The sequence below is a fragment of the Stenotrophomonas sp. genome (genome assembly GCF_059505245.1).
In genome coordinates this window covers 97,439-206,283 of sequence record NZ_JCACKF010000042.1, presented here as the reverse complement: position 1 = coordinate 206,283, position 108,845 = coordinate 97,439, and the positions used below count along the sequence as shown (strand labels likewise).

Genomic DNA, 108,845 nt, shown 5'->3' with positions numbered 1-108,845 from the left:
GGGGTGCGGGCCGGTGGCGGGCGCCTCGAACCGTCTTGGGGGGGTTGGGCGGCCGGGGGGCGGGCGGGTGGCCCGGCGGGATATGGGGGTTGCCGGCCCGCGGCCGGCACTACCGATTTCGAACCCTACGGATATTCAGACACATGCTTGAACAGACGCTCGATCACCTGCAGGCGCTGGTGTCCTTCGACACCCGCAACCCGCCGCGTGCGATCACCACCGGTGGCATCTTCGATTACCTGCGCGACAACCTGCCCGGCTTCAACGTCGAGGTGATCGACCATGGCGCGGGCGCAGTCAGCCTGTACGCCGTGCGCGGGACGCCGAAGTACCTGTTCAACGTGCACCTGGACACCGTGCCGGACTCGCCGCACTGGAGTGCCGACCCGCATGTGATGCGGCGCCTGGACGACCGCGTGGTCGGCCTGGGCGTGTGTGACATCAAGGGCGCCGCCGCTGCGCTGGTGGCGGCGGCCAATGCCAGCGATGGCGATGCCGCCTTCCTGTTCTCCAGCGACGAGGAAGCCAACGATCCGCGCTGTATCGCCGCGTTCCTGGCCCGTGGCCTGCCGTATGAAGCGGTGCTGGTGGCCGAGCCGACCATGAGTGAAGCGGTGCTGGCGCATCGTGGCATCAGCTCGGTGCTGATGCAGTTCGCCGGCCGTGCCGGCCATGCGTCCGGCAAGCAGGACGCGGCCGCCAGCGCGCTGCACCAGGCCATGCGCTGGGGCAACCGTGCACTGGACCATGTGGAATCGCTGGCCTCGGCCCGCTTCGGCGGGCTGACCGGGCTGCGCTTCAACATCGGTCGCGTCGAAGGCGGGATCAAGGCCAACATGATCGCACCGGCTGCTGAGGTGCGCTTCGGGTTCCGCCCGCTGCCGTCGATGGACATTGATGGCCTGCTGGCGACCTTCGCCGGTTTCGCCGAACCGGAAGCCGCCGTGTTCACCGAAACGTTCCGTGGCCCCAGCCTGCCGGCCGGTGACATCGCCGAGGCCGAGAACCGCCGCCTGCTGGCGCGCGATGTGGCCGATGCGCTGGAGCTGCCGATCGGCAACGCGGTGGACTTCTGGACCGAGGCCTCGCTGTTCTCCGCCGGTGGCTACACCACGCTGGTGTTCGGCCCGGGCGACATCGCCCAGGCCCACACCGCCGATGAGTTCGTGACGCTGGAGCAGCTGCAGCGCTACACCGACGCCGTGCATCGCATCATCGCCGCCGGCGCCTGATCGACCCTACAACGCCGCCCGGCCCTGGCCGGGTGGAACTGCAACGCGGCGACCGCCGCCTGTGACGAAACCGAAATGTCTCCTGCCCTCCAGCCCCACCGCCAGACCCGCCAGACCATCGTGCGCCTGCTTTCCAGCATGGCCAGCGCGAAGGAGATCAGCCAGTACCTCAAGCGCTTCTCGCAGCTGGACGCCAAGCGCTTCGCCGTGGTCAAGGTCGGCGGCGCGGTGCTGCGCGACGACCTCGACGCGCTGACCTCTTCGCTGTCGTTCCTGCAGGAAGTCGGGCTGACCCCGATCGTGCTGCACGGCGCCGGCCCGCAGCTGGATGCCGAACTGTCGGCCGCCGGCATCGAGAAGCAGACCGTCAACGGCCTGCGCGTGACGTCGCCGGAAGCGCTGGCGATCGTGCGCCGGGTGTTCCAGCAGTCCAACCTGCGCCTGGTCGAGGCGCTGCAGCAGAACGGCGCGCGCGCCACCTCGATCACCGGCGGCGTGTTCGAGGCCCAGTACCTGGACGTGGACACCTACGGCCTGGTCGGCGAGGTGAAGAAGGTCAACCTGGCACCGATCGAGGCCAGCCTGCGTGCCGGGTCGATCCCGGTCATCACCAGCCTGGGCGAGACCGCTGGCGGCCAGATCCTCAACGTCAACGCCGACTTCGCCGCCAACGAGCTGGTGCAGGAACTGCAGCCATACAAGATCATCTTCCTGACCGGCACTGGCGGCCTGCTGGACGAGCAGGGCAACGTGATCGATTCGATCAACCTGTCCACCGAGTACGACCACCTGATCGCGCAGCCGTGGATCCACGGCGGCATGAAGGTGAAGATCGAACAGATCAAGGATCTGCTCGATCGCCTGCCGCTGGAATCGTCGGTGTCGATCACGCGCCCGGCCGATCTGGCCAAGGAACTGTTCACCCACAAGGGTTCGGGGACGCTTGTGCGCAAGGGCGAGAAGGTGCTGCGCGCCACCGCCTGGAACGCGCTGGACCTGCCGCGCCTGAAGGGCCTGATCGAATCCAGCTTCGGCCGCACCCTGGTGCCGGAGTACTTCGAAAAGACGAAGCTGCTGCGCGCCTACGTCAGCGAGAACTACCGCACCGCGGTGATCCTCACCGACGAGGCCGAGGGCGTGTACCTGGACAAGTTCGCCGTGCTCGACGATGCGCAGGGCGAGGGCCTGGGCCGCGCGGTCTGGAACGTGATGCTGGAGGAAACCCCGCAGCTGTTCTGGCGTTCGCGCCATGGCAATCCGATCAACCACTTCTATTACGCTGAATCCGACGGCTGCTACAAGCAGGACCACTGGAAGGTGTTCTGGTTCGGCGCCGACGGCATCGACCGGATCAAGACCTATGTCGACCATTGCGCCCGGCGCGCGCCGAGCCTGCAGGGCTGAACACATGAACCATGCCGACTGGACCAAGGTCCCTACGCTGGCGGGCACCCATGCGCGGCTGGAGCCGCTGCAGATGGGGCATATCGATGGCCTGCGCGGCGCGCTTGGCGATGGCGCGTTGTCCAGGCTCTGGTACACCCAGGTGCCCGATGCGAAGACCATGGCCGGCTACGTGCAGGCAGCGCTGCAGGCGCAGGCCGAAGGCAGGGTGCTGCCGTTCGTGGTGTTCGATGCCAACGACCAGATTGTCGGCACCACCCGCTACTACGATCTGCAAGCGGACGTGCCGCGCCTGAGTATCGGTTACACCTGGTATGGCGAGTCTGCGCAACGCACCGGGGTCAACACCGAGACCAAGCTGATGCTGCTCAGCCACGCGTTCGAGCGGTTGCAGTGCCTGAGCGTCGTGTTCGAGACCAGCTGGTTCAACTTCACTTCGCGCACCGCCATCGCACGCCTCGGCGCCAAGCAGGATGGCGTGCTGCGCAACCACAAGCGGCACGCCGACGGCACGCCGCGCGACACCGTCATCTTCTCCATCATCGATGCGGAATGGCAGGGCGTGAAGCGCCACCTGCAGTACCGCCTGGACAGCCACGCATGAACGATTCGACTTTCACCCTGGGCATCGTCGGGGCCCGCGGCCATACCGGCGCCGAGCTGATCAAGCTGGTGGCCGCCCATCCGCGCCTGGAACTGGCCTTCGTCTCCTCGCGCGAACGCGCCGGGCAGCGCCTGTCCGACCACCACCCGGAATTCCAGGGCGAGCTGCAGTACGAGAACCTGGATGCCGACGCGGTGGCCGCCAAAGGCGTGGACGCGGTAATCCTGGCCCTGCCCAACGGCCTGGCCGCACCGTTCGTGGCCGCGCTTGAAGCCGCCAAGCCGGACACCGTCATCGTCGATCTCTCGGCCGACTACCGCTTCGACAACAGCTGGTATTACGGCCTGCCGGAGCTGACCCGCGGCCGCTACAACGGCCAGAAGCACATCAGCAACCCGGGCTGCTATGCCACGGCGATGCAGCTGGCGGTGCATCCGCTGCTGGACCTGCTGGCCGGCCCGCCGCAGTGCTTCGGTGTCTCCGGCTACTCCGGTGCCGGTACCACGCCGTCGGACAAGAACAACGTCGAACTGCTGGCCGACAACCTGATGCCGTATGCGCTGACCAACCACGTGCACGAGCGCGAGGTGTCGGTGCAGCTGGGCGTGGCCGTCGAGTTCATGCCGCACGTCGCGCCGCATTTCCGCGGCATCACGCTGACCGCCAACCTGTGGCTGAACCGCGTGCAGACCCGCGAACAGATCGTCGAGCGCTTCCAGCAGGCCTATGCCGGCGAACCCCTGATCGAAGTGGTGGATGAAGCGCCGTGGGTCAGCCGCATCGCCGGCCGCCACGGTGCCCAGGTCGGTGGCTTCACCCTGGCCCCGGGCGGCAAGCGGGTGGTGGTGGTGGCGACCCTGGACAACCTGCTCAAGGGCGCGGCCACCCAGGCCATGCAGAACCTCAACCTTGCGCTGGGCATCGACGAACTGACGTCGATCCCGCACTGAACACGCCTTCCGGAGCCCCCATGGCAGACCTTCTTTGGCAGAAGCCCGGCGTCGCTGTCGACGCCCAGATCCAGACCTTCCTCGCCGGCGACGATGTGATCCTCGACCGCGAGTTCTTCCTGCATGACATCGCTGCCAGCGCCGCGCATGCGCAGGGCCTGCAGCACATCGGCATCCTCAGCGCCGACGAGCTGGCAGGCCTGCTGCGCGAGCTCGACGTGCTGGCGCAGGATTTCCGTGAAGGCCGCTTCGTGCTGGATACGCAGTACGAAGACGGTCACTCAGCAATCGAAGCGCGTTTGACCGAACGCCTCGGCGACGCTGGCCGCAAGATCCACACCGGCCGCAGCCGCAATGACCAGATCCTGGTCGCCACCCGCCTGTGGCTGAAGGAGAAGCTGCTGCGCGTGGCCGGGCTCAGCACCGACGTGGCCAAGATCGCGCTGGACCGTGCGCAGGCCGAGAAGGACCTGCCGATTCCCGGCTATACCCATATCCAGCGCGCCGTGGTCTCTTCGGCCGGCATGTGGTGGGCCGGATGGGCCGAGGCCTTCATCGACAACGCCATCCGCGCCCGTGACACCCATGCGCTGGTCGACGCCAATCCGCTCGGCACCGCCGCCGGCTACGGGGTGAACCTGCCGCTGGACCGCGAGCACACCACGGCCGCGCTCGGTTTCGCGCGCATGCAGATCTCGCCGATCTACGCACAGCTGTCGCGCGGCAAGTTCGAGCTGGCCGCGCTGGAAGCACTCGGTGGCGCTACGCTGGACCTGCGCCGCATCGCCTGGGACCTGTCGCTGTTCACCAGCGCCGAGTTCGGCTTCGTCGCGCTGCCGGCGCAGTACACCACCGGCAGTTCGATCATGCCCAACAAGCGCAACCCGGACGTGATCGAGCTGATGCGTGCGACCCACGCCAGCGTCGCCGCCGCGCGCACCGAGATCGAGCAGCTGCTGTCGCTGCCTTCGGGTTATCACCGTGACCTGCAGTCGTCCAAGGGCGCCATCTTCCACGGCTTCGGCCGTGGCCTGGCCGCGCTGGAACTGCTGCCGGCGCTGCTGGCCAATCTGGAGTGGCGTGACGACAGGCTGCGCGCAGCGATCGATTCGGGCATGTATGCCACCGACGTCGCCGTGGAAGCGGCGGTGGCCGGTGTGCCGTTCCGCGAGGCCTACAAGGCCGCTGCAGCCGGTGCCGACAGCGCAGGGCAGGGACGTACCCCGGAAGGCAGCCTGGCTGCGCGTGTATCGCCGGGCTCGGCCGCCGATCTGCGCCTGGACGAACTGCGCGCACGCTGGCAGGCGCTGTCCTGATGGCGGGCACTGTCTACTTGGTGATGGCGATGCGCCGGCCGGACTTCAACGATGCGGCGGTGCAGCCGCACCGCGATTTCCTCGAGGCGTTGCAGGCACAGGGAAAGCTGCAGCTGACCGGTGGTTTCGCCGATGGCAGCGGTGGCGCCTATGTGCTGTGCAACGTCGAGAGCCTGGAACAGGCGCAGGCGATCGTCGCCACCGATCCGCTGGTGACGATGCACGCTTCCGAGCTGACCGTGCACGAATGGAATACCCGCTGAGGCCCTGACCGATGACCCTGCACGCCGCCACCGTCGCTTCGCCGTTCCCGCAACAGGCGCTGCCGCCATGGCGGCGTGCGGTGCTGAAGGTTGGCAGCAGCCTGCTGGCGGCCGATGGTGGCGGCCTGTCGCCACGCCACGCGCTGGGCCTGGCCCAGTTTGTATCCGCCAACGTACTGGCTGGGCGCGAGGTGGTGATCGTCTCCTCCGGCGCGGTTGCGGCGGGGCGCGCGATCCTGCCGCGGGCCGATGAACCCGGTGCGGCGATGGCGGCGCGCCAGGCCCTGGCCGCGCTCGGCCAGGCGCAGCTGATCGGGCTCTGGCAGCGCTTCTTCGAGCGCCCGGTGGCGCAGGTGCTGCTGACCCACGACGACCTGCGCAACCGCCGCCGCTACCTCAATGCACGCGCCACGCTGAGCGAACTGCTGCGGCTGGGTGCGCTGCCGGTGGTCAACGAGAACGACACCGTATCGGTGGACGAGCTCAAGCTCGGTGACAACGACAACCTGGCCGCGACCGTGGCCGCGCTGGTCGATGCCGATGCACTGTTCATCGCCACCGACATCGACGGCCTGTACAGCGCAGATCCGCGCACCGTGGCCGACGCGCGGCCACTGCACGACGTGCCGGAACTGAGTGACGATGTGCTGGCGATGGCCGGCGGCGCCGGCTCGCGCGCCGGCACCGGCGGCATGCGTACCAAGCTGGAGGCGGCGGCCAAGGCGGGCCGCCTCGGCATCGAGACCTACCTGTTCAACGGCCGCAGCAGCGATGTGGTGCGCGCGCTGGCGCAGGACCGCCTGTTCGGCACCCGCATCCACGCCGCACGCAGCCGCGAGGCTGCCCGCAAGCACTGGCTGCGGCACGCGCCGCTGGCCGAGGGCGCGATCGTCGTCGATGCCGGTGCGGCACAGGCGATGCGGGAGAAGGGCGCCTCGCTGCTGCCCGGCGGCATCACCGGTGTGGAGGGTGCGTTCCGCCGCGGTGACATGGTGCAGGTGTGCTGGATCGCGCCGCAGGGGCGTGTCTGTGTCGCCCGCGGCGTCAGCCAGTACGCCGCCGCCGACGTGCGCCGCATCGCCGGCCATCATTCGCGCGACATCCAGGCCGTGCTGGGCTACAACTACGGTGGCAGCGTCGTCCATCGTGACGACCTGGTGCTGCCATGACCGGTTTGAAGGACACCCCGATGAGCGAAATCGAAGCCCAGGCGCGCGCCTGCCGTGATGCAGCGCAGATCGTTGCCGGCCTGGACAGTGCGGCGCGACGCACGCTGCTGCTGGCGATGGCGCGGGCCCTGGAAGTAAATGCCGGACTGATCCTGGCCGGCAACGCACGCGACCTCGCCGCCGCGCGCGACAAGGGCGTTGGCAGTGCCATGCTCGACCGCCTCGCACTGGACCCGCCGCGGCTGTTCGCGATGGCCGAGGCGGTGCGCGAGGTGGCCGCGCTGCCTGACCCGGTCGGCCAGGTGACGCGCGACGACGTACGTCCCAACGGCATCCGCGTGCAGAAGGTGCGCGTGCCGCTGGGCGTGATCGCGATGATCTACGAGGCGCGCCCGAACGTGACGGCCGAAGCCGCCGCGCTGTGCCTGAAGGCCGGCAATGGCGTGATCCTGCGCGGTGGTTCCGAAGCGATCCACTCCAATACCGCCATCGCCCAGGCGCTGGCCGGTGCATTGAAGGCCAACGGCGTACCGCCGGCGGCGGTGACCGTGCTCACCGACCTGCGCCGCGAGGCGATGCTGGAACTGCTGCAGCTGCATGAGCTGATCGACCTGGCCATTCCGCGTGGCGGCGAAGGCCTGATCCGTTTCGTGGCCGAGCACGCGCGCGTGCCGGTGATCAAGCATTACAAGGGGGTGTGCCACCTGTTCGTGGACGCCAGCGCCGACCTCGGCAAGGCCATCGACCTGCTGGTGGACGGCAAGTGCAGCCGGCCGGCGGCGTGCAATTCGCTGGAGACGCTGCTGGTGCACCGCGCCGTGGCTGACGCGTTCCTGCCGCGCGTGGCGCAGGCGCTGGGTGAGCGTGGGGTGCAGCTGCGCGCCGATGCGCAGGCGCAGCCGTTGCTGCCGGGCAGCACGGCGGCGACCGAGGAGGATTACGCCGCCGAGTTCCTCGATCTGGTGCTGGCGGTGCGCGTGGTCGATGATCTTGATGCAGCCATCGCGCACATCCGCACCTATACCTCCGACCACACCGAAGTGATCGCCACCGAGGACACCGGCCACGCCGAGCGCTTCGTCAACGCGCTGCGCTCGGCGGTGGTGATGGTCAACGCTTCGTCGCGCTTCTCCGATGGTGGCCAGCTGGGCCTGGGCAGTGAGATCGGTATTTCCACCACGCGCCTGCACGCCTACGGCCCGATGGGCTTGGAAGCCCTCACCGTTGAACGATTTGTCGTGCGCGGCGAAGGGCAGACGCGTACATAAGTGGATCCACGCCTCGCGTGGATGCTCTTCGCGGCAAACCCCGGTGCCGACCAAGGTCGGCACCCACCAGGCCCAAGCGCCGACCCAGGTCGGCAGCTACACCACCTCGCGGCGGATGCCGACCGGCCGTGCGTGATCATCCATGTGCAGCGTGGCGGCCTTGCAGCCCATCAGGCGTTCGGCCAGCCCGGTGCTGGCGCCCAGATCGGCGGCCACTTCGTTGAGGCTGGCCAGGGGCCGCGGCAGGCGGCGTTCGCGGCCACGGAAGCGGGCGCGGTTGTACTCGGCCCAGGCGATCAGCAGCACGCTGGCGCACAGCAGCATCAATGGCAGCGCGACCAGCACGTACGGGTCGAACTGGTTCTGCCGTTCGTAGAGCTGCCGCCAGGCCAGCTGGCCACCGATCAACCACGAGAGCAGGGTCACCAGGGGGGCCCACAGATAGAAGTAGAAGCCCCAGAACGCCAGGGTGACGAAGCCCCAGGCCGTGCGCTGGAAGTGTGGCTGGCGATGCGGCTTGCGGATCATCCGCGAGTCGAAGCGGTTGGACGGGCGTTGCGCGTTCATCGGATCCCCCGGTCAGGGCTGGTCCAGGTGGCGCGCTTGCTGCGACGGCGCAGCAGCGTCTTGGGCAGCGCCACCAGGGTGGTGGAAAGGCTGATCAGCCAGTACGCCATCGGGTACCAGATGACCCAGAAGTAATTGCGTCCAATCTGTGTTTCGTAACGCCGGTCGATGATCAGGCTGCTGGCGAACTGCAGCAGGCAGACCAGCGCCAGGATCACGCCATGCCACTCCGGCAGCAGGCTGGCGATATGCAGCTGCGGCGGCAGCTCGATGAACTTGCCCAGTGCCCACAGCAGCACGATGAACAGCATCGTGTAGGCCCAGACCACGCTCAACACGTACTCCAGCAGCACGCCCCACATGCGCCGCTCTTTCCAGTGCAGCAGCGAGCGCGCGTGGCGCAGCATCACTTCCACGCCGCCCTGGGCCCAGCGCAGGCGCTGCCGCCAGAGGCCCTTGAGCGTCTCCGGCATCAGGATGAAGCACAGCGCATTGGCTTCGTAGCGGATGTCCCAGTGCGCGCGCTGCAGGCGCCAGCTGATGTCGATGTCCTCGGTCACCATGTCATCCGACCACCAGCCGACCTGGTGCAGGGCAGTGCGGCGGAAGCCGGCGATCACGCCGGAGATGGTGAAGATGCGGCCATACACGCGCTGTGCCCGCTTGATCATGCCGATGATCGAGGAGAATTCCGCCACCTGCAGGCGTCCGAGCAGGGTGGAGCGGTTGCGGATGCGCGGGTTGCCGGTGACCGCACCGACCCGGTTGCCACTGACCAGGTGCCAGACCATCCAGTGCAGTGCATGCTCTTCCAGCATCGCATCGCCATCGATGCACACCAGGTACTCCGAGCGTGCGGCCAGTGCGCCCATGCGCAGCGCATTGGCCTTGCCCAGGTTGCGGTCCAGGTGCAGCACGCGAAGCCGTGGATGCCTTGCCGCCAGCGCATCCAGCCGTGCGCCGGTGTCATCGCTGCTGCCATCGTCGATGGCGATCACTTCGTAATCGGCGGGGTAGCGCTGGGCCAGCGCCGCAGTGAGCGTGTCGTCCAGGTTTTCTGCTTCGTTGTGGCAGGGCACCAGCAAGGTCGCGAAGGGAGGGGCGATCATCAAGGGCGGATCGTTGCGCGGACGTGAGTGACGCTCGCGCCGGAAGTAGTAGTACAGGCCACCGGACATCCAGAAGAACGCCATCACCATCGGGTAGTAGAAGGCGAACTGGAACAGGACCTGCAGCAGCGGATGCATGTCCACGTCACTTCTCCGGGTACGGGAAGTTGCCGGCGGACATTGCCGCGCGGGCATCGCGGGTGGAGGGCTGGTCGGCGATGAAGTCATCGGGGTACCAGGCGAAGTGGTGCACGCCCTGCGCCTGCAACTGGCGGATCTGCGCACGCAGGCGCCCGGCGGGAATCGGCTGCCCGCTGCGCCAATCGACGGTCTGCAGCTCGAACAGCGTGTGCTGAAGCTGCGGGTCGTGCGCGCGTACCGCGGCCAGCAACTGGTCGAGCCAGCGCTCGGGGTGCCTGCTGCCTTCCATCCACGGCATCGCCATCAGCGCCGTCTGGTCGTAGGCCTTGTTGAACAGGTCCAGGCGCTGCGCGAACCAGGCTTCGCTCTGCGGGCGGAGTACCGGCTCGGCATACAGGTTGCGCACCGTTGCCAGTTTCGGCCGCCAGCGCTGCGCGCTGTTGCGCAGGGCCAGGGTGAAGTCGATCAGTGCCTGGGTACGTGCGCTGCCATCTTCGCCGGCCGCCAGGGCGGGCAGCTCGGTGTCGCGCAGGTAGCCGTCGTCATGGAACAGCAGGCCTTCGAAGTAGGAATTGACCGCCAGGTCCTCGTAGATGTCGAGCATGATCTGCCTGGCCTTCGGGTTGGTGAAATCCAACCGGTACATGCCGTCGGCATCCCCATTGCGGATCGCCAGCACCTTGCGCTGCTCCGGGTCGGGCAGTTCGAAGCCGAGCACTGGCAACCACGCGTAGACCTTCACGCCCGCGCGGGATTTCAGCTGCCAGGCGACGCGGCTGAACAGGTCCGCCCGCATCGGCATGTGCCGGTTCGGGAAATACAGCGCATCGGCGGTGTTGTTGCCGTCCGGGTCGGCAAAGGCCTGCAGATAGACATGGGTCGGCGCGATGCGCTTGACCCGCTCGATCAATGCATCGAGATTGCGTGCCTGCTGCGCTGGATCCGGGTCATACATGTCATCCAGATCGATCTGCAGGGCGCGGATGCCATCGAGCGCCACGTCACGGCGCAGTTCGTAGGCCAGGCCTTCCACGGTCGGGTTGTTGCTCACCAGCAATCGTGCCAGCCCGTGCAGGTCGCTGGCCACTGGCGTGCTACGGCCTTCCAGGTCGAACGAAACCGGCATGCCCAGCTGCTCGGCGATGTCGTTGCTCAACTGGTTGTACGCGGCATATGGCCAGACGATGGCGCGCGGGCGCACGCCCAGGTGCTGCTGGATGCGCTGCACGCTGCGCGAAAGATCAGCGCGCAGGCGCTGCTCATACTGTGTCCCGCTCTCGTAGCTGCGCGTGGCCGGGGTGTAGATGCGGGTGACCACGGCGGGCGTGGAGTTTCCCTGCGGATTGGCAAGCACGCCGTGGTGCAGGTCGTCGGTATGGCTGGCCACTTCGATCAGGCCACTGTCGTGCATCTGCTTCAGCTGCGCCCAGGTCACGAAGTCATCATGGCCGAACGGGCGGTAGCCGTAGTCGATGGTGCGGCCCGGTGCCATGTCCACGTAATCGGTGATCACCGCCACCAGGGCCGGGTAGTGGTAGGCCTGCAGCAGCGGGAACGCCTTGTCGTAGACGCTGCGCAGGCCATCGTCGAAGGTCAGCAGCACCGGCTTGGGAGGCAGCGTGGCGCGGCCCTGCGAGGCCTCGATCAGCTGCGACAGCGAAACCGGGTGGTAGCCGTGCGCGCCCAGCCAGTCCAGGTGCGCGGCGAAGTTCTGCGTGCTCACCGCATAGGAATCGGCATCACCCTTGGCGGCCACCTTGTCGCGGATGTCGTGGTAGCTGAGGATCAGCAGGCCGTTGTCGATCGCATCAAGATGCAGGGGCTGCTGCGCGAACGCCGGTGGCACGCAGGCCAGCAGCAGGAGCACGATCAGTCGCAGGAAGCGGGCCATGTCAGTCTCCCCAGCGCAATGCGGCTTCGAAGCCGATATGGCGCTCGCGATGGCCGTCGTAGACCGGTCGTGACCACCGCACGCCATACTCGAACACGCGGCCAGGGCCCAGCTGCCACTCGTGCATGTAGGACACCGACGGCACCAACGCGCTGCCGAAGCCGTCCTGCCAGTAGTCGCCCAGCGAGACGGTCAGCCGGTGCCGGAAGTGGCGCTCGTAGTGCCGCCACAGCTGCTGGTCGATGCGCATGCCGATCTCGACCATGCGGTCGCGCTTCGGGTTGAAGTAGGGCGCATCATCGCGGCTGCCGCGACTGGTGTAGGCACTGGCCAGGCCATCGACCAGCCAGCGTGGGCGGGTCAGCAGGCGCTGTTGGACGCTGGTGCCGAACAGCTCGCGGTGGTTGCCGTCGTCATAGCGGAAGCGGCTCGCGCCGAACGTCCAGTGGGTGAGCTCGCTGCGCCGGTAGTCCACCTGTGCGCTCACACTGTCGGCGGTGATGCCGGCCGCGCGCGCCTGCATCGAGGCCTCCGGGTCATTGCGTGCGACCACCACGCCGGCGTGCCAGGAATCGTTGAACTGCCAGCCGACGCCGACGCGCAGGCCGGTGTCGCCGATGTGATCGTTGGCGCGCAGGACCGCCGCTTCCGCATCCAGCTGCCCGAAGCGGTAACGCACGCCCGCACCCAGCCACAGGGGATCGATGCGCTGGTCCTGGAAGTCGGTCACGCGACGGTCGGCGAGGGCGAACAACCGCCAGCGGTCATCAAGGACCGGCGTCTCCACGTCCACGCCGTAGTGGCGGTCGTTGTTGCCCAGGGGCGAAGTACCACCGCCCCCGGAGCTGCGGCCGATGTCGGTCCATGCCTTCAGCTGCCAGCCGCGATGCGCGCGCCAGGCCTGGTCCATGCGTTCGACTGCCGGCTGGGTGGGGTAGCGTGCGACCAGGTCATCGTGCAGCGGCCGCGCCAGGTCGTCGCGCTGCAGGGCGACATAGGCCTCTTCCATGCCCAGCCGCGGTTCGATGTCCCGCGGATCGAGCGCGTGTGCCATCTGCTGGCGCTGCAGCGCCCGGCGTGGCCAGCCGCGCATCATGTAGACGCTGCCCAGCGCACTCTGCAGCCCGCCGTTGCCGGGTGCGATCTCGACCATCGACTCCAGGTCGTGCTGCGCGGTGTGCAGGTCGCCGCTGTAGGCGCGCACCATCGCCAGGTTGAGATCGGCCTCGTAGCGCGACCAGTTCGCGTACGGCGACTTGCCGTTGCTCCAGCGCCACGCCGGCTCCTTGTCGCGCCATGCCTGCAGCAGGTCGATGGCCTTTTCCTGCTGCTCGCTTTCCAGGTAGGCGTAAGCAAGTTCCGAATGCGAGGCGTCGCGCGTCGGGTCGCCAGCGACGGCCGCCTGCAGCACCGGGATGGCTTCTTCCGGGTGCAGGGTGCCCATCAACGAATCGCCCACTGCGGGCAGCACGTAGTCGGGCAGGGTGTGGCCTTCGGCCTGCAGTGCCCGCGCTTCCTCGCGGACCTGTGCATGGCGGCCCAGCCGGTTGAGCAGGATCAGCCGGTCCATGCGGATCCGCAGTGGTGCCTGCGAGGACGGGGTGCCTTCGCCGCCGAGGTAGCGCTGCATGCGGGCCAGGGTCGATTCGGCTTCTTCCAGGCGGCTGTCCTCGCTGCTGCTGTAGGCCAGGCTCCAGACCACCAGCTTGGCCAGGTAGTCGCCTTCCAGGCGCTGTTTCTGCGCAGCGTCGAACAGTTGCGGGCGCTGCTGGTACAGCTCCCACGCACGCCAGGCGTTGCCGATGTCGCCCAGCGTCAATACGCGCAGCTTGAACAGCAGGTCGTCGTTGGGTTGCTGCTGGCTGGCGCGCTCGATCGTGCCCAGGGCGTCCAGCCAACGCGCCTGGTCTCGATAGCGGCCGATCTCGGCCAACGCTGCTTCGCGGTCGGGCGGGGCAGCGCTGCTGGCCCAGGCCAGGGCGGTGCAGGCGAGGCCGACGCAGAGCGCCAGCCGGCGGTGGACAACCATTGGGGACCCCCTTGGCTTCCGAACCAGACAACCTGAAAAATGTGACGCACATCACATGCCAGCTTTTGGCGTGGCCGTGGCCCGCGTCACTCCCTTCGTGCATTCCCGCCCAGCGAAGACGGATACAACCCGGACAGCGACCTGCGATGTCTTGTCTGAAACGAAAGTCCCCCGCACACCGAGTGGTGGCCCGGGCGGCGCTGCCGCCCCCATGCCCGATGCCGGCACGCGGCAAGGATGGGCATTCGTGGGCACTATCCGCCCGGAATTGTCAGCCCGGCGTCAAAATGCGCAGACGGGCTGACGAATGGTAGGTGGGCCCGGTTGCGGGCCCCACGTGGCTTACCAGAGATCTTCCAGCTTGCGCGGCTTGCAGGCCACCCACGAGGCGCACAGCATCAGGGCGGCGCAGCCGAACAGGAAGCTGAACGGGAGGGTCCAGCCGTCGCTGACCGTGTGCAGCCAGCCGACCAGGAACGGGCCCAGGCAGCTGAAGCTGTAGCCCACGCCCTGCATGAAGCCGGACAGCGCCGCCGAGCCGGTCGGGGTGCGGGTGCGCAGGTTGATCAGGGTCAGTGCCAGCGGGAAGGTGGATGGGCCGACGCCGAGCAGGCAGGCCCACAGCAGTGGGGCCTTCATCGGTGCCAGCAGCAGGCCGGTGAAGGCGATCACGAACGAGAAAAAGCCGATCAGCACCAGCGGGAACGGGTTCTGCATGCGCACCGCCATCGACGGAATGACCAGCGATGGCAGCAGGCCCAGCGCCGAGAACACGGCGACCATCACGCCACCGAACGCGGGCGTGCCACCGGCCTCGACCACGATGCGCGGCAGCCAGGTGAACATCGAGTAGGTCATCAGCGAGGTCATGCCGAACATCAGCGTCATGCTCCAGCCCAGTGACGTGCGCCAGACCTTGCCATGCGGCTGCGCGGTCGGATCGGACACGTTGGACTGCGGCTTCGGCGCGCGCGTGGCCAGCACCAGCCACGGCAGTGCGGCAGCCAGCGCCAGCAGCGCCCACATGCCCAGCGACACGCGCCAGCCTGCGGCGTTGGCCACCGGCACCGCCAGCAGTGCCGGCAGCATCGTGCCCAGCTGCAGCACGCTGATGTAGAGCGTGCTCATGGTGCCGACCTTGTTGGCGAAATAGCGCTTCACCAGCGGCGGCACCACCACGTTGCCGATGCCCATGCCGGCCAGTGCCACCACCGAACCCAACAGCAGCGTGCCGACGTTGCCGGCGCTGGAACGCAGCAGCAGGCCGGCCATCGCCATCACCATCGCCAGCAGCGTGGTGCGCTCCAGCCCGAGGCGCCGCGCCAGTGCCGGCGTGGCCACGCCGAACAGTGCGAACGACGCGGTCGGCAGCATGCCCAGCACGCCGGTCATGGTGGTACCGAAACCGAACTGCTGGCCGAGCACGTCCAGCAGCGGAGTGATCGAGGTGACCGCGGTGCGCAGGTTGATCGCTGCCAGCAGGATCGCGGCGAATGCGAGGACGCGGCCGTGCAGCAGCGACGGCGAATCGGAAGGGGAGGAACTCATCGGTGGTCCTTGCAGGTGTCGCACGCCGGGGCAATGGCATGCAGCGCCGGCATCGGTCTACGCCGAAGCGGCAGGTGGGGGAGGGGCTGCTGGCGGGCCGGCAGCGCGGCCATTGTACGTGCGGGCTCCGGCAAGGTCCCGTCATGCGGGCGGCCAGGTGCCTGATACAAAAAAACCCGGAGGACAGTGATGTCTTCCAGGCTTCTTGGTGACCACCGAAGTGGTCGGGGAGACAGGATTCGAACCTGCGACCTCTACGTCCCGAACGTAGCGCTCTACCAGACTGAGCTACACCCCGAAGGGAGCCGCCTATTCTAGCGATTCACCCCGATGGCGGCAAGGGGTGAATGCTGTTTTCTTCACACTGCCGAAGCAGTGCCACTTCAGGGAACAAAAAAGCCTGGACGACTTCACCAGGCTTCAATGCGACCACCGAAGTGGTCGGGGAGACAGGATTCGAACCTGCGACCTCTACGTCCCGAACGTAGCGCTCTACCAGACTGAGCTACACCCCGAAGGAGCCGCCTAAGATACCGTGTGAAGGCCAAGGCGGCAAGGTTTTTTTACAGCTCAGCGACGATTTTCTTTCTCGATGCGGTTCTGCTCGCGGGCTTCGAACCACATGCCGTTGAGGATGGCCACCGTCGAGGCGAGGCCGGCACCGAGAATCCAGGCGAAATACCACATGATCAGTCTCCTTCATTCCGGGTAGGTGCCGACCGTTGGTCGGCACACGTGCAAGCAATCAATACGCGTTCGGGTTGTTGCCCATCTCTTCGGTGGTGGTCTTGCCCTTCAGCACGCGGTACACCCAGGTGGTGTAGGCGAGGATGATCGGCAGGAACACCGCCGTGGCCAGCAGCATGATCCACAGGGTCAGGTGGCTGGACGAGGCATCCCACACGGTCAGGCTGGAGGTGGGCTGGCTCGAGGACGGCAGCAGGAACGGGAAGATGGCGAAGCCGACGGTCAGGATGATGCCGGCGATGGCCGCACCGGAGGCGATGAAGGCCAGGCCGCCGCGGCGGGCACGCAGCAGCACCGCACTGGCCAGCAGGCCGGCCAGGCCGAGCAGCGGGGCCAGGATCGTGGCCGGCATCGTGCTGTAGTTGCGCATCCAGCCACCGGCGGCGCCGAGTTCGGCGGTCTTCAGCAGCGGATTGGTGGCGCCGTCGGTGACCACCTGCGAGGTGATCTGGTAACCCGGCAGGCCGAAGGCCACCCAGGCGCCGCCCACCGCAAAGAGCACGAAAGCGATGATCGCGGCGATGCTGCCGAAGCGGGCCGCACGCTCGGCCACCGGGCCGTCGGTCTTCAGCACCAGCATGGCGGCACCGTGGGCGACCAGCATCGACACGCTGAGCAGGCCGGCCAGCAGTGCGAAGGGCATCAGCAGGCCGAAGAACGAGCCGGTGTAGAAGATGCGCATGCTGTCATCGAAGTGGAACGGCACGCCCAGCACCACGTTGCCCACCGCCACGCCCATGATCAGCGCCGGTATGAAGCCACCGATGAACAGCGCCCAGTCCCAGGTGTTGCGCCAGCGCTCGCTGGGCATCTTGCTGCGGAACTTGAAGCCGACCGGACGCAGGATCAGGGCGAACAGGATCACGAACATCGCCAGGTAGAACCCGGAGAAGCTGACCGCGTAGAGCGGCGGCCAGGCGGCGAAGATCGCGCCGCCGCCCAGGATCAGCCACACCTGGTTGCCTTCCCAGACCGGACCAATGGTATTGATCACCAGCCGGCGCTCAGCGTCGTTGCGGGCGACGAAGGGCAGCAGGGTGCCCACGCCCAGGTCGAAACCATCCATCACGGCGAAACCGATCAGCAGGATGCCGAGCAGCAGCCACCAGATCACGCGCAGCGTGGTGTAGTCCAGAAGAATGAAATCCATCTTGGTTCTCCTGCCTCAGGCCTGGCCGGCGGCCGGCGCCGAGGCATTGTGGGAAGCATGCGGCTGGGGCGACTGCAGCGACGGCAGCACCTCGTCCGGACCCTTGCGGATCGCCTTGAGCATCAGCTTGATCTCGACCACGATCAGCGCGGTGTAGATGGCAGTGAAGCCGGCCAGGGTCAGCACGATTTCATGCAGGGCCAGGCCCGACGCCGCATAGAAGGTCGGCAGCACGCCATCGACCGCCCACGGCTGGCGACCATACTCGGCCACGAACCAGCCGCACTCGATCGCGATCCACGGTGCCGGCAGCGTCCACAGGGCCAGCTTGAGGAACCAGCGCTTGTCCTGGAAGTTGTTGCGGCACGAGTAGTAGAAGGCCAGCGCGAAGAAGGCGATCAGGTAGAAGCCCAGGCCGGCCATCACGCGGAAGGTCCAGAACAACGGCATCACGCGCGGCACCGTGTCCATCGCCGCCTGCGAGATCTCCTGCGGGGTGGCGTTGAGGATGTCATCGCGATAGCGCTTGAGCAGCAGGCCGTGGCCCAGGTCCTGCCAGTGGCGGTCGAACATCTCGCGCGCTTCAACGTCGTTCTTGTTGGCGCGCAGGCGTTCCAATGCACCGTAGGCCAGCTGGCCGCCACGCACGCGGTGTTCGGCGCGCTCGACCAGTTCCAGGATGCCGGGAATCGGCTGGTTCAACGAGCGGGTGGCGATCAGGCCCATCAGGTAGGGGATCTTCACCGCGTAGTCGTTCTGGTGAGTCTCCTGGTTGGGGATGCCGAAGGCGGTGAAGTCGGCCGGCGCTCGCTCGGTCTCCCACATCGCCTCGATCGCGGCCAGCTTCATCTTCTGGTGTTCGCTGGCGGCGTAACCGCTCTCGTCACCCAGCACGACCACCGACAGCGATGACAGCAGGCCGAACGCCGCGGCCACCGCAAACGAACGACGGGCCAGGTCCTTGTGCTTGTTGCGCAGCAGGAACAGGGCGCTGATCGCCATCACGAACACCGCACCGGTCACGTAGCCGGCGCTGACGGTGTGCACGAACTTGGCCTGCGCCACCGGGTTGAACACCACCGCCATGAAGTCGACCACTTCCATGCGCATGGTTTCCGGGTTGAACACCGCACCGGTCGGGTTCTGCATCCAGCCATTGGCCACCAGGATCCAGATCGCCGACAGGTTGGTCCCCAGCGCCATCAGCCAGGTCACCATCAGGTGCTTGACCTTGCTCAGGCGGTTCCAGCCGAAGAAGAACAGGCCGACGAAGGTCGCTTCCAGGAAGAACGCCATCAGGCCTTCGATCGCCAGTGGCGCACCGAAGATGTCACCCACGTAGTGGCTGTAGTAGGACCAGTTCATGCCGAACTGGAATTCCATGACGATGCCGGTGGCAACGCCCATGGCGAAGTTGATGCCGAACAGGACGCCCCAGAACAGGGTCATCCTGCGCCAGATCTCCTTGCCGGTCATCACGTACACGCTCTCCATGATGGCCACCATGAAGGACAGGCCGAGGGTGAGCGGTACGAATAGGAAGTGGTACATCGCGGTCAGCGCGAATTGCAGCCGCGACAGTTCTACGACTGTCTGATCAATCATGGCCTGGCTACCTCGTTGGATAGTGCCGTTGCAGGTGGCGGGAAGGGTGGTCTACGACGTGAATGATGTGACCGACTACTTCAAACAGCCTTGATCCAGATCAATGTATGAACAGGTGCCCCGGTTGATCGTATGCCAACCTGATGAAGACTGCGACCGCCGGCCGCAGGGGCGGGCTATTGCCTGCGCCTACAATGCCGTGTCTCCCCCGTTGCCCGTGAAGACCTCTTGAGCGCTGCCGAAACGACCCCTGACGGCCTGTCCCCGGAAGCTGAAACCGCCCGCCAGCGGCGTGTGCGCACGGCCTGGCTGGCCGACCTGGCACGCTCCGCCCGGGGCCGCCGGCGCCTGGCCGCGCTGTGCATCAGCCTGTCCGGCGCGCTGTTGATCGGCCAGGCTGCCGCCATCGCCTGGCTGGTGCAGCAGGTGCTGGTGGAGCGCGTGCCGCTGGCCTCTGGCCTGCCGGTGCTGGCGGGATTGGCGGTGATCCTGGTGCTGCGCACCCTGCTGGGCAGCGCCACCCAGGCCGCCGCCGGTGACGTGGCCGACGCCGCCCGGCTGGCACTGCGCGAACGCGTGTTCGCGCGCCTGCTGGGCCAGGGCCCGCTCTGGCTGCGGCAGCGCCGCACCGGTGAACTGGGCGAACTGATGCTGCATCACGGTGATGCGATCGAGAGCTATTACAGCGGCTTCCTGCCGGTGCGCACCGAAGTGGTGGTGGTGCCGCTGCTGATCCTGGCCGCTGTCGCCTGGGTGGACTGGGTGGTGGCGCTGATCCTGCTGTTCACCGCGCCGCTGGTGCCGTTCTTCATGATGCTGGTGGGCTGGGGCGCTGAAGCCGCCGGGCGCGCGCAGCTGGGCGAACTGGCGCGCATGAGCGGCCATTTCGCCGACCGCATCAAGGGCCTGGGCCTGCTGCGCCTGTATGGCCGCGGCGAAGCCGAACTGGCCGGCATCGAGGCCGCCGCCGAAGGCGTGCGCGTGCGCACCCTGAAGGTGCTGCGCATCGCCTTCCTGTCGTCCACCGTGCTGGAATTCTTCGCCTCGGTGAGCGTGGCGATGGTGGCGCTGTACCTGGGCCTGAGCTATCTGGGCATGATGTCGCTGCATGCAGCGGTGCCGACGCTGGGTGCGGGCCTGTTCTGCCTGCTGCTGGCGCCGGAGTTCTATGCGCCGCTGCGACGGCTGGCTGCGCACTACCATGATCGCGCCAATGCACTGGCCGCCGCCGCCGAAGTGGAGCGCCTGCTGCAGTCGCTGCCGGACGAGCAGGGCCTGATCGAGAACGAGGTTGCGCCGCTGGCGGTGGAGCCGGCCGAGGCCGCCTTGCCGCCACTGCAGGCGCAAGGACTGGTACTGCGCCCGTTGGGTGCGCCGCAGGATGTGCTGCGGGATCTGGACCTGCTGCTGGAGCCGGGCCAGCGCCTGGCCCTGGTCGGTCCCAGCGGGTCCGGCAAAAGCACGCTGCTGGAGGCGCTGGCCGGTTGGTTGCCGCCGCGTGCCGGCAAGCTGCAGCTGCGCCCCGGCGTGCAGGTGGCCTATGCCAGCCAGCGACCGTACCTGTTCCATGGCAGCATCGCCGACAATCTGCGCCTGGCCGATCCCGCAGCCAGCGATGCGCGCCTGCGCGCGGTGGCCGAGGCTTCGCAGGTCCTGCAGTTTGCCCAGCGCCTGCCGCAGGGGCTGGACACGGTGATCGGCGAACGCGGCTTCGGCCTGTCCGGTGGTGAAGCCCGCCGCATTGGCCTGGCCCGCCTGCTGCTGCGCGACCCGCAGGTGCTGCTGCTGGACGAACCCACCGCGTTCCTCGATGCCGATACCGAGGCGGCGCTGCTGCGCAGCCTGGCCGCGTATGCGCGCGGGCGCAGCGTAGTGGTCGCCACCCACAGCCCGGCGGTGATCGCCTGGGCCGATCGTTGCCTGCTGTTGCCGGAAGGCCGCCTGGTCGAGCCGGCACAGGCGGTGCGCGCATGAGCCGTTCGCCTGATTCGCTGCGCGCGGTATTCCTGCGCCACCGGCCGCGCCTGTTGCTGACCCTGCTGCTGCTGTGGACCACGATGCTGGCCGGCACAGCGCTGCTGGGCCTGTCCGGTGGTTTCCTCACGGCGGCCGCGCTGGCCGGTGCGGCCGGCCTCGGCCAGGGCTTCAACTTCTTCTCACCCTCGGCCGGCATCCGTGGCCTGACCATGGCGCGCATCGTGTCGCGCTACTTCGAAAAGCTGGTCGGCCACGATGCCACGCTGCGCATCGCCCGCGACCTGCGCGTGTGGTTCTTCCGCCGCGCGCTGCCACTGGCGCCGGCACGATTGGGCGCCACGCGCACCGGCGAGCTGCTGGCGCGGCTGCTGGGGGACATCGGCGAAGTGGATGGGCTGCTGGTGCGTGCGATCGGGCCGCTGGTGGCGCTGGGCGCGCTGTCGCTGGTGGCGGTTGCCTCGGCAGCGCTGATCCTGCCCTCGGCGGCGGTACTGCTGGCGGTGCTGGCGCTGCTGATCGCCTTCGGCGTGCCGTGGCTGGGCGTGCGTGGCCATGACGACGAAGAGGCCGATCGTGCCGCGCACCGCGCGGCGTTGCGCACCGCTGCATTCGAAGGGCTGGAGGGGGCCGGTGACCTGGCTGCGCTGCATGCCGATGCAGCTTGGCAGCTGAAGGTACGCGTGGCCGCCAAGCAGCTGGCCTCGCGTGATCGTCGTCGGCGTTGGCGCCTGATCGCGGCCTCGACCCTGCACGGCCTGGTGGCGGGGCTGGGCCTGGTGGCGATGCTGGCGTTGGCCCTGCACGCCGCCGAACAGCAGCACATCGCGCCGGAAATGGCCGCGGGCCTCGTCTTCCTGACCGTGGCGCTGATCGAACTTTGGGCCGGCATGGGCCTGGCCTGGCAGTCGCTGCAGTCCGGGCGCATTGCTGCCGACCGCCTGCAGGCCATCGTCGAACAACCGCCGACGGTGGAGGATCCGCAGACGCCGCAGCCGGTACCCCAGGTGGCGCGCGTGCATTGGGATGATGTGCACTTCCAGTGGCCAGGTGCCGCGCGGCCGGTGTTGTCCGGCCTGCAGCTGACCCTGGCGCCGGGAGAACGCATCGCGATCCGTGGCGACAGCGGCAGTGGCAAGACCACGCTGTCCAGCCTGCTGCTGCGGTTGTGGGATCCGCAACAGGGGCGAATCACCTATGGCGGACGCGACCTGCGCGACGTCGCTCAGGCCGAGTGGCACCGCCAGCTGGCCTGGCTTCCGCAGAACGCACCGGTGTTTGCCGGTACCGTGGCCGAGAACCTGCGGCTGGGGGATCCCGACGCCCGTGATGCCGCGTTGTGGGCGGTCCTGCGTCGCGTGCGCCTGGGGGACTGGGCCGAGCGCAACGGTGGCCTGCAGGCCTGGGTGGGCGAGAACGGCGCGACGATGTCGGCCGGCCAGGCGCGGCGGTTGGCACTGGCGCGCGCGCTGCTGCGCAATGCGCCGATCCTGCTGCTGGACGAACCCACCGAAGGCCTGGACGTGGATACCGCACGTGCGCTGTTGCAGGACCTTTCCGGGTTGCTGGACGGGCGCAGCCTGCTGATGATCACCCACGACGACCTGCCCGAAGGCGTGGTCGATGCTCAGTACCGGTTGCGCAATGGGGTGTTGGAGCGCGAAGTGCTTCGGTAGATGCCGACCTTGGTCGGCACATCCACGCATGGCGTGGATCTACTGTAGAGCCGAGCCCATGCTCGGCTCCGGAAGCAAGCCAGCCGAGCATGGGCTCGGCTCTACAGGCCGGTCAATGGGAGAACTCGCGCAGCATCACCGCGATCGAGGCCACGTTGGCCAGCACGCACAGCCAGAACACCCACTGGAATGCGGCTTTGCGATGCTTGTGGCGGAACAGCGCCTGGCCCAGCAGCGCGCCGGGCCAGCCTCCGGCGAAGGCCAGCAGCTGCAGGGTGCGCTCGGGAATGCGCCATCGCTTTCGCTGCGCCGCGCGCTTGTCATGGCCATAGAGGCCGAACGACACCGCACTGGCCAGCAGGCACCAGCCACCCAGCCACAACGGCAGCACACCGCTGATCATCAAGGCGGTCAGCGCGCCGAAGGCGGCCAGCGCGAGGTTACGCCGCCACGCCACTTACAGCGCGTCGAGGAAGCCGCGCACGGCCGGGCCGAAACGCTCGAAATCGACGAGGAAGGCATCATGGCCCTGTGGCGATTCCAGGCCGATGAAGCGCGCATCGGCACCGCCGGCACGCAGGCCGTCGGCGACCTGTTGCTGCTGCTGCACCGGGAACAGGATGTCGGTGTTGGCGCCGATGGCTAGTGCCTTCTCCACCCGGATCTTCGCCAGCCCGGCCAGCACATCGCCGTCGGCGTACTCGGCCAGGTCGAACCAGTCCATCGAACGGCTCAGGTACAGATAGCAGTTGGGATCGAAGAAACGCACGAAGCGCCGTGCGTGGCCTTCCAGATAGCTTTCCACCTGGAATTCCAGCCCGAACGGATCGTCGTCGGCCTGGTCCGAATCCAGCCGCACGCGTCCGAAGCGGCCATCCCATTCCAGTGCCGAGCGGTAGGTGATCACGCCCAGCTTGCGCGCCATGCGCATGCCGGACTCGGGGTACTCGGCATCGTCGTAGTGGCCGCCATTCCAGCGCGGGTCGAGACGGATGGCCTCGCGCTGCAGCGAGCGGATCGCGATCGAGAACGGCAGCGCCTGCGCACTGCCGGAAATGTTGACGTGGCTGCGCGCGATGCCCGGGTGCAGCATCAGCACGGCCAGCGCGGTCATCCCGCCCATGGAATTGCCGACCACGCAGGCCAGCTGCGCGATGCCCAGCGCACGCACGACTTCGATCGCGGCGCGAGCGCCGTCTTCGATCGACAGCTCGGGGAAGTCCAGGCGGTAGGGCTCAGCGCTGGCCGGGTTGATCGAGGCGGGGCCGGTCGATCCCTTGCAGCTGCCCAGCGAATTCACGCAGACCACGAACCAGCGGCGGGTATCGATGGGTTTGCCGGGGCCAACCATCGCTTCCCACCAGCCCGGCGCAGGATTGGCCTCGTTGGCCGCCGCATGCGCATCCGGCGACAGGCCGGTCACGATCAGGATCGCATTGCCGGCGTCGGCGGCCAGCGTGCCCCAGGTCTCGTAAGCCACGCGTGCGCCATGCAGGGCGCCACCGCGCTTGAACGGGAACGGCGAGGGCAGGGCGTGGAAGCGGGTGCCGGGCGGGATGAATTCGGTCATGCAGTCATTCTAGCGGGGCCGCATGTGGAGCTGGCGACACGCTGGTTTCCATCGGCGATGCAGGTAGTGCCGGCCGCTGGCCGGCAACCTCATGAATCCTGATGCGCGTGTGTGGTTGCCGGCCAGCGGCCGGCACTACCGGGCGGAGCGTCAAGGGAACCGCAGTTCCACCACGCCTTCATGCGGCAGGCTTACCTTCACCGGAACGCTCTGCAGGTCGTCCTCGCTGCGGTTGGCGCTGCCGCTGCGCGAGATGCGTGCCACCACTTCCACTTCGCGATGGGCCGACAGCGGTGCGGTCGGCATCGGGCTGTCACCGTCGCCCAGCCCGACCGTGTCCGGGAATCCGCTCAGCGGCAGCTTGCGAGCGGCCACCGGCATCGGCGGGCCGCCGACGGCACGGGCCAGCACGAACACCTGGGTGCTGGCTGGCCACTCGGCGTTCTTCAGTGCCGGCAGCTGCACGCGCACCTGCAGCAGCGCCGGTGGCGCCGCAGCGCCAGCATCGGGCGCCCGGCCAGCGGCCTCGCGCGCGATGGCGATCTGTGCCTGCAGCGCCTGCGCGGCACCCGGCTCCAGTCGTGGCAGCAGGCCGCTCCACACATCCGCGGCCTCGGCGTTCTTTCCGCGCTGGCGCAGGGCGATGCCCAGCAGCCAGCTGGCGCGCTCGGCATCGGGAGCCTGTGCGCGCGCCTGCTGCAACCAGGCCATTGCGGTGTCATCGAACTGCTTGCCGGCATCAGCCTGCGCGCGCGCCTGCGCGGCTTCCACCAGCACGCCCGGATCATCCGGTGCCAATGCGGCGGCCCTCGCGAAGGCATCCGCCGCGGCTGCGGCGTTGCCCAGTTCGGCCTGCGACCGGCCCAGCAGCGCCCAGCCATCAGCCCGCTGCGGGTCTCGCTCCAGTGCGTCCTGCAGGGCCTGCACGCCATCGCGCAGGGAGGCTACCGACGGCGTCGGCTGTACCTGTGCTGCACGCGGATCACCGATCAGCAGGTACAGGCAGGCACCGGCCACGCCTAGCGCGAGCACGCCGACCACGAAACCGCGCCGACCGCGCTGGCGCAGTGGCCACAGCACCAGCGCCGCCATCAGCGCCGCGACCAGCCCGGCCAGCATCGGCAGCCAATGGTTCACCATTCGTCTCCTTCATCGGCCTTGCCGGCCGGCGCCGCGCCGACGGTGCGTCCACGTCGGCGGACGATGCCCAGCACCACCAGTGCACCGGCGCCGAGCACCAGCAGGGGGCCGCCCCACAGCAGCCAGGTGCCCGGCTGCAACGGTGGTTGATAGAGCACGAACTCACCGTAGCGCGCGACCAGGAACTGCTTGATCTGTGCGTCGTCGTGGCCCTGCTGCATCAGCTGCAGCACCTCGCGGCGCAGGTCCTGGGCGATCTGCGCGTTGGAATCGGCCAGCGACTGGTTCTGGCACTGCACGCAGCGCAGCTGTGCGGCCAGGTCATGGAAGCGGCGTTCCTCGGCGTCATCGCGGAACTGCAGCGGCTGCGGATCGTGCAGCGGCTGCTGGGCCAGCGCGGCCAGCGGCAGCGTCAGAAGCAGCAACGCCAGCAGCCAGCGCATGGGTTCAGGGCGCCGTATGCAGGGTGTTGCCGGCACTGCCCTGGGCCTTCTCGATCTTCTGCAGCGCCGGGATCAGCTTCTCGTCGACCACGCGCTGGGTCATCGCACCGCTGTACTTCCAGCGCACGATGCCGCTGCCATCGACCAGGAAGGTTTCCGGTGCGGCGGTCACGCCCCAGTCGATCGCGGTACGGCCCTCGACATCGCTGAGCACGACCATGAACGGGTTGCCCAGCTGTTCCAGCCAGTGCAACGCGTCGGTCGGGTCGTCCTTCCAGTTGTAGCCGATCACGCGCACACGCTTGCTTTCCGCGAAGCGGGTCAGCACCGGGTGTTCTTCGCGGCAGGCCGCGCACCAGCTGCCCCACACGTTCAGCAGGTAGGGCGCGCCGCGCAGGTCGTCGCTGTGCACGATCATTTCCGGGTCGTGCAGCACCGGCAGCGCGAATGCCGGCGCCGGTTTGTCGATCAGTGCCGACGGCAGTACGTCGCGCTGCGGATCGCCTGATTTCATCACCCCGTAGATCATCAGCCCGAGCAGGCCGAAGAAGAACAGCACGCCGATCACGATGGCTACCGGCGGCAGCGGGCGGGAGGGACGCGGGGTGGGGGACTCAGACATGGGAACTCCTACGGACGACGGAAACGGCGATCGGCGGCGGTGATGAATCCGCCCAGGGCCATCAACAGCGCGCCCAGCCAGATCCAGCGCACGTACGGTTTGATGTGCACCCGGACCGCCCATGCATTGTTGCCCAGCGGCTCGCCCAATGCCACGTAGACGTCACCATTGAAGCGTGCATCGATGCCGGCCTCGGTCATCACCTGGCCGCCGCTGGCGTACTGGCGCTTCTCCGGGTGCAGCAGGGCCAGCTCGCGGCCGTCGCGGAACACGCGCAGGTGGCCGCGGTCGGCGATGAAGTTGGGGCCTTCGCGATGGTCCACGCCTTCGAAGCGCACTTCGTTGCGACCGACCACCAGCTGCTGGCCCGGGGCCAGCGCCACTTCGCGCTGCACGTTCAAGGCTTCCACCAGCAGCGCGCCGGCCAGGAACACGGCGATGCCGGCGTGGGCAACGATCATGCCGAGCATTTCGGCGGTGAAGCGGCCGTTGCCGCGCAGTCGCTGCCAGACGAAGCGTGCGGTACCGAGTGCGACCCAGGCCGCAGCGGCCACGCCGATGCCGGCCTTCCAGCCGTTCTGCGGCGCCTGCCACCAGGCCAGCGCGCCCAGCAGCAGCGCCAGGCCCAGCCACGGTGCCAGCAGCGCGAAGGCGCGCGAGGGCTGGTCACGCTGCCATTTCACCAGTGGGCCGAACGGCAGCAGCAGGATCATTGGCGCCATCAGCAGCAGGAACAGGCTGCCGAAGTAGGGCGGGCCGACCGAGATCTTGCCCAGCGACAGCGCATCGGCCAGCAGCGGGTACAGCGTGCCGAGCAGTACCATCGCGCAGGCGGTGGCCAGCAGCAGGTTGTTGGCCAGCAGCAGGGTCTCGCGCGAGGTGGCGGTGAAGCCACGGCGTGGGTCCTCGGCGTCCACGCTCAGCTGGCTGGCACGCAGCGCGTACAGCAGCAGGCTGCCACCGACCAGCACCGACAGGAACACCAGGATGAACAAGCCGCGCGAGGGATCGGCGGCGAACGAATGCACGCTGGTCAGCACGCCGGAGCGCACCAGGAACGTGCCCAGCAGCGACAGCGCGAAGGCGGCGATCGCCAGCAGCAGGGTCCAGCTGCCGAAGGTGCCGCGCTTTTCAGTGACGGCCTGCGAATGGATCAATGCCGCACCGACCAGCCACGGCATGAAGCTGGCGTTCTCCACCGGGTCCCAGAACCACCAGCCGCCCCAGCCCAGCTCGTAATAGGCCCACCAGCTGCCCAGCGCGATGCCCAGGGTCAGGAAGCCCCAGGCGACGTTGGTCCATGGCCGCGTCCAGCGCAGCCAGCGTGCGTCCACGCGGCCTTCCAGCAGTGCGGCAACCGCGAAGGCGAACGGCACCGCGAAGCCGACATAGCCCAGGTACAGCATGGGCGGATGGATGATCAGCCCCGGGTCCTGCAGCAGCGGATTGAGGTCGCGGCCTTCCAGCGGTGCCGGGTTCAGGCGCAGGAACGGGTTGGAGGTGAAGATCAGGAAGGCGAGGAAGCCGACGCTGACCACGCCCATCACCGCCAGCACGCGCGCCTGCACCGGTGCCGGCAAGTGCCGCGAGAACAGCGCCACCGCGCCGGTCCACAGCGCCAGCACCAGCGCCCACATCAGCAGCGAGCCCTCGTGCGCGCCCCAGACCGCCGAGTAGCGGTAGACCATCGGCAGCAGCGAATTGGAGTTCTCGGCCACGTAGCGCACCGAGAAGTCCTGCTGCACGAACGCGGCGGTCAGTACCGCGAACGCGCCGGCGACCAGCAGCAGCTGCGCGAACGCGGCAGGTCGTGCCACCGCCATCCACGCCGTATTGTTGCGCTGCGCGCCCACCAGCGGCAGGCCGGCCTGCAGCAGCGAGGCCAGCAACGCGCACAGCAGCAGGATCTGACCCAGTTCGGGCAGCACTCAGCGCACCTCGGGTGCCGTCACCGGCACGTCGTGCTTGCGATGGGCGTCGCCCATCTTGTCGGCCACTTCCTTCGGTACGTACTTCTCATCGTGCTTGGCCAGCACCTCGTCGGCGACGAAGGTGCCGTCCTGCAGGCGGCCGCTGGCGACCACCGCCGTGCCTTCGGCGAACATGTCCGGCAGGATCCGCGACGTGGTCACCGCCAGCTGCGCGTCGCCGTCGGTCACCTCGAAGCGTGCCTCCAGCGAGCCGACCGGTCGGTTGAAGGAACCTTTCACCACCATGCCACCGAGGCGGAAGCGCGACTGTGCATCGACATCGCCGCGCAGCACTTCCGACGGCGTGTACAGGTAGGCGATGTTGCGCTCCAGTGCCATCGCCACCAGTGCGGTGGCCAGGCCGGAGGCGAGCAGGGCCAGCAGCACCCACACCAGGCGGCGGCGCTGTACCGGGGTCATCGTTCCAGCTCCGTCGACAACGGCGCCGCTGCGTCCTGCCTGCCGGCGCGGGTCTGCTGGCGCTGCTGGCGGGCCAGTGCCAGCCGGCGCGCCACGCGCAGGCGCAGCCACGAACCGATGGCATCGGCGCCGAGCACCAGCACGAACACCGCGTAGGCACCGATCACATAGGGCAGGTGGGTCATGGCTGGGCCTCCCGGGCCGGGCGTCCGGCATCGACGCGGCCGCCGACCCAGGCCTTGCCGGCCTCGCGGTCGAGATTGTCGGCGCGGGCCTTGGCCAGCACCGAACCGGCGAACCAGAACTTGGTGCCGATCACCATCCACCACAGCGGCGCGATCATCGCGCTGCTGATCGCCGATTCACCGAACACGCTGATCGACTGGCGCTGGTGCAGGCCGCCCCACCAGTCCACCGAGTAGCGGATCACCGGCAGCAGGCTGACACCGACAATGGCCAGCAGACCGGCCGCGCGCGCGGCGCTGCGGCGGTCTTCGATGGCGTGGTACAGGCCGATCACGCCCAGGTACAGGAACAGCAGCACCAGCTCGCTGGTCATGCGCGGGTCCCAGTCCCACCAGGTGCCCCAGGTGCCCTTGCCCCAGATGCTGCCGGTGAGCAGGGTGATCAGGGTGAAGCCTGCACCCATCGGCGCGCATGCCATGGCCAGGATCTCGCAGACCTTGATCCGCCAGATCAGTGCGATGGCCGCATACAGCGCCATCAGCGCGAAGACGAACAGGCTCATCCAGGCACTGGGCACGTGGATGTAGAGGATGCGGAAGCTGTCCAGCTGCTTGGCTTCCGGTGGCACCACCAGCAGCGCCTGCCACATGCCGACCAGCAGCACCGGCACCGCCGCGAGGTAGAACACCCGCGACCAGCGGGCAGCGAAACGGTCGAACGTGGGGGGCGAACCGAGTTGGTGGAACCAGCGGACAATCGGATTCATGCGTGGCGGCTATCCAGCAGGGGTGGATTGGCTCTCAGCTCGGTCAACTCAGAGAAATACGTATTGCAGCGGCAGTGGCCAGCGGCGCCAGCACCAGCGCGACCAGCAGGCCGGCGCCCAGCATCAGCAGCGCGCCGACTGGATCCTGTCCGCGTCCGGCTGCCGCCAGGCTGCCTGCACCGAATACCAGCACCGGCACGTACAGCGGCAACGACAGCAGCGCCACGAGAATACCAGAGCGTCGGATGCCTACGGTCAGCGCGGCGACCACGCCACCGATCAGGCTCAGCAACGGCGTGCCCAGCAGCAACGATGCCAGCAACATCGGCAGCTGGTCATGCGGCAGATGCAGCATTTCGGCCAGCAGCGGGCTGACCACGATCAGCGGCAGCGCAGTGGTGGCCCAATGCAGCAGCACGCGCACCAGCACCAGCCAGGCCAGCGGCACCGGCGCCAGCAGCCATTGTTCCAGCGAGCCATCCTCGGCGTCGGAGCGGAACAGCGAATCCAGCGACAGCTGTCCGGCCAGCAGCACGGCCAGCCACAGCACTGCACCGGCGGTGGCGGCCAACAGCTGTGGTTCGCGGCCCTGGGCCAGCGCGAACAGCACCGCCACCAGCACCGCGAACAGCAGCGGTTGCAGCGCATCGCCGCGGCGGCGCCAGAGCAGGCGCAGGTCGCGCTTGAGCAGGGCGCCTGCGGTCTGCCACAGGCCCGGTTCGGTGCCCGGCGCGATCACGCGGCACCGCCGAGGTCGAGCTGGCGGGTGCGCACCGGCGGTGCGGCATAGGCACCGTGGGTGGTGACCAGCGCAGCGCCACCGGCGCGCAGGTGCGCCGAAATCATCCGGTTGACCAGGGTGATGCCCTCCAGGTCGAGGTTGGCATAGGGTTCGTCCAGCAGCCACAACGGCGCCGGCGACAGCCAGATGCGCGCCAGTGCCAGCCGCCGCTTCTGTCCGGCCGACAGATGCCGTACCAGGGTGTCCTCATAACCGGCCAGGCCGACGATGGCCAGCGCGTTGCCGGGCATCTGCCGCGCACGCCGTCCGTGCAGGCCGCACAGGAAATGCAGGTTTTCCAGCGTGCCGAGGTCCGGTTTCAGCGCTGGCAGGTGGCTGAGGTAGGCGACATAGCGCGCGCGCTCGGCATTGCTGGCCGGCTTGCCGTCGATCCGCACCTGGCCGGCACCGGGCCGGGCCAGGCCGGCCAGCACGCGCAGCAGGGTGGTCTTGCCGGCGCCATTGCCGCCCTGCACCAGCAGGGCTTCGCCGGCGTCCACATGGAAGTCCAGCGGGCCGAACACCGGCTCGTCATTGCGGGAGAAGCTCAGGCCGCTGGCAGCCAGCAATGCAGGGGTGTTCAAGGGGCAAAGGTCTTCATGCCGGAGTGCAGCGGCAATTGTAGCGGTGAATTCACAGGGTAGTGCCGGCCGCTGGCCGGCAATTTCGCCATCTGCCAGCCGAGGTTGCCGGCCGCCGGCCGGCGCTACCGACGCGCGGATTGCGTAAACTCGGATCCCTTGTTCCCCCACAGCCCAGGCCGATGCAACCCACCACCAAGCTGCCCAAGGTCGGTACCACGATCTTCACCGTGATGTCCCAGCTCGCCGCCGAACACGGCGCGGTCAACCTGGGCCAGGGTTTCCCGGACTTTTCGGCGCCGCAGCGCCTGATCGACGAGACCGCCAGGGCGATGGCCGCCGGGCTGAACCAGTATCCGCCGATGACCGGCGTGGCGCCGCTGCGCCAGGCCATCGCACAGAAGGCGCTGGACTGCTACGGCGCGCAGGTCGATGCGGACAGCGAGATCACCGTCACCAGCGGTGGCACCGAGGCCATCTTCAACGCCATCCACGCCGTGGTGCGTGCCGGCGAGGAAGTGATCGTGCTGGACCCGGCGTATGACTGCTACGAACCGGCGATCGACCTGGCCGGTGCCAGGGCCGTACATGTGTCGCTCGATCCGCAGACGTTCGCGGTCGATTGGGACCGCGTGCGCGCGGCGATCACCCCGCGCACCCGCATGCTGATCGTCAACACCCCGCACAATCCGTCCGGCGCGATGCTGTCGGCGCAGGACATGCAGGCGCTGGTCGAACTGCTGCGCGGCACGCAGATCTACCTGATCTCCGATGAGGTGTACGAACACATCATCTACGACGGCCGTCGCCATGAATCGGCGCTGCGCTACCCGGAACTGCGCGAGCGCGCGTTCGTCATCTCCAGCTTCGGCAAGACCTACCACTGCACCGGCTGGAAGATCGGCTATGCGATCGCCCCGCCGGCGCTGACCGCCGAGTTCCGCAAGGTGCACCAGTACAACACCTTCACCAGCTTCGGCCCGGCGCAGCATGGCTTCGCCGCGATGATCCGCGATGAACCCGAACACCACCTGGAACTGGGCGCGTTCTACCAGGCCAAGCGCGACCGCTTCCGCGAGCAGCTGGCCGGCACCCGCCTGAAAGCGCTGCCGGTCCCGGGTGGCTACTTCCAGCTGGTCGACTATTCGGCGATCAGCGACCTGCCGGACCATGAGTTCGTGAAGTGGCTGACCATCGAGAAGGGCGTCACCGCCATTCCGCTGTCGCCGTTCTATGAGACTCCGCCGGCCGGCCAGCGCCTGGTGCGCCTGTGCTTTGCCAAGAACGAAGCGACCATGGACGCGGCGATCGAACGCCTGCGCCTTCTGTGAGCGGAGACACGGACATGCAGGACCTGCGCATTTCCCTCGTCCAGGGCGACACCCGCTGGCATGACCCGGCCGGCAACCGCGCCTACTACGGTGCGTTGCTGGCACCGCTGGCCGGCAGTACCGAGCTGGTGATCCTGCCGGAGACCTTCACCAGTGGCTTCTCCAACGACGCCATCGCCCAGGCCGAAGGCATGGACGGGCCGACCGTGGCCTGGGTGCGCGAACAGGCCAAGGTCTTGAACGCGGCAGTGATCGGCAGCGTGCAGCTGCGCGAGGGCAACGGCGTCTACAACCGCCTGCTGTTCGCAACGCCAGAGGGCGGCCTGCAGTACTACGACAAGCGCCACCTGTTCCGCTACGGCGGCGAGCACGAGCGCTATGCCGCCGGCCGTGAGCGCCTGAGCGTGGAATGGAAGGGCTGGCGGATCAATCCGCAGGTCTGCTACGACCTGCGCTTCCCGGTATTCTGCCGCAACCGCTACAACGTCGAACGCCCGCAGCAGCTGGATTTCGACCTGCAGATCTTCGTCGCCAACTGGCCGTCGGCGCGCGCCTATGCATGGAAGACCCTGCTGCGCGCGCGCGCGATCGAGAACCTGTGCTTCGTGGCGGCGGTGAACCGCGTTGGCGTGGACGGCAACCAGCTGCACTACGCCGGCGACAGCGCGGTGATCGACTTCCTCGGCCAGCCGCAGGTGGAGATCCGCGAACGCGAACAGGTGGTGACCACCACCATTTCGGCCGAAGCACTGGCTGCACATCGCGCGCGTTTCCCTGCGATGCTCGATGCTGATGCCTTCCATCTGGACGAGCAGGCCTGAAACAGCACGACGGCGGCTGAATGCCTGCCACGCAGCGCGCGCGCCTGCATCCAGCGTGCACGCGCGCGCTGCTAGATTCGCCGGCAGTCCGACCGAACTGGAAGTCCTGCCATGAACAAGCCCTTCGCCCTGCTGCTGGCCCTGTCCGCTGCTACGCTGGCCCCGGCCGCGCACGCCGCCGGCAACCTCGATTGCCAGCTGCGCTACAACCTGTCCGGCTGGTCACTGATCTACAAGACCGCTTCCGGCAACGGCACGGTCAGCTGCAGCAACGGCACCAGCCTGCCGGTGCGTATCGAAGTGAAGGGCGGCGGCCTGACCGTGGGCAAGTCGAAGATCACCAATGGCCGTGGCAGCTTCACCGGCGCCGTCAGCGTCAACGAGCTGCTGGGCACCTACGCCTCGGTTGGCGCGCATGCGGGTGCCGTGAAGTCCAGCAACGCGCAGGTGATGACCAAGGGCGACATCTCGCTGGCCCTGTCCGGCACCGGCAAGGGCTGGGATCTGGGCGTGGACGGCGCCGCCTTCACCATCAGCCGGCGCTGAGCCGTGCCGGCCGCTGCAGCCACAGGGCAAGCACGCCGCACACGATGAGTGTCGGCGCCAGCAGTTGCAGTGCGCCGACCACGGCCATCGCCACGCCGATCAACAGGTAGTAGAGCAGGCCGAACAGGGCGCCGGCGCTGCCCAGGCAGTGCGGGTATCCGCGGAGGGCCTGGCCCAGCACATTGGGAATGGCCAGGCCGAACCCGGCCACCACCGGTACCATCGCCGCGACCAGTGCCGGCTGATTGTGCAGCAAGGCAGCCAACAGCCCACCGGCCAGCACCAGCCCTGCGGCGAGCCGGATGCGCGTGGCGGAGGCAACGCCTGCGCGCAGCAGGCGAGCATTGCCCCATGCACCCAGCGCCGAGCCGAGCGCCAGCAGCGCGCCGCTGGCACCGAACCAGGCCAGCGGCCAGTGCAGGCGTTCGAATACGAACGGGCCCAGCGCGTACCAGCTGTACATCGCCACGTTGAACGCCATCACCAGCAGCGCCTGTGACCAGATCCAGCGATCACGCAGCAGTTGCCACAACAGTGGAAGCATGGGGGTGTGCGCGACTTCCGCAGGGCGGCTCTCGCGCAGGCCCGTTGCGCATCCGAGCATCAGCAGGCTGACCATCAGCAGCAGGCCGGCCTGCACGCCGGCATAGCCATGGCTGTCCACCAGCAGCACACCCAGTGCCAGCCCGATCGCCGGGCTCAAGGCCAGCGCCATGCCGATCCACGAGAACGCCTGCGCCAACGCCGGACCCTTCAGGTGGTCGCGCAGTACGGTCTGGGTTACCACCGAGGCCGCCGCCGCACCCAGTGCGGCCAGTGCCTGCGCCAGCAGGACCTGGCCGAACGTGCTGGCCAGCAGGCCGCCGCAGGCGGCCAGTACGAACACGGCCAGGCCGCAGAGCAGGGCAGGGCGACGACCGACATGGTCGGCCAGCCGCCCCCATAGCAGGACACCGGCGGCAAAACCGAACAGGTACAGGCTCATGGCCTGGCTGGCGGCGCCGGGGGGCAGTGCGAAGCGCCCGGCGAGGTCGGCCAGGGCCGGGCTGTACAGGGTCTGCGCCAACTGGGGGAACATCAGCAGCGCGATGGTGAGCAACAACAGGCGACGCGACATGCGGGTGCTCCGCAAACAGGGCCGCGTATTGTGGTGGCCGGCGGAGTGGCGCACTCTGTCGGTCCGGCCAGGAAATGGATGAAATCGGACATGGCGTGGCTGCAACCGGATGCGCACTTCGATGCGGATGCCTGGAGCGCACCGGTGCTGGGCATCGCGTCGTCGCTGGCCGATCATGATTCGGGTTGGCACCAGCACGCGCGCGCGCAGTTGCTGTACACCCGGCGGGGCTGCACGCGGCTGACCTTCGGCGACCGCATCAGCCTGCTGCCGCCCTCGCGCGCGGCATGGATTCCCGGCGGCCTGCGCCATCGCGCACAGATGCGCCAGGCCGTGGACTACCGCTCGCTGTATTTCGATGCCACGTTGTCGGCACGGCTGCCGCAGCAGCCGGCGATCATCGGCGTCGGCCCCCTGCTGCAGGCATTGCTGGAACCGATCGCGCAGGCGCCGTTCGACCATGACTGGCGGGCGCCACGCGCGCACCATCAATTGGCGTTGTGCGTGCTGGAGATCGCCGCCGCACCGGTGGCGCCGATGGACCTGCCGCTGCCACGCGATCCACGCATCGCGCGCTGCCTGCCGCTGGCCGAGCAGTTGCCGCCTGAACTGGGTGAGCTCGCCGCGCGTGCGGGCCTGAGCGTGCGCACGGTCGGCCGGTTGATGCAACGCGACACCGGCATGGGCTACCAGGCCTGGCGCCAGCAATGGCGCCTGATGCGCGCCATGGAGCTGCTGCTGCTTGGCCATCGCATCGGGCACGTTGCGCAGGACACTGGTTTTTCCGCCGAGAGCCCGTTCATCGCCTTTTTCCGCAGCATGACCGGCACCACGCCCGCCGCGTTCCAGCGCCACGCAAAAGGGGACGGAGGGGATTAAGTCGCTTTCGCCCTTCGACGCACAGCGTGGCGAAAACGACTTAATCCCCTCCGTCCCCTTTTCAAAGAAAAACCCCGGCCGGAGCCGGGGTTCTGCGTTTCAACGTGGCTGCCGATCAGCCGCCGCGCGGGCCGCTGCGGCGCGGGCCGCCGGGACCGCGGTTGCCACCGGGGCCGCCCGGGCCTCGGTTGCCACCCGGACCACCGGGACCACGGTTACCACCCGGGCCACGGTTGTTGCCACCGCCCGGACCGCGACCGCCCGGACGGGCGCCCTGTGCCGGCTTCGGGCTGCCATACGGGTTGAAGCCCGGGGTGGCGTGGTCGGACGGGAAGCTCGGGGCGTTGCCCGGATGGCCGTACGGGTGCTTGTTGCCCTGGCCCTGCGAGCGGTTGCCGCCACCGGCCGGACGACCCTGGCCGCCTGCGCCGCCACGGCCTTCGCCGCCGAAACCGCCACGGCCCTGGCCGCCACCGGCGCCTGCGCCCGGGCCCTTCGGCTTGCCGTACGGACGGCCCTGGCCGCCTGCACCCGGACCACGGGCACCGGGGCCGCGTGCGCCCGGGCCGGCGTTGCGATGGCCGCTCGGGCCGGTGCTCACGCCATCCGGCACGTACCAGGTGCGGAACGCGGCCGGATTGCCTTCCGGCAGCGAACGATCATTCTTCGGCGCACGCTGCTTGAACGGCTTCTGCGACTGCTTGGCTGCCGCTTCACCGCTGACCGTCAGGCCGCCCTTGAAGCCGCCACCCTTGCCGCCGCGACCACGGCCGCGGTCTTCGCGGACGTTGTCGAAACGACGCAGCTCGCGGCCTTCGTCGGCGGTGTTGTGGCCGTTGACGTAGGCGTTGCCACGGCCACCTTCGCGCACGCGCACGGTGGTCTTGGCCGCGCGGCGCTGGCCGATCACCGGCTGCAGCGTCAGTGCCGACGGTGCGCCTTCTTCCAGCTTCAGCTGGGCGCGCAGGGCTTCAACCTGCGTGGTGCCCAGTTCCACCGAATGGCCACGGGCCAGTTCGCGCGGCAGGCTCACCTTGCCATAGCGGGTGCGCTTCAGGCGGCTGACCTGGCAGCCCTGCGACTCCCACAGCCGGCGCACTTCGCGGTTGCGGCCTTCCTTCACCACGACGCGGAACCAGTCGTGCGAATCGGTGCCGCCGATGCGTTCGATCTCATCGAACTTGGCCGGGCCGTCTTCCAGCGCGACGCCACGGGTGAGGCGGTCGACGATGGCGTCAGAGACCTTTTCCTCGCCTTCCGGCGCACGCACGCGCACCACGTACTCGCGCTCGACCTCGAACGACGGGTGCATCATGGCGTTGGCCAGCTCACCGTCGGTGGTGGCCAGCAGCAGGCCGGTGGTGTTGATGTCCAGGCGGCCGATGGCGATCCAGCGCGCGCCCTTCAGCGGCGGCAGCGACTCGAACACGGTCGGGCGGCCTTCCGGATCATCGCGGGTGGTCACTTCGCCTTCCGGCTTGTTGTAGACCAGCACGCGCGACGGCTCGGCCAGGGCGGTGGCGACGAAGCCGCGGCCATCCAGTTCGATCTTGTCGCCGCTCTTGACCGACATGCCGGTCTGCGCGACTTCACCGTTGACCTTGACCAGGCCTTCGGCGATGCGCTGTTCCAGCGCGCGGCGCGAGCCGAGGCCGGCCTGTGCGAGCACCTTGTGCAGGCGTTCTTCCAGCTTGAACTGTTCGGAGGTGGCTTCGCGCTTCAGCGAGAGCTTGTTACGGGGGGTGTCACTCATCAGTTTTGCTCCGGCCGACGGTTTCGAGGTCGGCCTCTGGTTCGGAATCGGCTTGGTCAACAGCCACGGTCGTCATCGCGACGGCGTTGTCTTCGCGTTCGTTCAGGGGCACCGCGCGCTCGCCCGGCGCGGAATCGGGGTGCCCATCATCGAGGGGCGAAGGTGCTTGCTCATCGGTGGCCGACGCAGGGGCTGCATCGGCGGAATCGGGGGTGTCACTGCCGGCCAGGCTGGCATCATCGTTCGCGGCAGCGCCATCGGCGCCGGCCGAGATGTCCGGACCCTCGGCACCGGCGACGGCCGGCGCATCGCGGTCCAGGGCAAGCTGCGGTTCCAGCTCGCCCAGGTCCTTCAGCTCCGACAGCGGCGGCAGTTCGTCCAGCCGCTTCAGCCCGAAGTAATCCAGGAAGCCCTTGGTGGTGCCGAACAGCGCCGGTTTGCCGGGCACGTCGCGATGGCCGACCACGCGGATCCACTCGCGTTCTTCCAGCGCCTGGATGATGTTGCTGCTGACCGCCACGCCGCGCACCTGTTCGATCTCGCCGCGGGTGATCGGCTGCCGGTAGGCGATCAGCGCCAGGGTTTCCAGGGTGGCACGGGTGTAGCGGGTCTTGCGTTCGGTCCACAGCCGGCTGATCCAGCCATGCACTTCGCCGGTGACCTGGTAGCGGAAGCCGGAGGCGACCTCGACCAGTTCCACGCCGCGGCCTTCGCAGGCCTCGCGCAGGCGTTCCAGCGCACGTTCGATGCTGCCCGGCGGTGCCGGTTCCTCTTCCGGGAACAGGTCCTTCAGCTGGGCCAGGGTGAGCGGCTGGCTGGAAGCCAGCAGGGCACCCTCGACAATGCGGTTGATCAGCGATTGATCCATCGGCAGTCAGCGCTCACTCGTCTGCATTGGCGTCGTCGTCGTTGTCGTCGAACTCGCTGCTGAACTGCAGCGGGGCATTGGTGTTGCCGGCCGCCAGCGACTTCACGTAGATCGGCGCCAGCGGTTCTTCCTGGACGATGTCCAGCAGCTGTTCCTTGGCCAGCTCCAGCACCGCCAGGAACGTGACCAGCACGCCCAGCTTGCCTTCTTCGGCGGTGAACAGCCCTTCAAAACGATAGAACTTGCCATCTTCCAGGCGTCCCAGCACTTCGCCCATGCGTTGCCGCACGCTCAGTGCCTCACGCTTGATGGCGTGGCCGCTGAACAGCTCGGCGCGCTTGAGCACGTCGTGCAGGGCCAGCAGCATTTCCTTCAGGTCCACCGGCGGCGGCAGCTTCACCGTGGCACGTTCGGGCATGAAGGCATGTGCCACGGTGGTATCGCGGTCCTGGCGGGGCAGGGCGTCGATGTTCTCGGCGGCCTGCTTGAAGCGTTCGTACTCCTGCAGCCGGCGCACCAGTTCGGCGCGCGGGTCGGCTTCATCGCCTTCCTCGCTGACCGGGCGCGGCAGCAGCATCCGCGACTTCACCTCGGCCAGGATCGCGGCCATCACCAGGTATTCGGCCGCCAGCTCGAAGCGCAGCTCGCGCATCACGGTGATGTACTCCACGTACTGCCGGGTGATCTCGGCAACGGGAATGTCCAGTACATCCAGGTTCTGGCGGCGGATCAGGTACAGCAGCAGGTCCAGCGGGCCTTCAAAGGCATCCAGGATGACTTCCAGCGCGTCCGGCGGGATGTACAGGTCCTGCGGAATCTGCAGGACCGGTTGCCCATGCACCACGGCCAGCGGCATTTCCTGCTGCTGGGGGGCGGGCGGCCGGGTTGGCGGGTTCGCGTCGAGCGCGAGTTCGGAAGTCATCTAATGGAGATCAGGATTGCAACGGACCAGTCGCGGCACCGGGTTCGCCGGGCCAACGCCACGGAGCCCCAAGGCGCCAGACACGCCGGGATCGGCGCGATTCCACACATATCAAACAGCGGGACGCGCCGCGGTAAACGGCAGCGACAGAACTACGGGGAGGTCGTCTACGTGGCCCGGCCGGGTGGTCCGGTTTGAAGCAGCGGGACGGTCGTCGGGGGCTGCGTTGGCCGCAAAAACCGACGGGCCGCTGCATCCAGCCACGTGCAATGGAGTCTAGGGTAAGCCTTTGCCGCGCCAGTGTCCAGCCGGACCGGGGCGGGGGCTGCATTGGCTAGAATCTGCGGACCCGACAACGCAAGCGAGGAAATGCCGGTGTGGTATGTGATCGAAGGGTATGACGGCCAGGATGTGCTGGCGCAGCGGCTGCAGGCGCGGCCGGAACACCTGGCGCGGCTGCACGCGCTGCGCGACGAGGGACGCCTGCTGCTGGCCGGCCCGTGCCCGGCGGTGGACAGTGAAGACCCGGGCCCGGCCGGTTTCAGCGGCTCGGTGGTGATCGCGCAGTTCGAGTCGTTGCCGCAGGCCCAGGCCTGGGCCGATGCCGACCCGTACGTGGCTGCCGGCGTCTACACCCGCGTGCAGGTACGCCCGTTCCGCAAGGTCCTGCCGTGAACGCGGAACGGATCGAGCGGATCCGTGATGCGCTGCAGCAGGCGCTGGCACCCAGCGTGCTCGAGATCGAGGATGACAGCCATCGCCATGCCGGCCATGCCGGCGCGCGCGACGGGCGCGGCCATTTCAACGTCCATGTGGTGAGTGAACGCTTCGCCGGACTGGCTCCGTTGGCCCGGCATCGCGCGGTCTATGCCGCGCTGGGGTCGATGATGGACACCGATATCCACGCGCTGTCCATCCGCGCACATACCCCGTCAGAACAGGGCTGAGCCCTTGTCCCGCACTGTCCTGGCGGGTCCGCAAGGGCCTGGCCACGGACAGGTTTTCATGTCCATTTCGGGACATTCGCCTAACGGACTGTTTACAAGCCCAGATGGAAACGCTTACATTCCGCGCCAATGCTGGTAGGTCCAAGCCGTGGAGGGCGGCTTCGTGAACAAGGCAGCTATCACAATCAAAGACGTCGCACGCGAAGCCCGGGTCTCCGTGGCCACGGTTTCCCGCGCGCTCAACGGGCATGAAAATGTCGCCGAACCGGTCCGCCAGCTTGTGCTGGAGGTGGCCGCACGGCTGCGTTACACCCCGCATGCCGCCGCCCGCAGCCTGAGCAGCCGCCGCACCAATACGGTGGGCGTGGTGCTGCCTGACCTGTACGGCGAATTCTTCTCCGAACTGATGCGCGGCATCGACGGCGTGGCCCGCAACCGCCGCCAGCACCTGCTGGTGTCCAGCTACCACGGCGACCAGGAACAGCAGGGCGCCGCCCTGCGTGCCATGCGGGGCCGCGTCGACGGCCTGCTGGTGCTCTCGCCCTATGCCGAGAGCCCGGGCTTCCTGACCGACAACCTGCCGCAGTCGCTGCCGACGGTGTTGATCAACACCTATCTGCCCGGGCAGGACCATCCGGTGCTGAGCATCGACGACCACGCCGGTGCGATGGCGATGACCCGCCACCTGCTGGACGCCGGCCACCGCCGCATTGCCTTCATTTCTGGCCCGGACCTCAACTTCGACGCGCGCGAGCGCCTGCGCGGCTTCCGTGACGCGCTGGTGGCGTTTGGCAGTGGCGCCGAAGGCATCGAGCTGCCCGGTGATTTCGACGAAGCTTCCGGCCATCGCGCCGGTCAGGAGTTGCTGGCAGCCGGAGCGCTGCCCGATGCCGTGTTCGCCGCCAACGACATGATGGCCCTGGGCTGCCTGTACGCGTTCACGCAGGCTGGTGTCCGTGTGCCGGCCGATGTTGCCCTGGCAGGTTTCGATGACATTCCACTGGCGCGTTTCGTCCACCCGTCGCTGACCACCATGCAGGTCAGCATCGCCGAGCTCGGCGACCGGGCCATGACGCGTCTGATGCAGTTGATGGACGGCACCTCCACGGATGGGACAGGGGACAAGCAGACCCTGGTTCCCCGCTTGATAGTTCGCGATTCCACCACTCCGCCATCCGGCCATTGAAGCCAGAGGCGTTCCTTCTTTTTTTTTGACTGATCGCAGGGACCGCGCAAGCGGTTACCGCCACCCGGAGATTGAGTTGATGATGCATACCACCTTCCGCATGCCGGCGCGCCGGCTGCTGAGCACCGCACTGGTCAGCTGCCTGATGCTGGCCGCCGCCCCCAACGTCATGGCGCAGTCGGCCAACGCCAGCCTGCGCGGCCAGGTTGCCGGCGCCCAGGCAGGTACCGAAGTGACCGCCACCAACGTGGCCACCGGTACCGTCCGCCGTGGCACCATCCGCGCCGACGGCAGCTACTCGCTGATGGGCCTGGACCCGGGTACCTATGACGTGGTCGCCAACGGCCAGACCCAGAAGGTCACCGTCACCGTGGCCTCGACCGCGACGCTGAACTTTGCCGGTGCCGCCAGCAGCACCCCCGGTTCGACCGCGGCCACCAACCTGGACACCGTCAACGTCGTCGCGCCGACCCTGCTGCAGGAAGTGCGCACCTCCGAAGTCGGCAAGACCGTCAGCCTGCAGCAGATCCAGACCACCCCGCAGGTGTCGCGCAACTTCCTGGAGTTCGCCGACGCGGTGCCGGGCCTGATCTTCACCCGCGACGCCAAGGGCAACACCTCGCTGCGCGGCGGCGCCACCAATGCCGACGGCACCAACGTGTACATCGACGGCGTAGGCCAGAAGAGCTACGTCAAGGGTGGCGGCGTGGCCGGCCAGTCCGGCAGCGCCGGCAACCCGTTCCCGCAGTTGGCCATCGGCGAATACAAGGTCATCAGCGGCAACTACAAGGCCGAGTATGGCCAGGTGTCGAGCGCCGCGGTGACGGCTGCAACCAAGTCCGGCACCAATGAGTTCAAGGGCGAAGCGTTCTACCGCTACACCGATGAAGACATGCGTGCCAAGACCCCGGCCGAGCGCCAGGGTGGCAAGGAAAAGATGGTCTCGGCCGAGAAGGAATACGGCTTCGCCCTGGGCGGCCCGATCATCCAGGACAAGGCGCACTTCTTCGTGACCTACGAAGCCAAGCGCTTCGACCTGCCGGTCACCATCGCGCCGGATGGCGCGGTCACCGGCGCTGCCGGCCTGCTGCCGCCCGCCGGTGCCGCCGGCCTCGGCCCGGCCAGCCAGCCGTTCCAGCAGGATCTGATCTTCGGCAAGATCGACTTCGAGCCGACCGACAACGACCGCATCGAGCTGACCTTCCAGGACCGCGACGAAACCCAGTCGCAGTTCAGCGGCCAGACCTCGCCGGAAGCCGGCCGTGAAGTGGTCAACACCGACCGTCGTTATGCCCTGCGCTGGAACCACAGCGGTGAGCGCTACTACAACGAGTTGATGGTCACCCACGAAGATTCGTTCAACAATCCGACCCCGCTGACGCTGGCCAACGGCATCACCTACACCGCACCGGACGGCCCGGAAGACCGCACCATCGTGAAGATCGGTGGCGCCTCGGCACTGGATTCGCAGGTGAAGGGCCAGAAGGGCTGGTCGATCGAAGACAACCTGACCCTGGATGGCATCCAGTGGGCGGGCGACCACACCATCAAGATGGGCGTGAAGTACAAGCAGATCGACCTGTACGCGTCCGATGCGGCGCAGATCAACCCGACCTTCACCTACTCGCTGGGTGATCCGGACTTCCCCGATTCCATTCCGTACAAGGCGCAGTTCGTCAAGCCGGTGACCGGCGTGACCGGTGTGTCCGGCGAAGTGCGTTCGAAGTCCAAGCAGTACGGCGTGTTCATCCAGGACGACTGGCAGGTCAATGACCACCTGCAGCTGAACATCGGCCTGCGCTGGGACTACGAAAAGACCCCGTCCTACCTGGACTTCGTGACCCCGCAGCAGGTGGTCGACGCCATCTATTCGCAGGATCCGCGCGCTCCCGCCGGCCAGACCTATGCCGATTCGCTGGCACTGGGCGGCCTGGACATCAGCGACTACATCAGCAACGGTCACAACCGCAAGGCATTCAAGGATGCCTGGCAGCCGCGCCTGGGCTTCTCGTATGACATCAATGCCGACGAGCAGCACGTGATCCACGGTGGTGCCGGCCGTTCCTACGACCGTGACCTGTTCGACAACCTGCAGCTGGAAACCACCAAGCTGGCCCTGCCGCAGCCGACCATCTACTTCCGCAACCCGGCCACCGGCGCCTGCATCAACGGCCAGGCCGCCTGCTATGACTGGAACCCGAACCTGCTCAACGGCATCGGCAACCTGCAGGCACTGGTCGGCGCGACCAGCAATGCCGGCCTGGAAGTGGACCTGCTGAACAACAAGCTGAAGGCGCCGTACTCGGATCAGTTCAGCCTGGGCATGAGCAACCAGATCGGCGACTGGCTGACCGACGCCACCATCGCTCGAACCCTGAGCTACGACGGCTTCGCCTTCACCCTGGGCAACCGCTACCCGACCGGCCAGTTCTTCGATGATCCGCGCCTGTGTGGTGGCACCTCCCCGGGCCTGAGCCAGGCCTGGAGCTGCAACGTGCCGGGCTTCGGCAGCCTGATCATCGGCCAGCAGGGCATCAAGACCCGTGCCACCCAGGTCCTGCTGTCGGCACAGAAGCCGTTCACCAAGGAAAGCGGTTGGGGCACCTCGATCGCCTATACCTGGACCACCGCGCGCCACAACCGTGACATCAACGAGAAGTACGCCTTTGATCGCGGTCTGATCGGTGATTACCCGACCATCCGTTCCAACGGCGCGCCGCGCCACCGCCTGGTGGTGACCGGTTCGTACGCGGGCTTCTGGGGCATCACCTTCGGCGGCAAGATCACCCTGGCCACCCCGACCGCCGTCAACGACTGGTACCCGGTGATGCAGGCCAGCGGCTACACGCTGCCGACTCCGCAGGCGGCCGTGCCCAACGCAACCGGCAAGTTCCTGGTGGGCGGCAAGATCTTCGGCTACCGTTCGGTCGACCTGCAGGCGACGAAGACGTTCAAGATGCCGGGCAACACTGAGCTGTACGCCCGCCTGGACATCATCAACGTGTTCAACTTCGACAACTTCTCCACCTACAACTACGTCAAGACCAACGGCAAGCTGCAGGCCAGCTACAACGAGACCGGCGACATCATCGGTACTCCGCGCCAGGTCAAGGCCGAAGTGGGCTTCCGCTTCTAAGCTCGGGCTGTGATGCATGACCCGATGCCGCCGGCTCGCTGGCGGCATCGGTGAAAACGGCAATGGCCGGCCCCGTGCCGGTCCATTGCCCACGCCGCTGCCGGCCAGGGGGCAGCGGCGTGGGCAATGATCGCGGTGTCAGGCCACGTTTTTCGTGGTTTTTTAAGCACACACCTTGTAAACGATTTCAGATCATTGGACGGTATGCTTTCCCATCGATCAGACCACCGGAGGAACCGCGCCATGCAGGCACGCCATCTGTTGTCCGCCGCAGCGCTGAGCCTGGCCGTGGCCGCCTGCCAGCCGGCCCAGCAGGAACCTGCCAAACCGCGCCCGCCGGTGATCCTGATCGAGGCCGATGCACCGCCTCGGCCCATGAAGCCTGAGCTGCCGCCGCTGTTCGATGACATCGAGCGCCGCACCTTCCAGTTCTTCTGGGATACCACCAACGAGGTCAACGGGCTGACCCCGGACCGCTACCCGTCGCGGCCGTTCGCCAGCATCGCCTCGGTCGGCTTCGCGCTGACCGCCTATCCGATCGGCATCGAGAACGGCTGGGTCAGCCGCAACCAGGCGATCGACCGCACGCTGACCACGCTGAAGTTCTTCCGCGACGTGCCGATGGGCCCGCAGCGCACCGGCAAGGCCGGTTACAAGGGCTTCTACTACCACTTCCTGGACATGCAGGAAGGCCGTCGCTACGACAGCTGGGTCGAGCTGTCATCGGTGGATACCGCGCTGCTGATGATGGGCGTGCTGTTCGCGCAGTCGTACTACGACGGTGATGATCCGCGCGAGAAGGAAATCCGCCAGATCGCCGATACGTTGTACAAGAAGGTCGACTGGCCGTGGCTGCAGCAGCGTGCACCGCTGATCTCGATGGGCTGGTTCCCGGAGAGCGGTTTCATCGACCACGACTGGATGGGCTACAACGAGGCGATGATGGTGTACATCCTCGCCCTGGGCTCGCCGACGCACCCGGTCAGCCCGGACGCGTGGACGGTGTGGACGCGTACCTACGACAACGACTGGGGCGTCTACCAGGGCCAGGAATACCTGTCCTTCGGCCCGCTGTTCGGCCACCAGTACAGCCACGTCTGGATCGACTTCCGCGACATCCAGGACGCCTACATGCGCGAGCGCGGCAGCACCTATTTCCTCAACAGCCGGTCGGCCGCGCTGGCCCAGCGCGAATATGCCATCGCCAACCCGATGCAGTGGAAGGAGTATGGCGAGAACGTGTGGGGCCTGACCGCCAGCGATGGTCCGCAGAACACCACGCAGGAGTACCGCGGCGAGCAGCGCCAGTTCCGCCACTACTCCTCGCGCGGCGCCGGCCTGCGCGAGAACTTCGATGACGGCACCATCGCCCCGACCGCTGCGATCGCATCGGTGGTGTTCGCCCCCGAGCAGGTGATCCCGGCCACGCTGGAGATGCACAAGCGCTTTGGCGACTACATCTATTCCAGCTACGGCTTCCTGGATTCGTTCAACCCCAGCTTCAACTACGACATCCCGATCAAGACCGGTCGCCTGGTTCCCGATCGCGGCTGGGTCGCCAGCGACTACATCGCCATCGACCAGGGCCCGATCCTGACCATGATCGCCAACTACCGCGATGACTTCGTCTGGGAAGTGATGAAGAAGAACCCGTACATCCGCAAGGGCCTGGAGCGGGCCGGGTTCAGTGGCGGCTGGCTGGCGCCGGAAGGGTCGTTCCAGCCGCTGGAACTGCAGAAAGACGAAAAGGCCGCGGCAGCACGCGCGGTGGGTATCGCCGAATCACGCGCGGCTGCCGCGCAGGAACAGAAGAACAATGCCAACCGCACCACAGGCCAGGGCAAGTAGCCCGATGCCGAACTGGATCGACCGCCTGCGCCGCTGGGCGCTGCCTGCCCTGGCCGCGTTGGCCGTGGCCGGCTGCGCCCGTACCGAACCGGGCACCACCACCGTGCGCTTCTGGGCGATGGGCCGCGAAGCCGAGGTGGTCAGCGAGCTGATCCACGAATTCGAGGCCGAAAACCCCGGCATCAAGGTGGATGTGCAGAACATCCCGTGGACCGCCGCGCATGAGAAGCTGCTGACCGCGTTCGCCGCCGACGGCCTGCCGGACGTGTGCCAGCTTGGCAACACCTGGGTGCCGGAGTTCGCCGAACTCGACGCGCTGACCCCGCTGCAGCCGTTCGTGCAGCGCTCCACCGTGGTCGACCCGAAGGACTACTTCCAGGGCATCTGGGATACCAACGTGATCCACGGCGGGCTGGTCGGCGTGCCGTGGTACGTCGATACGCGCCTGATCTACTACCGCAAGGACCTGCTGGCCAAGGCCGGCTACGACCACCCGCCGCGTACGTGGCAGGAATGGGAAGAGCAGATGGCGGCGATCAAGCGCATGCAGGGCCCGAGCCGCTACGCGGTGCTGATGCCGATCAACGAGTTCGAGCAGCAGCTGTCGCTGGCCTTGCAGCAGCCCGACCCGCTGCTGCGTGACGACGACACCCGGGGCAATTTCTCCAGCCCGGGGTTCCGCCGCACGCTGGGCTTCTACGCCAACATGTTCGAGCAGGGCTGGGCGCCGAAGATGTCCGAGACGCAGATCTCCAATGTCTGGGACGAATTCTTCCGCGGCTTCAACGTGTTCTACATCTCCGGCCCCTGGAACATCCGCGAGTTCAAGAAGCTGCAGCCGAAGGAACTGGAAGGGCAGTGGGGCACCGCCGCGCTGCCGGGGCCGGAGGGTCCGGGCGCGGGCATCGCCGGTGGTACCAGCCTGGTGATCTTCCGCAAGTCGCAGCAGAAGGAGGCGTCCTGGAAGCTGATCGAATTCCTGTCGCGGCCGGAAATCCAGGCACGCTTCCATTCGATCATTGGCGACCTGCCGCCGCGCCGCAGTGCGTGGAACACGCCGTCGCTGGCCAATGACCCGCTGGCGGCCGCGTTCCGCGATCAGCTGGAGCGGGTTAGGCCGACGCCGAAGGTGCTCGAATGGGAGCGCATCGTGCAGGAAATGCGCATCGTCACCGAGAAGGTGGTGCGCGGTGGCCTGCCGCAGGACAAGGCCGTGGAAGAGCTGGACCAGCGCGTGGACAAGGTGCTGGCCAAGCGCCGCTGGATGCATGAACAACAACGCCTGCAGGAGCGCGCGCCGTCGCCGCAATCGAGCAGCGCCGTGGCCGCCGGGAGCGCGCAATGAAACGTACTTCGCTGGCCGGCTGGATCTTCGCCGGCCCCTCGCTGATCGTGCTGGGCGTGTTCTTCGGCCTGCCGGTCGCCTCGGCGCTTGCACTGAGCGTGACCGACTTCGACCTCTATGCACTGGCCGATAGCAGCAACCTGCGCTTCGTCGGCCTGGGCAACTACATCGACCTGCTGCAGACGCCGATGTTCTGGAAGTCGCTGTGGAACACCACCTACTTCGTGCTGATCGGCGTGCCGTTGTCGATCGGCGTGTCGCTGGGCGCGGCGATGCTGCTCAATGCACCGGCCGCGCGCTTCAAGGCCCTGTTCCGCACGGCCCTGTTCGCGCCGGTGGTGACCACGCTGGTGGCGGTGGCGGTGATCTGGCGCTACCTGTTCCATACCAGCTATGGCCTGGTGAACTACGGCCTGGGCCATCTGGGCATCAGCCCGATCGACTGGCTGGGTGATCCCAACTGGGCGATGCCGACCATCATGCTGTTCGCGGTGTGGAAGAACTTCGGCTACAACATGGTGATCTTCCTGGCCGGCCTGCAGGCGATCCCGCATGACCTGTACGAAGCGGCGCGCATCGATGGTGCCTCGCGCTGGAAGCAGTTCCTGCACATCACCCTGCCGATGCTCGGCCCGGTGCTGCTGGTGGTCGGGGTGATTACCGTGTCCGGCTACTTCCAGCTGTTCGCCGAACCCTACGTGATGACCCGCGGCGACCCACTGCAGAGCACCGTCAGCGTGCTGTATTTCATGTTCGAGGAAGGCTTCAAGTGGTGGAACCTGGGACGCGCCTCCGCCGTGGCGTTCCTGCTGTTCCTGATCATCCTGGCGGTGACCACCGTGATGCTGCGTTTCGGCCGCAAGAGGCAGTTGGTATGAGTCGTGAAATCGGCCAGTCGCGCTGGTACCCGTGGATGATCAATGGTGCGTTGCTGGTGCTGGCCCTGGTCAGCCTGGCACCGCTGCTGTGGATGGTCTCGGTCTCGTTCATGCCGCAGGGCGAGGCCAGCCATTTCCCGCCGCCGCTGCTGCCTTCGAGCATCACCACGCACAACTACCATGAACTGTTCGCGCGCACCGGCATGGGCGGCAACTTTGCCAACAGCCTGCTGGTGTCGCTGGGCATCACGATCGGCTCGCTGCTGCTCAACACCATGGCCGGTTACGCTTTCGCCAAGCTCAACTTCGTCGGCCGCGAGCGCCTGTTCCAGGTACTGATGGCGGCGCTGGTGATTCCAGCGCAGGTGGCGATGCTGCCACTGTTCCTGCTGATGAAGCAGCTGGGGCTGGTCAACAGCTTCGGCGGCGTGATCGTGCCGGCGCTGGCCAGCGTGTTCGGCATCTTCCTGGTACGCCAGTACGCACGTTCGATCCCGGACGAACTGCTGGAAGCGGCGCGCATCGACGGGGCAGGGGAGCTGCGCATCTTCTTCCAGATCGTGCTGCCGATGCTCAAGCCGGTGCTGGTGACACTGGCGATCTTCACCTTCATGGGCGCATGGAACGATTTCATGTGGCCGCTGATCGTGTTGACCGACCAGGAGCACTACACTTTGCCGGTGGCGCTGGCCACCCTCTCGCGCGAACACATCATGGACGTGGAAATGATGATGGCTGGCGCGGTGGTCACCGTGGTTCCGGTGCTGGCGCTGTTCCTGGTGCTGCAGCGGTACTACATCCAAGGTCTGTTGCTGGGGAGCGTCAAGGGATGAAGCGAGCGATCGCCGTTGGACTGGGACTGTTGTGGACCTCCCTGGCGATCGCCGCACCACCGGCACTGCCGGCGCCGAAGGTGCTGGACGACTTCGACGATATCGGCGCCTGGAAACTGGTGCTGTCCGACCAGGTCAGTGGTTCGCTGCGGCCGGTCAGCGGCGCCGGCGGCGGCCGCGCGCTGTGCCTGGACTATGATTTCCACAAGGTCTCCGGCTACGTTGGCATCCGCCGCGCGCTGAACATCGACTACCCGGTCAACTACCGTTTCGGCTTCCAGCTGCGTGGTGATTCGCCGGCCAACGACCTGCAGTTCAAGCTGATCGATGCCAGCGGCGACAACGTCTGGTGGGTCAACCGCCCGGGCTACAGCTTCCCCAAGGCGTGGACACCGGTCGAATACCGGCGTCGCCAGATCGACAAGGCGTGGGGGCCGTCGCCCGAGAAGGAGATGGCGCGCAGCGCCGCGGTCGAGTTCACGATCTACAGCAAGGTCGGTGGCCGCGGCACGGTGTGCTTCGACAAGCTGACCCTGCAGGGCCTGCCACCGCAGGATGATTCGGCACTGGTGCCATCGGTCATCGCCGATACCGCCACCGCGCTGCAGGACCGCATGATCGATGGCAAGGGCGATACGTTCTGGATCAGCGGCGGGGTCAAGCAGCAGACCATCAGCCTGGACCTGCACAAGAGCCGCGAGATCGGCGGTGCGGTGATCGACTGGCTGCCGAACCTGGAAGCCAATCGTTACACCGTGCGGACGTCCGAAGATGGCCGGGACTGGCGCACTGTGCGCGAGGTGACCGGCGGTGCGGGTGGCCGCGACTGGCTGGCGCTGCCGGACACCGACGCACGCTACGTGCGTTTCGATCTGCTCGATGGCCCGAACTGGCGCTATGGCATCCGTGACATCACGCTCAAGCCGCTGGCGTTCGCCGCCACGCCGAACGCCTTCCTGTCCTCGGTGGCGGCCGACCTGCCGCGCGGTTCGCTGCCGCGTGCGTATGTGGGCGAACAGCCGTACTGGACCCTGCTCGGCCTCGATGGCGGCCAGGAACAGGCGCTGATCAGCGAGGACGGTGCGCTGGAGCCGGCCAAGGGCAGCTTCAGCATCGAGCCGTTCATCCGCCTCGACGGCAAGCTGCTGGACTGGTCGAAGGTGGCCACTACCCAGTCGCTGCAGGACCACTATCTTCCGATCGCCAACGTCGACTGGGTGCACGAGAAGGCCGGCCTGGCGGTGACCAGCTTCGTGCAGGGCACGCCGGAGCGCGCGCAGTTGATCGGCCGCTATCGGCTGAGCAATCCGGACAAGGTGGCGCACGAGTACACCCTGGCGCTGGCGATCCGCCCCTGGCAGGTCAACCCGCCGACCCAGTTCCTCAACACCGTCGGCGGCTTCAGCCGCATCGATGCGCTGGACGTGGGCGAACAGCTGGTACGCATCAACGGCGAGCCGCGCATCTATCCACTGCAGGTGCCCGATGCCCGTTTCGCCAGCACGTTCGATGGCAAGCTCGATGCGATGCATCTTGCGTCCGGAAAGTATCCGGCCACTACGGCAGTGAAGGACAGTACCGGCATGGCGTCCGGTGCGCTGCTGTATACGATCAAGCTGGAACCCGGGCAGAGCCGCGAAGTGGCAGTGGTGCTGCCGCAGACCGGGAGCTGGGCGCCGCAGGCGCTGGACGTGGCCAAGGCGCAGGCGCAGGTGGCCGAACAGTGGCGGCACGCGCTGGGCGTGGTCTCGCTGCAGGTGCCGGCGGCAGGCCAGGCCCTGGTCGACACCCTGCGCACCGCCGTGGCGCACATGCTGATCTCGCGGGTCGGCCCGCGCCTGCAGCCGGGCACGCGCTCGTACGCGCGCAGCTGGATCCGCGACGGCGCGATGATTTCCGAAGGCCTGCTGCGCATGGGGCGCAGCGATGCCGTGCGTGACTACATCAACTGGTATGCGCCTTACCAGTTCGAGAACGGCAAGGTGCCGTGCTGTGTCGATGCGCGCGGCAGCGACCCGGTGCCGGAGAATGACAGCCACGGTGAGCTGATCTACAGCATCGCCGAATATGGGCGCTATACCGGCGACAGCACCTTCGCCGAGCTGATGTGGCCGCACGTGCAGGGCGCCTACAGCTACATGGAGCAGCTGCGTGCCAGCGAGCGTACCGAAGAGAACCGTGCGCGCAATCCGGCGTTCTACGGGATGATGCCGGCCTCGATCAGCCACGAAGGCTATTCGGCCAAGCCGATGCATTCGTACTGGGATAATTTCTGGGCGTTGCGCGGCTACAAGGACGCGGCATCGCTGGCGGCCCAGCTGGGCAAGGTCGAAGCGATGCAGATCGCCGAGTCGCGTGACCAGTTCCGTGATGACCTGCAGGCGTCACTGCTGTCGGCGATGCAGCAGCACAACATCGACTACCTGCCGGGCTCGGCCGAGCTGGGCGATTTCGACGCGACCTCGACCACCATCGCGCTGGCGCCGGGCGGCGAGCAGGGCCGGCTGCCGCAGCAGGCGTTGGAGGCGACCTTCGAGCGCTACTGGAAGGAATTCGTGGCCCGCCGCGATGGCAAGCGCGAGTGGAAGGACTACACGCCGTACGAATGGCGCAACGTGGCCGCCTTCGTTCGCCTGGGCTGGCGCGATCGCGCCTGGCAGGCGACCGAGTTCTTCTTCAAGGACCGTGCGCCGCAGGCCTGGAACCAGTGGGCCGAAGTGGTCTCGCGCACGCCGCGCAAGCCGTTCTTCGTCGGTGACCTGCCGCATGCCTGGGTCGCCTCGGACTTCGTGCGCTCGGCCCTGGACATGTTCGCCTACAGTCGTGACATGGACGATGCGCTGGTGTTGGCCGCCGGCATCCCGACGGCCTGGCTGCAGGGCGAGGGCATCGCCGTGCAGGGCCTTCGCACGCCGCAGGGCCAGCTCAATTACCGCCTGCAGCGCAGCGACAAGCAGCTGGTGCTGGAGGTGCAGCCGGGCCTGGTGCCACCGGTCGGTGGCGTGGTGTTGCCGTGGCCGTACGCCGGTGATCCGGGCGAGGCGACCATCAACGGCGAAGCGGCCGAATGGATCAACAAGGAACTGCACGTGCACCAGCTGCCGGCACGGGTCGAGATCGATGTACCGGGCGCGGTGCGCCGCGCCGAGCGCAAGGGGCAGTAACGATGAAGCAACAAGGGGAGGGAGCGCGTGCGACGGTGCGCGCCCTGGGGCTGGCCATTGTGTTGGCATTGCCCGGGCTGACGCTGGCGGCGGTGCCGCAGGTCGCATCGCCAGTGGTGGACATCGCCAGCGCGCCAGGCATGAGCATGGTCACCTTCAACCTCCATCATGACCGCGAAGACTGGCCAAGCCGCCGCCGTACCATCCTGGCCGAACTCAAGCGCCTGCAGCCCGATGCCATCGCGCTGCAGGAGGTGATCCAGCGCCGCAACGTGCGCAACCAGGCGCAGTGGCTGGCCAGCCAGCTCGGCTACAAGTACGTATTCGTGTCCACCGATCCGGTGGGCGCGCCGAAGCGTTACGGCAATGCGTTGCTGACCCGGCGGCCGATCCTCGCCCAGGGGGACCATCTGCTGCTGCCATTGGACGACTACCGCACGGTGGCCCACCTGCGCATCGACGTCGACGGCACGCCGGTGAACGTCTACGCCACGCATCTCAACGAGCGCAACGACGAGAGTGGTCAGCGCATCCGCCGTACCCAGGTCGAGGACCTGCTGCACTTCATCACCGCTACCTCGGCCGGCGCGCCGGTGGTGATCGCGGGCGACTTCAATGCGCTGGTGGACGCAGGTGACCTGAGCGAGCTGCGCAGCCATTACGGCGACAGCTATGGCAGCGTGCACGTCAACACCGACCTGGCCGGGGTCAGCACCTTGAACCGGCACTATTACCAGGCACCTTCGCGTATCGACCACATCTTCTTCCAGCAGGACCGGATGGTCGCGCGCGAAGCGAAGCTCCTGTTCGACCAGCCCGATGACAACGGTCGCTGGGCCTCGGACCACTACGGCGTGTGGACCCGGTTGCAGTTCGCGCCGACGCGCTGATGTCCTGGTAGGTGCCAACCTTGGTTGGCACGGACGTGTCCGCGTTCGCTCGAACAACGTCGCCAACCAAGGTTGGCCTCTACCAGAGCGCTGCACGCGCCCGGCGCACAAACAGAAACGGCGGGGATCATCGATCCCCGCCGTTCTTTTTCACGCGACCAGATCGCGATCAGTTCGCCGGCGGCGTGCGCTTGGCGGCTTCTTCGTCTTCTTCGTCGGCCTTGGCTTCGGCCGCCTGGGCGGCGGCATCAGCGTGACCATCGGCGACCGGATCGATCGACGGCGTCACCACCGCATCGGCGACCGGGGCCGCAGCTTCCACCGGTGCGGCTTCAACCGCCACCGGAGCGACTGGCTGTTCGGCGACCGGTGCGGTCTCGACCACCGGCTTGGCTTCAACCGCGGGAGCGGCCTCCACCACCGGGGCGGCCTCAACGGCCAGCGGCTCGGCTTCGACCGCCGGAGCGGCTTCAGCGATTTCTGGCTTCGATTCCACGACCGGCTTCACTTCGACCACCGGAGTGGCTTCAACGGCCGGGGCAGCCTCAACCACGACCGGCTTGGCTTCGACCGCCGGTGCTGCAGCCACCACCGGCTGGGCCGGGGTCGCCGCGTCGATGGCATCGAGCATGCTGGTCTGCACCGGCGAAGATGCCGGTTCGGCCTTGGCCACGGTATTGATCGGGGCCTGTACCTCGGCCACCACCGGTGCAGCGGCATCGACCACGGCGCTGCTCACCACCGCGACCGGCGCGGCGACAACAGCGGCGGCGGCACGGACCGGCTTTCCGGATTCGGCAGCGGTCGGTTCGACTTCGTCATCGAAATCGAATTCCGGTTGCGAACGGGCCGGCTGCGCAGCGGCGACCGGAGTGGTCCCGGCGACGCTGTCGTTGCTCTGCTCGGCGACATCAGCGGCATCGGTGTCATCACTGTCGTCCGCGTCGTCCTGATCATCGCCCAGGCCATCGCTGCCGGCAGCGTTCTCGGCGCCACCACGACGGCGGCGACGACCACCACGACGGCCACGGCGGCGGCGGGTCGCGCCTTCACCGGCCTGCTCGCCGTTGGCGTCGACAGCAGCCTCTTCACCGGTCACGGCAATCGCCTCGGCCTCGTTGCCGGCGTTGGCAGTGGTGTCGGCCGGTGCAGTGGCTTCCGCCGGAGCGGAGGCGGCCGGCGCAACCGGCGCCACCGGCGCAGTGGCTTCCTGAGCGGTCACCCCATTGGCGGCGACCGCCGTGGCGGCCACGGCGGCAGCCGCGGTCCCGGCCTCGGCCGGTGCCTCGGCGGTGCTGCGCTGCGGCTTCTCGGCCGGCTTGTCACCGTCCTGCGGCTGGCGCGGCTGCTTGGGCTGCTTCAGCTTCGGCTGCTGCTGGTTCTGGACCTGCTGCTCGTTGCGCGGCTTGTTCTGCTGCTGCGGCTGCTGGCCGTCCTTCTGCTGCGGCTCCTTCTGCCTGCCCTGCTGCGGCTGCTGCTGGGCATTGCCGTTGTTGCCGTTGCGGCCGTCCTTGCGCTGCTCACCGCGCTCCTTGCGGTTGCCGCCATCCTTCTGCTGCTGAGCGTTGCCGTTGCCACGGTTGTCGTCGCGGCGATCCTTGCGGTCCTTGTTGCGATCCTTGTTGCGGTCCTTGCGGCCGCCGTCCTGCTGCTGGCGGGCAACAGGAGCCGCCGGTGCCGGTGCCGGCGCCGGTTCGCCACCGAACACGCGCTTGAGCCAACCGATCACGCCGCCGCTCGGGGCCGCTGCAACCGGCGCTGCCACGACCGGGGCCGGTGCCGCTGCGGCCGGCTCCACTTCCTCGCGCACCGGGGCGGGGGAGGTGTGCTTGACCTGGGTCACCGCCGGCGGCGGGATGTTCAGCTGGCCCTTGGTCAGGGCATGCACCGGCAGCTTGCGCGGGGTGCCGCGCTGGTAACTGGGCTTGTTGCTCTCTTCACCCAGCTCGTTCTCGCGCAGGCGGGTGACGGTGTAGTGCGGGGTGTGCAGCTGCTCGTCGGCGACGATCACGATCGGCGCCTCGTGGCGCTGCTCGATCTCGCGCAGGGCACTGCGCTTTTCGTTCAGCAGGTAATTGGCGATCTCCACCGGCGCCTGGACCAGCACCTGCCCGGTGTTTTCCTTCATCGCATGCTCTTCGGCAACGCGGATGATCGACAGCGACAGCGACTCGACGCTGCGCATGCGGCCGTGGCCGTCGCAACGCGGGCAGACGATCTGGCTGGATTCACCCAGGCTCGGGCGCAGGCGCTGGCGGCTCATTTCCAGCAGGCCGAAGCGCGAGATGCGGCCAACCTGGACGCGCGCACGGTCGTACTTCAGCGCGTTGGCCAGGCGGTTCTCGACCTCGCGCTGGTGCTTGTTGGAGGCCATGTCGATGAAGTCGATCACCACCAGGCCGCCCAGGTCGCGCAGGCGCAGCTGGCGGGCCACTTCCTCGGCCGCTTCCAGGTTGGTCTGGAACGCGGTGTCCTCGATGTCGCTGCCCTTGGTGGCGCGCGAGGAATTGACGTCGACCGCGGTCAGCGCTTCGGTCTGGTCGACCACGATCGAGCCGCCCGACGGCAGGCGCACGTTGCGCTCGTAGGCACCCTCGATCTGCGACTCGATCTGGAAGCGGTTGAACAGCGGGATGTCGTCCTTGTAATGCTTGAGCTTGCGCAGGGTCTGCGGCATCACCTGCTGCATGAACTCGCGGGCGTGCTCGTACATCTCCTCGGTGTCCACCAGGATCTCGCCGATGTCGGCGCGCAGGTAGTCACGCAGGGCGCGCACGATCAGGCGCGATTCCTGGTAGATCAGGAACGGAGCCGGCTTGCTCAGTGCGGCTTCGGCGATGGCGCGCCAGACATTGAGCAGGTAGTCCAGGTCCCACTGCAGCTCTTCCGCATCGCGGCCGACGCCGGCGGTACGGATGATCACGCCCATGTCGTCGGGAATGTTCAGCTTGTCCAGGGCGTCCTTCAGCGCGGCCCGGTCTTCGCCCTCGATGCGACGGGAAACGCCGCCGGCGCTGGGCGAGTTCGGCATCAGCACCATGTAGCGGCCGGCCAGCGAGATGAACGTGGTCAGGGCGGCGCCCTTGTTGCCACGCTCTTCCTTGTCGACCTGGACGACGATCTCCTGGCCTTCCTTCAGCAGCTCGCGGATGCCGGCCTTGTTGTGGTCGACACCGGCCTGGAAGTAGTCGCGGGAGATTTCCTTCAGCGGCAGGAAGCCATGGCGGCCACCGCCGTACTCGACGAAGGCGGCTTCCAGCGAGGGCTCGATGCGGAAGATCCGGCCCTTGTAGATGTTGGACTTCTTCTGTTCCTTCGACGGCTGTTCGATGTCGATGTCATACAACGACTGGCCATCCACGATGGCAACACGCAGCTCTTCAGCCTGCGTGGCGTTGATCAGCATTCGCTTCATTGTTGCGTTCCTCGCAAGCGGCTACCGCGCGGAACGCCATGGGGTTTCGCCTCTGGACACGGTTCGCCGCCCATTCGCGCAAGCGCGGGGAGGGCGGCTTGGGTTTCCAGCGCTACGACACCACGGCAGGCCGCGGGAGCGCTTCACTCTTATGGGTTTTGGGGTGTTACAGGCCGCAGGCAGCTGTCAGCCAGGCTGGAGCGCCACGCGGGACATGTTCAGCACGGTTGCGTGTCAGGCATCCGGCGATGGCCGGGAAGGCCGGTGAGCCGCTAACATGGCCGCCCCGCGGGCGGTGGTCGCGCACTGTGCCGGATTCGTCGGAAGCTGGGCTTCTGGCCCTGAGTAACTTCCAACGAAATCAATCCCTTATCTCGCCCCCCGAGTGTAACAGAATAAACAGCCTGATGACCGCCCAAGACCCCACCAAACCCGCTGGCGACAAGCCTTCCGTGCGCATGATCACCGTTCCCGCCGACCGCGCCGGCCAGCGCCTGGACAACTTCCTGCTCGGCCAGCTGAAGGGCGCCCCGCGCAGCCTGGTCTACAAGCTGGTGCGCAGTGGCCAGGTTCGGGTGAACGGTGGCCGCGCCAAGGCCGAGCGCAAGCTCGAGGCCGGTGACGAGGTGCGCGTGCCACCGGTCCGTCTCACTGAGGAGGGAGACAAGGCCGGTCCGCCGGAGGCGTTCATGCGCCGCCTGGAGCAGGCCATCGTCTTCGAGGACGCCCGCCTGCTGGCCCTGAACAAGCCGACCGGCGTGGCCAGCCACGGCGGCAGCGGCATCAGCTTCGGCGCCATCGAGACCCTGCGCGCGCTGCGCCCGGGGCAGACCCTGGAGCTGGTCCACCGGTTGGATCGCGACACCTCGGGCCTGCTGATCGTGGCCAAGAAGCGCTCGGCGCTGAGCGAACTGCAGGCCTTGCTGCGTGAAGACCACGGCGCCGGCATCCGCAAGCGCTACCTGACGCTGCTGGCCGGGCGCATGCCCGACGGCGTGATGACGGTCGACGCACCGCTGCACGTGGGCCTGCGCCAGGGCGGCGAGCGCCATGTGCAGGTCAATGCGATCGGCAAGGAATCGATCAGCCACTTCCGGGTGCTGGAACGCCGCGGTGGCCATTCGTACTGCGAAGTCCGCATCGAGACCGGCCGTACCCACCAGATCCGCGTGCACGCCCAGCATCTGGGGCATCCAGTGGCCGGTGACGACAAATACGGCGATCCAGCGGTCAACAAGCGGCTTCGTGAGCAGATCGGGCTGAAGCGCCTGTTCCTGCATGCGGCCTCGCTGGAGTTCGCGCTGGATGACGGCAAGAGCCCATACGTATTGAACGCGCCGCTGGCGGATGAGCTGGTCGAGGCGCTGGACCGGCTGAAGTAGGGATCTCCTGTAGCGTCGAGCCACGCTCGACTGCGCCTCGGTCGGGCCACGCGGAAAGCCAGTCGAGCATGGCTGGACTCTACAGGGCGAGCCGGGAACCCCTCACCACTTGAACAGCACCAGGCTGATCGCCAGCGTGCCCATGCCGGCCACCAGTCCATAAACCGTCTCGTGGCCCTTGGCATAGCGCTTGGCCGCCGGCAGCAGCTCATCCAGCGCCAGGAACACCATCACGCCGGCGATCAGGCCGAACACCCAGCCGAACGTGGCGTGCGACAGCGATCCTGACAGAAGCCAGTAGCCAAGCGCCGCGCCCACGGGCTCGGCCAGGCCGGACAGCAGGCTGGCACTGAACGCGTAGAACTTGTTCTGGGTGGCGAAGTACACCGGCACCGCGATCGCGATGCCCTCGGGAATGTTGTGGATGGCGATGGCGAAGGCCAGTGGCATGCCCACCGATGGGCTTTCCAGCGTGGCGAAGAAGGTCGCCAGCCCTTCCGGGAAATTGTGTGCGGTGATCGCAACCGAGGTCAGCAGCGCGACCCGCTTCAGGTACTCGCGGCTGTTCTCGCGGAACGCAGGGTCCTGTTTGTCCAGGCTGTCATGCGGATTGGGAATGAAGTGGTCGATCAGTACGATCACGATCACGCCCAGCAGGAAGGCCAGGGTGCCGTAGGTGAAGCCGGTGCGCTCGCCATACGCCAGTGCAAACGACGCAATGGACTTGTTGAGGATCTCCGACAGCGACACATAGACCATCGCGCCACCGGCAAAGGCCAGGCCGAACGCCAGCAGGCGCGGGCTGGGGCGGCGCGAGAACAGCACCAGCAGGCTGCCGATCGCGGTGGCCAGGCCTGCGGCAAGCGTGACCGCCAGTGCGATCCAGATGTTTTCAGGGGGAATCTGCAGCATCAACCCACGCGATCCTGGTCAACAGACAGCCGCCCCGGGCAGGGCCGGGGCGGCGAGGGCGAGGCGGGCGTCGGCAGGCCCCGTCGGGGTGCGCGCGATCAGCCGCCGCGGCGCAGGCGTTCTTCGATGGCGAAGCACTGGTCCGGCTTCGGCTGTGGCGGGTTGAAGCTGACAGGAACCTGGATGGTGGCCGGCACCGGTTGGCCGTTACGGGTGGCGGCCTTGAACTGCCAGCCCTGCACGGCGGTCTTGGCCAGTTCGTCCAGCTGCGGGTTGCCAGCCCCGGTCAACAGCGCAACCTCGCTCGGCTTGCCGTCGGTGCCGATGGTCACCTTGAAGGTGCTGGTGCCGCCCACGCCCATGCAGGCCAGTTCCAGCGGGTACTGCGGCGGCGGCGTCTTCACCGCGGCCACTTCGGTCGGCGGCGGCGGTGGCGGTGACGGCGGTTCGGACGCGCCACAGCCGGCCAGGCCGGTCGCAGCGATCAGGGACAGGCTCAGCAAACGTACGTTCATGGCAGTTGCTCCGTCAGGGCCGAAGTCTTGGCCGCGCAGATGAAGTCGTTCTCGCTCAGCCCGCCCACATCGTGGGTGGAGAAGCGCACGACCGCGCGGTCGTAGTGCACGCCCAGGTCCGGGTGGTGGTCCTCGCGGTGGGCGATCCAGGCCAGTGCGTTCACGAAGGCCATGGTGGCGTAGTAATCCTTGAAGCGGAAGGTACGCGACAGGGCCTGGTCACCCTCGCTCAGCTCCCAGCCGGGAACCTGCGGCAGCAGTTCGGCCAGGCGGGCCTCGCCGAGCTTGTGGTCGCTGCCTTTGCGCGGCACGCAACGGGCCTGGGCCAGTGGAATCAGGTCGGCCATGGGAATCTCCACCTCGTGTTGACTGAACAATGCGCCGGACGGTGTATAAACCGAATGAGCGGCTGACGCTTACTTGGCTAGAATAGCCTGATGATCCAGATCTCCGACACTGCCCAGACCCATTTCCGCAGGTTGATCGAACGCGAGGGCGTGCCCGGCATGGGCGTGCGCCTGAGCGCGGTCGACCCCGGTACGCCGCGCGCCGACGCCCGGCTGGAATTCGCCGAACCGACCGACCTGCTCGGTGACGAGTGGGCGGTGGACTGCGATGGTTTCACCCTCTATGTCGACGCCGGCAGCGTTGGCTGGCTCGATGGCGCCGAGATCGACATCGTCGCCGGCACCGCCGGTGCCCAGCAGCTGACCATCAAGGCGCCGCGCATCAAGGGCGAAGCGCCGGGTGATGCGGCCTCGCTGGTCGAACGCGTGCACTGGGTGGTGGAGAACGAAGTCAATCCGCAGCTGGCCTCGCATGGCGGCAAGGTGGCCGTGCAGGAAGTCTCGTCCGACGGCGTGGTGCTGCTGCGCTTCGGTGGTGGCTGCCAGGGCTGCGGCATGGCCGATGTGACGCTCAAGCAGGGCATCGAAAAGACCCTGATGGGCCGCGTGCCGGGCGTGACCGCCGTGCGTGACGCGACCGATCATGACAGCGGCCACGCGCCTTACATTCCGCGCGGCAACGTCGCCTGATCGCTGACGCGTGCCTCTGACCCGGGCCGAGCAACTCATTGACCTGCTGCTGGCGCGCCAGCAGCCCCGCGCCGTCCTCGAGAAGTCCACGCGCCTGCCCTATGGCTGGGCGCTGTGGCTGCGCTCGCTGGGGCCACTGCCGCGGCCGTTCCATGCCCGCGAGGTGATCGCAGTTTTCCTGCCGCGCCCGCTGCCGGGCCCGCCAGGCCAGTCGCCGCGGCTGTCGCCGTGGCAGGCGCTGCGCCGATTGTTCTGGCAGGACTGGGACGCCGCGCCGCGCGACCAGCGCTGGATGCGCTGGACCTCGGCACTGGTCAGTGCACTGCTGCACCTGCTGTTCTTCGTGCTGTTGCTGTGGGTGGCGGTGATCCGTACCAGCGCGCCGGACGAAGAGGGCACCGAGGGCGAGCGCGTGCAGGTGGAGTTCGTCGGCCGCGCGTCGCAGGAAGGCGGTGGCGATCAGCCGGGCGCCGAAGCGGCTGCGGCTGCGGCGGCAGGTCGGGTTGCGCCGGGCCAGGAGGCGGGCGCTGCCTCGGCCCCTGCGCCACGTCCGGTGGCTGCCGAAACCACCGCCTCATCCCCGGCATCCGCGCCGACCGCCAGCGTTCCACCACCACCGCCGGCCGACGCCGAGCCGGCGCCGGTGGCCGCGCCGCCGCCTTCGCCCGTCCAGGCCACCGAAGTGGCGCAGGCCAGCACGGATTTCGTGGTGCCGCCGGTCAGTGTGCCGCGCACCGAAGTCAGCGTCGTGCCGCGTGACAGCACACCCGCCGTGCGCGAGCGCAGCGTGCAGCCGGTGCAGGCGCCGCCGACACCAAGCCCGGTGCGTACCCCGGAACTGGCCGTGCGCACGCCGCAGGTGCGTGACATCCAGGTGCGCGAACGCGAAGTCAGTACGGTCGACGCGCCGGTCGCTCCCCAACTGCTGCGCAGCCCGGAAGTGCAGGTGCGCGTGCCGCAGCAGGACGTGCAGGTGCGCGAACGTGAAGTGCAGGCCGTGGCCGATCCGCAGGTGCGGATGGCGGCGGTGGCCGGGCGTGAGCCCGCCGTACGCGCGCCCACAGGCCGCGACGTGCAGGTGCGGGAACGTGAAGTGGCCTCGGCACCGGTGGCAGCGCCGGCATCCTCCAGTGGCAGTGCCACGGCGACGCCCGCGACTGCGGCCCAGGGCAGCGCGACGCAGGCGAGCAGCAGCGCGCGTCCGTCAGCATCCAGCAGCACACCCGCAAACGCGGGAGCGCGCCCGGCGCCTGATCCAGGCAACTGGGCGACGCCTGCCAAGGGCGATGACTGGGGGTCTTCCAGCCGCAACCGCGACGGCAGCAGCAACGGTACCCGCCAGGCCAGTACCGCCGGCAAGGGCAGCGGCCTGTTCAATGCCGATGGCAGCGTGCGCGTGCCTGGCCAGGAGGGCGATGGCCATGCCGCGCGCGGTGCGCCCGGCGGTGCCAACGACGGCTGGAGCAAGGAGCGCATTGCGCAGTCCGGCACCTGGCTGAAGCGCCCGCCGTACGACTACACGCCGACCTCGTTCGACAAATACTGGGTGCCGCAGGAATCGCTGCTGGCCGAATGGGTGCGCAAGGGCGTCAAGGCGATGGAGATTCCATTGCCGGGCACCAACACAAGGATCTCCTGCGTCATTTCGATCCTGCAGGCCGGTGGCGGCTGTGGCCTGACCAACCCCAACATGCAGGACCAGCCGGCCGTGGCACGACCGCCGCCGGACATCCCGTTCAAGAAGGAACTGCAGGAAAACAACGGGAGCCGCTAGACAGGGGCCGTGCCCACGTGCTGGCCGGCCGGCGCTTTGGTAGATGCCAACCTTGGTTGGCACAGAAGCGCCGACCAAGGTCGGCCTCTGCCAAGGCGTCAGTGCATGCCGGCCAAGGCAGTGACCTTACGCGCTCTGCGACAGGAACACCCAGAACGGTACGTCGCGGCCGACCCAGTCACGGCTGGTCTCGTCCATCACGTCCAGCAGGGTGTCGAAGTCCTTCTGCGGACCGGCGCGCAGCGCGTCCACGTCGGCCAGGAACAGCGCGTAGCCATTGGCCGGCAGCCATTGCAGGTCGCGCAGGTTGTCCGACAGCGCATCCCAGTTGCCGCCGAAACCGGCCGGGAAATCCAGCTGTGCGGCCAACCGGGCGAGCAGGGTGCGCTTGTCCGCGACGCCCTCCAGATCGATGCGGATCACTTTCAGGCCGGCATCGCGCATCGCCGCGGCCAGTGCGCCGATGTCGTCGCTGTCGATGGCGTAGACGCCGGCGTTGTTGATGTCATGCAGGCCAAGGCCGAAATCATCGTGGCTCATCACTGGACTCCCTGGGCCGGTACGGCGAAGCTGCGGAATGACGCGTAATGGTCGTCGGTGTAGTACCACGCTTCCGGCGGATCGCCGCCGGTGACGATGCGACGCGTGCCACGCGTACGCGCGCCAGGGGTGTCGACGGTGTATTCGCGGTAGTAGCCGCGCGCGCGCTGCGGCAGCTGCTGCTCGCGGTTGCTGAAGGTACTGCCGTCCTGGCGGTGCGGGAATGGACCGCCACGCTGGATCAGGGCGATGGTCGCGCGCGCTTCGGCGGGCAGGAACGCGGGAAGTCCGCTGTCCTTGCCGGGCGAGGCGGTGGCCGGCGCGCGCGCGACCGGCGTGCCCTGCAGGTCGGGCGCGAACTGCGGCGCTGGCGGCCTTTGCAGGAAATGGTTGGCGACCAGGCCGAGCAGCAGCAGGGCGATGGCGGTGATCAGCAGCCGGGGGTTGCGCATGGGCAGGGGCGGGCGAGGGTAGTACACGCACTGTAGCGCCTGTGCGCTGCACGGTGCATGAGGAGCGCGCTGCGTCACTGCTGCGTAACAATTGCCGTCGTGCTCACTGGCAGGACGCAATTTCCTTTACATCCCCCTTGGTAATCTGGCGGTCTGTCCCCATCATTCACCGCGCACCGCCCGACATCGTCGGGTGCCCTCGCAATCAGGAGATGCATCATGGCCTACACCCTGCCCAAGCTGTCCTACGCCTACGACGCGCTGGAACCGCATATCGATGCGGCGACGATGGAAATCCATCACACCAAGCATCACCAGACCTACATCAACAACGTCAACGCGGCGCTGGAAGGCACCGAGTACGCTGACCTGCCGGTCGAAGAGCTGGTGAAGAAGCTCAAGTCGCTGCCGGAGAACCTGCAGGGCCCGGTGCGCAACAACGGTGGTGGCCATGCCAACCACTCGCTGTTCTGGACCGTGATGGCCCCCAATGCCGGCGGCAACCCGGTGGGCGACGTGGCCAAGGCCATCGACAAGGACCTGGGCGGTTTCGACAAGTTCAAGGATGCCTTCACCAAGGCCGCGCTGACCCGTTTCGGCAGTGGCTGGGCGTGGCTGAGCGTGACCCCGGACAAGAAGGTCGTGGTCGAGAGCACCGGCAACCAGGACAGCCCGCTGATGGAAGGCAACACCCCCATCCTCGGCCTGGACGTGTGGGAACACGCGTACTACCTGAAGTACCAGAACCGCCGCCCGGAATACATCGGCGCGTTCTTCAACGTCATCGACTGGAACGAAGTCGAGCGCCGTTACCAGGAAGCGATCGCCTGATCGCGTGACAGGATGACATGAGAAGGCCGGGGGAGACCCCGGCCTTTTCTGTTGCAGCAGTCGTTCGATAGTGCCGGCCGCTGGCCGGCAACCGTGCAGTACCGGGGGAGCCGGCCAGCGGCCCGCACTACTTATTCCGCGGTGGCCGTATCGCCCTGCAGGCGCAGGGTCGCTATCACACCCAGACGCAGGCCGGGCAGGTCGCCGTCGGCCGGCAGCAGGATCGGCTGCTGGCGGATGCCGCCAAAGTGCTTGACCTGGAACAGCACATCCAGGCCGTGGCCGCTGCTGCCGCCCCCACTGGCCGCCGGCGCCTCGGCACGGCCGCCGGGATTGCGCCGGGCCGGCTGGAACCCCGGCGTGCTGCGCACCAGTTCCACCGTGCTGGCCGAGAAATCGCCGGCAATCAGGCTCGGCATGCCTTCGGCGGTGGCGCCGATCCAGGTCATCAGGTCGCTGGTCTGGTGCTGGCGGGCGCTGGCCTCGTCCGGGTCCGGGCGCAGCCGCGCCACATAGATGTTGACCAGCGCCTCGCCCAGCCTCAGCCGCATCATGCCGGCCGCGCTGAAGGTGCCGGGAGGATGCAGCAGGGTCACGCCGTCCTCGCTGACCGGCAGCCGGGTCAGCATGGCGTTGCCATGCCGCAGCGGCTGGCTGGGCGGATCGGCGGTAACGAAGTCGCAGCTGTAGCGCAGCCGGCTGGCCAGCCAGCAGGCCGGGTTGCGGCCCTGCTGCTGCAGCACCTGCTGCACCGAGATCACGTCCGGCTGCAGCTCGGTCAGCAGCTGTGCGACCTGCTCGCGGCGCTGCTTCCATTGCGCGTCATCGCGGCTGGGCAGCTCCAGCGCGGCGACCGTCAGCTGCCTGGGGTCGCTCTCGCTGGCAACGGCGGCCGGCGCCTGTGGTCGTGCCTGCGCCTGCAACGCCAGCAACAGCGCAAGGCAGCTGAGCAGGAGGCGGGCGTGGGCGAGGGGGCGCATAACGATAAGTTTACGCTTTTGTCGTGCAGGTGCCGTGACTTCCGGCAGGGCCTGCACCGCCTGCCATGGATTGGCACCGTTGTCATGCAGCCCTGCAGCGTGCTTCGCAAGCCCCGGTTCCGGTAACCTTGCGCCTTTCGCTTTGCAGGAATGCCTTACAGGATGAGCCACGACGCAGTCGCCCCCATCGCCGGCCAGGGAAAGATGCCGCGCCAGATTCCGTACATCATCGGCAATGAGGCCTGCGAGCGGTTCAGTTTCTACGGGATGCGCAACATCCTGGTGCAGTTCCTGATCACCTCGCTGCTGCTGCAGGAAATCACTGCCGAAGGCCGTGCCGGTGAAGCCAAGGACATCATGCACAGCTTCATGATCGGCGTGTATTTCTTCCCGCTGCTCGGTGGCTGGCTGGCCGACAGGTTCTTCGGCAAGTACCACACCATTCTCTGGTTCAGCCTGGTCTACTGCGCCGGCCACCTGTGCCTGGCGCTGTTCGAGAACAGCCGCGAGGGCTTCTTCCTCGGCCTGGGCCTGATCGCGCTCGGTGCCGGCGGCATCAAGCCGCTGGTGGCCTCGTTCATGGGCGACCAGTTCGACCAGAGCAACAAGCACCTGGCCAAGATCGTCTTCGACGCCTTCTACTGGATCATCAACTTCGGCTCGCTGTTCGCCTCGCTGCTGATCCCGCTGGTGCTGAAGAACTGGGGCCCGCAGTGGGCGTTCGGCATCCCGGGCATCCTGATGTTCATCGCTACCTTCGTGTTCTGGCTGGGCCGCAGGCGCTACGTGCTGGTGCCGCTGCCGCCGAAGGACCCGCATTCGTTCGCCAACGTGGTGCGTACCGCGCTGACCACGCGCGTGGCTGGCCAGGGCCGTCCGGGCCTGGTGATCGCCGTGCTTGGCCTGGCGCTGGCGGTGGCCTCGTTCGGCCTGGTCGGTTCGCTGGGCATCGTGATCTGCCTGTGCCTGGCGCTGGTGGCCATCCTTGCCGGCATCGGTGGCGGCACCTGGCTGCAGCTGGACCGCGCCCGTGGCCAGCATCCGGCCGAAGCCGTGGAAGGCGTGCGCTCGGTACTGCGCGTGCTGGTGATCTTCGCGCTGACCACGCCGTTCTTCTCGCTGTTCGACCAGAAGGCCTCGACCTGGGTCCTGCAGGGCCAGCAGATGCAGATGCCAAGCTGGTTCACCGCTTCGCAGATGCAGGCGCTGAACCCGCTGCTGGTGATGATCCTGATTCCGTTCAACAACCTGGTGCTGTATCCGGCCCTGCGCCGCTTCGGCTTCGAACCGACCGCGCTGCGCCGCATGACCGCCGGCATCGCCTTCAGTGGCCTGGCCTGGATCGTGGTGGGTGGCATCCAGGTGGTGATGGACGGCGGCAACGCCATGTCGATCTTCTGGCAGATGCTGCCGTACGCGCTGCTGACCTTCGGTGAGGTGCTGGTCTCGGCCACCGGCCTGGAGTTCGCCTACAGCCAGGCACCGCAGGCGATGAAGGGCGTGGTGATGAGCTTCTGGAACCTGACCACCACCATCGGCAACCTGTGGGTGCTGCTGTCCAACGCAGCGGTGCGCAACGACACGGTCACCCACCAGATCGCGGGCACGGGCCTGAGCGAGGCGGCGTTCCTGATGTTCTTCTTCGCCGGCTTCGCCTTCGTCGCGGCGTTGGCCTTCGGTTGGTACGCGAAACGCTATCGTATGGTCGACAACTACCGTACCGCCTGAGCCTGACATGACCCCCGTCAATCTGCTGTTGATCGCCATCACCGCCATCCTGTCGTGGATGGCGTTCAACAACCGCAAGCTGGCCGACCGCCTGATCCTGTGGCCGCCGGCCATCGACCGTCACCGCCAGTACGACCGGCTGGTGACCTATGGCTTCATCCACGCCGACTGGTCGCACCTGATCTTCAACATGATCACCCTGTTCTTCTTCGGGGGATTCATCGAGAGCGTGATGGTGCAGCTGACCGGCAGCTACCTGACCTACCCGGCGTTCTACATCGGCGCGCTGCTGGTCTCGATCCTGCCCAGCTACCTGAAGAACCAGAAGAACCCGAACTACCTCAGCCTCGGGGCGTCCGGGGCGGTATCGGCAGTGCTGTTCGCCTTCATCCTGATCAAGCCGTGGTCGATCATCCTGGTGTTCTTCATCCCGGCACCGGCGATCATCTATGCCGCGTTCTACGTCGGCTACAGCATCTGGATGGACAGGCGCGGTGGCGACCGCATCAACCACAGCGCGCACCTGGCAGGTGCGGCGTTTGGCGTGATCTTCATGCTGGCCATGCAGCCGAGCATCTTCACCCACTTCCTGCGCGAACTCTCCAACCCGACCTTCCGCCTCGGCGGCGGTTGATGCGGGTAGCGGGGCGGATCGGGTCCGATCCGCCCCGGCCGGGTCAGGCTGCGGTCTGCTGACCGTAGGTATCCAGCAGGCGGGCGAACACTTCCTCGCCGATGCGCTGGAAATCCTGATCCTCGGTCTGCCCTTCCACCGCCAGTTGCAGCAGGCCCTCCAGCAGGGCGCGGTCGGTATCGGAATGGGAATTGCTGGCGTGCATGGGAGCCTCCACGGTGGTGCGCATGGTCAACGGTCGCAAGGGTCGTGCCAGCCTGGCCATACCCCTCCATAGGCGATAGCGGCCGGCCCACCTCCAGCTTGAGGGCGAAAACTGACGTGAATGGACTGGACTTGCCCCTGTTCAGGCTTCACGCGATCATGGCGCCCGGCTGCGCACCATCCACGCAGTCGCCGCAGGAGACAGTTCCATGGCTTCGGTCACGCCCCCCGGTCTGGCCTATGAGGTCGAGCACGACCTGGCCAACCACCGCTTCACCGCACGTGTGCGCGGACAGCTGGCGGTGCTCGATTACCAGATCAAGCGCAGGCGCATGGTCATCACCCATACCGAGGTGCCCGAGCCGATCGCCGGCCGTGGCATCGCCGGTGAGCTGACCCGCGTGGCACTGCGTTTCGCCCGCGAGCAGAAATACAAGGTGGTGCCGGCATGTTCCTACGCCGAAGCCTTCCTGCAGCGCCACGAGGAGTACCACGACCTGCTCGTTGGCTGAACGCCAGCGGGTCACGCTTCAGCCATGGCAGGCGATGATGTACAAACATGAACAGGGGATCCCGATGAAGATTGGAAACAACCGGCCATTGCACGGCAGCGTGTTGGCCGGCGTGGTGGGCGTGCTGTTGCTGGCCGGTTGCCAGCGTGAAAGCGAGCCGGCACCGGCGACCGACGCGGCGCCCGCCGCCGAAGCCACCGCCGCAGGCGAAACGCCGGCCACGGAAGCGCCGCTGGACCTGCGCGACGTGATCGAGAACAACGAGCGCGAAGTGGTAGGCATCAGCTACCCGGCCGGTATCGACCGTTATCCGGGCCTGGCCCGCGCGCTGCAGAGCTATGCGACGAGTGCGCGCAGCGACCTGCAGCAGGCGCTGGACGGGCTGGGCAACGACAAGCCGACCATGCCCTACGAGCTGTCGCTGAGCTTCGAGAAGCTGCTTGAAACCCCGCAGCTGGTGGTGGTCAGTGCCGACGGCAGCCGCTACACGGGTGGCGCCCACGGCGAGCCGCTGGTGGCGCGCTTCGTGTGGCTGCCGCAGCAGCAGCAGATGCTCAGTGCCGACAAGCTGGTGGCCGATGCCAAGGGCTGGAAGGCGATCAGTGATTTCGTCGCCGACCAGCTGCGCGAACGCGTGGCCACCCGCCTCAGTGGCGAGGACATGGACCCGGCCCAGCTGCAGGAATCGCTGCGCAACGCATCGCGCATGATCGCCGACGGAACCGGCCCGCAGGCCGACAATTTCAGCCAGTTCCAGCCACTGACCGACGACAAGGGGCAGATCACCGCGCTGCGCTTTGTTTTCCCGCCGTACCAGGTGGGTCCATACTCGGACGGCACCCAGACCGCCGATGTACCGACGGCGGTGCTGTTGCCTCACGTGGCCAAGGACTACGTGGAGCTGTTCGCACGCGGTTGACCGCAGTCGAGGAGGTGGCGTGGATACAGGGTTGCAGGAGCGGGTCGCCGGCCTGCTCCACGAAGCCGGGGTCCGCATCGGCGGCACCCAGCCACAGGACATCCAGGTGCATGACCCGCGTTTTTTCGCGCGGGTCATGGGCCACGGCTCGCTCGGCCTGGGCGAGAGCTACATGGAGGGGTGGTGGGATGCCAATGTCCTGGATGAATTCCTCGTCCACCTGATGCAGGCGCACCTGGATGAACGGGTGCACGGCTGGCGCGAAGTGGCAGACGCGCTGAAGGCGCGCCTGTTCAACCTGCAGGCGGGGCAGGGCAGTTACGAAGTCGGTCGCCGCCATTACGACCTCGGCAATGATCTCTACCAGGCCATGCTCGGCCAGCGCCTGGTCTACAGCTGTGGCTATTGGCGCAACGCCGACGACCTCGACGCCGCACAGGAGGCCAAGCTCGACCTGGTCTGCCGCAAGCTGGGCCTGCGCCCGGGCCAGCGCGTGCTGGACATTGGCTGCGGTTGGGGCGAAGCCCTGAAGTTCGCCGCCGAGCGCTACGGTGTCAGCGGCGTCGGCGTGACCATATCGCAGGAGCAGGCCGAGTTCGCGCGGCAGTTGTGCGCTGGCCTGCCGATCGAGATCCGCCTGCAGGATTACCGTGAACTGGACGAACCGTTCGATGCGATCTTCTCGATCGGCATGTTCGAGCACGTCGGTGACAAGAACTACGCCAGTTTCTTCGAAGTGGCCAAGCGCTGCCTGTCGCCGCGCGGGTTGCTGCTGTTGCATACCATCGGCACCAACGTCTCACGGCATCGCACCGATCCATGGATTGCACGCTACATCTTCCCCAACTCGATGCTGCCGTCGGCGGTGCAGATCACCAAGGCGTTCGAAGGCCGTTTCGTGCTGGAGGACTGGCACAACTTCGGCACCGACTACGACCTGACCCTGCAGGCATGGCGGCGCAACGTGGAAGCAGCGTGGCCGCGGCTGGATGCGCACTACGACGAGCACTTCCGGCGCATGTGGCGCTTCTACCTGGCCGGGTCGATGGCCACCTTCCGCTGCCGGCACGCGCAGCTGTGGCAGCTGGTGCTGTCGCCGGAAGGCGTGCCGGGTGGGTACGTGGCGCCGCGATGAAGCCAGGCCTGACGTCAAGATGGCGTTGTCACTTGAAGATTGAAGGCTCGACGTATTTTCGACCCCGGGGTCAGATCCCTTTTCGCAGAAGAGGGCTCTGACCCCGACCACAACAAAAAACCGCCCGGTCTCCCGGGCGGTTTTCGTTTCAGGCGACTGCGCTGGCGATCAGTTGCCGGCGCCGGTCAGGCCGCGCTTTTCCAGCAGTGGTTCGATCTGCGGCTCGTGGCCGGCGAAATCGCGGAACAGCTGCATCGCGTCGACGCTGCCGCCCTTGGACAGCAGGGTGGCGCGGAAGTGGTCGCCGTTCTTGCGGCTCAGGCCGCCGTTGTCCTTGAACCACTTCTGGGTGTTGGCATCGAGCACTTCCGACCAGATGTAGGCGTAGTAGCCGGCCGAGTAGCCGCCCATGATGTGGCTGAAGTACGGGGTCTTGTAGCGCGGCGGAACCGGCGCGTAGTAGATGCCGTCCTTCTCCAGCGCGGCGCGCTCGAAGGCCATCACGTCCTTGGCCGCCGGCACCTGGTCCGGGCCGATCTGGTGCCAGTTCTGGTCCAGCATCGCCGCCCCCAGGTATTCGGTGGTGGCAAAGCCCTGGTTGAACTTCGATGCGGCAATCACCTTGTCCAGCAGGGCCTGCGGCATCGCCGAACCATTCTGGTAGTGCTTGGCGTAGTTCTTCAGGATGACCGGGTTGTCGGCCCACATCTCGTTGACCTGCGAGGGGAACTCGACGAAGTCGCGCGGCACCGAGGTGCCCGAGAAGTAGGGGTACTTCACGTTGGAGAACATGCCGTGCAGGGCGTGGCCGAACTCGTGGAAGGTGGTGTTCACCTCATCCCAGGTCAGCAGGGTCGGCTGGCCGGCCGGCGGCTTCGGGATGTTCAGGTGATTGGCGACCACCGGCTTGAAGCCGGTCAGCTTGGACTGCGAGACGTAGGAGTTCATCCACGCACCGCCGCGCTTGGAGGCGCGCGCATACGGATCGAAGATGAAGATCGCCAGCTGGCTGCCATCGGCGTCGAACACGTCGTAGACGGTGACGTCATCGTGGTAGACCGGCAGGTCGGTGCGCTGCTTGAAGGTCAGGCCGAATTCCTGGCCGGCGGCGTAGAAGACGCCGTTCTCCAGCACGTTCTTCAGTTCGAAGTACGGCTTCAGCTGCGACTCGTCGAAGTTGTACTTGGCCTGGCGCACCTTCTCGCTGTAGAAGGCCCAGTCCCACGGTTCCAGCTGGAAGGTCGGCTTGCGCGCGGCCTTCTGCTCCTTGTCGATCATCGCCTGCAGGTCGGCGGCTTCGCGCTTGGCATTGGCCACCGCGGCCGGAGCCAGCTTGCCGAGCATCGCGTTGACCGCTTCGGGGGTCTTGGCGGTCTGGTTGGTCAGGTTGTAGGCGGCGAAGTTCGGGAAGCCCATCAGCTTGGCCTTGTCGGCACGCAGCTGCATGATGCGCGAGACCAGCGCGGTGTTGTCGAACTCACCGCCGCGGCTGCCGCGGGTGGTCGAGGCTTCGTAGATCTTCTGGCGCAGGGCGCGGTTGGCCAGGTTGGTCAGCGGCGGCTGGCCGGTGGTGTTGAGCAGGGTGATCACGTACTTGCCTTCCAGGCCACGCGCCTTGGCGGCTTCGGCGGCGGCGGCGATCTGCTCCTTGGACAGGCCAGCCAGCTCCTTGACGTCGTCGACAGTGATTGCCGAAGCGTTCACTTCCGACTGCACGTTCTGGCTGAACTTGGTGCCCAGATTGGCCAGTTCGGCATTCATGTCCTTCAGCGTGGCCTTGTCGGCCTCGGACAGCTTGGCGCCGGCGCGCACGTAGTTGTCGTAGTACTTCTCGACCAGGCGCACGCCTTCGGCGTCCAGGCCCAGCTGGCTGCGGGTGTCGTACAGCGCCTGGATGCGGGCGAACAGCTTGCCGTTCAGCGCGATCGCATCGCTGTGCGCGGCGAACTTCGCCGAGTAGTCGGCCTGCAGCTTCTTGCGGGTGTCGTTGGTATCGGCGCCGACCAGGCTGAAGAACACGGTGGTCGCACGGTCGAGGATGTCACCGCTCTTTTCCAGCGCGATGATGGTGTTGTCGAAGGTCGGCTTGGCCTTGTTGTTGGCGATCGCCTCCACTTCCTTCAGCTGCTGCGCCATGCCGGCGTCGAAGGCCGGGGCGAAGTCGCTGTCCTTGATCTTGTCGAACTGCGGGAAGTGCAGCGGCAGCGGGCTTTCGGCGAAGAACGGGTTGGCCTGCTGGGCATTGGTGCTGGCAGCCGGGGTGGCGGCGCCGGCCGAGAAGGCGGGCAGGGCAAGGCCGAGGGACATGGCCACGGCAAGGGCAAGTCGAGTGGTCAAGGTAGAAGCTCCGGTAAGGCAAACAAGGGCCCGAGGGTAACCCGGCCGGCGGCGACTGCACTTGTGTCAAAAGGCATGTTGCCGGGGCCGGGCGCGGGTACCATGCATTCACCGCCCACGGCCCGCTGCCATGACGACCGCCTACGATTTCAGCTTCCGCGACCTCGACGGCCAGCCGCAGGCGCTGGCCCGGTACCAGGGCCACCCGTTGCTGCTGGTCAATGTCGCCAGCCGTTGTGGCTTCACGCCTCAGTACACCGGGCTGGAGCAGCTGTGGCAGGCGTACCGCGAACGCGGCCTGGTGGTGATCGGCTTCCCGTGCAACCAGTTTGGCGCGCAGGAGCCCGGTGATGCCGCACAGATCCGCCAGTTCTGTTCGCTGGACTATCCGGTCAGCTTCCCGCTGTCGGAAAAGATCGAGGTCAACGGCGAGGGGGCCGACCCGCTCTGGAGGTGGCTCGCGCGCGAGAAGCGCGGCGTGCTCGGCAGTGCCCGCATCAAGTGGAATTTCAGCAAGTTCCTGGTCGATCGCCAGGGGCGGGTGGTGTCGCGGCATGCGCCCACCACCCGGCCGGAGCAGCTGAGCGGCGAGATTGAAGCGCTGTTGTGAGGTCGTGCCGGCCGCTGGCCGGCAACCCGGCGGGCCAGGAAGAGCCGGCCAGCGGCCGGCACTACCGTTGCAGCATCATTTCTCGACGAACGCGCGCTCGAACACGTAGTGGCCCGGCTGGCCGATGCGCGGCGAAACCTGGAAACCGCGGGCATCGAGCACAGCACGCAGGTCGGCCAGCATCTGCGGGCTGCCGCAGATCATCGCGCGGTCGTTTTCCGGGCTCAGCTCCGGCAGGCCGAGGGTGCGCTGCATCTGGCCGCTTTCCATCAGCGAGGTCAGGCGGCCCTGGTTGGCGAACGGCTCGCGGGTGACGGCCGGGTAGTACAGCAGCTTGTCGCCGATCATCTCGCCCAGGAACTCGTGCTCACGCAGCTCCCTCTCGAAGTAATCGCGGTAGGCCAGATCCTTTTCGTAGCGCACGCCGTGGCAGAGGATCACCTTCTCGAAGCGCTCGTAGGTCTCCGGGTCCTTGATGACCGACAGCCACGGCGCCATGCCGGTGCCCGTGCCCAGCAGGTACAGGTTCTTGCCCGGGTGCAGGTCGCTGATCAGCAGGGTGCCGGTGGGCTTCTTGCCGACCAGCACCTTGTCGCCTGGCTTGATGTGCTGCAGGCGCGAGGTCAGCGGGCCGTCCTGCACCTTGATGCTGAAGAACTCCAGATGCTCTTCCCAGTTGGCGCTGGCGATGGAGTACGCACGCAGCAGCGGCCGTGCCTCGGTTTCCAGGCCGATCATCACGAACTGGCCGTTCTCGAAGCGGAAGCCGCTGTCGCGGGTGGTGGTGAAACTGAAGTAGGCGTCGGTCCAGTGACGGACCTCAAGCACCGTTTCGGCGCCAAAAGCGGAGGACATGGGCGTATCTGTCAAAAGTCGTCGGGGGAATTCTATCTCAAATGAGACGGGTTCTCATTGGGCGGAACGAGAGGCGTTCTCAGCGGTAACCCGCCGCCTGCAGCTCGAACAGCTCGGCATAGCGGCCGCCCTGTGCCATCAGCTGGGCGTGGGTGCCACTGGCCTCGATCCGGCCATCGGCCAGCACCAGGATGCGATCGGCCATGCGGACCGAGGAAAAACGGTGGGAAATCAATACGGCGGTGCGATTATCCGCCAGTTCCCTGAACCGCTGGAACACCTCGAATTCACTGCGCGCATCCAGTGCTGCCGTTGGCTCATCCAGGATCATCACCTGCGCATTGCGCATCCACGCGCGGGCAATGGCGATCTTCTGCCACTGGCCACCGGACAGGTCCACGCCCTGCTTGAAACGGCGGCCGATCAGCTGGTCGTAGCCACCGGGCAGCTCCTCGATCACTTCCTCGGCCATGCCGCGGCGCGCGGCATCGGCGATGCGTGCCCGGTCGTCCATGGCCTCGACCTGGCCGACGCCGATGTTCTCGCCGGCGCTGAGGTTGTAGCGCACGAAGTCCTGGAAGATCACCCCGAGGTTGGCGCGCAGGTCGTCCAGGTCGTAGTCGCGCAGGTCGCGGCCATCGAGCAGGATGCGGCCCTCGTCCGGTTCGTACAGGCGTGCCAGCAGTTTCACCAGGGTGGTCTTGCCCGCGCCGTTCTCGCCGACCAGGGCCAGCACTTCGCCGGCCTGCAGCTGGAAATCAAGGTGGCGCACCGCCCACTGTTCGGCATCGGGATAGCGGAAGCCGACGTTCTCGAACACGAAGCCCTGGCGGATCGGCTGCGGCACGCGTATGGCGCCTTCGCGCGAGTGGATTTCCGGCTCGATCTGGAAGAACGAGAACAGGTCGTCCAGGTACAGCGCCTGGCTGGCCACCTGCGAGAAGCCGATCAGCAGGCCTTCCAGCAGTTGGCGCAGGCGCAGGAAGCTGCCGGCAAGGAAGGTCAGGTCGCCGATCGAGAAATCGCCGCGTACCGTGCGCCAGGCGATGTAGGCGTAGGCGGTGTAGTAGCCGAGCGTACCCAGCGCAGCCAGCAGCGTGCCCCAGAACGCGCGGCGCCGTGCCAGGGCACGGTTGGCCTGGAACAGCGCCACCGACAGGCGCCGATAGCGCTCGACCAGGAAGCGGTGCAGGTTGTAGATCTTCACTTCCTTGGCCGTTTCCACGCTGGCACCGAGCTGGCGCAGGTAGTCGAGCTGGCGGCGCTCGGGCGTCCACTGGAAGTTGAGGCTGTAGCCGGCCGCGTTGAAGTGCGATTCGCCGATGAAGGCCGGCACCAGTGCCAGCGCCAGCAGCAGGATCAGCCACGGCGCGTAGACCAGCAGGCCGACGGCGAGGCTGGCCACGGTGATCGCGTCCTGCACCTGGCCGAACAGCTGGCTCATCAGGTTCATCCGGCCCATGGTCTGGCGCCGCGCACGGTCGAGCTTGTCCTGCAGGTCCGGGTCCTCGAAGTCCTCCAGATCCAGCGTCGCCGCGTGTTCCATCAGCCGGATGCTGGTGACGTTGGCGAACAGTTCCGACAGCAGCGCGTCGGCATAGCTGACCAGCCGGCCGAGCAGGTCCGAGGCGATGGCCAGGCCGAATTCCAGCGCCAGCAGGCCCAGCAGCGGATTGAGCATGCCGCTGGACAGCGCCTCGCCCAGCGGCGGGAAACCGGCGTCGTGCTGGCTCAGGTGCAGGGCGCTGTCGATGATCAGCTTGCCGACGTACAGCATCGCCACCGGCAGCAGCGCACGGATCAGGCGCAGCCCCAGGCTGGCCAGGGTGAGCGCGGGGCTGGTCTGCCAGACCATGCGCAGGAACGGCGGCAGGTTGCGCATCGCCTTGAAGCGCTGGCGCAGGCTGGGTTTCTTCGCGGCGGCAGCGCCAACGGGGGGGATGGCAGGCATGCGCGTATTGTGCGCGCGTGATACGTGCAGGGGGAGTCAGTGCAGGCGTGTGGCCGGCACCGGGGTCAGATCCCTTTGCGCGGCAAAGGGCTCTGACCCCAGCGACCCACAGCGGGTCAGAGCCCTTCGCGAAGCGAAGGGATCCGACCCTCCCGTATCCACGCATTGCGTGGATCCACCGTGCCGACCAAGGTCGACACCTACCAGCAGCACCGATGAACTGTCGAAGGCGGGGTGGGTTAGGCCGGCAGCGGCGGCAGCAACCCCGCACCGAGGCGGTTCCAGGCATTGATCACCGCGATGCCCATGCTCAGGTCACTGATGCCCTTCTCATCGAAGTGCGGTGCCAGGGCATCGAACGCGGCCTGCGACGGCGCGCCGTCGGTCAGCCGGGTCAGCGCCTCGGCCCAGCCCAGTGCCGCGCGCTCGCGGGCATCGAAGAAGCGGCTTTCGTGCCAGGCGGGCAGGGTGTCCAGCTTGCGCGGCTCGATGCCGCCCTTGCGCAGCGCGGTGCCGTGCATGTCCATGCAGTAGCCGCAGCCGTTGAGCTGCGACACGCGCAGGAACACCAGTTCCATCAGGGTCGGATCGATCGAGCTGTCATGCACGGCCTGGCTGGTGGCCAGCAGGCCCTTGAAGGCCTCGGCGGCCAGGCGGGTGTAGGGGACGCGGGGAGAGGCGTGGTCGGACATTTTCGGCTCCACGGCGGCCACGGTGGCCGCCTTTCACTACCAGGACGCCGTACCGTCATCGCGCGTGACAACACCCGGCAGCTTTTCCGGATTCAACACGCTGTACACGTTGGCGATGCGGCCATCGACCACTTCGATGGTGGTGACCGAATGCAGGCGCTCACCCTGGAAGCGCAGGATCGCCGGCTCGCCGTTGACGTAGCCCAGCTGGGCGGGATGCACCGCGCCGCGGCGGGCGATGGCCCAGAACAGGCGGCCGATGCGTTCGGCGCCCAGCAGCGGCCGCACCGCCGCAGTGACCACGCCACCGCCGTCGGAAACCAGCACCGCGTTGGCGTGCAGCAGGGCCTGGATCGCGTCGCTGTCGCCGCGCTGCGAGGCCTCCATGAAGCGCGCCAGCAGCTGCCGGTGCTGGCTGGCATCGGCATTGAAGCGCGGTCGTCCGGCCTGCAGGCGTTGCCGGGCACGGTGCACCAGCTGCCGGCAGTTGGCCTCGCTGTGGCCGATCAGCTCGGCGATCTCACGGTAGTCGTGGTCGAACGCCTCCTTCAGCAGGAAGGCGGCGCGTTCCTCGGGGCCGAGGTGTTCGAGCAGGGTCAGGAAAGCGACCGAGACGTCGTCGGCCAGCGCATGCAGCTGGGCCGGACCGGGCGCCGGGTCCGGCTCCAGGGTGACCGCCAGCGGTTCGGCCAGCCATGGGCCGACGTAGTGGACGCGCTCGCGCTTGGCCGCACGCAGCCGGTCCAGGCCGAGCCGGGTGGTGGTGGTGACCAGCCAGGCCTCGGCATCGCGGACGGCCGCAGGATCGGCGCCGGACCAGCGCAGCCAGGCGTCCTGGACCACGTCTTCGGCGTCGGTGCGGCTGCCGAGCAGGCGGTAGGCCAGCGCCATCAGGCGCGGGCGGTGGGTCTGGAAAGCGGTTTCGGCGTTCATGTGGGCAAGGACGCCGCAGTGGCGCGTGGCGTGACAGAGGAGGCGGGGTCAGATCCCTTTCCCATGGAAAGGGATCTGACCCCTGACTCTACCTGCGGCCGGGGGAGGGGGTAAAATGGGCGGATTACCCCCGCCAGCCTCGAGCAAGCGAGCAAGACGTGACATCGATCAAGCAGGAAGACCTCATCCAGTCCATCGCCGACGCGCTGCAGTACATCTCGTACTACCACCCGGTCGACTACATCAAGAACCTTGCCGCCGCCTACGAGCGCGAGGAGTCGCCGGCCGCGAAGGAAGCGATGGCGCAGATCCTGATCAATTCGCGCATGTGCGCCGAGGGCCACCGCCCGATCTGCCAGGACACCGGCATCGTCACCGTGTTCCTGGAAATCGGCATGGACGTGCGTTGGGATGACGCCACCATGGGCGTGGAAGACATGGCCAATGAAGGCGTGCGCCGCGCCTACATGCACCCGGACAACAAGCTGCGCGCCTCGGTGCTGGCCGATCCGGCAGGCAAGCGCATCAACACCAGGGACAACACCCCGGGCGTGGTCAACGTCAAGGTGGTGCCGGGCAACAAAGTCGACGTGATCGTCGCCGCCAAGGGCGGTGGTTCGGAAGCGAAGACCAAGTTCGCCATGCTCAATCCGTCCGACTCGATTGTCGACTGGGTGCTGAAGACCGTGCCGACCATGGGCGCCGGCTGGTGCCCGCCGGGCATGCTGGGCATCGGCATCGGTGGCACCGCCGAGAAGGCGATGCTGCTGGCCAAGGAAGCGCTGATGGAGCCGATCGACATCACCGAGCTGCAGGCCCGTGGTGCGTCCAACCGCATCGAGGAGCTGCGCCTGGAGCTGTACGAGAAGGTCAACGCGCTGGGCATCGGTGCGCAGGGCCTGGGTGGCCTGACCACCGTGCTCGACATCAAGATCAACGACTACCCAACCCACGCGGCCAACCTGCCGGTGGCGATGATCCCGAACTGCGCGGCCACCCGCCATGCGCACTTCACCCTGGATGGCAGCGGCCCGGTGATGCTGGACCCGCCGTCGCTGGAAGACTGGCCGAAGCTGACCTACGACGCATCCAAGGGCACCCGGGTGGACCTGGATACGATTACCCCGGAAGACGTGGCCAGCTGGAAGCCGGGCCAGACCCTGCTGCTCAACGGCAAGCTGCTCACCGGCCGCGACGCCGCGCACAAGCGCATGGTCGACATGCTCAACAAGGGCGAGCAGCTGCCGGTCGATCTGAAGGGCCGCTTCATCTACTACGTCGGCCCGGTCGATCCGGTGCGTGACGAAGTGGTGGGCCCGGCCGGCCCGACCACGGCGACCCGCATGGACAAGTTCACCGAGCAGGTGCTGGCACAGACCGGCCTGCTGGGCATGGTCGGCAAGGCCGAGCGCGGCCCGGCCGCGATCGAGGCGATCAAGAAGCACAAGTCGGCCTACCTGATGGCCGTCGGTGGCTCGGCCTACTTGGTGTCCAAGGCGATCAAGGCGGCCAAGGTGGTCGGTTTCGCTGACCTGGGCATGGAGGCGATCTACGAGTTCACCGTGCAGGACATGCCAGTGACCGTGGCCGTCGACTCCGCCGGCGAATCGGTGCACAAGACCGGCCCGCGCGAGTGGCAGGCCCGCATCGGCAAGATTCCGGTGGTGGTGGAGTAATTCCCGCACGCTTCGGTCCAGACAACGGCGCCCGTGTGGCGCCGTTGCTGTATCTGGAGGCAGGATTAACACGCCTGTAGCCCTGGCTCTGCTACGGTTGGCACACCCTCGCACAGGACGTGTCCATGGCCCTGCATCGCTTCATCGTGGCCGGCGTGCTGCTGGCCCTGGCCGGCTGCAGCACCCCGGCGTCGTACGAAGGCGCGGATTTCCCTGCATCGGCGCAATGCCGCATGCAGTGCCAGGCCGGCTATCGCAGCTGCATGGCGCAGAATGACTCTCTCGGCAGCCGCCAGAGCAATTGCGAGCAGCGGATGGTGCCGGCGCCGGACAAGCGCTGCAAGGACGTGGACAACCCGGACCTGCGCCGTGCCTGCGAACTGAAGACGCATGACTGCACGCTGCGCGCGCCGATGATGTCCTGTGGCGAGCGCCGCGATACCTGCATGAGCAGCTGCGGCTGAGCGACGGCTCCCGCACGGGCGCATAATCGGCCGGCCCACCTGCACAGGATCCGCCGCATGAGCACCACGCTGTATGGTTCGACAAGCACCGCCGCGCTGGTGGTGCACTGGCTGCTGATCGAGCTCGGCATCGAGCACGAGTTGGTGCTGCTGGATTTCGACGCGCGCGAGCACAAGTCGGCGGAGTACCTGGCACTGAATCCGGCCGGCGTGGTGCCGACGCTGCTGATCGATGGCCTGGTACTGACTGAAGCGGCGGCGATCGCCCTGTACCTGGCCGACCGCCATCCGGACGCCGGTTTGTTGCCGGCACTGGGCACGCCGCAGCGCGCCGATGCCTACCGCTGGATGTTCTGGTGTGCCAATACGTTGCAGCCGGCCTATCGCGCCTGGTTCTATCCGCACGAGGTGGCGGGCGAGGCAAACGTGGAGGCCAGTCGCGAGATGGCGCGACAGCGCCTGGAAGCGGCCTGGCAGCATGTGGCCACGCACCTGCTGGCGCATGGACCCTACCTGCTGGGCGCCACGCCCTGCGTGGTCGACTACATGCTGGTGATGCTGATGCGCTGGTCGCGCAACATGCCCAGGCCCAGTGACACCTGGCCGTCGCTCAAGGCACATGCCACCTCGATGAAGGCGCGCCCGGCGTTCGCCGAGGCCTACCGCCGCGAAGGCATCACCGACTGGCGGTAACCAGAAAAGGGGACGGAGGGGATTAAGTCGTTTGTGCACAAACGACTTAATCCCCTCCGTCCCCTTTTCCGTTACAGGATCTCCAGCACCGTTTCCGGCGGGCGGCACAGCCGTGTGCCCTTGGGCGTGCGCACCACGGGGCGGTTGATCAGGCGCGGGTGTTCGGCCATCGCAGCCAGCAGGGTGGCATCGTCGGCATCTTCCAGCCCGAGTTCGGCGAACTGGGTCTCCTTGCTGCGCACCAGGTCGCGCGCGCTCAGGGCCGACTCGGCCAGCACCTGGCGCAGCGTGGCCGCGTCGGGTGGGGTGCCCAGGTACTCGATCACCACCGGGTCGAAGCCCGCATCGCGGATCAGCTTCAGTGCGCCGCGCGAGTTGCTGCAGGCCGGGTTGTGCCAGATCGTCACGTCCATCAGAACCACTCCAGCAGCGACACGCCCACGCCCACATAGGTGGCCTTGTGGTTGTAGTCGATCATGCTCTCGCCATAGCCGTCGAAGACCTGCACATGGCCACGCAGCAGATTGCTGATCGGAAAGCCGTAATCCAGCTGCAGTGCACCGTGGGAGCGGCTGCCGGTGCGCAGCGAATGACGCGCCATCAGCGCGACTTCATGCCCGTTGCGGTTCCAGATCAGGGTCGCGTCACCCCGGCCCATGTAATCCTCGATGTCCGGATTATTGTCTTCGCTGCGGCTTTCCGGGATGCGGTACCACGGGCGCAGCACCAGCGCCCAGTTCTCGCGATCCAGGCCGATGTTGAGCATGACCCGGTTCCAGCTGCGCGAGAGCGGATCGGCCCGTCCGTTGGACTGGTGGTTGAGGCTGATACCGGTCATGCGCCCGCGCCAGCCACCGATCGAGTAGCCGTTGCGGAACACCATCATCACTTCGGGTTCGTAGTTGGTTTCGCGGAACGGGCGCGAATCCTCGCTGTTGTAGGCCTGCCAGCGCGAACTCTGGGTGTAGCCAGCCCAGATGTCGCCGTTGTCGCCGAACAGGTTCTCGGCGATCTTGGTCTTGAAGCTGATCTGGAACTTCAGCTCGGTACTGTCGAGTACCTGCGGGGTCGTCACGCTGTTGGCCGGGTTCGGCGAATGCGGCGTGGTGTTGCGGTCGCTGGTCCAGAACGCCGGCAGCAAGTACACCGGCTTGTAGGCACGCAGCTGGAAGGGCCCCAGCTTGGAGTCCTCGGCCAGCTCCCAGCGGCTATCCAGCAGCGAACCGCGGCCAGCATTGGCCAGCGCGCTGTCCGGTGCCGCCGGACGGAACAGGTCGCTGACCCGCTCGCGCAGCTTTTCCTCGCCCTGGCTCACGCGCGCGGTCTGTCGTTCCTCGCGGCGCGCCTGCGCAGCCGATTCGGCGGCGGCATCGGCGGCGGCGGTGGCCTCCGGGGTATGCCCGAAGAGGCGGTCATAGCAGGCCAGGCGGGCCGCGTCGGTGGTGATCGCCGCGCAGGCGGCCGGCGAGGTGTCGGCGCTGGGCGCGAACTCCTGCGCAGCCAACGGTGCACTGGCCAGGGCAAGCGCCAGCGGCGCCAGACGGGGAAGCAGCGTGGGGAGGGTCATTGCAGCAGGCCCTTCGATGGATACGGGAATCGCACAGTGTGGCGGCTGCACCGGATCGCGGCCAGCCCCACCGTTTATGCACGGCCACGGCGTGCGCGTGGCGTGAAGGCTAGGTGGCTCAGAAGAACCAGGCGAACGCGAACAGGCCCAGCATCGCGATCACCACCGCCAGTTTCAGTGCCAGGCCGAGCAGGATGCCGAGCCAGGTCGCCAGGCCCACCTTGGTCGAGCGGCCGAGTTCGCGGGTGTGCCAGTACTCGCCGAGCAGGGCGCCGATCAGCGGTCCGGCAAACAGGCCGATGGGCAGGAAGAACAGGCCGACGATGCTGCCGACGAAGGTGCCCCACAGGGCCTTGCGGCTGGCGCCGACGCGCTGCGCGCCAACTACGGTGGCGAGCACGTCCACCAACAGTGAAAGCAGGGTCAGCACGCCCAGCGCGACCAGGGTGGGCCAGCCGACGTGGGCGAAGCCGTCGGCCCAGGCCGCCAGCAGCAGCCCGATGAACACCAGCGGGATGCCCGGGAGGGCCGGCAGGATGATGCCGGCGATGCCGATCAGGACAAAAATGACCGCTAGCAGATATAAGATGAATGAGAGTCCCATGCTGTCCCGTATGGTGGCCGTTTTGGGGTTGACAGTGAAAGATTTTGCCAGTTGCTTTTTCGTTTTGGGCGGGTTAAGTTGCAGTCGCTGAGCTTGGCAAGGTCACCGTGGATCGTGGCCTGATGAAGCAAGATCTTTCCGATCCGCTGCATCGATGCACCTCGCTTCCCCCTTGCTTGTCAGCCGCCCACCGGGCGTTTCCAACAACAAGAGAGAGTCAAAGGGAGTTAGTGAGATGGCTGAGCGCGAGACCGGTACCGTAAAGTGGTTCAATGATGCGAAGGGATTCGGCTTCATCAGCCGGCAGAATGGCGAGGACGTGTTCGTGCACTTCCGCGCCATCGAGACCCAGGGCTTCAAGAGCCTCAAGGAAGGCCAGACTGTGAGCTTCGAAGTCGTGCAGGGCCAGAAGGGCCTGCAGGCTGACAAGGTGCAGCCGGTGTAATACCCGCCGCCCGTCGGCATGAAAAAGGCCCGCGCAAGCGGGCCTTTTTCTTTGCCGTTGGCCCGGTGCAGGTCAGCGCAGGATGACCTTGCCATTGACGACGCGCACGTAGGTGTTCTCGCGGATGCCGCCGAGATCGCGCTGGTTGACCACGATGGTGCGGCCATCATCCATGCGCACGCTGATGTCATAGGTATCGCTGGTGACGTTCTTCTGGATCTGGTTGCCGGCCAGGGCACCACCGACCGCGCCTGCGGCGGCGGCGATGTTCTTGTTGCCACGGCTGCCACCGGTGTGGTCGGAGATTTCATGGCCGGCCACGGCGCCGACGATGCCGCCGAGGATCGCGCCGGTCGCGCTGGGCGCGGTGCGGCCCGAGGGCACGGTGTTGATGCGGGTGACGATGCCACAGTCAGCGCAACGGCCCTCGTTGTAGCCGCCATTGTTGCCGTAGCCGCCGTTGTTGTAGCCGTTGTTGTAACCACCGCCGCTGTAACCGGGCGAGGTGGCACAGCCAGCCAGCGCGAGGGTAGCGATGGCGCTGGCGGCGATGAGCTGGATCTTCATGGGGCGTCTCCTGGCCGTGAAGGCGGGTGGGTTGGGTGGTACTGCGTCGTGCAGCAGGGTGGACGAATCCTCTCCTTTCGAACGTGAACAACGCGCCAACCGTGTGCGTGCTGCCCGGCTGCAGGATGAATGCGGCTCAGCGGAAATCCTGGTGGCAGGCGCGGCAGTCCGCCTGCAGTGTTTCCACCAGCTGGGCGAGGGCTCTGCAGTCGCCCGGCGGTGAGGCCAGTGCCGTATTGAGGTTGCCGCGCAGCTGGCTGGCGTGCTGCTGGAACTGCGCACTGTCCTTCAGCCCGGGAAACGCCTGGTCCAGGTCATTGGACAGCAGGCGCAGCGCCTGCAGCCGCGGCACGCTGTCAGCCAGGCTGCAGCGGTTCTGCAGCTGGGCCTGCTGCAGCAGCTGTGACTGCCGCTGCATCACCTGCATCAGGCTGCCCGGGAACGGATCGCGACGCGCCTGCAGGGCGCGGCCGACCATTACCGTGGCGATCAGGCCGATCAGCAGGCCCAGGCAGAGCACGAACAGGTAGCGATGGGCGCTGGACAGGCGGCGGGGCGGGCTGGCATTCATGCGGGCACTCCGGGCGTGCAACGGTGGGTTCGACGCCGGCGTACTGCGGGCGCCAGCACCTGCACGTTAAAATAGCCCGATGAACGAACAGGTCAAACAGCGCTTCGCCGGCATCGAACGGCTGTACGGCGTGGGTGCACTCGAGCGCCTGCAGGGCAGCCGCGTGGCGGTGGTCGGCATGGGCGGCGTCGGCTCGTGGGTGGTGGAGGCGCTGGCCCGTTCGGCCGTCGGCCACCTGACCCTGATCGATGCCGACGATATCTGCGTGTCCAACACCAACCGGCAGCTGCCGGCGATGGAAGGCAACTACGGCCGCAACAAGGCCGAGGCGATGGCCGAGCGTTGCCGTGCGATCAATCCGGACATCGGGGTCGACGCGGTGCAGGCATTCCTGACCGTGTCCAACATGGCCGAGCTGCTGGACCGGGGGTTCGATCTGGTGATCGATGCCTGCGACAGCTTCCGGGTCAAGGTCGAGACGATCGCATGGTGCCGCCGCCGCAAGCTGCCGTTGCTGACCGTCGGTGCCGCCGGTGGCCGTACCGACCCGACCCTGGTGCGCATCCGCGATGTCTCTCGCACCGAGCACGACGCCATGCTGGCGCTGATCCGCAAGAAGCTGCGCAGCGAATTCAACTTCCCGAAGAACGCCAAGCGCTATTTCGGCGTACCGGCGGTGTATTCGCTGGAGAATGTGAAGTACCCGCAGGCCGATGGCAGCGTCTGCGGCATCCGTCCGAACCTGGGCGCCGATGCGGCGTTGAAGCTGGACTGTGGCGCCGGCCTGGGCGCGGCAACCCACATCACCGGCGCGTTCGCCTTCGCGGCGGTTGGCAAGGCGCTGGAGATGCTGCTGGAGCCGAAGAAGGTGAAGGTGGAAGCGGTCGAGGCCAGCGAGGTGTGATGGATCGTGCCGGCCAGCGGCCGGCACCTGCCCGTTACATTGCCGGCAGCGCGAACAATCGCCGCGCATTCTCCGTCGTGGCCCGGGCCACGGCATCCAGCTCCATCCCGCGCAGTGCGGCCACGTGCCGGGCAATGGTCGCCAGCCGCGCTGGCTCGTTGCGCTGGCCGCGGATGCCGGCGTCGGGCTGGTCGGGCGCGTCGGTTTCCAGCAGCAACTGTTCCAGCGGCATCTCGCGCACCAGCCGCTGCAGCCGTTGCGCGCGATCGTAGGTCAGTGGGCCACCGAGGCCGAGCAGGAAGCCCTGCCTGTGCAGTTGCGCGGCCTGTTCCGGGCTGCCGGAAAAGCTGTGCACCACGCCGCGCAGGCCGCCGACGCGGCGGATGGCGGCGATCACCGCATCCACCGCGCGTCGCGCGTGCACGATCACCGGCAACTCGAATTCGCGGGCCAGTTCCAGCTGGCCGATGAAATACGCCTGCTGGGCGTCGGCGTCCAGCCCTTCGACAAAGAAGTCCAGGCCGCATTCGCCGATCGCGCAGGGGCGTTCGCGCTCGATCCACTCGCGCAGCAGTGGCAGGTGCCCGGGCTGGTGATCGGCCAGGAACATCGGATGCAGGCCGTAGGCCGGGTACAGCCCCGGCGCCTGCTGGCAGACCTCACGCAGCTTCGGCCAGCTGGCCGCGGTCACCGCCGGTACCACCTGCTGGCGCACCCCCGCGGCCTGCGCACGCTCGATCACCGCAGCGCGGTCACGGTCGAACCCGCTGGCATCCAGATGGCAGTGGCTGTCAACCAGGATGCTCAACGCTGTTCAAGCGGCGGAGGTGTTGCGGCGTTGCGGCTCTTCCAGTTGGCCAGCAGCAGTGTGCCGAAGCCCAGCACCAGCTCATCGACGAACGGGATCGGGTCCGGGATGAACAAGGTCAGCACGAACAGGCCGGCGGTGAGCTTGAACAGGGTGGGGTAGCGCAGCCGGCGGGCCCATTGCAGTACCGGCAGCAGCATCGGGTTGGCCATGGCGGGGAGCCTCGTGGGGAATGTGCAAACGCTACCACGGGCCCAGCATTTCCCGATGCTGAATGGGTTATCGGAATGAGCAGGAAATGTGGAGATTTCGTTCAGGCAGCGCATGCTGCAATCTGCCCCGAGAACGTTGCGGATGGTCCGCAAGGAGCAGGTCATGAAAAGCACAACTACAACTGTCCTGGTCGCAGCGGGCGCGCTGCTGGTCGGTGGCATCGCCACCGCCGCCTTCATGAAGAGTGGTGACAAGTCGCCCGATTCCATCAGCGCCGGAACCCCCAATGGTGAATCGCGCCTCGTTGAAGGTAACGCTTCTGACGACGGCGCACGTGGTGACAAGCTGGACCCGTCCGCGCCGCGCGGGCTTGAATATGCCGATGTGCTGAAGGTTGACCCGATCACCGAGAAGCAGAAGGCCTACGCCACTGTGATTGGCACCGATCCAGTGCGCGAGACCTCCACCACCCAGACCCCGCACGAGGTCTGCCAGGACGTGACGGTGCAGGAGCGCCTGCCGGAACGTGATGGCAACGTTGGCGGTACCGTGGTCGGCGCTGTGGTCGGTGGCCTGCTCGGCAACCAGGTCGGTGGCGGCAACGGCAAGAAGGCCGCGACCGCCGCCGGTGCCGTGGCCGGCGGCTTCATCGGCAACCAGATCGACAAGCGCCACGTGGGTGGCCGCGTGGTCAACCGCACCGAGCGCCAGTGCCACACCGAGACCGCCACCTCCGAGTCGAGCCGCGTCACCGGCTACAACGTGACCTACCGCAATGAGGACGGCACCACCGGCACCATGCGCATGGCCAGCAAGCCGGGCAACCGCATTGCCATGGGTACCAACGACGTGGTGAAGGGTTACAACGTGACCTACCGCTATGACGGCGCGGAGAAGACCGTGCGCATGGACAACAAGCCGGCCAGCGATCGCCTGCCGGTGGTCGATGGCCAGCTGGTCACGCAGACCGCTGCCGCCGGTGCCACTGCCGCAGCCACGCGCCAGTAATCCCGGCGCAGCATGCAGCACCTGACGGGCCGGCTCATGCCGGCCCGTTTCATTGCGACCGGCGATATTCATCCGCGCAGCGAAGCCATCCTCCATCATGGGTGCCCCCTTCGACATGGAGCCGGCATGAGCATCTTCGACCTGCGCATCGAAACCGAGCGGCTGATCCTGCGCCCGCTGCTTCGCGAGGACTACGAGCCGTACCTGGCGTTCTGCGCCGACGAGGCCACGATGCGTACCCTGGGCGGCGTGCAGCCACCCTCGGTGGCCTGGCGCGGTTTCTGCAGCCTGGCCGGCGCCTGGCAGCTGTTCGGCTTCTCGATGTTCAGCGTGATCGAGAAATCCAGCGGCGACTGGATCGGGCGGATGGGACCGTGGCAGCCGCAGGACTGGCCGGGTACCGAGGTCGGTTGGGGCATCCGCCATGCCAGCTGGGGCCGGGGCTATGCGCCGGAGGCGGCGGTCGCGGCGATCGACTGGGCGTTCGATACGCTGGGCTGGGCTGAGGTGATCCATACCATCGCCGAGGACAACGACAACTCGCGGGCCGTGGCACGCAAGCTCGGCAGCACCCTGCTGCGCATGGGGGAGTTGCCGGCGCCATACAACGGCAAGCCCATGCAGATCTGGGGCCAGTCGCGCGAACAGTGGCGGCAACGCGCGCGCTGAGCGTGGCTTGGTAGTGCCGGCCGCTGGCCGGCAATCGCTTGGATCCAGCCGCATCGAGGATGCCGGCCAGCGGCCGGCACTACCAGCTGCATCGAGGTTGCCGGCCAGCGGCCGGCACGACCGTGTAGTCATGCTGCACCCGCGCTTGGCATTCACTGGCGTGCTTGCCAGACTGCACGCAGCCGGCCGCCGGCCGGATCCGAGGGAGCAGGCAATGGTGGAAGAGCGCGTCCCGTTGACGGTGCACGGCATGTCGGTGTCAGGCAACTGCCACAAGGTCCGCCTGCTGCTGGAGCAGCTCGGCAGCCGCTACCGCTGGGTGGAAGTGGACAGTGCCCACGGCCAGACCCACACCCCCGAGTTCCTCGCGCTCAATCCCAATGCCAAGGTGCCGTTGATCGTCCGCGACGATGGCCGCGTGCTGACCGAGTCCAATGCGATCCTTTTCTGGCTGGCCGAAGGCACGCCCTACCTGCCCAACGATGGCTGGGAGCGCGCGCAGGCACTGAGCTGGATGTTCTTCGAGCAGTACACGCACGAGCCGTGCGTGGCGGTCGCGCGCTTCATCCGCGGCTGGACCCCGCCTGGGTCGCCGCGCCGCGCCGAACTGCCACGCCTGCACGAGCGCGCCGCCGCTGCACTGGCGGTGATGGAGCAGCACCTGCGTGATGCGCAATGGTTCACCGGCAGTGGGTACGGCATCGCCGACATCGCGCTGTTCGCCTACACCGACGTCGCAGGCGAGGGTGGAATCAGCCTGCAGCCGTTCCCGGAAGTTCGCGCCTGGTTGCAGCGCGTGCGCGGGCAGCCGCGCTTCCTGCCGATGCCGGCGGTGACCGCCGAGGTGCGCGCCCGCTTCGAGGCCGCATGACTCTCACCAAGGTGATCCCCACAGGGTAGCGCCTGGCCAACGCCGGGCGGAATGCAACAACGACACGGAGGGTGTTCGATGTTCGCTGTGGTTCCAGATCCGATTCCCGCACGCATGCGCGTGCTCAACCGCGCCGACGTGTGCGACGCCAATTTCCTCGACGCGGTGCGTGGCTGGCGCGGCATCCCGCGCCCGCGCCCGGCGCCGGATGCGCCGATCCTGCCGGGCAGCACGCTTACCGCCGCCGCGTTTGGCGAGCTGTTCGATTCGCAGCTGGCCAGCCGCCAGCTGGACCTGATGGCGCGCGTGCTGCGCGTGCAGAACAAGGTCTTCTACACCATCGGTTCATCCGGCCACGAAGGCAATGCGCTGCTGGCGCGGGCCTGCCGGCATACGGATCCAGCATTCCTGCACTATCGCTCCGGTGCCTTCATGGCCGAGCGCTCACGCCAGGTGCCGGGGATCGACCCGCTGCGCGATGCCGCGCTGTCCTTTGCTGCCAGCGCCGATGACCCGGCCAGCGGGGGGCGGCACAAGGTGTGGGGCAGCAAACCGTTGTGGGTGCTGCCGCAGACCTCGACCATCGCCTCGCATCTGCCGAAAGCGCTGGGCACTGCGCTGGCCCTCGAAAGCGGCAAGCGGCTGGGCCACGAACTGCCGATTCCGGCCGACAGCATCGTACTGTGCTCGTTCGGCGACGCCTCGGCCAACCATGCCACCGCGCAGACCGCGTTCAACACCGCGATGTGGTCGGCCTACCAGAAGCTGCCGGCACCGGTCCTGTTCGTCTGCGAGGACAATGGCCTGGGCATCTCGGTGAAAACGCCTGAAGGCTGGATCGCCGAACGCTTCAGCGGTCAGCCCGGGCTGGACTATTTCTACGCCGATGGCCTCGACCTGGCCACCGGCCATGCGCAGGTGCAGGCGGCGGTGGAGCACTGCCGGCGTACGCGGCGGCCGACCTTCCTGCATCTGCGCACCACGCGCCTGATGGGGCACGCCGGCACCGACTTCGAGGTGGAATGGCGCGCGTTGCCCGAGCTGTGCGCGGCCGAGGCGCAGGATCCGCTGCTGCGCTCGGCACAGATCGCGATGGAATCGGGCTGGATGGATGCGGCCGCCATCGAGGTGGCCTACGAGACGATGCGCGCGCGCTGCATGGCCGCCGCCGCCGATGCCGAAGGACGGCCGAAGCTGCAGTCGCTGCGGGAAGTGATGGAGCCGCTTGCGCCCTATACGCCGGCTGCGGTGCAGGCCGAAGCACGGCGCGAGGTGCCCGCCGGAGCGCGTCAAGCCCTGTATGGCGGTGTGGAGGCGTTGCCCGAACGGCAGGCGCCACGCCACCTCGCGCTCCAGATCAACCATGCCCTGCAGGAACTGCTGGCGAAGTATCCGCAGAGCCTGCTGTTCGGTGAGGACGTCGCACAGAAGGGCGGTGTCTACACCGTCACCAAGGATCTGCTGCGCCGCTTCGGCCCACGCCGGGTGTTCAACACCCTGCTGGACGAGACCATGATCCTGGGCATGGCTCAGGGCCTGGCCAACCTGGGCATGCTGCCGATTCCGGAGATCCAGTACCTGGCCTATCTGCACAACGCCATCGACCAGGTGCGCGGCGAAGCGTGTTCGCTGCAGTTCTTCTCCAACGACCAGTACCGCAACCCGATGCTGGTGCGGGTGGCCGGGCTGGGCTACCAGAAGGGCTTCGGTGGCCACTTCCACAACGACAACTCGATCACCGCGTTGCGCGACATCCCGGGGCTGGTGGTGGGCTGCCCGTCGCGCGGCGACGATGCGGTGATGATGCTGCGCACGCTGGCCGCACTGGCGCGGGTGGATGGGCGGGTGGCGGTGTTCCTGGAGCCGATCGCGTTGTACATGAGCAAGGACCTGCACGAAGCCGGCGATGGCCAGTGGCTGTTCGACTTCCCCGCACAGGGCCAGTCGCTGGTGCCGGGGGAGGGCCGGGTCTATGCGCCGGAGGCCGGCGATCTGGTGATCTATACCTATGGCAACGGCGTGCCGATGGCATTGCGCGCATCGCGGGCGATCGAGCAGCAGCTGGGCTGGCAGGTGCGGGTGGTCGACCTGCGCTGGCTGGTACCGCTGGACGCCGGCTTCATCACTGCCCAGGCCGCCAGCGCACGGCGGGTGCTGGTGCTGGATGAAGGCCGCCACAGCGGCGGGGTGGGCGAGGGCGTGGTCACCGCGCTGGTCGAGGCCGGGTTCGGCCATCTGCCGTTGCGCCGGGTCTGTGGTGCCGACACCTACACGCCACTGGCGGGGGCAGCAATGTTCGGGCTTCCAAGCGACAATGCGGTGATTGGCGCCGCCCTCGACCTGGCGCAGGAACCCTGATGCATGTGTGGATTGGCGGGAATGTTGTTGCCGGCGCCGCTGGCGTCGGCCGAGGCGCTGCAGGCGCAGGCCCTGGCCATGGGCCAGGCGCTGCACCACCGCGGGCCCGATGATGGCGGCAGCTGGGTCGATGCCGAGGCGGGCATCGCGCTGGCGCATCGCCGCCTGAGCATCCTCGACCTGTCCCCGCTGGGCCACCAGCCGATGGCCTCGGCCGACGGCCGCTACGTGATGGCCTACAACGGCGAGGTCTACAACTTCGCCGCCCTGCGCGAGGAACTGGAGCCGCTGGGGCATGCCTTCCGCGGCCATTCCGACACCGAAGTACTGCTGGCGGCGATCCTGCAATGGGGCGTGGAAGACACCCTGCAGCGCTGCAACGGCATGTTCGCCATCGCGCTGTGGGACCGCCAGGAGCGCTGCCTGTGGCTGGCCCGCGACCGCGTCGGCAAGAAGCCGCTGTATTACGGCTGGGCCGGCGACACGCTGGTGTTCGGTTCGGAACTGAAGGCGCTCTGGCAGCACCCGGCGTTCGACAACGACATCGACCGCGATGCGCTCACCTTGCTGCTGCGGCTGGATTACATCCCGGCGCCGCACAGCATCCACCAGCGCTGCTACAAGCTGATGCCGGGCCGGGTGTTGCGCCTGGACGCGGCGGCCGTCGCTGCCGGCGCATCCGCGCATCGTCCGGAACAGGCACAGCGGCCGTACTGGGATGCGCGCGCGCGCATGCAGGCGGCGCTGGCCGCACCCTTCCAGGGCCGCATCGAGGACGCCGAGGAACAGCTGGACACGCTGCTGCGCGACGCGGTGGCGCTACGCATGGTGGCCGACGTGCCGGTCGGCGTATTCCTGTCTGGTGGCACCGATTCCTCGCTGGTGGCGTCGCTGATGCAGGCCCAGAGCGGGCAGCCGGTGCACAGCTTCAGCATCGGCTTCACCAATTCGGGACATGACGAGGCGCCGCTGGCCCGGGAGCTGGCGGCCCACCTGGGCTGTGATCACACCGAGTTGTACGTCAGCGGCGCCGACGCGCTGGCGGTGGTGCCGCAGTTGCCAGCGATGTTCGATGAGCCTTTTGCCGACGCATCGCAGGTGCCGACCGCGCTGGTCGCCCGGCTGGCGCGGCAGGGCGTGACCGTGGCGCTGTCTGGTGACGGTGGCGATGAGCTGTTCTTCGGCTATACCCGGTATGTACGCGCGCTGCGCAACTGGCAGATGCTCGGCCGCGTGCCGGGGCCGCTGCGGCGCTGGATGGGCGCGCGTGCGCAGCAGCAGGGCGAAGCCTCGCGCACCGGCGGCCTGGCCGCGCTGCTGGCCGAGACCGGTGCGCGTGGCATCGGCGACGTCTACCGCAACCGCATCTCGCGCTGGCGCGACCCGGCCGCGGCGGTGACCGGCGCGCGGGCCGCCGGCAGCTTCTACGACCTGGCCGATCCGCTGCACGGCGCGGGTACGCCGGCCGACGCGATGATGCTGGCCGATTTCGTGACCTACCTGCCGGACGATCTGTTGTGCAAGGTCGACCGCACCTCGATGGCGGTCAGCCTGGAGGCGCGCGCACCGCTGCTGGACTGGCGGGTGGCCGAGTTCGCCTGGTCGCTGCCGTTGGGCTTCAAGCGCAGCGAGACCACCAGCAAGGTGCTGCTCAAGCGCGTGCTGGGCCGTTACGTGCCGCATTCGATGGTGCACCGTCCCAAGCGCGGTTTCGGCGCGCCGGTCAGTGACTGGCTGAAAGGCGACCTGCGGCCCTGGGCCGAGGACCTGCTGCAGCCGGCGCGGCTGGAGCGTGAGGGCGTGCTGTCGGCGGCGGCGGTGCAGCCGCTGTGGCAGCAGTTCCTGGGAGGGCAGCGCAAGTGGCATACCCATCTGTGGAACGTGCTGATGTTCCAGGCCTGGCAGGCGCATTGGCGGCAGGTGCGCGCAGGCATTGTGGGCGGCTGATCTTCACCGGCCTGCACGGGCCCGGCGACTAGGCTGGGCCTCCCGCACCATGAGGAGTATGTCCCGATGTCCGTCCCCACCATCGCCGTGTTCGTCGGCAGCCTGCGCAAGGACTCGTGCAACCGCAAGCTGGCCCATGCGCTGGAGAAGATCGCCGGTGATCGCGCACGCTTCCAGTACGTGCAGATCGGCGACCTGCCGTTGTATGACCAGGACTTCGACGCGCAGTACCCGGCGCAGGGTACCCGGCTGAAGGACCAGGTGCGCGCCGCCGACGCGGTGCTGTTCGTCACCCCCGAATACAACCGGTCGGTGCCGGGCGTGCTCAAGAACGCCATCGATATCGGCTCGCGTCCCTACGGTGACAGTGCGTTTGCCGGCAAGCCGGCGGCGGTGATCGGCGCCTCCATCGGGCAGATCGGTACCGCCGTGGCCCAGCAGCACCTGCGCAACACCCTGGCCTTCCTGGACATGCATGTGCTTGGGCAGCCCGAGGCGTTCATCCACTTCAAGGAGGGCCTGATCGATGCCGACGGCACGATCCACAACGAGGGCACGCAGAAGTTCCTGCAGGGCTACGTGGACCGCTTCCTGGCGCTGATCGCGGTGCACGTCAAGGGCGATTGACGCCTGCGGGGTCGGAGTTCCCTGCGTCGCAGAGGGATCCGACCCCAACCACGCCCGGGGTCGGATCCTGACGCGCAGCGACGGGCTCCGACCCGTGGCGCCTGATCTGCGATAATGCTCCGCTCGGGTGCCGCAATGGCGCCTGTCGCAGGCAGTGCGACGCCCCCACGCCAGTCTGGCCAGGCGCCGGCGGATATCCCCCGTTTCTCCACGGCTTATCCACAGGCTTGTCCATGGTCGCCGGGGTCGGCGCATGCCTACACTCGTCTGGCCCACTTTTGCAGGAAACACCGCAGCATGTCCGCTCGTCCCGGCTTCCGTTCCAACCGCAGAGAGCGCGGTGATGGCTTCGATCGCGATCGCGACGAGTCGCGCATCGACCAGTTGCGGGTACCGCCGCATTCGGTGGAAGCCGAGCAGGCGGTGCTGGGGGGGCTGATGCTGGCGCCCGAAGCGTATGACCGGGTCAATGACCAGCTGACCGAAGGCGACTTCTACCGTCGCGACCACCAGATGATCTATCGGGCGATCCGCGAGCTCTCCGAGCGCGAGCGTCCGTTCGATGCGGTGACCTTGGGCGAGTGGTTCGAGTCGCAGGGCAAGATGGAACTGGTGGGCGACGGTGCCTATCTGATCGAACTGGCCAGTACCACGCCGTCGGCTGCCAACATCGTGGCCTACGCCGAGATCGTGCGTGACAAGGCAGTGTTGCGCCAGCTGATCCAGGTGGGCACCGACATCGTCAACGACGGTTTCCAGCCCGAAGGCCGCGACAGCAGCGAGCTGCTGGCCTCGGCGGAAAAGAGCGTGTTCGCCATTGCCGAACAGGGCGCACGTGGTCGCACCGATTTCGTGGCCATGCCCGGTGCGCTGAAGGATGCATTCGAGGAGCTGCGCAACCGCTTCGAGAACGGCGGCAACATCACCGGCCTGCCGACCGGGTACACCGATTTCGATGCGATGACCGCCGGCCTGCAGCCGACCGATCTGATCATCCTCGCGGCGCGCCCGGCCATGGGCAAGACCACCTTCGCGCTGAACATCGCCGAGTACGCGGCGATCAAGTCGAAGAAGGGCGTGGCGGTGTTCTCGATGGAAATGTCGGCATCGCAGCTGGCGATGCGCCTGATTTCCTCCAATGGCCGCATCAACGCGCAGCGCCTGCGTACCGGCCAGCTGGAAGACGAGGACTGGAGCCGCGTCACCAGCGCGATCAAGATGCTGAAGGAAACCAAGATCTTCATCGACGATACGCCGGGCGTGTCGCCGGAAGTGCTGCGCTCCAAGTGCCGCCGCCTCAAGCGCGAGCATGACCTCGGCCTGATCGTGATCGACTACCTGCAGCTGATGAGCGTGCCCGGCAACAGCGAAAACCGCGCGACCGAAATCTCGGAGATCTCGCGTTCGTTGAAGGGCCTGGCCAAGGAATTGAATGTGCCGGTGATCGCGCTGTCACAGCTCAACCGCTCGCTGGAAACGCGTACCGACAAGCGCCCGGTGATGGCCGACCTTCGCGAGTCGGGCGCAATCGAGCAGGACGCGGACATGATCGTGTTCATCTACCGCGACGACTACTACAACAAGGAAAACTCGCCGGACAAGGGCCTGGCCGAGATCATCATCGGCAAGCACCGTGGTGGTCCGACCGGCTCGTGCAAGCTGAAGTTCTTCGGCGAGTACACCCGCTTCGACAACCTGGCCCACGATTCGGTCGGCTCGTTCGAATAACGGCCATGCCGGCCGCTGGCCGGCAATCGCCTTCCGGACGGTAAACCATTCGGAACGCAAGGATTCCGCATGTGGCGTGTAAATGACATGTAACGCGCCGCTTCTACGATTCCGCCGCTGCTGCCCTTCGACGCCGCCCTTCGGCGTCCAGCGTGCCCAAGGAATCCACCTCCATGTCGTCCCACGCTTCGCATCGCCGCAATCTGCTGGCCCTGCTGGTCTGTGCTTCGCTGCCGTCGCTCGCTGCCGCTGAACCCGCCCCCGCCCCCGACGCGCCGTCGGCGACCACCCTCGATTCGATCTCGGTGATCGGCCGCGGCGAAGCCCGCCAGGTGCAGCGCGTGACCGCCGAGGACATGAAGATCCTGCCGCCCGGTGCGAACCCCCTGAAGCTGCTGGCCAGCAAGCCGGGCGTTCACTTCGAGTCGGCCGATGCCACCGGCGCGTACGAATGGTCCACCACCATCAGCCTGCGTGGCTTCAACCAGAGCCGCCTGGGCTACACGCTCGATGGCATCCCGCTGGGCAACATGGCCTATGGCAACAGCAACGGCCTGCATATCAGCCGTGCCGTGATCAGCGAGAACCTGGGCGGAGCCGAAGTGTCCACCGGCATCGGCGCGCTGGGTACGCCGTCCACCAGCAACCTCGGCGGCGTGTTCCAGTTCTATTCGATCGATCCGTCCACCGAGTACGGCGTGGTGCTGGCGCAGGGCTTCGGCAGCGACAGCGCGCGGCGCAGCTATGCGCGCCTGGAGACCGGTGAGCACCAGGGCTTTGCGGCCTATCTGTCCGGCGTGTACTCCGAAGGCGACAAGTGGAAGGGCAAGGGCTCGCAGGAGCTGAAACAGTTCAACGGCAAGGCCACCTACAATTTCGGAACGGACAGCAGGATCACCGCGCTGTTCAACGCCTCGCGCCGCGTCGAGGCGGACTACCAGGACCTGTCGCTGGAGATGATCGATCGCCTTGGCTGGGACTGGGACAACTACGCGCCGGACTGGGATCGTGCCGTCGCCGCCGCGCGCGGCAGGTTCACGGGCGGCGTCAACAGCCCCTGGGATGCGTACTACTCCGGCCACGGCCTGCGCAACGATGACCTGTCCAGCATCGCCGGCGATTTCGGCCTGAACGAGTCGATGCGGCTGAAGGTCAACGTCTACAACCACAGCAACCGTGGCCAGGGCCACTGGTTCAGCCCGTCCAATCCGTCCAACCCGGGCACCGGTCGCGAGATTCCGATCTCGATCCGCACCACCGAGTACGCGATCGACCGTACCGGCGTGACCTCGGCGTTCACCTGGAACGTCGGCGGCCACGACCTGGAAGCCGGCCTCTGGTACGAGGACAACGGCCACAGCGTGCAGCGCAACTTCTACTACATCGACGGCCCGGTCACTGACGACTTCTTCCTGCGCAACCCGGACCAGCGCGTGTGGCACCAGCGCTACACCACCATTACCCGCCAGTTCTACGTGCAGGACCGCTTCCGCCTGTTCGATGACCGGCTGACCATCGACATCGGTGCGAAGTCGCCGCACACCCGCACCCGCGTGCGCACGCCACTGGGCAGCTATGCCAACAACAGCAGCCTGACTTCGAAGAAGGGCCTGCTGCCTCAGGCGGGTTTCAACTTCAAGCTCAACGAAGGCAACGAGATCTTCGGTTCGTTCGCAAAGAACGTCGCCGCCTATGCGCTGGGCGTGGGCAGCCCGTTCAACGTGCCGCAGGCGGCGTTCGATGCCAGCGCGCAGAACCTGAAGCCGGAACAGTCGCGCACCCTCGAGCTGGGCTGGCGCGGCTACGGCCAGGGCTATGAAGCCTCGGTTGCGGTGTACGACGTCAAGTTCGACAACCGCCTGCTGGCGATCGCCCAGTGCGTGGGCATCCTCGGCTGCCCGGCGCTGTTCTCCAACGTCGGTTCGGTGACCAGCCGCGGCGCCGAGGCGACACTGCAGCTGAAGCCGATGCAGGACCTGGCCTGGTCCAACGCGCTGTCCTGGAATGACAGCACCTACGACAACGACTACGTGAACAATGGCGTGGTGCCGACCCGCGGCAAGAAGACCGTCGACACCCCCGAATGGATGTTCGCCAGCACCCTGGCCTGGACCCCGGGCCCCTGGGACATGCGCCTGTCGGCCAACCACGTCGGCAAGCGCTACGTGACCTATACCAACGACGAGTCGGTGCCGAGCTACTGGCTGGTCAATGCCTCCGTGGCCTATGACTTCGGCGCGCTGGGCCCGGCGCAGAACCTGACCGTGGCGCTGAACCTGACCAACCTGACGGACAAGCGCTACCTGTCCTCGATCAACACCAACGGTACCTACGCCGCCGACCCGACCCGCAGCCTGGCGACCATGCAGGTCGGCGCGCCGCGCCAGGTGATGGCCACCGCCACCGTGCGCTTCTGATGCGCGGGCCTGTGGATCCGGAACGGCGTCGTCGCCTGCTGCGCATGGCGTGGCGGGGCACGGGGGCGGCGATCGCGCTGGCGGCGATGCCGGGGCTGGCCACGGCCGGCCCACGGCCGCGGCTGGGGCGTGATCCGTTCACCCTTGGTGTCGCCGCCGGTGATCCGGATCCACAGGGGGCCGTGTTGTGGACGCGGCTGGCGCCGGACCCGCTCAACGGCGGCGGCATGCCGTCGCGGGCGGTGCCGGTGCGCTGGTTCGTGGCCGAAGACGCCGGCATGCGCCGGCTGGTACAGCGGGGTACTGCAGCCGCGGTGCCGGAGCTGGCCCATTCGGTGCACGTGGAGGTCAATGGCCTGCGCCCGGGCCGCGACTACTACTACCGCTTCGCCTGCGATGGCGATGAGGAAAGCGCGGTCGGCCACTTCCGCACCGCGTCGCTACCGGACACGCAGCTGCAGCAGCTGCGGCTGGCCCTGTGCACCTGCCAGGCCTGGAACAGTGGCTACTATCCGGTGCTGCGCGATATCGCACGGAGCGATGTCGACCTCGTGCTGCATGCCGGCGACTACCTGTATGAATACAGCCCGCTGCAGAACGTGCGTGGCACCATGCTGGACGCGGCGCGTTTCAGTGGCGAGACGGTGAGCCTGGAGCGCTACCGTGACCAGTACGCGCTGTACAAGCTCGACCCGGATCTGCAGGCAGCCCATGCCGCACACGCCTTCGCGGTGATCTGGGACGATCACGAGGTGCAGAACGACTACTCGGGCATCCATCCGGAGAAGCCCAGCGTGTCGATCGAGGACTTCATCGTTCGCCGCGCGGCGGCCTACCGCGCGTTCTACGAACATCTGCCGATGCGCAGCAAGCCTGCGGGCAATAGCGGCCTGCGCGTGCACCGGCGCCTGCGTTACGGCGATCTGGCACAGCTGACCCTGCTCGACTGCCGCCAGTTCCGCCCGGCCAATCCCTGCGGTGTGGGCGAGTCACCGCGCTGCGAAGCGGCGCTGGATCCACGCATGAGCATGCTCGGCACGGGGCAGGAAGCGTGGTTCACGCAGTCGATGGCCGCCGCGCAGGGCACGCGCTGGAACGTGGTGGTGCAGCAGCTGCTGATGGCGCAGCTGCGGCTGGACGGCGGCACGCCACGCGAGCGCTTCTGGAACGACGCGTGGGATGGCTATCCCGCCGCACGCAGGCGTCTGCTGCAGGCGATGCAGGCGGGCGGGCAGGGCAATGCCATCGTGCTGGGCGGCGACTGGCATTCCACCTTCGTCAACGACCTGAAGCTGGATTTCGACGCGGCCAGCGCGCCGGTCGTGGCCACCGAATTCATCGCCCCGGCGATCAGCAGTGGCGGCGACGACACGCCGTACGGGCCGTACTACGGGCCATCGATTCCGCAGAACCCGCATATCCGCTATTTCGACGGCGACCGCCGCGGCTGGTGGAAGCTGCAGCTGAACCGGCAGACCGTGGACGCCGAGCTCCGCTTCGCCGACAGCGTGCTGCGCCCGGATGCCGCAGTGCGTACCGCGGCGCGATTCCAGGTGGTCCATGGCCGCTCGGGCGCGGTGCAGCTCCTGTAGAGCCGAGCCTACGCTCGGCTGTCGCGCGCAGCGCGGGTTTTCTGTGATCGCAACGAAGAGCAGCCGAGCGTAGGCTCGGCTCTACAACGACGGCCCTGCACCGGATTTCATCGCCCCCAGCCCGGGTTTCGTCGCAAACCGTTTGCCGGCGGCGAGGGCGGGGCGCCAAGGTGTCCGCAGGCGGCAGGGTGCCGCCCCAAGGAGACCGTGATGAAGACCCTGTTCGCGCTCGGTGTGTGGTGCCTGCTGTTCGTGCTGTGCTGGCCGCTGGCGATCCTCGCCCTGATCGCCTGGCCGCTCGTGTGGCTGCTGAGCCTGCCGTTCCGCCTGGTCGGCATCACCTTCTCGGCGTTGTTCGCCTTCCTGCGAGCGCTGTTCATGCTGCCGGCGCGGTTGCTTGGCGGCCGGGCGGTTCCCGCATGAGGAGGGTGCTGCTGGCCGGTCTGGTCCTGTTGCCAGGCCCGGTGCTGGCTGCACCCCCGGCACCCCCGTCGGCGTGGCTGGAGCGCGAGCAGAGCGCTGCGGCTGACGAAGCCAATGCAGCGGCGGTCCCTGCGCCGAAAGCCGAGGCGCGCTGCCGGGTGGTCAAGCAATGGAAGGCTGGCGATACGGTGGTACAGCACAGGGTCTGTGAGGATTCACCGAAGAAGCCGGCTGGAAAGGTGTAGGGCCGGGCCCATGCTCGGCGGCCTTTGCAGGGCAGCCGAGCGTGGGCTCGGCGCTACAGGGAAACGGGCAACAAAAAACCCCGCCGAAGCGGGGTTTTTCGTCTGCAGGTGAGTGCCGACCAACGGTCGGCACCTACCATGATGCCGATCAGTTCGCCTTGTGGATGGCGCGCTTGCTGACCGCCATCGCCGCGTCGTGGACCACTTCCGACAGCGACGGGTGGGCGTGGCAGATGCGGGCCAGGTCATCGGCCGAACCGCTGAACTCCATGGTCAGCACGCCTTCGTGCACCAGCTCGGAGACGTTGGCGCCGACCAGGTGCATGCCGAGGATGCGATCGGTTTCGGCATGGGCCAGGATCTTCACGAAGCCTGCCGGCTCGATCATCGCCACGGCACGACCGTTGGCGGCGAACGGGAAGCTGCCGGCCCTGTACGGAATGCCTTCGGCCTTCAGCTGCGCTTCGGTCTTGCCGACCCAGGCCAGTTCCGGTTCGGTGTAGATGACCCACGGGATGGTGTCGAAGTTGACGTGGCCCGGCAGGCCGGCGATCAGCTCAGCCACCGCGATGCCTTCCTCGAAGCCCTTGTGCGCCAGCATCGGGCCGCGCACGCAGTCGCCGACTGCCCACACACCGTTGACGCCGGTGTGGCAGTGCGCATCGACTTCGATCTGGCCGCGCTCGTTGATCTTGACGCCGGTGCCTTCGGCCAGCAGGCCCTTGGTGGCGGCGCGACGGCCAACGGCCACCAGCAGCTTGTCCACGGTCAGGGTCTTTTCGCCTTCCGCGTCGGTGTAGGTGACGATGACTTCCTTCTTCTTGCCCTTGCCGGTGATCTCGGTCTTGGAGACCTTGGCATTGAGCTTGATGTCCAGGCCCTGCTTCTTGAATTCCTTGGCAGCCGCCTTGGCCACTTCCGCATCGGCAGCCGCCAGGAACTCCGGCATGGCTTCCAGGATGGTGACTTCAGCGCCCAGGCGCTTCCACACGCTGCCCAGTTCCAGGCCGATCACGCCGGCGCCGATCACGGCCAGGCGGTTCGGCACTTCGGTGAAGTCCAGGCCGCCAACGTTGTCGACGATGGTCTCGCCGTCGAACTTGGCGAACGGCAGTTCGATCGAATCCGAACCGGCCGCGATGATGACGTTGGTGCCCTTCAGCTCGACGATGGAACCGTCATGCTGGGTGACCTTGACCACGTTGCCCGGCTGCAGTTCACCGAAGCCGTAGTAGGCGGCGACCTTGTTGGCCTTGAACAGCATGCCGATGCCGCCGGTGAACTGCTTGACGATCTTGTCCTTGCGGCCAACCATCGCCTCGACGTCGATCTTGGCATCCTTGAAGCTGATGCCGTGGTCGCCAAAGATGTGGCCCATGTTCCAGAACTGGCGCGAGGAATCCAGCAGCGCCTTGGACGGGATGCAGCCCACGCGCAGGCAGGTGCCGCCGAGGGCCGGCTTGCCGTCCTTGCCCAGCGCTGCATCGATGCAGGCGGTCTTCAGGCCCAGCTGGGCCGCGCGGATGGCAGCGTGGTAACCGGCCGGGCCGGCACCGATGACGACGACGTCGAATTGTTCAGCCATTGAATTATTCCTTGATGCATTACCAGAACCCCTCCGCGCAGGCGCGGAGGGGCGGGAGGTGTCTTACAGGCCGAACAGCATGCGGCCCGGGTTTTCCAGCTGGTTCTTGATGTCCACCAGGAACTGCACCGAGTCCTTGCCGTCGATGATGCGGTGGTCGTAGGACAGCGCCAGGTACATCATCGGCGCGATCACGACCTGGCCGTTCTGGGCGATCGGACGCTCCTTGATGGCGTGCATGCCCAGGATGGCGCTCTGCGGCGGGTTGATGATCGGGGTCGACAGCAGCGAACCGAAGGTGCCGCCGTTGGTCACGGTGAAGGTGCCGCCCTGCAGTTCTTCCAGGCCCAGCTTGCCGTCACGGGCCTTCTTGGCGTAGTCGGCGATGGTCTTCTCGATGTCGGCGAACGACATGCGCTCGACGTTGCGCAGCACCGGCGTGACCAGGCCCTTCTCGGTCGAGACGGCGATCGAGATGTCCGAGTAGCCGTGATAGATGATGTCGTCGCCGTCGATCGAGGCGTTGACCAGCGGGAAGCGCTGCAGCGCGTTGGCGGCGGCCTTCACGAAGAAGCTCATGAAGCCCAGCTTGATGCCGTGTGCCTTGACGAACTCGTCCTGCAGTTCCTTGCGCGCCGCCGACACCTTGGACAGGTCGACTTCGTTGAAGGTGGTCAGCATGGCGGTGGAGTTCTTCGACTCCATCAGGCGCTCGGCGATGCGCTTGCGGATGCGGGTCATCGGCACGCGCTCTTCCGGGCGTGCGCCACCGGCCTTGCCGGCGCCGCCGTTGCGGGCGAAGTTGACGATGTCTTCCTTGGTGACCGCGCCGCGACGGCCGGTGCCGTCGACATCGGCCGGGTTCACGCCTTCAGTGATGGCGGTGAAGCGGGCGCCCGGCGGCAGCGCATCGGCGGCCGACTTGGCGGCCGGGGCCGGCGCAGCGGCAGCGGCCGGAGCCGGAGCGGCGGCGGCCGGAGCAGCGGCCGGAGCGGCCTCGGCGGTCGGTGCCGGAGCAGCTGCAACGGCGCCTTCCTCGATGATCGCCACGACCTGGCTGGAGGTCACGGTCGAGCCTTCGGCGAACTTGATTTCCTTCAGCACGCCGTCGACCGGCGACGGCACTTCCAGGACGACCTTGTCGGTTTCCAGGTCAAGCAGGTTTTCGTCGCGCTTGACAGCGTCGCCCACCTTCTTGTGCCAGGTGGCGATGGTGCCGTCGGCGACGGATTCGGGCAGTACCGGGGCTTTGACTTCGGTGGCCATTGCGGGAGCTTCCTGGTTTGTCTTCTAAATAGGGGGAGGATTATTCAGCGAACGTGTCGTTGAACGGGTTGACCAGTGCGTCGGCGATCAGCTGCTGCTGCTCGCGGACGTGGTCAGCCATGTGACCGGCAGCCGGCGAGGCCGAACGTGCGCGACCGGCGTAGTGCAGGTTCTGGCCATCGGCCAGGCAGAACTGCAGGTGGTGGCGGATCTGGTACCACGCGCCCTGGTTCTGCGGTTCTTCCTGCGTCCACACCACGTCGGTGGCCTTGCCGTACTTCTTCAGTTCGGCCGCCAGCAGCGCACGCGGGAACGGATACAGCTGCTCCACGCGGATGATCGCCACGTCGTCCTGGCCACGCTTGATCTGGTCCTCCAGCAGGTCGTAATAGACCTTGCCCGAGCACAGCACCACGCGCTTGACCTTCTTGGCGTCTGCGTTGGCGTCGCCGATCAGGTGCTGGAACTCGCCGTTGGCCAGCTCGTCCAGGGTCGACACGGCCAGCTTGTGGCGCAGCAGCGACTTCGGCGACATCACCACCAGCGGCTTGCGGGTGGTCATGTGCAGCTGGCGACGCAGCATGTGGAAGGCCTGGGCCGGGGTCGACGGCACGACCACCAGCATGTTCTCCAGCGCGCACAGCTGCAGGAAGCGCTCCAGGCGCGCCGAGCTGTGTTCCGGGCCTTGCCCTTCATAGCCATGCGGCAGCAGCAGGGTCAGGCCGGAAATGCGGCCCCACTTGGCTTCACCGGCGGCGATGAACTGGTCGATCACCACCTGGGCACCGTTGGCGAAGTCGCCGAACTGGCCTTCCCAGATGCACAGCGTGTTCGGATCGGTGGTGGAGAAGCCGTACTCGTAGGCCATCACCGCTTCTTCGCTCAGCAGCGAATCGATGACGGTGGCCTTCTCCGGCGAATCCACCAGCTGCCGCAGCGGCATGTAGTAGTTGTCGGTCTTCTGGTCGTGCAGGATCGCGTGGCGATGCGTGAACGTACCGCGGCCCACGTCCTGGCCGACCAGGCGCAGTGCATGGCCTTCGTCGAGCAGGGTGGCGTAGGCCAGGTTCTCGGCAAAGCCCCAGTCGCCCGGGATCTCGCCGGCGGCCATCTTGCGGCGGTCGTCGTAGACCTTGGCCACGCGCGAGTGCAGCTGCACTTCATCGGGAATGGTGTTGATCAGCTTGGCCAGCTCGACCAGCTTGTTCTTCTCGACCTTGGTCGAGACCGGGTCGGACAGCTTGCCTTCCAGCAGCTTCGGCCAATCGACGAACAGCGGGCTGCTCGGCGGGGTCTTCTCGACCTTGGCCAGCTCGGTGGTCACTTCACCGGCGTCCAGCTTCTCGCGGTAGGCATCGACCATCGCCTTGCCGGCGCCGGCGGCGATCACGCCCGCCTTTTCCAGCTGCTCGGCGTACATCTCGCGGGTGGTCGGGTGCTTGCGGATCACCTGGTACATCAGCGGCTGGGTGATCGCCGGTTCGTCGGCCTCGTTGTGGCCCCAGCGGCGGTAGCACATCAGGTCGATGACCACGTCCTTGGCGAACGTCTGGCGGAATTCGAAGGCCAGCTGTGCGGCGAACACCACTGCTTCCGGGTCATCGCCGTTCACGTGCAGCACCGGGGCGGCAATCATCTTCGCCACGTCGGTGGCATAGCGCGTGGAACGCGTATCCAGCGGGTTGGAGGTGGTGAAGCCGACCTGGTTGTTGACCACGATGTGCACGGTGCCGCCGACGGCGAAGCCGCGGGCCTGCGACATCTGGAACAGTTCCATGACCACGCCCTGGCCGGAGAAGGCCGCGTCGCCGTGGATCAGGATCGGCATGACCTGCTTGCGTGCGGTGTCCTTGCGGCGCTCCTGGCGCGAACGCACGGAACCGGCCACGACCGGGTCGGCGATTTCCAGGTGCGACGGGTTGAACGCCAGCGCCAGGTGCACCGGGCCGCCATCGGTGGCGACGTCGGCGGAGAAGCCCATGTGGTACTTCACGTCGCCGGCCGAAGCGTGCTCGTCGTGCTCGAACTTGCCTTCGAACTCGTCGAACAGCTTGCGCGGGTTCTTGCCCAGGGTGTTGACCAGCACGTTCAGGCGGCCACGGTGGGCCATGCCGATCACCACGTCCTTGACGCCATCCTTGCCGGCGTTGCGGATGATGGTGTCCATCATCGGGATCAGCGAATCGCCGCCTTCCAGCGAGAACCGCTTCTGGCCGACGTACTTGGTGTGCAGGTAGCGCTCCAGGCCTTCGGCCGCAGTCAGGCGCTCCAGGGTGCGGCGCTGGGTGTCAGCGTCCAGCTGGTAGTTGCCACCGGCGGCTTCCAGCTTCTTGTAGATCCACTGGCGCTGCTCGACCTCGGAGATGTGCATGAACTCCGCACCGATCGAGCCGGTGTAGGTCGCCTTCAGGCGTGCCAGCAGGTCGCGCAGCTTCATGCGCGGCTGGCCGCCGACGCCGCCAGTGCTGAACTCGCTGTTGAGGTCGGCATCGGACAGGCTGTGGAACGGCAGGCCCAGATCCGGGGTGTTGACCGGTGCGGCCAGGCCCAGCGGATCGAGGCGGGCGTCCAGGTGGCCGCGCGAACGGTAGGCGGTGATCAGACGACCGACATTGCGCTCGCGCTCGTCGCCTGCACCGTTACCGGTACCGGCCTTCAGCGCATCCTTGGCCGCGTCCGCAATGTGGGAGATGACGGCCGAGTGCGGAATGTCACCTGCTTCGCGGCCCTTGAAGCCGTCGAAGTAGGTTTTCCATTTGGGATCGACACTATCCGGGGAGACCAGGTACTGCTCGTACAGGTCCTCGACATAGGAGGCGTTGCCGCCGGCGAGTTGCGAAGATTGCGCAAACTGCTTCAGTTGATTGTCCACGATGGAGGGTGTTGATTCGCTTTGTGGGGTATGGCTTCAGAAGGACCCGGCAGGAAGATGAATAGCCCTGCGCGGGCGCGTTCAAACAGCCAAATTGTACCCCCAACCGGACACGAAGGGGCACCACCACAGGTATCCCGCGTCCGCCGGTGCCGGTTCCAGACAGGTTCGGTCGGCTGTGCCGACTCAGATGCCGAGCGCACGCAGTTCGCTGCAGACGCGCGAACGGTCCCAGACACGCTGCAATTGCTGCTCGAACGGCTGCGAACGTGCTGGCAGCGCGATGCCGGCCTCGCCGTCGAGGCGATGGCCGATCAGACGAAAGTAGAAGTCGCCCGCATCGTTGAGCAGGCAGGCCGAGGCCAGCGCGCGGTCGACCGGATCGCTGACCTCGCGGAACTGGATCACGCTGGGCAGGCGCTGGGCCAGCGCCAGCAGCGGTGCCCCGGCAGACGCGATGGCGGCGGCGTCGTGCACGATCACCCGCAGCTGCTTGTCGTGGCGGGCGGTGACGAAGCGGCGCAGGGCGGACTGTACCGGGGGCGCGTCGAGCAGCCCCGGGTCCAGTTGGCGGCTGTGCAGCCACAGCTGGCGACGGGCGCGGTGGATGATGGCCGTGGTGATCGCCACCGCCTCGGCGCGGCTGTCGATGGCGCTGGCCACGCCCAGCCGGCGGCGCATCTGCTGGTGTCCGATGCCGGCTTCCTCGAACACCTCGCCCTCGGGCAGGAAGCCCTGGCGTGCATAGAAATCGCGGGCGGGCAGCTGGGCGTGCAGGTGCAGCTCGGCCAGGCCGAGCCTGCGCCCGGCCTCGACCAGTGCCGCCAGCAGGGCCTCACCGACCCCGTTGCTGCGATGGGTGGCCAGCACGGCCATGCGGCCGATGCGGCCGTCCGGAGCCAGCCTGCCGGTGCCGACCGGCTGGCCGTCACTGTCCAGCGCCAGCACATGGGCACTGACCGGGTCCAGCGCATCGCGTTCCAGCTCGGCGGCGATGCCCTGTTCCTGCACGAACACGCGTTGGCGCACGTCGTGGATGGCAACGTGGGCGTCGGCGTGGCTGACCTGCTGGACCCGGATCATGACGATGGCTCAGGCCCGGCCGGTGCTGTCGTCTTCGTCGTCGTCCTCGAAGTTGACGATGACCTCGATACCGTCGTCGTGCACGGTCACGGAGTGGACATCGTCGGACACCGCGTCGGCGTCGATCGCCTCGACGCGGTCGCGGCCTTCGACGACCTCGCCGAGCACCACGGCATCCTCGCTGTCTTCCTCGTCTTCGGCCTCGTACACCTCATTCGGGTCGATCAGCTGGAACACACCCCCGACCAGCAGCTGCTGGACCACGGCACGGCCCTTGTCGGACAGGCCGCGATAGGCGGCGGCGTCGAGCTGCTCGGCGCCGGCCAGGCGCTGCGCGTCCTTCACCGGCAGCGCGAAGTCCTGGCCGCTGACATACAGGCTGGCGCCACGCTTGGCCCGGCGCCAGGCCAGGCGGGCCCACGGGTGGCGCTGCAGCAGCATGCCCGAGGCCAGCGCTTCGACCACTTGCTCCGCGGCCGGCGCGGCCTGGTGGGCCATCACTTCGCCGGCGGCGCGGTAGGTGGTGATGAAGCGGCCGAACCAGTCACCCAGCTTGTCCGGGTCGTTCATGCGGATGGCGTTGAGGGCGGTGATCACCCGCGCCATCGCCACCGTGTCGATTTCGTTCGGGTCGGCCGGCACCTTCAGGTCGGCATCCTGGTAGCGGATGTTCTCATCGGCATCGGCGATCAGGGTGTCCAGATAGTCGCTGATCAGCTCGGCAGAAGACGGCGCACGCATGCCGAACGAGAAGGTCAGGCAGGGGTCTTCGGCGACGCCGTGGTGCGGCACGTTCGGCGGCAGGTACAGCATGTCGCCCGGCGCCAGCACCCAGTCGTGGGTGGGCTTGAACACCTTCAGCAGCTTCAGCTCCACGTCCGGGCGGAAGCCCAGCGGCGGCTGCCTGCCCTTGATCGATTCGCTGGCATCGATCTGCCAGCGGCGGTGGCCGTGGGCCTGCAGCAGGAACACGTCGTACTGGTCGACATGGGCGCCGACCGAGCCGCCGGTGGCGGCGAAGCTGATCATCACGTCATCCATGCGCCAGCGCGGCAGGAAGCTGAAGTGCTCGATCAGGGCGCGCACGTCCGGGTCCCACTTGTCCACGTCCTGCACCAGCAGGGTCCAGTCGTGGTCGGGCAGGGCGGGGAACACGTCTTCCTGGAACGGGCCGGTGCGCACGCGCCAGCCGTCCTGGGCCTTGTCGTGCTCGATCAGGCGCGCCAGCACACCTTCCTCGCAGGCCAGCCCGGCCAGGTCTTCCGGCTGTACCGGGGTCTGGAAATCCGGAAAGGCATTGCGGATCAGCAGCGGGCGCTTCTGCCAGAAGTCGCGCAGGAAGGTGGCCGGCGCCATGCCGAGCGGCTGGCCAGGGCGGGCGGTGACTTCGATGAGGGGGGCGGAGGACTTGCGGGCGGCCATGGGGGAATCCTTGCAGCGGAAAGCGGGAGGGGCGGCGCAGCGGGCCGCCTGAGATCTCCATTGTCCGCCGTTCGCCGGGATTGCGCACGTGCGCGGGTTTGTCGCGGGGTGTCCGGCCAACGGCGGAGCCCCTCGTGGCGGGGTGGTTGGTCGCGCAAAGCGCTGGCTTCATGGGCTGGGCCGGGCGGGGGGGGTTCGCGGGCCACCCCCGGAACCCCTCCCAGGGGGCTCGATGGCGCCCACCCAGGCGCCAACCGGCCCCCCCCACCCCCCCCCCCCGCCCCCC

98 protein-coding genes and 2 tRNA genes are annotated in these 108,845 nt (G+C 67.3%); 50 read left to right on the top strand and 50 right to left on the bottom strand.

All coding sequences use genetic code 11. From position 1 onward, the window contains the following. Window positions 1–143: 143 nt before the first annotated feature. The 8 genes from AC5JLE_RS16665 to AC5JLE_RS16630 all read left to right on the top strand — a co-directional run bounded on the left by AC5JLE_RS16665 (window position 144) and on the right by AC5JLE_RS16630 (window position 8,206). Window positions 144–1,232, top strand: a complete 1,089-nt coding sequence (locus AC5JLE_RS16665; protein WP_014647786.1) for an acetylornithine deacetylase — start codon at window positions 144–146, stop codon at window positions 1,230–1,232. 75 nt (window positions 1,233–1,307) lie between these two features. Then, entirely contained in the window at window positions 1,308–2,636 is a 1,329-nt protein-coding gene (locus AC5JLE_RS16660) for an acetylglutamate kinase (protein WP_046431735.1), read from the top strand. Between the two features lie 4 nt (window positions 2,637–2,640). Then, the gene (locus AC5JLE_RS16655; protein WP_014647784.1) at window positions 2,641–3,240 is read left to right on the top strand and encodes a GNAT family N-acetyltransferase; all 600 of its coding nucleotides are present in this window, start codon (window positions 2,641–2,643) and stop codon (window positions 3,238–3,240) included. Then, a complete protein-coding gene (gene argC, locus AC5JLE_RS16650) occupies window positions 3,237–4,190 on the top strand; it encodes an N-acetyl-gamma-glutamyl-phosphate reductase (protein WP_014647783.1) in 954 nt (317 codons plus the stop codon). The genes AC5JLE_RS16655 and argC overlap by 4 nt, the downstream gene beginning before the upstream one ends. Window positions 4,191–4,210: 20 nt before the next feature. Next, complete coding sequence (gene argH, locus AC5JLE_RS16645; protein ID WP_014647782.1) at window positions 4,211–5,506, top strand: argininosuccinate lyase; 1,296 nt, start codon at window positions 4,211–4,213, stop codon at window positions 5,504–5,506. Beyond that, window positions 5,506–5,769, top strand: a complete 264-nt coding sequence (locus AC5JLE_RS16640; protein ID WP_164165722.1) for a YciI family protein — start codon at window positions 5,506–5,508, stop codon at window positions 5,767–5,769. Before argH ends, AC5JLE_RS16640 begins: the two co-directional genes overlap by 1 nt. 11 nt (window positions 5,770–5,780) lie before the next feature. After that, window positions 5,781–6,938, top strand: coding sequence for a glutamate 5-kinase (proB, locus tag AC5JLE_RS16635; protein ID WP_164165724.1), 1,158 nt, complete (start codon window positions 5,781–5,783; stop codon window positions 6,936–6,938). After that, the gene (locus AC5JLE_RS16630) at window positions 6,935–8,206 is read left to right on the top strand and encodes a glutamate-5-semialdehyde dehydrogenase (protein ID WP_169410954.1); all 1,272 of its coding nucleotides are present in this window, start codon (window positions 6,935–6,937) and stop codon (window positions 8,204–8,206) included. The genes proB and AC5JLE_RS16630 overlap by 4 nt, the downstream gene beginning before the upstream one ends. Window positions 8,207–8,302: 96 nt before the next feature. Here the strand turns inward: AC5JLE_RS16630 and pgaD are convergent, their stop codons facing one another. The 10 genes from pgaD to AC5JLE_RS16580 form a co-directional block, all read right to left on the bottom strand. Beyond that, window positions 8,303–8,773 (bottom strand): poly-beta-1,6-N-acetyl-D-glucosamine biosynthesis protein PgaD, encoded by a 471-nt coding sequence (gene pgaD / locus AC5JLE_RS16625; protein WP_014647778.1) that lies wholly within the window; start codon window positions 8,771–8,773, stop codon window positions 8,303–8,305. Next, complete coding sequence (gene pgaC / locus AC5JLE_RS16620) at window positions 8,770–10,020, bottom strand: poly-beta-1,6-N-acetyl-D-glucosamine synthase (protein WP_496065500.1); 1,251 nt, start codon at window positions 10,018–10,020, stop codon at window positions 8,770–8,772. The genes pgaD and pgaC overlap by 4 nt, the downstream gene beginning before the upstream one ends. A gap of 7 nt (window positions 10,021–10,027) precedes the next feature. Next, window positions 10,028–11,914 carry a poly-beta-1,6-N-acetyl-D-glucosamine N-deacetylase PgaB gene (gene pgaB, locus AC5JLE_RS16615; protein ID WP_496065493.1) on the bottom strand — a complete coding sequence of 629 codons (1,887 nt, stop codon included), beginning with the start codon at window positions 11,912–11,914 and terminating at the stop codon, window positions 10,028–10,030. A gap of 1 nt (window position 11,915) precedes the next feature. Continuing rightward, window positions 11,916–13,943, bottom strand: coding sequence for a poly-beta-1,6 N-acetyl-D-glucosamine export porin PgaA (pgaA, locus tag AC5JLE_RS16610; protein ID WP_423172662.1), 2,028 nt, complete (start codon window positions 13,941–13,943; stop codon window positions 11,916–11,918). A gap of 342 nt (window positions 13,944–14,285) precedes the next feature. After that, entirely contained in the window at window positions 14,286–15,491 is a 1,206-nt protein-coding gene (locus tag AC5JLE_RS16605; RefSeq protein ID WP_014647774.1) for a CynX/NimT family MFS transporter, read from the bottom strand. Between the two features lie 221 nt (window positions 15,492–15,712). Further along, window positions 15,713–15,789 (bottom strand) — tRNA-Pro (locus tag AC5JLE_RS16600). Window positions 15,790–15,929: 140 nt separating this feature from the next. Next, a tRNA-Pro gene (locus tag AC5JLE_RS16595) sits at window positions 15,930–16,006 on the bottom strand. Window positions 16,007–16,061: 55 nt separating this feature from the next. Continuing rightward, complete coding sequence (gene cydX, locus AC5JLE_RS16590) at window positions 16,062–16,178, bottom strand: cytochrome bd-I oxidase subunit CydX (RefSeq protein WP_005410354.1); 117 nt, start codon at window positions 16,176–16,178, stop codon at window positions 16,062–16,064. A 58-nt stretch (window positions 16,179–16,236) separates the two neighbouring features. Continuing rightward, complete coding sequence (cydB, locus tag AC5JLE_RS16585; protein WP_014647773.1) at window positions 16,237–17,388, bottom strand: cytochrome d ubiquinol oxidase subunit II; 1,152 nt, start codon at window positions 17,386–17,388, stop codon at window positions 16,237–16,239. Between the two features lie 15 nt (window positions 17,389–17,403). Beyond that, entirely contained in the window at window positions 17,404–18,993 is a 1,590-nt protein-coding gene (locus AC5JLE_RS16580; protein ID WP_005410352.1) for a cytochrome ubiquinol oxidase subunit I, read from the bottom strand. Window positions 18,994–19,221: 228 nt separating this feature from the next. Between AC5JLE_RS16580 and cydD the strand changes: the two genes are divergently transcribed. Both cydD and cydC read left to right on the top strand, forming a co-directional pair. After that, on the top strand, window positions 19,222–20,967 hold the full coding sequence (gene cydD / locus AC5JLE_RS16575) for a thiol reductant ABC exporter subunit CydD (RefSeq protein WP_496065492.1): 1,746 nt from the start codon (window positions 19,222–19,224) through the stop codon (window positions 20,965–20,967). Beyond that, on the top strand, window positions 20,964–22,643 hold the full coding sequence (gene cydC / locus AC5JLE_RS16570; RefSeq protein WP_496065491.1) for a thiol reductant ABC exporter subunit CydC: 1,680 nt from the start codon (window positions 20,964–20,966) through the stop codon (window positions 22,641–22,643). Before cydD ends, cydC begins: the two co-directional genes overlap by 4 nt. A 112-nt stretch (window positions 22,644–22,755) precedes the next feature. Here cydC and AC5JLE_RS16565 read toward each other — a convergent pair whose 3' ends face one another. The 11 genes from AC5JLE_RS16565 to ccmA form a co-directional block, all read right to left on the bottom strand. Continuing rightward, entirely contained in the window at window positions 22,756–23,100 is a 345-nt protein-coding gene (locus tag AC5JLE_RS16565; RefSeq protein WP_014647770.1) for a DUF1294 domain-containing protein, read from the bottom strand. Next, a complete protein-coding gene (gene metX / locus AC5JLE_RS16560; RefSeq protein ID WP_032958152.1) occupies window positions 23,101–24,213 on the bottom strand; it encodes a homoserine O-acetyltransferase MetX in 1,113 nt (370 codons plus the stop codon). It abuts the gene before it with no gap. Between the two features lie 150 nt (window positions 24,214–24,363). Then, the gene (locus AC5JLE_RS16555; RefSeq protein ID WP_496065490.1) at window positions 24,364–25,353 is read right to left on the bottom strand and encodes a tetratricopeptide repeat protein; all 990 of its coding nucleotides are present in this window, start codon (window positions 25,351–25,353) and stop codon (window positions 24,364–24,366) included. Continuing rightward, window positions 25,347–25,796, bottom strand: coding sequence for a cytochrome c-type biogenesis protein (locus AC5JLE_RS16550; protein ID WP_049405998.1), 450 nt, complete (start codon window positions 25,794–25,796; stop codon window positions 25,347–25,349). Before AC5JLE_RS16550 ends, AC5JLE_RS16555 begins: the two co-directional genes overlap by 7 nt. Before the next feature lie 4 nt (window positions 25,797–25,800). Then, window positions 25,801–26,418 carry a DsbE family thiol:disulfide interchange protein gene (locus AC5JLE_RS16545; RefSeq protein WP_014647766.1) on the bottom strand — a complete coding sequence of 206 codons (618 nt, stop codon included), beginning with the start codon at window positions 26,416–26,418 and terminating at the stop codon, window positions 25,801–25,803. An 8-nt stretch (window positions 26,419–26,426) separates the two neighbouring features. Next, entirely contained in the window at window positions 26,427–28,346 is a 1,920-nt protein-coding gene (locus AC5JLE_RS16540) for a heme lyase CcmF/NrfE family subunit (RefSeq protein ID WP_496065489.1), read from the bottom strand. Continuing rightward, window positions 28,347–28,808, bottom strand: coding sequence for a cytochrome c maturation protein CcmE (ccmE, locus tag AC5JLE_RS16535; protein WP_014647764.1), 462 nt, complete (start codon window positions 28,806–28,808; stop codon window positions 28,347–28,349). It lies immediately after the preceding gene. After that, the gene (gene ccmD / locus AC5JLE_RS16530) at window positions 28,805–28,993 is read right to left on the bottom strand and encodes a heme exporter protein CcmD (protein ID WP_005410342.1); all 189 of its coding nucleotides are present in this window, start codon (window positions 28,991–28,993) and stop codon (window positions 28,805–28,807) included. The genes ccmE and ccmD overlap by 4 nt, the downstream gene beginning before the upstream one ends. Next, window positions 28,990–29,760 (bottom strand): heme ABC transporter permease CcmC, encoded by a 771-nt coding sequence (gene ccmC, locus AC5JLE_RS16525; RefSeq protein ID WP_496065488.1) that lies wholly within the window; start codon window positions 29,758–29,760, stop codon window positions 28,990–28,992. The genes ccmD and ccmC overlap by 4 nt, the downstream gene beginning before the upstream one ends. A 43-nt stretch (window positions 29,761–29,803) precedes the next feature. Continuing rightward, window positions 29,804–30,499, bottom strand: a complete 696-nt coding sequence (gene ccmB, locus AC5JLE_RS16520; protein ID WP_496065487.1) for a heme exporter protein CcmB — start codon at window positions 30,497–30,499, stop codon at window positions 29,804–29,806. Further along, window positions 30,496–31,293: a heme ABC exporter ATP-binding protein CcmA gene (gene ccmA, locus AC5JLE_RS16515; RefSeq protein WP_496065486.1), complete on the bottom strand. Its 798-nt coding sequence runs from the start codon at window positions 31,291–31,293 to the stop codon at window positions 30,496–30,498. The genes ccmB and ccmA overlap by 4 nt, the downstream gene beginning before the upstream one ends. A gap of 11 nt (window positions 31,294–31,304) precedes the next feature. Between ccmA and AC5JLE_RS16510 the strand changes: the two genes are divergently transcribed. The 3 genes from AC5JLE_RS16510 to AC5JLE_RS16500 all read left to right on the top strand — a co-directional run bounded on the left by AC5JLE_RS16510 (window position 31,305) and on the right by AC5JLE_RS16500 (window position 33,820). Then, entirely contained in the window at window positions 31,305–32,453 is a 1,149-nt protein-coding gene (locus AC5JLE_RS16510) for a pyridoxal phosphate-dependent aminotransferase (protein ID WP_496065485.1), read from the top strand. 14 nt (window positions 32,454–32,467) lie between these two features. Beyond that, the gene (locus tag AC5JLE_RS16505) at window positions 32,468–33,274 is read left to right on the top strand and encodes an amidohydrolase (protein WP_496065484.1); all 807 of its coding nucleotides are present in this window, start codon (window positions 32,468–32,470) and stop codon (window positions 33,272–33,274) included. A gap of 111 nt (window positions 33,275–33,385) precedes the next feature. Further along, on the top strand, window positions 33,386–33,820 hold the full coding sequence (locus AC5JLE_RS16500; RefSeq protein ID WP_014037831.1) for a hypothetical protein: 435 nt from the start codon (window positions 33,386–33,388) through the stop codon (window positions 33,818–33,820). Here the strand turns inward: AC5JLE_RS16500 and AC5JLE_RS16495 are convergent. Then, entirely contained in the window at window positions 33,807–34,937 is a 1,131-nt protein-coding gene (locus AC5JLE_RS16495; protein WP_032960096.1) for an MFS transporter, read from the bottom strand. The genes AC5JLE_RS16500 and AC5JLE_RS16495 overlap by 14 nt on opposite strands. Window positions 34,938–35,027: 90 nt before the next feature. On the opposite strand from AC5JLE_RS16495, the gene AC5JLE_RS16490 reads away from it, so the two are divergent. After that, on the top strand, window positions 35,028–35,816 hold the full coding sequence (locus tag AC5JLE_RS16490) for an AraC family transcriptional regulator (protein ID WP_069116916.1): 789 nt from the start codon (window positions 35,028–35,030) through the stop codon (window positions 35,814–35,816). Window positions 35,817–35,931: 115 nt separating this feature from the next. On the opposite strand, the gene AC5JLE_RS16485 is transcribed toward AC5JLE_RS16490, so the two are convergent. From AC5JLE_RS16485 to AC5JLE_RS16475, 3 genes are read right to left on the bottom strand one after another with little or no spacing between them, the layout of a single operon-like run. After that, complete coding sequence (locus tag AC5JLE_RS16485) at window positions 35,932–37,569, bottom strand: pseudouridine synthase (RefSeq protein ID WP_164109468.1); 1,638 nt, start codon at window positions 37,567–37,569, stop codon at window positions 35,932–35,934. Next, entirely contained in the window at window positions 37,562–38,437 is an 876-nt protein-coding gene (scpB, locus tag AC5JLE_RS16480) for an SMC-Scp complex subunit ScpB (RefSeq protein ID WP_014647755.1), read from the bottom strand. The genes AC5JLE_RS16485 and scpB overlap by 8 nt, the downstream gene beginning before the upstream one ends. A 13-nt stretch (window positions 38,438–38,450) precedes the next feature. Beyond that, entirely contained in the window at window positions 38,451–39,359 is a 909-nt protein-coding gene (locus AC5JLE_RS16475; RefSeq protein WP_014647754.1) for a segregation and condensation protein A, read from the bottom strand. A gap of 375 nt (window positions 39,360–39,734) precedes the next feature. Here AC5JLE_RS16475 and AC5JLE_RS16470 point away from each other — a divergent pair, with 375 nt between their 5' ends. The 10 genes from AC5JLE_RS16470 (at window position 39,735) to AC5JLE_RS16425 (ending at window position 53,586) form a co-directional block, all read left to right on the top strand. Further along, window positions 39,735–40,034, top strand: a complete 300-nt coding sequence (locus tag AC5JLE_RS16470; RefSeq protein ID WP_014037825.1) for a YciI family protein — start codon at window positions 39,735–39,737, stop codon at window positions 40,032–40,034. Next, on the top strand, window positions 40,031–40,306 hold the full coding sequence (locus tag AC5JLE_RS16465) for a BolA family protein (protein ID WP_014647753.1): 276 nt from the start codon (window positions 40,031–40,033) through the stop codon (window positions 40,304–40,306). The genes AC5JLE_RS16470 and AC5JLE_RS16465 overlap by 4 nt, the downstream gene beginning before the upstream one ends. 148 nt (window positions 40,307–40,454) lie before the next feature. Then, window positions 40,455–41,492 (top strand): LacI family DNA-binding transcriptional regulator, encoded by a 1,038-nt coding sequence (locus AC5JLE_RS16460; protein WP_014647752.1) that lies wholly within the window; start codon window positions 40,455–40,457, stop codon window positions 41,490–41,492. A 79-nt stretch (window positions 41,493–41,571) separates the two neighbouring features. Next, window positions 41,572–44,628 carry a TonB-dependent receptor gene (locus AC5JLE_RS16455; RefSeq protein ID WP_032960107.1) on the top strand — a complete coding sequence of 1,019 codons (3,057 nt, stop codon included), beginning with the start codon at window positions 41,572–41,574 and terminating at the stop codon, window positions 44,626–44,628. Between the two features lie 243 nt (window positions 44,629–44,871). Then, window positions 44,872–46,476 carry a glucoamylase family protein gene (locus tag AC5JLE_RS16450; RefSeq protein ID WP_014647750.1) on the top strand — a complete coding sequence of 535 codons (1,605 nt, stop codon included), beginning with the start codon at window positions 44,872–44,874 and terminating at the stop codon, window positions 46,474–46,476. Between the two features lie 4 nt (window positions 46,477–46,480). Then, the gene (locus AC5JLE_RS16445; protein ID WP_495233101.1) at window positions 46,481–47,821 is read left to right on the top strand and encodes a sugar ABC transporter substrate-binding protein; all 1,341 of its coding nucleotides are present in this window, start codon (window positions 46,481–46,483) and stop codon (window positions 47,819–47,821) included. Then, a complete protein-coding gene (locus AC5JLE_RS16440; protein WP_005410323.1) occupies window positions 47,818–48,699 on the top strand; it encodes a carbohydrate ABC transporter permease in 882 nt (293 codons plus the stop codon). The genes AC5JLE_RS16445 and AC5JLE_RS16440 overlap by 4 nt, the downstream gene beginning before the upstream one ends. Further along, complete coding sequence (locus tag AC5JLE_RS16435) at window positions 48,696–49,532, top strand: carbohydrate ABC transporter permease (RefSeq protein ID WP_006456347.1); 837 nt, start codon at window positions 48,696–48,698, stop codon at window positions 49,530–49,532. Before AC5JLE_RS16440 ends, AC5JLE_RS16435 begins: the two co-directional genes overlap by 4 nt. Further along, on the top strand, window positions 49,529–52,696 hold the full coding sequence (locus AC5JLE_RS16430; protein WP_053496314.1) for a discoidin domain-containing protein: 3,168 nt from the start codon (window positions 49,529–49,531) through the stop codon (window positions 52,694–52,696). Before AC5JLE_RS16435 ends, AC5JLE_RS16430 begins: the two co-directional genes overlap by 4 nt. Before the next feature lie 2 nt (window positions 52,697–52,698). Continuing rightward, window positions 52,699–53,586, top strand: coding sequence for an endonuclease/exonuclease/phosphatase family protein (locus tag AC5JLE_RS16425; RefSeq protein WP_049406018.1), 888 nt, complete (start codon window positions 52,699–52,701; stop codon window positions 53,584–53,586). 169 nt (window positions 53,587–53,755) lie between these two features. On the opposite strand, the gene rne is transcribed toward AC5JLE_RS16425, so the two are convergent. Then, on the bottom strand, window positions 53,756–57,001 hold the full coding sequence (rne, locus tag AC5JLE_RS16420; protein ID WP_496065483.1) for a ribonuclease E: 3,246 nt from the start codon (window positions 56,999–57,001) through the stop codon (window positions 53,756–53,758). Between the two features lie 407 nt (window positions 57,002–57,408). Between rne and AC5JLE_RS16415 the strand changes: the two genes are divergently transcribed. Then, the gene (locus AC5JLE_RS16415) at window positions 57,409–58,383 is read left to right on the top strand and encodes an RluA family pseudouridine synthase (protein WP_049403782.1); all 975 of its coding nucleotides are present in this window, start codon (window positions 57,409–57,411) and stop codon (window positions 58,381–58,383) included. Window positions 58,384–58,485: 102 nt separating this feature from the next. On the opposite strand, the gene zupT is transcribed toward AC5JLE_RS16415, so the two are convergent. The 3 genes from zupT to AC5JLE_RS16400 all read right to left on the bottom strand — a co-directional run bounded on the left by zupT (window position 58,486) and on the right by AC5JLE_RS16400 (window position 60,157). Further along, the gene (zupT, locus tag AC5JLE_RS16410; protein ID WP_014647743.1) at window positions 58,486–59,295 is read right to left on the bottom strand and encodes a zinc transporter ZupT; all 810 of its coding nucleotides are present in this window, start codon (window positions 59,293–59,295) and stop codon (window positions 58,486–58,488) included. Window positions 59,296–59,393: 98 nt separating this feature from the next. Further along, entirely contained in the window at window positions 59,394–59,810 is a 417-nt protein-coding gene (locus AC5JLE_RS16405) for an energy transducer TonB (protein WP_014647742.1), read from the bottom strand. Beyond that, a complete protein-coding gene (locus AC5JLE_RS16400; protein ID WP_014647741.1) occupies window positions 59,807–60,157 on the bottom strand; it encodes a 4a-hydroxytetrahydrobiopterin dehydratase in 351 nt (116 codons plus the stop codon). Before AC5JLE_RS16400 ends, AC5JLE_RS16405 begins: the two co-directional genes overlap by 4 nt. Before the next feature lie 90 nt (window positions 60,158–60,247). On the opposite strand from AC5JLE_RS16400, the gene AC5JLE_RS16395 reads away from it, so the two are divergent. Both AC5JLE_RS16395 and AC5JLE_RS16390 read left to right on the top strand, forming a co-directional pair. After that, on the top strand, window positions 60,248–60,847 hold the full coding sequence (locus AC5JLE_RS16395) for an NfuA family Fe-S biogenesis protein (RefSeq protein WP_100450329.1): 600 nt from the start codon (window positions 60,248–60,250) through the stop codon (window positions 60,845–60,847). 10 nt (window positions 60,848–60,857) lie between these two features. Further along, window positions 60,858–62,621, top strand: a complete 1,764-nt coding sequence (locus AC5JLE_RS16390) for a hypothetical protein (RefSeq protein ID WP_496065482.1) — start codon at window positions 60,858–60,860, stop codon at window positions 62,619–62,621. Between the two features lie 126 nt (window positions 62,622–62,747). On the opposite strand, the gene AC5JLE_RS16385 is transcribed toward AC5JLE_RS16390, so the two are convergent. Further along, on the bottom strand, window positions 62,748–63,161 hold the full coding sequence (locus AC5JLE_RS16385; protein ID WP_014647739.1) for a barstar family protein: 414 nt from the start codon (window positions 63,159–63,161) through the stop codon (window positions 62,748–62,750). Further along, window positions 63,161–63,613, bottom strand: coding sequence for a guanyl-specific ribonuclease (locus AC5JLE_RS16380; protein WP_241884735.1), 453 nt, complete (start codon window positions 63,611–63,613; stop codon window positions 63,161–63,163). Before AC5JLE_RS16380 ends, AC5JLE_RS16385 begins: the two co-directional genes overlap by 1 nt. A 219-nt stretch (window positions 63,614–63,832) precedes the next feature. Here AC5JLE_RS16380 and AC5JLE_RS16375 point away from each other — a divergent pair, with 219 nt between their 5' ends. Next, entirely contained in the window at window positions 63,833–64,444 is a 612-nt protein-coding gene (locus tag AC5JLE_RS16375; RefSeq protein ID WP_005410310.1) for a superoxide dismutase, read from the top strand. A gap of 131 nt (window positions 64,445–64,575) precedes the next feature. Here AC5JLE_RS16375 and AC5JLE_RS16370 read toward each other — a convergent pair whose 3' ends face one another. Further along, the gene (locus AC5JLE_RS16370) at window positions 64,576–65,424 is read right to left on the bottom strand and encodes an endonuclease/exonuclease/phosphatase family protein (RefSeq protein ID WP_496065481.1); all 849 of its coding nucleotides are present in this window, start codon (window positions 65,422–65,424) and stop codon (window positions 64,576–64,578) included. Window positions 65,425–65,586: 162 nt separating this feature from the next. On the opposite strand from AC5JLE_RS16370, the gene AC5JLE_RS16365 reads away from it, so the two are divergent. After that, on the top strand, window positions 65,587–67,152 hold the full coding sequence (locus AC5JLE_RS16365) for a POT-type proton-dependent oligopeptide transporter (RefSeq protein WP_134809087.1): 1,566 nt from the start codon (window positions 65,587–65,589) through the stop codon (window positions 67,150–67,152). Window positions 67,153–67,159: 7 nt separating this feature from the next. Continuing rightward, on the top strand, window positions 67,160–67,786 hold the full coding sequence (locus AC5JLE_RS16360; protein ID WP_014647735.1) for a rhomboid family intramembrane serine protease: 627 nt from the start codon (window positions 67,160–67,162) through the stop codon (window positions 67,784–67,786). 43 nt (window positions 67,787–67,829) lie between these two features. Here the strand turns inward: AC5JLE_RS16360 and AC5JLE_RS16355 are convergent, their stop codons facing one another. After that, a complete protein-coding gene (locus AC5JLE_RS16355; RefSeq protein ID WP_014037806.1) occupies window positions 67,830–67,991 on the bottom strand; it encodes a hypothetical protein in 162 nt (53 codons plus the stop codon). Between the two features lie 208 nt (window positions 67,992–68,199). Here AC5JLE_RS16355 and AC5JLE_RS16350 point away from each other — a divergent pair, with 208 nt between their 5' ends. Genes AC5JLE_RS16350 through cfa form a run of 3 tightly spaced genes read left to right on the top strand, consistent with a single transcriptional unit; the run spans window position 68,200 to window position 70,556 of the window. Next, window positions 68,200–68,502: a GNAT family N-acetyltransferase gene (locus AC5JLE_RS16350; protein WP_006455911.1), complete on the top strand. Its 303-nt coding sequence runs from the start codon at window positions 68,200–68,202 to the stop codon at window positions 68,500–68,502. 37 nt (window positions 68,503–68,539) lie between these two features. After that, a complete protein-coding gene (locus AC5JLE_RS16345; protein ID WP_164109478.1) occupies window positions 68,540–69,421 on the top strand; it encodes a DUF3298 and DUF4163 domain-containing protein in 882 nt (293 codons plus the stop codon). Window positions 69,422–69,440: 19 nt separating this feature from the next. Beyond that, complete coding sequence (cfa, locus tag AC5JLE_RS16340; protein WP_049405890.1) at window positions 69,441–70,556, top strand: cyclopropane fatty acyl phospholipid synthase; 1,116 nt, start codon at window positions 69,441–69,443, stop codon at window positions 70,554–70,556. A 168-nt stretch (window positions 70,557–70,724) separates the two neighbouring features. On the opposite strand, the gene AC5JLE_RS16335 is transcribed toward cfa, so the two are convergent. Beyond that, the gene (locus tag AC5JLE_RS16335) at window positions 70,725–72,893 is read right to left on the bottom strand and encodes a M3 family metallopeptidase (RefSeq protein WP_014647732.1); all 2,169 of its coding nucleotides are present in this window, start codon (window positions 72,891–72,893) and stop codon (window positions 70,725–70,727) included. A gap of 130 nt (window positions 72,894–73,023) precedes the next feature. Between AC5JLE_RS16335 and AC5JLE_RS16330 the strand changes: the two genes are divergently transcribed. Next, a complete protein-coding gene (locus tag AC5JLE_RS16330) occupies window positions 73,024–73,503 on the top strand; it encodes a glutathione peroxidase (protein ID WP_496065480.1) in 480 nt (159 codons plus the stop codon). A gap of 75 nt (window positions 73,504–73,578) precedes the next feature. Here the strand turns inward: AC5JLE_RS16330 and AC5JLE_RS16325 are convergent, their stop codons facing one another. From AC5JLE_RS16325 to AC5JLE_RS16310, 4 genes are all read right to left on the bottom strand, one after another. Continuing rightward, a complete protein-coding gene (locus AC5JLE_RS16325) occupies window positions 73,579–74,358 on the bottom strand; it encodes a ferredoxin--NADP reductase (RefSeq protein ID WP_014647730.1) in 780 nt (259 codons plus the stop codon). A 79-nt stretch (window positions 74,359–74,437) separates the two neighbouring features. Continuing rightward, complete coding sequence (locus AC5JLE_RS16320) at window positions 74,438–76,309, bottom strand: ABC transporter ATP-binding protein (RefSeq protein ID WP_075076679.1); 1,872 nt, start codon at window positions 76,307–76,309, stop codon at window positions 74,438–74,440. A gap of 239 nt (window positions 76,310–76,548) precedes the next feature. Then, window positions 76,549–77,001, bottom strand: a complete 453-nt coding sequence (locus AC5JLE_RS16315) for a carboxymuconolactone decarboxylase family protein (protein WP_046431628.1) — start codon at window positions 76,999–77,001, stop codon at window positions 76,549–76,551. 36 nt (window positions 77,002–77,037) lie between these two features. Continuing rightward, a complete protein-coding gene (locus AC5JLE_RS16310; protein ID WP_100450322.1) occupies window positions 77,038–77,934 on the bottom strand; it encodes an RNA polymerase sigma-70 factor in 897 nt (298 codons plus the stop codon). A gap of 158 nt (window positions 77,935–78,092) precedes the next feature. On the opposite strand from AC5JLE_RS16310, the gene AC5JLE_RS16305 reads away from it, so the two are divergent. The 3 genes from AC5JLE_RS16305 (at window position 78,093) to AC5JLE_RS16295 (ending at window position 80,767) form a co-directional block, all read left to right on the top strand. Beyond that, the gene (locus tag AC5JLE_RS16305; protein ID WP_014647726.1) at window positions 78,093–79,610 is read left to right on the top strand and encodes a fumarate hydratase; all 1,518 of its coding nucleotides are present in this window, start codon (window positions 78,093–78,095) and stop codon (window positions 79,608–79,610) included. 125 nt (window positions 79,611–79,735) lie between these two features. Continuing rightward, window positions 79,736–80,074, top strand: a complete 339-nt coding sequence (locus tag AC5JLE_RS16300; RefSeq protein ID WP_046431623.1) for a hypothetical protein — start codon at window positions 79,736–79,738, stop codon at window positions 80,072–80,074. A 57-nt stretch (window positions 80,075–80,131) separates the two neighbouring features. Beyond that, complete coding sequence (locus tag AC5JLE_RS16295; protein WP_014647724.1) at window positions 80,132–80,767, top strand: glutathione S-transferase family protein; 636 nt, start codon at window positions 80,132–80,134, stop codon at window positions 80,765–80,767. 71 nt (window positions 80,768–80,838) lie between these two features. Here AC5JLE_RS16295 and arsC read toward each other — a convergent pair whose 3' ends face one another. The 3 genes from arsC to AC5JLE_RS16280 all read right to left on the bottom strand — a co-directional run bounded on the left by arsC (window position 80,839) and on the right by AC5JLE_RS16280 (window position 82,938). After that, on the bottom strand, window positions 80,839–81,180 hold the full coding sequence (gene arsC / locus AC5JLE_RS16290) for an arsenate reductase (glutaredoxin) (protein ID WP_014647723.1): 342 nt from the start codon (window positions 81,178–81,180) through the stop codon (window positions 80,839–80,841). Then, a complete protein-coding gene (locus AC5JLE_RS16285) occupies window positions 81,180–82,334 on the bottom strand; it encodes a phospholipase A (protein ID WP_032958894.1) in 1,155 nt (384 codons plus the stop codon). The genes arsC and AC5JLE_RS16285 overlap by 1 nt, the downstream gene beginning before the upstream one ends. 118 nt (window positions 82,335–82,452) lie before the next feature. Further along, entirely contained in the window at window positions 82,453–82,938 is a 486-nt protein-coding gene (locus AC5JLE_RS16280) for a DUF456 domain-containing protein (protein WP_496065479.1), read from the bottom strand. Between the two features lie 235 nt (window positions 82,939–83,173). Here AC5JLE_RS16280 and AC5JLE_RS16275 point away from each other — a divergent pair, with 235 nt between their 5' ends. Further along, on the top strand, window positions 83,174–83,383 hold the full coding sequence (locus AC5JLE_RS16275; protein WP_014647720.1) for a cold-shock protein: 210 nt from the start codon (window positions 83,174–83,176) through the stop codon (window positions 83,381–83,383). A 72-nt stretch (window positions 83,384–83,455) separates the two neighbouring features. Here AC5JLE_RS16275 and AC5JLE_RS16270 read toward each other — a convergent pair whose 3' ends face one another. After that, the gene (locus AC5JLE_RS16270) at window positions 83,456–83,950 is read right to left on the bottom strand and encodes a glycine zipper 2TM domain-containing protein (protein WP_496065478.1); all 495 of its coding nucleotides are present in this window, start codon (window positions 83,948–83,950) and stop codon (window positions 83,456–83,458) included. 136 nt (window positions 83,951–84,086) lie between these two features. After that, window positions 84,087–84,521 (bottom strand): hypothetical protein, encoded by a 435-nt coding sequence (locus AC5JLE_RS16265; protein WP_262087980.1) that lies wholly within the window; start codon window positions 84,519–84,521, stop codon window positions 84,087–84,089. A 79-nt stretch (window positions 84,522–84,600) separates the two neighbouring features. Between AC5JLE_RS16265 and AC5JLE_RS16260 the strand changes: the two genes are divergently transcribed. Further along, window positions 84,601–85,425, top strand: a complete 825-nt coding sequence (locus AC5JLE_RS16260; protein ID WP_032958896.1) for a tRNA threonylcarbamoyladenosine dehydratase — start codon at window positions 84,601–84,603, stop codon at window positions 85,423–85,425. Between the two features lie 34 nt (window positions 85,426–85,459). Here AC5JLE_RS16260 and AC5JLE_RS16255 read toward each other — a convergent pair whose 3' ends face one another. Both AC5JLE_RS16255 and AC5JLE_RS16250 read right to left on the bottom strand, forming a co-directional pair. Continuing rightward, complete coding sequence (locus AC5JLE_RS16255) at window positions 85,460–86,233, bottom strand: TatD family hydrolase (protein ID WP_241884740.1); 774 nt, start codon at window positions 86,231–86,233, stop codon at window positions 85,460–85,462. Then, entirely contained in the window at window positions 86,230–86,445 is a 216-nt protein-coding gene (locus AC5JLE_RS16250; RefSeq protein WP_014647716.1) for a DUF6116 family protein, read from the bottom strand. The genes AC5JLE_RS16255 and AC5JLE_RS16250 overlap by 4 nt, the downstream gene beginning before the upstream one ends. Before the next feature lie 163 nt (window positions 86,446–86,608). Here AC5JLE_RS16250 and AC5JLE_RS16245 point away from each other — a divergent pair, with 163 nt between their 5' ends. The 11 genes from AC5JLE_RS16245 (at window position 86,609) to AC5JLE_RS16195 (ending at window position 100,331) form a co-directional block, all read left to right on the top strand. Then, window positions 86,609–87,454: a glycine zipper 2TM domain-containing protein gene (locus tag AC5JLE_RS16245; RefSeq protein WP_046431690.1), complete on the top strand. Its 846-nt coding sequence runs from the start codon at window positions 86,609–86,611 to the stop codon at window positions 87,452–87,454. A gap of 126 nt (window positions 87,455–87,580) precedes the next feature. Further along, window positions 87,581–88,123, top strand: a complete 543-nt coding sequence (locus tag AC5JLE_RS16240; RefSeq protein ID WP_014647714.1) for a GNAT family N-acetyltransferase — start codon at window positions 87,581–87,583, stop codon at window positions 88,121–88,123. A 214-nt stretch (window positions 88,124–88,337) separates the two neighbouring features. After that, on the top strand, window positions 88,338–88,994 hold the full coding sequence (locus tag AC5JLE_RS16235) for a glutathione S-transferase family protein (RefSeq protein WP_032958899.1): 657 nt from the start codon (window positions 88,338–88,340) through the stop codon (window positions 88,992–88,994). A gap of 78 nt (window positions 88,995–89,072) precedes the next feature. Further along, window positions 89,073–91,352, top strand: coding sequence for a thiamine pyrophosphate-dependent enzyme (locus AC5JLE_RS16230; protein WP_496065477.1), 2,280 nt, complete (start codon window positions 89,073–89,075; stop codon window positions 91,350–91,352). A 3-nt stretch (window positions 91,353–91,355) separates the two neighbouring features. After that, a complete protein-coding gene (gene asnB / locus AC5JLE_RS16225; protein ID WP_496065476.1) occupies window positions 91,356–93,299 on the top strand; it encodes an asparagine synthase (glutamine-hydrolyzing) in 1,944 nt (647 codons plus the stop codon). Window positions 93,300–93,365: 66 nt separating this feature from the next. Continuing rightward, window positions 93,366–93,926, top strand: a complete 561-nt coding sequence (locus AC5JLE_RS16220) for an NADPH-dependent FMN reductase (protein WP_014647710.1) — start codon at window positions 93,366–93,368, stop codon at window positions 93,924–93,926. A gap of 297 nt (window positions 93,927–94,223) precedes the next feature. Further along, a complete protein-coding gene (locus AC5JLE_RS16215) occupies window positions 94,224–95,654 on the top strand; it encodes a replicative DNA helicase (RefSeq protein ID WP_014647708.1) in 1,431 nt (476 codons plus the stop codon). A gap of 173 nt (window positions 95,655–95,827) precedes the next feature. Continuing rightward, the gene (locus tag AC5JLE_RS16210; protein WP_496065475.1) at window positions 95,828–98,071 is read left to right on the top strand and encodes a TonB-dependent receptor family protein; all 2,244 of its coding nucleotides are present in this window, start codon (window positions 95,828–95,830) and stop codon (window positions 98,069–98,071) included. Next, window positions 98,071–99,663 carry an alkaline phosphatase D family protein gene (locus tag AC5JLE_RS16205; protein ID WP_496065474.1) on the top strand — a complete coding sequence of 531 codons (1,593 nt, stop codon included), beginning with the start codon at window positions 98,071–98,073 and terminating at the stop codon, window positions 99,661–99,663. The genes AC5JLE_RS16210 and AC5JLE_RS16205 overlap by 1 nt, the downstream gene beginning before the upstream one ends. Before the next feature lie 210 nt (window positions 99,664–99,873). Next, window positions 99,874–100,086 (top strand): hypothetical protein, encoded by a 213-nt coding sequence (locus AC5JLE_RS16200; protein WP_032958903.1) that lies wholly within the window; start codon window positions 99,874–99,876, stop codon window positions 100,084–100,086. After that, entirely contained in the window at window positions 100,083–100,331 is a 249-nt protein-coding gene (locus tag AC5JLE_RS16195) for a hypothetical protein (RefSeq protein ID WP_496065473.1), read from the top strand. Before AC5JLE_RS16200 ends, AC5JLE_RS16195 begins: the two co-directional genes overlap by 4 nt. 148 nt (window positions 100,332–100,479) lie before the next feature. On the opposite strand, the gene lpdA is transcribed toward AC5JLE_RS16195, so the two are convergent. From lpdA to AC5JLE_RS16170, 5 genes are all read right to left on the bottom strand, one after another. Beyond that, window positions 100,480–101,916, bottom strand: a complete 1,437-nt coding sequence (lpdA, locus tag AC5JLE_RS16190) for a dihydrolipoyl dehydrogenase (RefSeq protein ID WP_496065472.1) — start codon at window positions 101,914–101,916, stop codon at window positions 100,480–100,482. 63 nt (window positions 101,917–101,979) lie between these two features. Next, window positions 101,980–103,182: a dihydrolipoyllysine-residue succinyltransferase gene (gene sucB / locus AC5JLE_RS16185; protein WP_014647702.1), complete on the bottom strand. Its 1,203-nt coding sequence runs from the start codon at window positions 103,180–103,182 to the stop codon at window positions 101,980–101,982. A gap of 40 nt (window positions 103,183–103,222) precedes the next feature. Continuing rightward, window positions 103,223–106,054: a 2-oxoglutarate dehydrogenase E1 component gene (locus AC5JLE_RS16180; RefSeq protein ID WP_014647701.1), complete on the bottom strand. Its 2,832-nt coding sequence runs from the start codon at window positions 106,052–106,054 to the stop codon at window positions 103,223–103,225. 186 nt (window positions 106,055–106,240) lie between these two features. Continuing rightward, window positions 106,241–107,137, bottom strand: coding sequence for a GNAT family N-acetyltransferase (locus AC5JLE_RS16175; protein ID WP_496065471.1), 897 nt, complete (start codon window positions 107,135–107,137; stop codon window positions 106,241–106,243). A gap of 9 nt (window positions 107,138–107,146) precedes the next feature. Then, window positions 107,147–108,559 carry a ribosomal protein uL16 3-hydroxylase gene (locus AC5JLE_RS16170; RefSeq protein WP_053495583.1) on the bottom strand — a complete coding sequence of 471 codons (1,413 nt, stop codon included), beginning with the start codon at window positions 108,557–108,559 and terminating at the stop codon, window positions 107,147–107,149. Between the last annotated feature and the right edge of the window lie 286 nt (window positions 108,560–108,845).

Excerpts from the sequence above, each read along its gene's own strand:
- AC5JLE_RS16385 (WP_014647739.1), bottom strand. The coding sequence starts at position 63,161 with ATGAGCCACGATGATTTCGGCCTTGGCCTGCATGACATCAACAACGCC.
- AC5JLE_RS16235 (WP_032958899.1), top strand. The coding sequence starts at position 88,338 with ATGGTGGAAGAGCGCGTCCCGTTGACGGTGCACGGCATGTCGGTGTCA.
- argH (WP_014647782.1), top strand. The coding sequence starts at position 4,211 with ATGGCAGACCTTCTTTGGCAGAAGCCCGGCGTCGCTGTCGACGCCCAG.
- cydC (WP_496065491.1), top strand. The coding sequence starts at position 20,964 with ATGAGCCGTTCGCCTGATTCGCTGCGCGCGGTATTCCTGCGCCACCGG.
- AC5JLE_RS16360 (WP_014647735.1), top strand. The coding sequence starts at position 67,160 with ATGACCCCCGTCAATCTGCTGTTGATCGCCATCACCGCCATCCTGTCG.
- zupT (WP_014647743.1), bottom strand. The coding sequence starts at position 59,295 with ATGCTGCAGATTCCCCCTGAAAACATCTGGATCGCACTGGCGGTCACG.
- AC5JLE_RS16200 (WP_032958903.1), top strand. The coding sequence starts at position 99,874 with ATGAAGACCCTGTTCGCGCTCGGTGTGTGGTGCCTGCTGTTCGTGCTG.
- AC5JLE_RS16245 (WP_046431690.1), top strand. The coding sequence starts at position 86,609 with ATGAAAAGCACAACTACAACTGTCCTGGTCGCAGCGGGCGCGCTGCTG.
- AC5JLE_RS16580 (WP_005410352.1), bottom strand. The coding sequence starts at position 18,993 with ATGATTGATCAGACAGTCGTAGAACTGTCGCGGCTGCAATTCGCGCTG.
- pgaB (WP_496065493.1), bottom strand. The coding sequence starts at position 11,914 with ATGGCCCGCTTCCTGCGACTGATCGTGCTCCTGCTGCTGGCCTGCGTG.
- AC5JLE_RS16265 (WP_262087980.1), bottom strand. The coding sequence starts at position 84,521 with ATGAATGCCAGCCCGCCCCGCCGCCTGTCCAGCGCCCATCGCTACCTG.
- AC5JLE_RS16660 (WP_046431735.1), top strand. The coding sequence starts at position 1,308 with ATGTCTCCTGCCCTCCAGCCCCACCGCCAGACCCGCCAGACCATCGTG.
- AC5JLE_RS16295 (WP_014647724.1), top strand. The coding sequence starts at position 80,132 with ATGAGCACCACGCTGTATGGTTCGACAAGCACCGCCGCGCTGGTGGTG.
- cydB (WP_014647773.1), bottom strand. The coding sequence starts at position 17,388 with ATGGATTTCATTCTTCTGGACTACACCACGCTGCGCGTGATCTGGTGG.
- AC5JLE_RS16455 (WP_032960107.1), top strand. The coding sequence starts at position 41,572 with ATGATGCATACCACCTTCCGCATGCCGGCGCGCCGGCTGCTGAGCACC.
- AC5JLE_RS16435 (WP_006456347.1), top strand. The coding sequence starts at position 48,696 with ATGAGTCGTGAAATCGGCCAGTCGCGCTGGTACCCGTGGATGATCAAT.
- AC5JLE_RS16510 (WP_496065485.1), top strand. The coding sequence starts at position 31,305 with ATGCAACCCACCACCAAGCTGCCCAAGGTCGGTACCACGATCTTCACC.
- AC5JLE_RS16170 (WP_053495583.1), bottom strand. The coding sequence starts at position 108,559 with ATGGCCGCCCGCAAGTCCTCCGCCCCCCTCATCGAAGTCACCGCCCGC.
- asnB (WP_496065476.1), top strand. The coding sequence starts at position 91,356 with ATGTGTGGATTGGCGGGAATGTTGTTGCCGGCGCCGCTGGCGTCGGCC.
- AC5JLE_RS16395 (WP_100450329.1), top strand. The coding sequence starts at position 60,248 with ATGATCCAGATCTCCGACACTGCCCAGACCCATTTCCGCAGGTTGATC.
- pgaD (WP_014647778.1), bottom strand. The coding sequence starts at position 8,773 with ATGAACGCGCAACGCCCGTCCAACCGCTTCGACTCGCGGATGATCCGC.
- AC5JLE_RS16285 (WP_032958894.1), bottom strand. The coding sequence starts at position 82,334 with ATGACCCTCCCCACGCTGCTTCCCCGTCTGGCGCCGCTGGCGCTTGCC.
- AC5JLE_RS16205 (WP_496065474.1), top strand. The coding sequence starts at position 98,071 with ATGCGCGGGCCTGTGGATCCGGAACGGCGTCGTCGCCTGCTGCGCATG.
- scpB (WP_014647755.1), bottom strand. The coding sequence starts at position 38,437 with ATGGATCAATCGCTGATCAACCGCATTGTCGAGGGTGCCCTGCTGGCT.
- AC5JLE_RS16380 (WP_241884735.1), bottom strand. The coding sequence starts at position 63,613 with ATGCGCAACCCCCGGCTGCTGATCACCGCCATCGCCCTGCTGCTGCTC.
- AC5JLE_RS16215 (WP_014647708.1), top strand. The coding sequence starts at position 94,224 with ATGTCCGCTCGTCCCGGCTTCCGTTCCAACCGCAGAGAGCGCGGTGAT.
- AC5JLE_RS16655 (WP_014647784.1), top strand. The coding sequence starts at position 2,641 with ATGAACCATGCCGACTGGACCAAGGTCCCTACGCTGGCGGGCACCCAT.
- AC5JLE_RS16320 (WP_075076679.1), bottom strand. The coding sequence starts at position 76,309 with ATGCCTGCCATCCCCCCCGTTGGCGCTGCCGCCGCGAAGAAACCCAGC.
- AC5JLE_RS16195 (WP_496065473.1), top strand. The coding sequence starts at position 100,083 with ATGAGGAGGGTGCTGCTGGCCGGTCTGGTCCTGTTGCCAGGCCCGGTG.
- AC5JLE_RS16495 (WP_032960096.1), bottom strand. The coding sequence starts at position 34,937 with ATGTCGCGTCGCCTGTTGTTGCTCACCATCGCGCTGCTGATGTTCCCC.
- ccmC (WP_496065488.1), bottom strand. The coding sequence starts at position 29,760 with ATGAATCCGATTGTCCGCTGGTTCCACCAACTCGGTTCGCCCCCCACG.
- metX (WP_032958152.1), bottom strand. The coding sequence starts at position 24,213 with ATGACCGAATTCATCCCGCCCGGCACCCGCTTCCACGCCCTGCCCTCG.
- AC5JLE_RS16250 (WP_014647716.1), bottom strand. The coding sequence starts at position 86,445 with ATGGCCAACCCGATGCTGCTGCCGGTACTGCAATGGGCCCGCCGGCTG.
- argC (WP_014647783.1), top strand. The coding sequence starts at position 3,237 with ATGAACGATTCGACTTTCACCCTGGGCATCGTCGGGGCCCGCGGCCAT.
- arsC (WP_014647723.1), bottom strand. The coding sequence starts at position 81,180 with ATGGACGTGACGATCTGGCACAACCCGGCCTGCAGCAACTCGCGCGGC.
- ccmD (WP_005410342.1), bottom strand. The coding sequence starts at position 28,993 with ATGACCCACCTGCCCTATGTGATCGGTGCCTACGCGGTGTTCGTGCTG.
- AC5JLE_RS16325 (WP_014647730.1), bottom strand. The coding sequence starts at position 74,358 with ATGTCCTCCGCTTTTGGCGCCGAAACGGTGCTTGAGGTCCGTCACTGG.
- sucB (WP_014647702.1), bottom strand. The coding sequence starts at position 103,182 with ATGGCCACCGAAGTCAAAGCCCCGGTACTGCCCGAATCCGTCGCCGAC.
- AC5JLE_RS16485 (WP_164109468.1), bottom strand. The coding sequence starts at position 37,569 with ATGAGTGACACCCCCCGTAACAAGCTCTCGCTGAAGCGCGAAGCCACC.
- AC5JLE_RS16475 (WP_014647754.1), bottom strand. The coding sequence starts at position 39,359 with ATGACTTCCGAACTCGCGCTCGACGCGAACCCGCCAACCCGGCCGCCC.
- AC5JLE_RS16330 (WP_496065480.1), top strand. The coding sequence starts at position 73,024 with ATGACGACCGCCTACGATTTCAGCTTCCGCGACCTCGACGGCCAGCCG.
- AC5JLE_RS16490 (WP_069116916.1), top strand. The coding sequence starts at position 35,028 with ATGGCGTGGCTGCAACCGGATGCGCACTTCGATGCGGATGCCTGGAGC.
- AC5JLE_RS16665 (WP_014647786.1), top strand. The coding sequence starts at position 144 with ATGCTTGAACAGACGCTCGATCACCTGCAGGCGCTGGTGTCCTTCGAC.
- AC5JLE_RS16415 (WP_049403782.1), top strand. The coding sequence starts at position 57,409 with ATGACCGCCCAAGACCCCACCAAACCCGCTGGCGACAAGCCTTCCGTG.
- AC5JLE_RS16310 (WP_100450322.1), bottom strand. The coding sequence starts at position 77,934 with ATGAACGCCGAAACCGCTTTCCAGACCCACCGCCCGCGCCTGATGGCG.
- AC5JLE_RS16230 (WP_496065477.1), top strand. The coding sequence starts at position 89,073 with ATGTTCGCTGTGGTTCCAGATCCGATTCCCGCACGCATGCGCGTGCTC.
- proB (WP_164165724.1), top strand. The coding sequence starts at position 5,781 with ATGACCCTGCACGCCGCCACCGTCGCTTCGCCGTTCCCGCAACAGGCG.
- AC5JLE_RS16220 (WP_014647710.1), top strand. The coding sequence starts at position 93,366 with ATGTCCGTCCCCACCATCGCCGTGTTCGTCGGCAGCCTGCGCAAGGAC.
- AC5JLE_RS16315 (WP_046431628.1), bottom strand. The coding sequence starts at position 77,001 with ATGTCCGACCACGCCTCTCCCCGCGTCCCCTACACCCGCCTGGCCGCC.
- AC5JLE_RS16550 (WP_049405998.1), bottom strand. The coding sequence starts at position 25,796 with ATGCGCTGGCTGCTGGCGTTGCTGCTTCTGACGCTGCCGCTGGCCGCG.
- AC5JLE_RS16275 (WP_014647720.1), top strand. The coding sequence starts at position 83,174 with ATGGCTGAGCGCGAGACCGGTACCGTAAAGTGGTTCAATGATGCGAAG.
- AC5JLE_RS16210 (WP_496065475.1), top strand. The coding sequence starts at position 95,828 with ATGTCGTCCCACGCTTCGCATCGCCGCAATCTGCTGGCCCTGCTGGTC.
- AC5JLE_RS16405 (WP_014647742.1), bottom strand. The coding sequence starts at position 59,810 with ATGAACGTACGTTTGCTGAGCCTGTCCCTGATCGCTGCGACCGGCCTG.
- AC5JLE_RS16555 (WP_496065490.1), bottom strand. The coding sequence starts at position 25,353 with ATGGTGAACCATTGGCTGCCGATGCTGGCCGGGCTGGTCGCGGCGCTG.
- rne (WP_496065483.1), bottom strand. The coding sequence starts at position 57,001 with ATGAAGCGAATGCTGATCAACGCCACGCAGGCTGAAGAGCTGCGTGTT.
- AC5JLE_RS16500 (WP_014037831.1), top strand. The coding sequence starts at position 33,386 with ATGAACAAGCCCTTCGCCCTGCTGCTGGCCCTGTCCGCTGCTACGCTG.
- AC5JLE_RS16605 (WP_014647774.1), bottom strand. The coding sequence starts at position 15,491 with ATGAGTTCCTCCCCTTCCGATTCGCCGTCGCTGCTGCACGGCCGCGTC.
- AC5JLE_RS16375 (WP_005410310.1), top strand. The coding sequence starts at position 63,833 with ATGGCCTACACCCTGCCCAAGCTGTCCTACGCCTACGACGCGCTGGAA.
- AC5JLE_RS16365 (WP_134809087.1), top strand. The coding sequence starts at position 65,587 with ATGAGCCACGACGCAGTCGCCCCCATCGCCGGCCAGGGAAAGATGCCG.
- AC5JLE_RS16400 (WP_014647741.1), bottom strand. The coding sequence starts at position 60,157 with ATGGCCGACCTGATTCCACTGGCCCAGGCCCGTTGCGTGCCGCGCAAA.
- AC5JLE_RS16270 (WP_496065478.1), bottom strand. The coding sequence starts at position 83,950 with ATGAAGATCCAGCTCATCGCCGCCAGCGCCATCGCTACCCTCGCGCTG.
- pgaC (WP_496065500.1), bottom strand. The coding sequence starts at position 10,020 with ATGCATCCGCTGCTGCAGGTCCTGTTCCAGTTCGCCTTCTACTACCCG.
- AC5JLE_RS16505 (WP_496065484.1), top strand. The coding sequence starts at position 32,468 with ATGCAGGACCTGCGCATTTCCCTCGTCCAGGGCGACACCCGCTGGCAT.
- pgaA (WP_423172662.1), bottom strand. The coding sequence starts at position 13,943 with ATGGTTGTCCACCGCCGGCTGGCGCTCTGCGTCGGCCTCGCCTGCACC.
- AC5JLE_RS16350 (WP_006455911.1), top strand. The coding sequence starts at position 68,200 with ATGGCTTCGGTCACGCCCCCCGGTCTGGCCTATGAGGTCGAGCACGAC.
- AC5JLE_RS16345 (WP_164109478.1), top strand. The coding sequence starts at position 68,540 with ATGTACAAACATGAACAGGGGATCCCGATGAAGATTGGAAACAACCGG.
- AC5JLE_RS16370 (WP_496065481.1), bottom strand. The coding sequence starts at position 65,424 with ATGCGCCCCCTCGCCCACGCCCGCCTCCTGCTCAGCTGCCTTGCGCTG.
- AC5JLE_RS16445 (WP_495233101.1), top strand. The coding sequence starts at position 46,481 with ATGCCGAACTGGATCGACCGCCTGCGCCGCTGGGCGCTGCCTGCCCTG.
- AC5JLE_RS16280 (WP_496065479.1), bottom strand. The coding sequence starts at position 82,938 with ATGGGACTCTCATTCATCTTATATCTGCTAGCGGTCATTTTTGTCCTG.
- AC5JLE_RS16450 (WP_014647750.1), top strand. The coding sequence starts at position 44,872 with ATGCAGGCACGCCATCTGTTGTCCGCCGCAGCGCTGAGCCTGGCCGTG.
- ccmE (WP_014647764.1), bottom strand. The coding sequence starts at position 28,808 with ATGACCCCGGTACAGCGCCGCCGCCTGGTGTGGGTGCTGCTGGCCCTG.
- AC5JLE_RS16300 (WP_046431623.1), top strand. The coding sequence starts at position 79,736 with ATGGCCCTGCATCGCTTCATCGTGGCCGGCGTGCTGCTGGCCCTGGCC.
- AC5JLE_RS16425 (WP_049406018.1), top strand. The coding sequence starts at position 52,699 with ATGAAGCAACAAGGGGAGGGAGCGCGTGCGACGGTGCGCGCCCTGGGG.
- lpdA (WP_496065472.1), bottom strand. The coding sequence starts at position 101,916 with ATGGCTGAACAATTCGACGTCGTCGTCATCGGTGCCGGCCCGGCCGGT.
- AC5JLE_RS16260 (WP_032958896.1), top strand. The coding sequence starts at position 84,601 with ATGAACGAACAGGTCAAACAGCGCTTCGCCGGCATCGAACGGCTGTAC.
- AC5JLE_RS16240 (WP_014647714.1), top strand. The coding sequence starts at position 87,581 with ATGAGCATCTTCGACCTGCGCATCGAAACCGAGCGGCTGATCCTGCGC.
- AC5JLE_RS16355 (WP_014037806.1), bottom strand. The coding sequence starts at position 67,991 with ATGCACGCCAGCAATTCCCATTCCGATACCGACCGCGCCCTGCTGGAG.
- AC5JLE_RS16440 (WP_005410323.1), top strand. The coding sequence starts at position 47,818 with ATGAAACGTACTTCGCTGGCCGGCTGGATCTTCGCCGGCCCCTCGCTG.
- cydX (WP_005410354.1), bottom strand. The coding sequence starts at position 16,178 with ATGTGGTATTTCGCCTGGATTCTCGGTGCCGGCCTCGCCTCGACGGTG.
- AC5JLE_RS16640 (WP_164165722.1), top strand. The coding sequence starts at position 5,506 with ATGGCGGGCACTGTCTACTTGGTGATGGCGATGCGCCGGCCGGACTTC.
- AC5JLE_RS16545 (WP_014647766.1), bottom strand. The coding sequence starts at position 26,418 with ATGTCTGAGTCCCCCACCCCGCGTCCCTCCCGCCCGCTGCCGCCGGTA.
- AC5JLE_RS16430 (WP_053496314.1), top strand. The coding sequence starts at position 49,529 with ATGAAGCGAGCGATCGCCGTTGGACTGGGACTGTTGTGGACCTCCCTG.
- AC5JLE_RS16175 (WP_496065471.1), bottom strand. The coding sequence starts at position 107,137 with ATGATCCGGGTCCAGCAGGTCAGCCACGCCGACGCCCACGTTGCCATC.
- AC5JLE_RS16630 (WP_169410954.1), top strand. The coding sequence starts at position 6,935 with ATGACCGGTTTGAAGGACACCCCGATGAGCGAAATCGAAGCCCAGGCG.